At 67.3% G+C, this 114,072-nt stretch carries 97 protein-coding genes, 3 tRNA genes and 2 pseudogenes (2 of these 102 cut by a window edge); 55 read left to right on the top strand and 47 right to left on the bottom strand.

Annotation, left to right across the window (positions count from 1 at the left end; genetic code table 11):
* Positions 1-1,399, bottom strand: partial view of a PAS domain S-box protein gene (locus tag E5S69_RS11310; protein ID WP_171514737.1) — the 5' portion only. It extends 1,214 nt beyond the left edge of the window; the window shows 1,399 of its 2,613 coding nt (coding positions 1-1,399); the start codon lies at positions 1,397-1,399; the stop codon falls past the left edge of the window.
* 428 nt (positions 1,400-1,827) lie between these two features.
* Between E5S69_RS11310 and aceE the strand changes: the two genes are divergently transcribed.
* From aceE to lpdA, 4 genes are all read left to right on the top strand, one after another.
* On the top strand, positions 1,828-4,515 hold the full coding sequence (aceE, locus tag E5S69_RS11305) for a pyruvate dehydrogenase (acetyl-transferring), homodimeric type (RefSeq protein WP_171514736.1): 2,688 nt from the start codon (positions 1,828-1,830) through the stop codon (positions 4,513-4,515).
* Between the two features lie 166 nt (positions 4,516-4,681).
* Positions 4,682-6,355, top strand: coding sequence for a dihydrolipoyllysine-residue acetyltransferase (aceF, locus tag E5S69_RS11300; RefSeq protein ID WP_171514735.1), 1,674 nt, complete (start codon positions 4,682-4,684; stop codon positions 6,353-6,355).
* 72 nt (positions 6,356-6,427) lie between these two features.
* The gene (locus E5S69_RS11295) at positions 6,428-7,078 is read left to right on the top strand and encodes an MFS transporter (RefSeq protein ID WP_171514734.1); all 651 of its coding nucleotides are present in this window, start codon (positions 6,428-6,430) and stop codon (positions 7,076-7,078) included.
* Between the two features lie 32 nt (positions 7,079-7,110).
* Positions 7,111-8,904, top strand: a complete 1,794-nt coding sequence (gene lpdA, locus E5S69_RS11290; RefSeq protein WP_171514733.1) for a dihydrolipoyl dehydrogenase — start codon at positions 7,111-7,113, stop codon at positions 8,902-8,904.
* 349 nt (positions 8,905-9,253) lie between these two features.
* Here the strand turns inward: lpdA and phaP1 are convergent, their stop codons facing one another.
* Positions 9,254-9,832: a TIGR01841 family phasin PhaP1 gene (gene phaP1 / locus E5S69_RS11285; protein ID WP_171514732.1), complete on the bottom strand. Its 579-nt coding sequence runs from the start codon at positions 9,830-9,832 to the stop codon at positions 9,254-9,256.
* 360 nt (positions 9,833-10,192) lie between these two features.
* On the opposite strand from phaP1, the gene E5S69_RS11280 reads away from it, so the two are divergent.
* The 5 genes from E5S69_RS11280 (at position 10,193) to pbpG (ending at position 14,808) form a co-directional block, all read left to right on the top strand.
* Positions 10,193-11,125: a histone deacetylase family protein gene (locus E5S69_RS11280; protein WP_171514731.1), complete on the top strand. Its 933-nt coding sequence runs from the start codon at positions 10,193-10,195 to the stop codon at positions 11,123-11,125.
* Positions 11,122-12,048 (top strand): DMT family transporter, encoded by a 927-nt coding sequence (locus tag E5S69_RS11275; RefSeq protein ID WP_171514730.1) that lies wholly within the window; start codon positions 11,122-11,124, stop codon positions 12,046-12,048. The genes E5S69_RS11280 and E5S69_RS11275 overlap by 4 nt, the downstream gene beginning before the upstream one ends.
* A gap of 84 nt (positions 12,049-12,132) precedes the next feature.
* Entirely contained in the window at positions 12,133-12,585 is a 453-nt protein-coding gene (locus tag E5S69_RS11270; protein ID WP_171514729.1) for an acyl-CoA thioesterase, read from the top strand.
* Positions 12,586-12,596: 11 nt separating this feature from the next.
* Positions 12,597-13,319 carry a nitroreductase gene (locus E5S69_RS11265; RefSeq protein ID WP_171514728.1) on the top strand — a complete coding sequence of 241 codons (723 nt, stop codon included), beginning with the start codon at positions 12,597-12,599 and terminating at the stop codon, positions 13,317-13,319.
* 274 nt (positions 13,320-13,593) lie between these two features.
* A complete protein-coding gene (pbpG, locus tag E5S69_RS11260) occupies positions 13,594-14,808 on the top strand; it encodes a D-alanyl-D-alanine endopeptidase (RefSeq protein ID WP_171514727.1) in 1,215 nt (404 codons plus the stop codon).
* A gap of 66 nt (positions 14,809-14,874) precedes the next feature.
* Here pbpG and E5S69_RS11255 read toward each other — a convergent pair whose 3' ends face one another.
* The 3 genes from E5S69_RS11255 to E5S69_RS11245 all read right to left on the bottom strand — a co-directional run bounded on the left by E5S69_RS11255 (position 14,875) and on the right by E5S69_RS11245 (position 17,977).
* Positions 14,875-16,287 carry an FAD-binding oxidoreductase gene (locus E5S69_RS11255; protein WP_171514726.1) on the bottom strand — a complete coding sequence of 471 codons (1,413 nt, stop codon included), beginning with the start codon at positions 16,285-16,287 and terminating at the stop codon, positions 14,875-14,877.
* A 15-nt stretch (positions 16,288-16,302) separates the two neighbouring features.
* Positions 16,303-17,052 carry a FadR/GntR family transcriptional regulator gene (locus E5S69_RS11250; protein WP_171514725.1) on the bottom strand — a complete coding sequence of 250 codons (750 nt, stop codon included), beginning with the start codon at positions 17,050-17,052 and terminating at the stop codon, positions 16,303-16,305.
* Between the two features lie 139 nt (positions 17,053-17,191).
* Complete coding sequence (locus tag E5S69_RS11245) at positions 17,192-17,977, bottom strand: IclR family transcriptional regulator (RefSeq protein WP_171514724.1); 786 nt, start codon at positions 17,975-17,977, stop codon at positions 17,192-17,194.
* Between the two features lie 238 nt (positions 17,978-18,215).
* On the opposite strand from E5S69_RS11245, the gene E5S69_RS11240 reads away from it, so the two are divergent.
* From E5S69_RS11240 to E5S69_RS11230, 3 genes are read left to right on the top strand one after another with little or no spacing between them, the layout of a single operon-like run.
* Positions 18,216-18,941, top strand: a complete 726-nt coding sequence (locus E5S69_RS11240) for a (Fe-S)-binding protein (RefSeq protein ID WP_171514723.1) — start codon at positions 18,216-18,218, stop codon at positions 18,939-18,941.
* Between the two features lie 28 nt (positions 18,942-18,969).
* The gene (locus E5S69_RS11235) at positions 18,970-20,382 is read left to right on the top strand and encodes a LutB/LldF family L-lactate oxidation iron-sulfur protein (protein ID WP_171514722.1); all 1,413 of its coding nucleotides are present in this window, start codon (positions 18,970-18,972) and stop codon (positions 20,380-20,382) included.
* Positions 20,379-20,648 carry a hypothetical protein gene (locus tag E5S69_RS11230; RefSeq protein ID WP_171514721.1) on the top strand — a complete coding sequence of 90 codons (270 nt, stop codon included), beginning with the start codon at positions 20,379-20,381 and terminating at the stop codon, positions 20,646-20,648. The genes E5S69_RS11235 and E5S69_RS11230 overlap by 4 nt, the downstream gene beginning before the upstream one ends.
* Positions 20,649-20,672: 24 nt before the next feature.
* Here E5S69_RS11230 and E5S69_RS11225 read toward each other — a convergent pair whose 3' ends face one another.
* Complete coding sequence (locus E5S69_RS11225) at positions 20,673-21,560, bottom strand: LysR substrate-binding domain-containing protein (RefSeq protein WP_171514720.1); 888 nt, start codon at positions 21,558-21,560, stop codon at positions 20,673-20,675.
* Positions 21,561-21,672: 112 nt separating this feature from the next.
* On the opposite strand from E5S69_RS11225, the gene E5S69_RS11220 reads away from it, so the two are divergent.
* The 3 genes from E5S69_RS11220 to E5S69_RS11210 all read left to right on the top strand — a co-directional run bounded on the left by E5S69_RS11220 (position 21,673) and on the right by E5S69_RS11210 (position 24,635).
* Complete coding sequence (locus E5S69_RS11220; RefSeq protein WP_171514719.1) at positions 21,673-22,674, top strand: ornithine cyclodeaminase family protein; 1,002 nt, start codon at positions 21,673-21,675, stop codon at positions 22,672-22,674.
* Positions 22,671-23,504: a phosphate/phosphite/phosphonate ABC transporter substrate-binding protein gene (locus E5S69_RS11215; protein ID WP_171514718.1), complete on the top strand. Its 834-nt coding sequence runs from the start codon at positions 22,671-22,673 to the stop codon at positions 23,502-23,504. Before E5S69_RS11220 ends, E5S69_RS11215 begins: the two co-directional genes overlap by 4 nt.
* Before the next feature lie 96 nt (positions 23,505-23,600).
* Positions 23,601-24,635 (top strand): tripartite tricarboxylate transporter substrate binding protein, encoded by a 1,035-nt coding sequence (locus E5S69_RS11210; RefSeq protein WP_171514717.1) that lies wholly within the window; start codon positions 23,601-23,603, stop codon positions 24,633-24,635.
* Between the two features lie 83 nt (positions 24,636-24,718).
* Here the strand turns inward: E5S69_RS11210 and E5S69_RS11205 are convergent, their stop codons facing one another.
* From E5S69_RS11205 to E5S69_RS11140, 14 genes are all read right to left on the bottom strand, one after another.
* Positions 24,719-25,513 (bottom strand): ABC transporter ATP-binding protein, encoded by a 795-nt coding sequence (locus tag E5S69_RS11205; protein ID WP_171514716.1) that lies wholly within the window; start codon positions 25,511-25,513, stop codon positions 24,719-24,721.
* A 1-nt stretch (position 25,514) separates the two neighbouring features.
* A complete protein-coding gene (locus tag E5S69_RS11200; RefSeq protein ID WP_171514715.1) occupies positions 25,515-26,411 on the bottom strand; it encodes an ABC transporter permease in 897 nt (298 codons plus the stop codon).
* A 175-nt stretch (positions 26,412-26,586) separates the two neighbouring features.
* Complete coding sequence (locus E5S69_RS11195; protein ID WP_171514714.1) at positions 26,587-27,564, bottom strand: ABC transporter substrate-binding protein; 978 nt, start codon at positions 27,562-27,564, stop codon at positions 26,587-26,589.
* A gap of 439 nt (positions 27,565-28,003) precedes the next feature.
* Positions 28,004-29,038, bottom strand: coding sequence for a quinone-dependent dihydroorotate dehydrogenase (locus E5S69_RS11190; protein ID WP_171514713.1), 1,035 nt, complete (start codon positions 29,036-29,038; stop codon positions 28,004-28,006).
* 105 nt (positions 29,039-29,143) lie between these two features.
* Positions 29,144-29,932 (bottom strand): arginyltransferase, encoded by a 789-nt coding sequence (locus tag E5S69_RS11185; RefSeq protein WP_171514712.1) that lies wholly within the window; start codon positions 29,930-29,932, stop codon positions 29,144-29,146.
* Positions 29,933-30,015: 83 nt separating this feature from the next.
* A complete protein-coding gene (gene aat, locus E5S69_RS11180; protein ID WP_171514711.1) occupies positions 30,016-30,768 on the bottom strand; it encodes a leucyl/phenylalanyl-tRNA--protein transferase in 753 nt (250 codons plus the stop codon).
* Between the two features lie 40 nt (positions 30,769-30,808).
* Positions 30,809-31,393: an NUDIX hydrolase gene (locus E5S69_RS11175; RefSeq protein WP_171514710.1), complete on the bottom strand. Its 585-nt coding sequence runs from the start codon at positions 31,391-31,393 to the stop codon at positions 30,809-30,811.
* Positions 31,394-31,601: 208 nt separating this feature from the next.
* A tRNA-Met gene (locus E5S69_RS11170) sits at positions 31,602-31,677 on the bottom strand.
* A 123-nt stretch (positions 31,678-31,800) separates the two neighbouring features.
* On the bottom strand, positions 31,801-32,553 hold the full coding sequence (locus tag E5S69_RS11165; RefSeq protein WP_171514709.1) for an RES domain-containing protein: 753 nt from the start codon (positions 32,551-32,553) through the stop codon (positions 31,801-31,803).
* Entirely contained in the window at positions 32,513-32,902 is a 390-nt protein-coding gene (locus tag E5S69_RS11160) for an MbcA/ParS/Xre antitoxin family protein (protein ID WP_018004354.1), read from the bottom strand. The genes E5S69_RS11165 and E5S69_RS11160 overlap by 41 nt, the downstream gene beginning before the upstream one ends.
* A gap of 112 nt (positions 32,903-33,014) precedes the next feature.
* Positions 33,015-34,259, bottom strand: a complete 1,245-nt coding sequence (boxA, locus tag E5S69_RS11155; RefSeq protein ID WP_171514708.1) for a benzoyl-CoA 2,3-epoxidase subunit BoxA — start codon at positions 34,257-34,259, stop codon at positions 33,015-33,017.
* 22 nt (positions 34,260-34,281) lie between these two features.
* Positions 34,282-35,706 carry a benzoyl-CoA 2,3-epoxidase subunit BoxB gene (gene boxB / locus E5S69_RS11150; protein ID WP_171514707.1) on the bottom strand — a complete coding sequence of 475 codons (1,425 nt, stop codon included), beginning with the start codon at positions 35,704-35,706 and terminating at the stop codon, positions 34,282-34,284.
* A 31-nt stretch (positions 35,707-35,737) separates the two neighbouring features.
* Positions 35,738-37,435 carry a 2,3-epoxybenzoyl-CoA dihydrolase gene (gene boxC / locus E5S69_RS11145; RefSeq protein ID WP_171514706.1) on the bottom strand — a complete coding sequence of 566 codons (1,698 nt, stop codon included), beginning with the start codon at positions 37,433-37,435 and terminating at the stop codon, positions 35,738-35,740.
* 119 nt (positions 37,436-37,554) lie between these two features.
* Positions 37,555-38,502, bottom strand: coding sequence for a helix-turn-helix transcriptional regulator (locus E5S69_RS11140; RefSeq protein WP_171514705.1), 948 nt, complete (start codon positions 38,500-38,502; stop codon positions 37,555-37,557).
* Positions 38,503-38,771: 269 nt separating this feature from the next.
* Here E5S69_RS11140 and E5S69_RS11135 point away from each other — a divergent pair, with 269 nt between their 5' ends.
* From E5S69_RS11135 to E5S69_RS11080, 12 genes are all read left to right on the top strand, one after another.
* The gene (locus tag E5S69_RS11135; RefSeq protein WP_171514704.1) at positions 38,772-40,376 is read left to right on the top strand and encodes a benzoate-CoA ligase family protein; all 1,605 of its coding nucleotides are present in this window, start codon (positions 38,772-38,774) and stop codon (positions 40,374-40,376) included.
* Positions 40,377-40,417: 41 nt separating this feature from the next.
* Positions 40,418-41,233: an alpha/beta fold hydrolase gene (locus E5S69_RS11130; RefSeq protein ID WP_236901279.1), complete on the top strand. Its 816-nt coding sequence runs from the start codon at positions 40,418-40,420 to the stop codon at positions 41,231-41,233.
* 121 nt (positions 41,234-41,354) lie between these two features.
* On the top strand, positions 41,355-42,560 hold the full coding sequence (locus tag E5S69_RS11125; protein ID WP_171514702.1) for an ABC transporter substrate-binding protein: 1,206 nt from the start codon (positions 41,355-41,357) through the stop codon (positions 42,558-42,560).
* A gap of 200 nt (positions 42,561-42,760) precedes the next feature.
* Complete coding sequence (locus E5S69_RS11120) at positions 42,761-43,627, top strand: branched-chain amino acid ABC transporter permease (RefSeq protein WP_171514701.1); 867 nt, start codon at positions 42,761-42,763, stop codon at positions 43,625-43,627.
* A gap of 1 nt (position 43,628) precedes the next feature.
* On the top strand, positions 43,629-44,711 hold the full coding sequence (locus E5S69_RS11115) for a branched-chain amino acid ABC transporter permease (protein WP_171514700.1): 1,083 nt from the start codon (positions 43,629-43,631) through the stop codon (positions 44,709-44,711).
* Positions 44,708-45,478 carry an ABC transporter ATP-binding protein gene (locus E5S69_RS11110; RefSeq protein ID WP_171514699.1) on the top strand — a complete coding sequence of 257 codons (771 nt, stop codon included), beginning with the start codon at positions 44,708-44,710 and terminating at the stop codon, positions 45,476-45,478. The genes E5S69_RS11115 and E5S69_RS11110 overlap by 4 nt, the downstream gene beginning before the upstream one ends.
* The gene (locus tag E5S69_RS11105) at positions 45,475-46,215 is read left to right on the top strand and encodes an ABC transporter ATP-binding protein (RefSeq protein WP_171514698.1); all 741 of its coding nucleotides are present in this window, start codon (positions 45,475-45,477) and stop codon (positions 46,213-46,215) included. Before E5S69_RS11110 ends, E5S69_RS11105 begins: the two co-directional genes overlap by 4 nt.
* A gap of 322 nt (positions 46,216-46,537) precedes the next feature.
* Positions 46,538-48,436, top strand: coding sequence for a potassium transporter Kup (locus tag E5S69_RS11100; RefSeq protein WP_171514697.1), 1,899 nt, complete (start codon positions 46,538-46,540; stop codon positions 48,434-48,436).
* 445 nt (positions 48,437-48,881) lie between these two features.
* Complete coding sequence (locus tag E5S69_RS11095; protein WP_171514696.1) at positions 48,882-49,271, top strand: hypothetical protein; 390 nt, start codon at positions 48,882-48,884, stop codon at positions 49,269-49,271.
* A gap of 123 nt (positions 49,272-49,394) precedes the next feature.
* Positions 49,395-50,474 carry an alpha/beta fold hydrolase gene (locus E5S69_RS11090; protein WP_171514695.1) on the top strand — a complete coding sequence of 360 codons (1,080 nt, stop codon included), beginning with the start codon at positions 49,395-49,397 and terminating at the stop codon, positions 50,472-50,474.
* 218 nt (positions 50,475-50,692) lie between these two features.
* A complete protein-coding gene (locus tag E5S69_RS11085) occupies positions 50,693-51,133 on the top strand; it encodes an Hsp20/alpha crystallin family protein (RefSeq protein WP_171514694.1) in 441 nt (146 codons plus the stop codon).
* A 15-nt stretch (positions 51,134-51,148) separates the two neighbouring features.
* Entirely contained in the window at positions 51,149-51,571 is a 423-nt protein-coding gene (locus E5S69_RS11080; protein ID WP_171514693.1) for an Hsp20/alpha crystallin family protein, read from the top strand.
* Positions 51,572-51,637: 66 nt separating this feature from the next.
* On the opposite strand, the gene E5S69_RS11075 is transcribed toward E5S69_RS11080, so the two are convergent.
* The gene (locus E5S69_RS11075; RefSeq protein ID WP_171514692.1) at positions 51,638-52,693 is read right to left on the bottom strand and encodes a bifunctional UDP-4-keto-pentose/UDP-xylose synthase; all 1,056 of its coding nucleotides are present in this window, start codon (positions 52,691-52,693) and stop codon (positions 51,638-51,640) included.
* A 3-nt stretch (positions 52,694-52,696) separates the two neighbouring features.
* Entirely contained in the window at positions 52,697-54,505 is a 1,809-nt protein-coding gene (locus E5S69_RS11070; protein WP_171514691.1) for a glycosyltransferase family 39 protein, read from the bottom strand.
* 210 nt (positions 54,506-54,715) lie between these two features.
* Here E5S69_RS11070 and E5S69_RS11065 point away from each other — a divergent pair, with 210 nt between their 5' ends.
* Positions 54,716-55,387, top strand: a complete 672-nt coding sequence (locus E5S69_RS11065; RefSeq protein ID WP_171514690.1) for a response regulator — start codon at positions 54,716-54,718, stop codon at positions 55,385-55,387.
* Positions 55,384-56,739 (top strand): ATP-binding protein, encoded by a 1,356-nt coding sequence (locus tag E5S69_RS11060; protein ID WP_171514689.1) that lies wholly within the window; start codon positions 55,384-55,386, stop codon positions 56,737-56,739. The genes E5S69_RS11065 and E5S69_RS11060 overlap by 4 nt, the downstream gene beginning before the upstream one ends.
* Positions 56,740-56,795: 56 nt before the next feature.
* Here E5S69_RS11060 and E5S69_RS11055 read toward each other — a convergent pair whose 3' ends face one another.
* Complete coding sequence (locus tag E5S69_RS11055; RefSeq protein WP_171514688.1) at positions 56,796-59,141, bottom strand: Tex family protein; 2,346 nt, start codon at positions 59,139-59,141, stop codon at positions 56,796-56,798.
* A 166-nt stretch (positions 59,142-59,307) separates the two neighbouring features.
* Here E5S69_RS11055 and E5S69_RS11050 point away from each other — a divergent pair, with 166 nt between their 5' ends.
* From E5S69_RS11050 to E5S69_RS11040, 3 genes are all read left to right on the top strand, one after another.
* Entirely contained in the window at positions 59,308-60,096 is a 789-nt protein-coding gene (locus tag E5S69_RS11050) for a hypothetical protein (protein WP_171514687.1), read from the top strand.
* 32 nt (positions 60,097-60,128) lie between these two features.
* Complete coding sequence (locus E5S69_RS11045; protein WP_114135277.1) at positions 60,129-60,332, top strand: DUF465 domain-containing protein; 204 nt, start codon at positions 60,129-60,131, stop codon at positions 60,330-60,332.
* 70 nt (positions 60,333-60,402) lie between these two features.
* The gene (locus E5S69_RS11040; protein ID WP_236901278.1) at positions 60,403-62,574 is read left to right on the top strand and encodes an ATP-dependent DNA helicase; all 2,172 of its coding nucleotides are present in this window, start codon (positions 60,403-60,405) and stop codon (positions 62,572-62,574) included.
* A gap of 80 nt (positions 62,575-62,654) precedes the next feature.
* Here the strand turns inward: E5S69_RS11040 and E5S69_RS11035 are convergent, their stop codons facing one another.
* Complete coding sequence (locus tag E5S69_RS11035; RefSeq protein ID WP_171514686.1) at positions 62,655-63,485, bottom strand: outer membrane protein assembly factor BamD; 831 nt, start codon at positions 63,483-63,485, stop codon at positions 62,655-62,657.
* 17 nt (positions 63,486-63,502) lie between these two features.
* Here E5S69_RS11035 and E5S69_RS11030 point away from each other — a divergent pair, with 17 nt between their 5' ends.
* Together E5S69_RS11030 and pgeF are read left to right on the top strand one after the other, a co-directional pair.
* Complete coding sequence (locus E5S69_RS11030) at positions 63,503-64,759, top strand: RluA family pseudouridine synthase (RefSeq protein ID WP_171514685.1); 1,257 nt, start codon at positions 63,503-63,505, stop codon at positions 64,757-64,759.
* Complete coding sequence (pgeF, locus tag E5S69_RS11025) at positions 64,743-65,546, top strand: peptidoglycan editing factor PgeF (protein WP_171514684.1); 804 nt, start codon at positions 64,743-64,745, stop codon at positions 65,544-65,546. The genes E5S69_RS11030 and pgeF overlap by 17 nt, the downstream gene beginning before the upstream one ends.
* Before the next feature lie 11 nt (positions 65,547-65,557).
* Here pgeF and E5S69_RS11020 read toward each other — a convergent pair whose 3' ends face one another.
* A complete protein-coding gene (locus tag E5S69_RS11020) occupies positions 65,558-65,785 on the bottom strand; it encodes a hypothetical protein (protein ID WP_171514683.1) in 228 nt (75 codons plus the stop codon).
* A 441-nt stretch (positions 65,786-66,226) separates the two neighbouring features.
* Here E5S69_RS11020 and phaC point away from each other — a divergent pair, with 441 nt between their 5' ends.
* From phaC to phaR, 4 genes are all read left to right on the top strand, one after another.
* A complete protein-coding gene (gene phaC / locus E5S69_RS11015) occupies positions 66,227-68,008 on the top strand; it encodes a class I poly(R)-hydroxyalkanoic acid synthase (RefSeq protein WP_171514682.1) in 1,782 nt (593 codons plus the stop codon).
* Positions 68,009-68,092: 84 nt separating this feature from the next.
* Positions 68,093-69,274 (top strand): acetyl-CoA C-acetyltransferase, encoded by a 1,182-nt coding sequence (locus E5S69_RS11010; RefSeq protein WP_171514681.1) that lies wholly within the window; start codon positions 68,093-68,095, stop codon positions 69,272-69,274.
* A 69-nt stretch (positions 69,275-69,343) separates the two neighbouring features.
* Complete coding sequence (locus E5S69_RS11005; RefSeq protein WP_171514680.1) at positions 69,344-70,084, top strand: 3-ketoacyl-ACP reductase; 741 nt, start codon at positions 69,344-69,346, stop codon at positions 70,082-70,084.
* Positions 70,085-70,506: 422 nt separating this feature from the next.
* A complete protein-coding gene (gene phaR, locus E5S69_RS11000; protein WP_171514679.1) occupies positions 70,507-71,058 on the top strand; it encodes a polyhydroxyalkanoate synthesis repressor PhaR in 552 nt (183 codons plus the stop codon).
* 51 nt (positions 71,059-71,109) lie between these two features.
* On the opposite strand, the pseudogene E5S69_RS32375 reads toward phaR, so the two are convergent.
* A pseudogene (locus tag E5S69_RS32375) lies at positions 71,110-71,238 on the bottom strand (addiction module antidote protein); the annotation flags it as partial.
* A gap of 176 nt (positions 71,239-71,414) precedes the next feature.
* Between E5S69_RS32375 and E5S69_RS10995 the strand changes: the two are divergent.
* From E5S69_RS10995 to E5S69_RS10975, 5 genes are all read left to right on the top strand, one after another.
* On the top strand, positions 71,415-72,383 hold the full coding sequence (locus tag E5S69_RS10995; RefSeq protein ID WP_171514678.1) for a tRNA dihydrouridine synthase: 969 nt from the start codon (positions 71,415-71,417) through the stop codon (positions 72,381-72,383).
* A 158-nt stretch (positions 72,384-72,541) separates the two neighbouring features.
* Complete coding sequence (gene rimO / locus E5S69_RS10990) at positions 72,542-73,921, top strand: 30S ribosomal protein S12 methylthiotransferase RimO (RefSeq protein WP_171514677.1); 1,380 nt, start codon at positions 72,542-72,544, stop codon at positions 73,919-73,921.
* 115 nt (positions 73,922-74,036) lie between these two features.
* A complete protein-coding gene (gene bktB / locus E5S69_RS10985; RefSeq protein ID WP_171514676.1) occupies positions 74,037-75,221 on the top strand; it encodes a beta-ketothiolase BktB in 1,185 nt (394 codons plus the stop codon).
* Positions 75,222-75,229: 8 nt separating this feature from the next.
* Complete coding sequence (locus E5S69_RS10980) at positions 75,230-75,847, top strand: hypothetical protein (RefSeq protein ID WP_171514675.1); 618 nt, start codon at positions 75,230-75,232, stop codon at positions 75,845-75,847.
* A 154-nt stretch (positions 75,848-76,001) separates the two neighbouring features.
* On the top strand, positions 76,002-77,225 hold the full coding sequence (locus tag E5S69_RS10975; RefSeq protein ID WP_171514674.1) for a cystathionine beta-lyase: 1,224 nt from the start codon (positions 76,002-76,004) through the stop codon (positions 77,223-77,225).
* A gap of 13 nt (positions 77,226-77,238) precedes the next feature.
* Here the strand turns inward: E5S69_RS10975 and E5S69_RS10970 are convergent, their stop codons facing one another.
* From E5S69_RS10970 to mfd, 8 genes are all read right to left on the bottom strand, one after another.
* Positions 77,239-77,478 (bottom strand): DUF2789 domain-containing protein, encoded by a 240-nt coding sequence (locus tag E5S69_RS10970; RefSeq protein ID WP_171514673.1) that lies wholly within the window; start codon positions 77,476-77,478, stop codon positions 77,239-77,241.
* 119 nt (positions 77,479-77,597) lie between these two features.
* Positions 77,598-79,244 (bottom strand): PepSY-associated TM helix domain-containing protein, encoded by a 1,647-nt coding sequence (locus E5S69_RS10965; RefSeq protein ID WP_171514672.1) that lies wholly within the window; start codon positions 79,242-79,244, stop codon positions 77,598-77,600.
* A gap of 7 nt (positions 79,245-79,251) precedes the next feature.
* Positions 79,252-79,563: a hypothetical protein gene (locus E5S69_RS10960; RefSeq protein WP_171514671.1), complete on the bottom strand. Its 312-nt coding sequence runs from the start codon at positions 79,561-79,563 to the stop codon at positions 79,252-79,254.
* Positions 79,560-79,847, bottom strand: a complete 288-nt coding sequence (locus E5S69_RS10955; RefSeq protein WP_171514670.1) for a hypothetical protein — start codon at positions 79,845-79,847, stop codon at positions 79,560-79,562. The genes E5S69_RS10960 and E5S69_RS10955 overlap by 4 nt, the downstream gene beginning before the upstream one ends.
* Before the next feature lie 195 nt (positions 79,848-80,042).
* Positions 80,043-80,897 (bottom strand): phosphoserine phosphatase SerB, encoded by an 855-nt coding sequence (gene serB / locus E5S69_RS10950; RefSeq protein WP_171514669.1) that lies wholly within the window; start codon positions 80,895-80,897, stop codon positions 80,043-80,045.
* A gap of 117 nt (positions 80,898-81,014) precedes the next feature.
* Positions 81,015-82,394 (bottom strand): amidohydrolase, encoded by a 1,380-nt coding sequence (locus E5S69_RS10945; protein ID WP_171514668.1) that lies wholly within the window; start codon positions 82,392-82,394, stop codon positions 81,015-81,017.
* Between the two features lie 137 nt (positions 82,395-82,531).
* The gene (gene argE, locus E5S69_RS10940; protein ID WP_171514667.1) at positions 82,532-83,755 is read right to left on the bottom strand and encodes an acetylornithine deacetylase; all 1,224 of its coding nucleotides are present in this window, start codon (positions 83,753-83,755) and stop codon (positions 82,532-82,534) included.
* Between the two features lie 80 nt (positions 83,756-83,835).
* Positions 83,836-87,285 (bottom strand): transcription-repair coupling factor, encoded by a 3,450-nt coding sequence (mfd, locus tag E5S69_RS10935; RefSeq protein ID WP_171514666.1) that lies wholly within the window; start codon positions 87,283-87,285, stop codon positions 83,836-83,838.
* A 208-nt stretch (positions 87,286-87,493) separates the two neighbouring features.
* On the opposite strand from mfd, the gene ispD reads away from it, so the two are divergent.
* Both ispD and ispF read left to right on the top strand, forming a co-directional pair.
* Entirely contained in the window at positions 87,494-88,234 is a 741-nt protein-coding gene (gene ispD / locus E5S69_RS10930) for a 2-C-methyl-D-erythritol 4-phosphate cytidylyltransferase (RefSeq protein ID WP_115706714.1), read from the top strand.
* A 4-nt stretch (positions 88,235-88,238) separates the two neighbouring features.
* Positions 88,239-88,748: a 2-C-methyl-D-erythritol 2,4-cyclodiphosphate synthase gene (gene ispF / locus E5S69_RS10925; protein WP_171514665.1), complete on the top strand. Its 510-nt coding sequence runs from the start codon at positions 88,239-88,241 to the stop codon at positions 88,746-88,748.
* Positions 88,749-88,750: 2 nt separating this feature from the next.
* Here the strand turns inward: ispF and E5S69_RS10920 are convergent, their stop codons facing one another.
* From E5S69_RS10920 to ompR, 5 genes are all read right to left on the bottom strand, one after another.
* Positions 88,751-89,326 (bottom strand): GNAT family N-acetyltransferase, encoded by a 576-nt coding sequence (locus tag E5S69_RS10920; protein WP_171514664.1) that lies wholly within the window; start codon positions 89,324-89,326, stop codon positions 88,751-88,753.
* Positions 89,327-89,504: 178 nt separating this feature from the next.
* A complete protein-coding gene (locus tag E5S69_RS10915) occupies positions 89,505-90,026 on the bottom strand; it encodes a carboxymuconolactone decarboxylase family protein (RefSeq protein WP_171514663.1) in 522 nt (173 codons plus the stop codon).
* 106 nt (positions 90,027-90,132) lie between these two features.
* Positions 90,133-90,681, bottom strand: coding sequence for a peroxiredoxin (locus E5S69_RS10910; protein WP_092317241.1), 549 nt, complete (start codon positions 90,679-90,681; stop codon positions 90,133-90,135).
* 348 nt (positions 90,682-91,029) lie between these two features.
* Entirely contained in the window at positions 91,030-92,379 is a 1,350-nt protein-coding gene (locus E5S69_RS10905; protein ID WP_116356344.1) for an ATP-binding protein, read from the bottom strand.
* 24 nt (positions 92,380-92,403) lie between these two features.
* Positions 92,404-93,126 (bottom strand): two-component system response regulator OmpR, encoded by a 723-nt coding sequence (ompR, locus tag E5S69_RS10900; RefSeq protein WP_010810107.1) that lies wholly within the window; start codon positions 93,124-93,126, stop codon positions 92,404-92,406.
* A 300-nt stretch (positions 93,127-93,426) separates the two neighbouring features.
* Here ompR and E5S69_RS10895 point away from each other — a divergent pair, with 300 nt between their 5' ends.
* Complete coding sequence (locus tag E5S69_RS10895; protein WP_171514662.1) at positions 93,427-93,774, top strand: hypothetical protein; 348 nt, start codon at positions 93,427-93,429, stop codon at positions 93,772-93,774.
* A gap of 27 nt (positions 93,775-93,801) precedes the next feature.
* On the opposite strand, the gene E5S69_RS10890 is transcribed toward E5S69_RS10895, so the two are convergent.
* Positions 93,802-95,064, bottom strand: coding sequence for a Zn-dependent hydrolase (locus E5S69_RS10890; RefSeq protein WP_171514661.1), 1,263 nt, complete (start codon positions 95,062-95,064; stop codon positions 93,802-93,804).
* A 52-nt stretch (positions 95,065-95,116) separates the two neighbouring features.
* Entirely contained in the window at positions 95,117-95,953 is an 837-nt protein-coding gene (gene hpnD, locus E5S69_RS10885; RefSeq protein WP_171514660.1) for a presqualene diphosphate synthase HpnD, read from the bottom strand.
* A gap of 360 nt (positions 95,954-96,313) precedes the next feature.
* Between hpnD and E5S69_RS10880 the strand changes: the two genes are divergently transcribed.
* Together E5S69_RS10880 and E5S69_RS10875 are read left to right on the top strand one after the other, a co-directional pair.
* Positions 96,314-97,513 carry an efflux RND transporter periplasmic adaptor subunit gene (locus tag E5S69_RS10880; RefSeq protein ID WP_171514659.1) on the top strand — a complete coding sequence of 400 codons (1,200 nt, stop codon included), beginning with the start codon at positions 96,314-96,316 and terminating at the stop codon, positions 97,511-97,513.
* A 4-nt stretch (positions 97,514-97,517) separates the two neighbouring features.
* Positions 97,518-100,631, top strand: a complete 3,114-nt coding sequence (locus tag E5S69_RS10875) for an efflux RND transporter permease subunit (RefSeq protein ID WP_171514658.1) — start codon at positions 97,518-97,520, stop codon at positions 100,629-100,631.
* Positions 100,632-100,673: 42 nt separating this feature from the next.
* On the opposite strand, the gene E5S69_RS10870 is transcribed toward E5S69_RS10875, so the two are convergent.
* Both E5S69_RS10870 and E5S69_RS10865 read right to left on the bottom strand, forming a co-directional pair.
* Positions 100,674-101,114, bottom strand: coding sequence for a hypothetical protein (locus tag E5S69_RS10870; RefSeq protein ID WP_171514657.1), 441 nt, complete (start codon positions 101,112-101,114; stop codon positions 100,674-100,676).
* A gap of 244 nt (positions 101,115-101,358) precedes the next feature.
* Positions 101,359-101,445: transfer RNA gene (locus E5S69_RS10865), tRNA-Leu, on the bottom strand.
* Between the two features lie 271 nt (positions 101,446-101,716).
* Between E5S69_RS10865 and E5S69_RS10860 the strand changes: the two genes are divergently transcribed.
* Complete coding sequence (locus tag E5S69_RS10860) at positions 101,717-102,085, top strand: VanZ family protein (protein WP_171514656.1); 369 nt, start codon at positions 101,717-101,719, stop codon at positions 102,083-102,085.
* Here E5S69_RS10860 and E5S69_RS10855 read toward each other — a convergent pair.
* Positions 102,060-102,917, bottom strand: a complete 858-nt coding sequence (locus E5S69_RS10855; protein WP_171514655.1) for a 23S rRNA (adenine(2030)-N(6))-methyltransferase RlmJ — start codon at positions 102,915-102,917, stop codon at positions 102,060-102,062. The genes E5S69_RS10860 and E5S69_RS10855 overlap by 26 nt on opposite strands.
* Positions 102,918-103,071: 154 nt before the next feature.
* On the opposite strand from E5S69_RS10855, the gene mnmC reads away from it, so the two are divergent.
* The 6 genes from mnmC (at position 103,072) to E5S69_RS10825 (ending at position 111,839) form a co-directional block, all read left to right on the top strand.
* Positions 103,072-105,045 carry a bifunctional tRNA (5-methylaminomethyl-2-thiouridine)(34)-methyltransferase MnmD/FAD-dependent 5-carboxymethylaminomethyl-2-thiouridine(34) oxidoreductase MnmC gene (gene mnmC / locus E5S69_RS10850; RefSeq protein ID WP_171514654.1) on the top strand — a complete coding sequence of 658 codons (1,974 nt, stop codon included), beginning with the start codon at positions 103,072-103,074 and terminating at the stop codon, positions 105,043-105,045.
* 228 nt (positions 105,046-105,273) lie between these two features.
* A complete protein-coding gene (tig, locus tag E5S69_RS10845) occupies positions 105,274-106,629 on the top strand; it encodes a trigger factor (RefSeq protein WP_171514653.1) in 1,356 nt (451 codons plus the stop codon).
* Positions 106,630-106,728: 99 nt separating this feature from the next.
* Positions 106,729-107,379, top strand: coding sequence for an ATP-dependent Clp endopeptidase proteolytic subunit ClpP (clpP, locus tag E5S69_RS10840; protein WP_116356354.1), 651 nt, complete (start codon positions 106,729-106,731; stop codon positions 107,377-107,379).
* Positions 107,380-107,630: 251 nt separating this feature from the next.
* Positions 107,631-108,908, top strand: a complete 1,278-nt coding sequence (clpX, locus tag E5S69_RS10835) for an ATP-dependent Clp protease ATP-binding subunit ClpX (protein ID WP_012352668.1) — start codon at positions 107,631-107,633, stop codon at positions 108,906-108,908.
* A gap of 254 nt (positions 108,909-109,162) precedes the next feature.
* Positions 109,163-111,574 (top strand): endopeptidase La, encoded by a 2,412-nt coding sequence (gene lon / locus E5S69_RS10830; protein ID WP_171514652.1) that lies wholly within the window; start codon positions 109,163-109,165, stop codon positions 111,572-111,574.
* Positions 111,575-111,763: 189 nt separating this feature from the next.
* Positions 111,764-111,839 (top strand) — tRNA-Val (locus E5S69_RS10825).
* Between the two features lie 376 nt (positions 111,840-112,215).
* On the opposite strand, the pseudogene E5S69_RS10820 reads toward E5S69_RS10825, so the two are convergent.
* From E5S69_RS10820 to E5S69_RS10810, 3 genes and pseudogenes are all read right to left on the bottom strand, one after another.
* Positions 112,216-112,545, bottom strand: a pseudogene (locus E5S69_RS10820) (zinc-binding dehydrogenase); the annotation flags it as partial.
* 208 nt (positions 112,546-112,753) lie between these two features.
* A complete protein-coding gene (locus tag E5S69_RS10815) occupies positions 112,754-113,509 on the bottom strand; it encodes a c-type cytochrome (protein ID WP_336510574.1) in 756 nt (251 codons plus the stop codon).
* 74 nt (positions 113,510-113,583) lie between these two features.
* Positions 113,584-114,072 carry the end of a cbb3-type cytochrome c oxidase subunit I gene (locus E5S69_RS10810; protein ID WP_171514650.1) on the bottom strand. It continues 1,134 nt past the right edge of the window, so only the last 489 of its 1,623 coding nucleotides appear in the window; the start codon falls outside the window, past its right edge — the gene reads right to left on this strand; it ends in the stop codon at positions 113,584-113,586.

Below are 114,072 nucleotides of genomic sequence, written 5' to 3'. Positions count from 1 at the left end.
GGCCGCGGCTGTCCACCAGCGGCGACACGTACATGCGCGCATAGAAGCTGCTGCCGTCGCGGCGCATCACGCGCATCTCGTAGCCGCCGGCGGGGGACTTGCCCTGCAGGGTCAGGTCGATCTGCTTCTGCATCTCCTGCTGGTCATTGGGCGGCCAGTAGGGGAAGGGCGGCAGGCGCCCGACCAGGTCGTTCTCTTGCCAGCCGGTCATGCGGCAGAACGCCGGGTTGACGTAGGTGATGCGGCCGTTCAGGTCGAGCGCGCGCAAGCCGATCAGCATCGAGTTTTCCATCGCGCGCCGGAACGAGGTCTCGGCCAGCAGCGCGCGCTGCGCCTCGGAGCGGCGGCTGGTGTGCCGCCACATGCTCCACAGGCTCCACAGCAGGAAGCACGACAGCCCCACCACCAGCCACAGCAGCATGTTGTTGGGCAAGTTGGAGGCTGGCGGGTAGGCATCGGCGCGCAGCGACAGCGAGTGGCCGGGCGGATCCAGCAGCACCTCGTACGACAGCGCATTGCCCGGCACCGGTCGCAGCGACGTACTGGCGCGGGTCTGGTTGTTCTTGTCGATCAGCGAGAAGCGGTAGCGCTCGGTCAGCTCGGGCGGCAGCAGGTGGGTCAGGATGCCGTTGATCGAATAGAGCGCGCCCAGCGTGCCGAGGAACTCGTTGTCGCGCACGATCGGCACTTCCATCAGCATGAAGCTGTCGCCGCGTTCATTGACCAGCGGGCGCGAGTAGACCACGCGCTGGGTCTCGCGCGCGGCGTCGAAGGTGTCGAGCACCTCGGGTTCGAGCGGCTGGTCCTGGTTTTCGCGCAGGCGGCTGGCGAATTCAGAGGTCGACGGCAGCGACCAGCGCCCCCGCTTGGTGGCGTCGAGCCAGTTGATGAAGACTACCTCGGGGTTCTCGCGCAGGATTTCCTGCGCCGCGGTGCGGTACGCGCCTTGCTCCAGCTGCGCGGCGGCAATGTCGCGCGCGAGCGAGGCTAGCTGGTCCTGGTTGCTCAGCAGCGACAGGCGCACGCGCTGCTGCGCCCAGGCCGCATCGCGGTACAGGGCGTCGCGCTGCTGCTGGCGTTCGGTCTCGTGCAGCGACCACAGGATTACGCCCATCGCCACGGTGAAGAGCACAATGGCAACCAGCGGGATGAACATGAACCAGCTGGTGGCGACCAGGTTGCGCCAGCGCAGCCACCAGAGGCCGCGCGGCGGCGCCACCGGTGCGCCATCGTCGGGTCCCAGCGCTTCGATCGGCCCCAGCCCGGCCGCCGGGGAAGGCGCATGCGGGACGGGCGCGGACTCGCCGCCCGCGGCCTTGGCTGTACCCGACGCATCGGAGGGAAGCATGGCGGCACGCAGGCTGCGGAAAAGAAGATCGAGGCGGTTAAAAAACGGCATGGGAGGGATTGACGGCTGACCGACCAGTGTACCGAGATTATTGCGGTGCGTCGCTTGGGGAAAGCGCCAATGAAATTCAGGCGGCGCAGGCCAGCGTGGGCACGATTGCAGCGCAACGCGCGCTGGTCTGGCTGTGATTCTTTGTGCGCTGCGACATAATTCCACATTATAAAAAACGATATCGCAATTTGAAAATTTCGCTTGTGCTCGACTTTCGGCTTCCATAGAATCGGTCCGACCCAAGAATGCGGGCGGTAGCCATGCGCCTGCCGCGCGGAGAAACCGGAACAGGTTTCCCGGCGGCGGCCCCGATGCAAGGCGGCAATGGCGCCGATCCTCCGCAAATCGGTGCGAGTCATACGTAAGAGAGTCGTGTGCGCGCGCTCCAGCGCGGACGCGGAAGCGAAGAATTCACCCAGGAGACAGTCATGTCCGCCGTACCAGAGCAGATCCTCGGCGCCTCGAGCGCCAACGACGCCGATCCCCAGGAAACCCATGAATGGCTTGACGCCCTGCAGGGCGTGCTGGCCGCCGAAGGCCCGGCGCGCGCCGCCTTCCTGATCGACAAGCAGATCGAATACGCCCGCGTGAACGGCGTGACCCAGCCGTTCCACGCCGAGACGCAGTACATCAACACCATCCCCGTCGAGCAGCAGGCGCGCATCCCCGGCGACCAGGACATCGAGCACCGGATCCGCTCGTACACCCGCTGGAACGCCATGGCGATGGTGCTGCGCGCCAACAAGCACACCAACGTCGGCGGCCATATCTCGTCGTTTGCCTCGGCGGCCACGCTGTACGATGTCGGCTACAACCATTTCTGGCGCGCCCCCTCGGAACAGAGCGGCGGCGACCTGGTCTTCGTGCAGGGCCACTCGGCTCCGGGCGTGTATTCGCGCGCCTTCCTGCTGGGCCGCCTGACCCCCGAGCAGCTCGACAACTTCCGCCAGGAAGTCGACGGCAAGGGCATCTCGTCGTACCCGCACCCGTGGCTGATGCCGGACTTCTGGCAGTTCCCGACGGTGTCGATGGGCCTGGGCCCGATCATGGCCATCTACCAGGCCCGCTTCATGAAGTACCTGGACAGCCGCGGCCTGGCCAAGGCCGGCGACCGCAAGGTCTGGGCCTTTCTGGGCGATGGCGAGACCGACGAGCCGGAATCGCTGGGCGCGATCGGCATGGCCGGCCGCGAGAAGCTCGACAACCTGGTCTTCGTCATCAACTGCAACCTGCAGCGCCTGGACGGCCCGGTGCGCGGCAATGGCAAGATCATCCAGGAGCTGGAGTCCGAGTTCCGCGGCGCGGGCTGGAACGTGATCAAGGTGGTGTGGGGCAGCAAGTGGGATTCGCTGCTGGCACGCGACACCAAGGGCCTGCTGATGAAGCGCATGATGGACTGCGTGGACGGCGAGTACCAGACCATGAAGGCCAAGGACGGCGCCTACGTCCGCGAGCATTTCTTCAACACGCCTGAACTGAAGGCGATGGTCGCCGACTGGTCCGACGAGGATATCTGGCGCCTGAACCGCGGCGGCCACGATCCGCACAAGATCTACGCCGCCTACAAGGCCGCCAGCGAACACAAGGGCCAGCCCACGCTGATCCTGGCCAAGACCATCAAGGGCTATGGCATGGGCGACGCCGGCCAGGCCATGAACGTCGCGCACCAGCAGAAGAAAATGCCGGTGGACGCGATCCGCAAGTTCCGTGACCAGTTCAACCTGCCGGTCGCCGACGACAAGCTGGAAGAAGTGCCGTACATCACCTTCGAGGAAGGCTCGAAGGAACTGGAATACATGCGCCAGGCGCGCATGAACCTGGGCGGCTACCTGCCGGCCCGGCGCCAGAAGGCCGAAGCCCTGGCGGTGCCCGAGCTGAAGGCGTTCGAGGCGCTGCTCAAGGCCACCGGCGAAGGCCGCGAAGTGTCCACCACCATGGCCTTCGTGCGGATCCTGAACACGCTGCTCAAGGACAAGCAGATCGGCAAGCACGTGGTGCCCATCGTCCCGGACGAGTCGCGCACCTTCGGCATGGAAGGCCTGTTCCGCCAGGTCGGCATCTGGAACCAGGAAGGCCAGAAGTACGTGCCGGAAGACCACGACCAGCTGATGTTCTACAAGGAATCGCAGACTGGCCAGGTGCTGCAGGAAGGCATCAACGAAGCCGGCGCCATGTGCGACTGGATCGCCGCCGCCACGTCGTACTCGACGCACGGCGTGCAGATGATCCCGTTCTACATCTACTACTCGATGTTCGGCATCCAGCGGATCGGCGACCTGTGCTGGGCCGCCGCCGACATGCGCTCGCGCGGCTTCCTGCTGGGCGGCACCGCCGGCCGCACCACGCTGAACGGCGAAGGCCTGCAGCATGAAGACGGCCATTCGCACGTGTTCCACGCGGTGATCCCCAACTGCATCTCGTACGACCCGACCTTCCAGTACGAACTGGCGGTGATCATGCAGGACGGCCTGCGCCGCATGTACGCCGAGCAGGAAGACGTCTACTACTACCTGACGGTGATGAACGAGAACTACGAGCATCCGGAAATGCCGGCTGGCGTAGAGCAGGACATCGTCAAGGGCATGTACCAGTTCCGCAAGGGCGTCGAGAACAGCAACGCGCCGCGCGTGCAGCTGCTGGGCTCCGGCACGATCTTCCGCGAGGTGATCGCCGCCGCCGACCTGCTGAAGAAGGACTGGGGCGTCGAGTCTGACCTGTGGGGCTGCCCGAGCTTCACCGAGCTGGCTCGTGACGGCCAGGCCGCCGAGCGCTTCAACCTGCTGCATCCGGCCGAGACCCAGCGCGAAGCGTTTGTCACGCAGAAGCTGAAGTCGGCCCGCGGCCCGGTGATTGCCTCGACCGACTACGTGCGCACCTTTGCCGAGCAGATCCGCCCCTACGTGCCGCGCCGCTACGTGGTGCTGGGCACCGACGGCTTCGGCCGCTCGGATACGCGCGAGAAGCTGCGCCACTTCTTTGAAGTGGACCGCTACTGGGTCACGCTGGCCGCGCTCAAGGCGCTGGCCGACGAGGGTGCGATTGGCCGCGACAAGGTCGCCGAGGCCATCAAGAAGTACAACCTCGACCCGAACAAGCCCAACCCGATGTCGGTCTGATCCGGCAGCCTGCACCCACCCCCGCAGTACGGCAGCGCCGTGCCGCGGGCGCCCCGGCATAGCCCGGATGGCGCCTTGCGGCATGGCGGCGTGACAGAAGCGGGCGGCGAAGGTAATCTCGCCGCTTGCGGACGTCGCGCGTGCCGGCCTGCCCAGGAGACACTGAATGAGTCAAGCGATTGAAATCAAGGTGCCGGACATCGGCGACTATGACGCCGTTCCCGTCATTGAAGTGCATGTGAAACCCGGCGACAGCATCAACGCGGAAGACGCGCTGGTGACGCTGGAGTCCGACAAGGCCACCATGGACGTGCCCTCGCCGCAGGCCGGCGTGGTCAAGGACGTCAAGATCAAGGTGGGCGACAACGTGGCCGAAGGCTCGGTGCTGGTGATGCTGGAACCGGCCGGGCAGGCCGCGGTAGCGCCGGCTCCTGCTCCGGCGCCGGCAGCTGCGCCCGCCCCCGCACCGGCTCCCGCACCCGCAGCGGCCCCCGCGCCGGCTCCCGCGCCGGCTCCCGCCGCGGCGCCGGCTGGCGGTGGCGCTGCCATCGAAGTCAAGGTGCCCGATATCGGCGACTACGACGCCGTGCCCGTCATCGAAGTCCACGTCAAGCCCGGCGACACCATCAACGCCGAAGACGCGGTGGTGACGCTGGAATCGGACAAGGCCACCATGGACGTGCCCTCGCCGCAGGGCGGCGTGGTCAAGGAAGTCAAGGTCAAGGTCGGCGATAACGTCTCCGAAGGCACGCTGCTGCTGATCCTGGAAGGCGGCGCCGCTGCCGCCGCCCCGGCCGCCGCCGCTGCGGCACCGGCTGCCAGCGCGCCTGCCCCGGCGCCGGCGCCTGCAGCCGCGCCGGCCCCCGCCCCGGCGCCCGCCGCTGCCGCGCCGGCTGCTGCCGGCGCAACCGGCAAGGCCGCCCACGCCAGCCCGTCGGTGCGCAAGTTCGCGCGCGAACTGGGCGTTGATGTCGCGCGCGTGCCGGGCACCGGCCCCAAGGGCCGCATCACCCAGGAAGACGTGCAGAACTACGTCAAGGGCGTGATGACCGGCCAGGCCGCCGCGCCGGCACAGGCTGGCGCCGCTGCTGGCGCCGGTGGTGGCGAGCTGGGCCTGCTGCCGTGGCCGAAGGTCGATTTCACCCGCTTCGGCGAGATCGAAAGCAAGGCCCTGTCGCGCATCAAGAAGATCTCGGGCGCGAACCTGCACCGCAACTGGGTCATGATCCCGCACGTCACCAACCATGACGAGGCGGATATCACCGAACTCGAGGCCTTCCGCGTCCAGTTGAACAAGGAAAACGAGAAGGCTGGCATCAAGGTGACCATGCTGGCGTTCATGATCAAGGCCACGGTCGCGGCGCTGAAGAAGTTCCCGAACTTCAATGCGTCGCTCGACGGTGACAACCTGGTGCTGAAGAAGTACTTCAACATCGGCTTCGCCGCCGACACCCCGAACGGCCTGGTCGTGCCGGTGATCAAGGACGCCGACAGGAAGGGCGTGCTCGAGATCAGCCAGGAAATGGGCGAGCTGGCCAAGCTCGCGCGCGACGGCAAGCTCAAGCCCGACCAGATGCAGGGCGGCTGCTTCTCGATCTCGTCGCTGGGCGGCATCGGCGGCACGTATTTCACGCCGATCATCAATGCGCCGGAAGTGGCCATCATGGGCGTGTGCAAGTCCTACATGAAGCCGGTGTGGGACGGCAAGCAGTTCGCGCCGCGCCTGACGCTGCCGCTGTCGCTGTCGTGGGACCACCGCGTCATCGACGGGGCCGAGGCCGCGCGTTTCAACACGTACTTTGGGCAACTGCTGGCGGACTTCCGCCGCATCCTGCTCTAAAGCCGCCGCAACGCACACTGGCTATGCCGGTGTGCGAAAGGCCAGCGCCTGAGTGAACCGGAGGAGCGAGCCATGACTACCTGTGTTGTCGTCAGGAAGGGCGCCGAGGTGGCGATCGCGGCGGACGCGCTCGTGACCTTCGGCGATACGCGCCTGTCGCGCGCGTACGAGCGCAACCAGAAGGTGTTTCCGGTGGGCGACGGCTTTATCGCGCTGGCCGGGACCACGGCGCACTTTCCGGTCATGCGCACGCTGCTGGCAGGGCTGGGCGACGAGTGCCGGCTGGGCTCGCGCGACGACGTGTTCCGCACCTTCCTGAAGGTGCACGAGAAGCTGAAGTCGGACTACTTCGTCAATACCAAGGAAGACGATGACGATCCCTACGAGTCGTCGCAGATCGTATGCCTGATCGCCAATCCGGCGGGCATCTTCGGCGTCTATTCGTATCGCGAGGTGTTTTCGTTCGACCGCTTCTGGGGCATCGGCTCGGGCCGCAACTACGCACTGGGTGCAATGCATGCGGTCTATGACCGGCCGGACCTGGGTGCAGGCGAGATCGCGCGCATCGGTGTCGATGCCGGGGTTGAGTTCGACAAGAGTTCGGCAGGTCCGATCGAGGTGCACACCGTGCGGCTGCACGGGGGCGACGCCGCGGCGGACGATGCCACGGACGGCAATCCCGCGACCGGCGACGCAGCAACCAACAACGACGGCGCGCCCTGAGCCGAGAGGCGGGCGCGCATAGAGGAGCAAATATGAGTGTGATCGAAGTCAAGGTGCCGGATATCGGCGATTTCGACGCGGTGGAAGTGATCGAGGTGCTGGTCAAGGCCGGCGACACGGTCGAGGTGGAGCAGTCCCTGATCGTGCTGGAATCCGACAAGGCCAGCATGGACGTGCCGTCGTCGGCCGCCGGCAAGGTAGTCGATGTCAAGGTCAAGGTTGGCGACAAAGTGGGCCAGGGCGCAGTGATCTGCACCATCGAGGCCCAGGCCGCCGCTGCCGCGGCGCCTGCGCAAGCACCGGCTCCGGCCGCGGCGCAGGCTCCCGCAGCCGCTCCGGCGCCCGCCGCGGCCGCCCCGGCGCCCGCTGCTGCCAGCCATGCCGGCGGCGCCGATATCCAGTGCGAAATGCTGGTGCTGGGCGCCGGTCCCGGCGGCTACTCGGCCGCGTTCCGCGCCGCCGACCTGGGCATGAATACCGTGCTGGTGGAGCGCTACGGCACGCTCGGCGGGGTCTGCCTGAACGTGGGCTGCATCCCGTCCAAGGCGTTGCTGCACAACGCCGCGGTGATCGACGAAGCCAAGGCGCTGGCTGCCCACGGCATCTTGTTCGGCGAAGCCAAGATCGACCTGGACGGCCTGCGCCACTACAAGAACCAGGTGGTGGGCAAGCTGACCGGCGGCCTGGCCGGCATGGCCAAGGCGCGCAAGGTGCAGGTAGTGCGCGGCGTGGGCAATTTCCTCGACCCGCATCACCTGGAAGTGGAACTGACCGAAGGGGAAGGCAAGCAGACCACCGGCAAGAAGACGGTGATCCGCTTCGAGAAGGCGATCATCGCCGCCGGCAGCCAGGCGGTGAAGCTGCCCTTTATCCCGGAAGACCCGCGCATCGTCGACTCGACCGGCGCGCTGGAGCTGCCCGAGGTCCCCAACAAGATGCTGGTCATCGGCGGCGGCATCATCGGGCTGGAAATGGCCACGGTGTACAGCACGCTGGGGGCCGACATCGATGTCGTCGAAATGCTGCCGGGCCTGATGAATGGCGCCGACCGCGACCTGGTCAAGGTCTGGGAAAAGAAGAACAAGGACCGCTTCGGCAAGGTCATGCTGAACACCAGGACGGTCGCGGTGGAAGCCAAGCCTGACGGCATCTACGTCAAGTTCGAAGGCGAAGCCGCGCCGGCCGAGCCGCTGCGCTATGACCTGGTGCTGGTGTCGGTGGGCCGCTCGCCCAACGGCAAGCGCATCAGCGCCGAGAAGGCCGGCGTTGCCGTGACCGAGCGCGGCTTTATCGACGTCGACAAGCAGATGCGCACCAACGTGCCGCATATCTTTGCGATCGGCGATATCGTCGGCCAGCCGATGCTGGCGCACAAGGCCGTGCACGAAGCGCACGTGGCCGCCGAGGCCGCGCATGGCGAGAAGGCTTACTTCGATGCCAAGCAGATTCCTTCAGTGGCCTTCACCGATCCGGAAGTGGCCTGGGCCGGCGTGACCGAAGACGAATGCAAGGAGAAGGGGATCAAGTACAGCAAGGGCGTGTTCCCCTGGGCGGCTTCGGGCCGCGCCATCGCCAACGGCCGTGACGAGGGCTTCACCAAGCTGATCTTCGACGAGGAAACGCATCGCGTGATCGGCGGCGGCATCGTCGGCACGCATGCCGGCGACCTGATCAGCGAAGTGTGCCTGGCGATCGAGATGGGCGCCGACGCGGTGGATATCGGCAAGACCATCCATCCGCACCCGACGCTCGGAGAGTCGATCGGCATGGCGGCGGAGATCTATGAAGGGACCTGCACGGACGTGCCGCCTCCGCGCAAGCGTTAAGGCGCTGTCCGCTGACTTGGCAAAAGCCCGCCTGGATGGCGGGTTTTGTTTTGGTGGTTACGCAATTAACCGCCACGAATCCTCAGCATCAATGCGTGGGCGCCTGCAGCGTGAAGCGGACAGTCAGGATCGAGAGAACCAAAAAAAACCCGACCTGTAGAGGTCGGGTTTAACGATACCTTTGGACAAGGAGACCGCGGTACCGAGGAGACATCGGCAGAGCAGGCAGCGCCGGCGCTCGGTCAGGGCACTACCTTCATCGTTGGCAAAGCTCACCGCATGCGCAGGGCGCCGATGGGCTTTGCCAACGGACCGGCCGGAGCCGGTCCATCTTCAACGCAGACCGCTATCAGGCAGCAGCAGCCTTCTTCACCGTGGCCGTGCGAGCCGTGGCGCTGGCTTGCTGGGCAGCCTTGGTGGCGGCCGAGGCCGCAGCCTGGAAGTTGGTTTCAGCCATTTCGACAGCTTGCTTGGTCGCCTTCTGCACCGACTCGTAGGCGTTGTTGGCAGCGGAAATTGCCGAGTTCACGATGGCCACGGTCGATTCCGAACCGGCCGGGGCGTTCTTTGCGAAGTTTTCGACCAGGGCCTGGACGTTCTTCGAGCCTTCGGCCAGCTGGGCCTCGGCCACCTTGGCGAATTCGCTCTGGGTTTCCGAAGCGATCTCGTACAGGTGACGGGTGTAGGCCAGGGTCTTTTCGGCGACCGGCTGCACGGCTGCGGCCTGGAGGGCCAGCAGTTCTTGCGCGTCCTTGGCCGACAGCGCCTTCTTGGCGTTTTCCACGTTTTCGGCAAACGTGGTCTTGACGACCTGCAGGTTCAGTTCGACGAGCTTTTCGACGCCTTCAAACGCCTTGGTGGTCAGGCCGAACAGCGTTTCGAGGTTAGCCTTTTGTGCTGCTGCGACTTGTTCCGGGGTCAGGATCATTGCTGGTCTCCAGTGGTGAACTTCAAGGTCAAGCAAATTAAGCCGCCTAGATGTCAGGGCCGTGACGGTGTTGTGCCCGTTTCGGCCAGCCCAGGCGTGTGGGTGGGTCAGGGCGCCCAGTTAAGGTTTGTGCGCCGCAACAATTGGTATTTTAGAGATGGCCAATCCAATGTCAAGAAGATTTTGTGCATCGCACAAAAAGCCGGATGGAATGACGCCTCAAGGTGGCGCCGACGCCATTCGCGGCCTCCCCGGCGATACGGCGGCAGGGGTGCTACCATGCCAGGCTGCCCGCGCCAGGGCGGCCGGCCAAGGCCGGCGTCCCTCCAACAAGACGTGAAAAGAATCGACCACGCATCCATGCTCGCTTTCTACGCCGACCACTTCGTGCTGCCGCTGCCGCCCGGACATCGTTTTCCCATGCGCAAGTACAGCATGCTGCGCGATGCGGTGTCGGCACAGGTGCCGGGGCTGCGCCTGGCCGAGGCGCCGCGCGCTGGAGACGATGCACTGCTGCTGGCACACACGCAGGAATACGTGCGAGCGGCCTCGGCCGGAACGCTCGATTCGGCGCGCCAGCGCGAGATTGGCTTTCCGTGGTCCGAAGCGATGGTGGAGCGTTCGCGGCGCTCGGCGGGCGCCACCATCGAGGCGTGTCGCGGCGCGCTGCGCGAAGGCGTCGCCGTGAACCTGGCGGGCGGTACGCACCATGCGTACGCCGACAAGGGCGGTGGCTTCTGTGTCTTCAACGATGCCGCGATTGCGGCGCGCGTGCTGCAGCGCGACGGCGCAGTGCGCCGTGTGGCCGTGATCGACCTGGACGTGCATCAGGGCAACGGCACCGCATCGATCCTGCACGGTGATCCATCGGTATTCACGCTGTCGCTGCATGGCGAAAAAAATTACCCGTTCCGCAAGGAAGCGAGCGACCTCGACGTCGGCCTGCCGGATGGCTGTGACGACGAGGCCTACGCGCAGGCGCTGCAAGCGGCGCTGGACACGCTGTTCAGCCGCTTCGAACCCGACCTGCTGATTTACCTGGCTGGCGCCGATCCGCACGAGGGCGACCGGCTCGGGCGGCTCAAGCTGACGATGGCGGGGCTGGCACGGCGCGACCGGCTCGTGTTCGATGCCGCGCAAGCACGCCGGTTGCCGGTGGCGGTGACAATGGCCGGTGGTTACGGCAACCAGATCGAAGACACCGTTGCCGTCCATGCGCAGACGGTTCGCCTTGCCGCGCAATATCACGGCCGCTATGCGCAACTGGCCGCGCAGCTTGCGGTGGCGTCATGAGCGATGTGCTCGAGTCAGGCCGTCCTGGCGCGGCCAGCGCCAGGGCGGCCCTGTGGGTCGCATCGATGCCGTGGCTGTTCGTGCTGATCTGGAGCACGGGCTTTATCGTCGCCAAATACGGCATGCCGTATGCAGAGCCGATGACCTTCCTGTTCCTGCGCTTTGCCGGCGTGCTGGTATTGATGGTGCCGTTCGTGCTGCTGGCGCGCGTGCCGCTGCCGCGCCTGGCGGGCTCGACCGCGACCGACTGGCGCGCGGTCGGCCATATCGCCGTGGCCGGCCTGCTGCTGCAGGCGGGTTATCTCGGCGGCGTATGGGCGGCGATCAAGCTCGGCATGCCGGCAGGCGTATCGGCGCTGATCGTCGGCATGCAGCCGATCCTGACCGCGCTGATCGCCACCCGCATGGGCGAGCGCATCGGCGCACGCCAGTGGCTGGGCCTGCTGCTGGGCATCGCCGGCGTGGCGCTGGTGGTGGCGAACAAGCTGGGCGCAAGCGGCTTGACTCCCGCAAGCCTCGCGCTGGCCGGCGGCGCGTTGTTCAGCATCACCGTGGGCACGGTCTACCAGCGGCATTTCTGCCCTGTGTTCGACCTGCGCATGGGCTCGGTGATCCAGTTCGCAGCCGCGGCGCTTGCGTGCGTGCCGTTCATGTTCCTGTTCGAAACGCGGGTGGTGCAGTGGACCCCCGCCATGCTGGCCGCACTGGCGTGGTCGGTGGTGGCGCTGTCGATCGGCGCGATCTCGCTACTGTTCCTGCTGATCCGGCAAGGTGCGGCCACCAGGGTGTCGAGCCTGATGTATTTGACCCCGCCCACCACCGCGGTGATGGCCTGGCTGCTGTTCGGCGAGCGCTTCCCGCCGCTGGCGGCCGGGGGCATGGTACTGGCCGCGCTGGGGGTTGCCCTTGTCATCCGCCGCTAGCCGCCGCGCGTTCGTATCGCGTGGGCCGCTGATTCAGAATATTCCTATTTCGTACTGTCTCGCGTCCTGTCTCCTTCTCGCCCCATGAAACCGCAAGCCGAGCCGCGCAGTGCCTATCCATACTTCCAGCCGATCACTACGCGTTGGATGGATAACGATGTCTATGGCCACGTTAACAACGTTGTCTACTACAGTTATTTTGACACCGTGGTGAATACCTATCTGATCCGGCAGGGCGTGCTCGATGTCACGTCGGGCGACACCATCGGGCTGGTGATCGAGACGCAGTGCAACTACTTCTCGTCGCTCAGTTTTCCCGAGACCGTGATAGCGGGTTTACGCGTGGCCAGGCTGGGCACGTCCAGCGTGCGCTATGAGGTGGGCCTGTTCAGCGGCGATGACGAGGTCGCGGCCGCGCAAGGGCATTTCATCCACGTCTATGTCGATCGCGTCACGCGCCGGCCGGTACCTTTGCCGGGCGCGCTGCGCGAGGCACTGCTGCCATTGGCGACGGGTGCGATGACGGGGCAGGAATAGGGGCGACAGGAATGAACAACATGTCCCACGAGAAGCAATTCGGTTCGCAGGATGCCGTGGACTGCGTGGATCGCGCGATCCTGACGCGGCGTTCGGTGCGGGCCTTTCTCGATACGCCCGTGCCGCGCAGCACCGTGGAAGACATCCTGGCCGTTGCCAGCCGCGCGCCGTCCGGCACCAATACGCAGCCGTGGCAGGTCTATGTGCTGTCCGGCGAAGCCAAGGCGAAGCTGTGTGCCGACGTGCTTGCCGCCTACGAAGATCCCGAGCGCGACAGCAAGTACAGGGAGGAGTACCCGTACTATCCGCGCGAATGGGCCGACCCCTATCTGTCGCGGCGGCGCAAGGTGGGCTGGGACCTGTACGGCCTGCTGGAAATCAGCCGCGAGGACAAGGCGCGCATGCATGAGCAGCACGCTCGCAACTTCCGCTTCTTCGATGCGCCGGTGGGCCTCATCTTTACCATCGACCGCATCATGGAGCAGGGCAGCTGGCTGGACTACGGCATGTTCCTGCAGAGCATCATGGTCGCCGCCAGGGCACGCGGGCTGGATACCTGTCCGCAGGCGGCCTTCACGCAGTTCCACAAGATCATCGCCAGCCACTTGCGGCTGCCACCGGAAGAAATGGTGGTGTGCGGCATGTCGCTGGGTTTTGCCGATCCGGAGGCCATCGCGAACCGCCTCACCACGGAACGGGAGCCGGTTAGCAGGTTTGCGCGTTTTCTCTCATAGTGAAATTTGTTTCAACATGTAACGATGGACGCCGATATAAACAGACGCCTGTGCGTATTGGCTTTGTCGCTACCAAGGGGTAGCAAGGGTGAGCCGGACGGCGCTTGGGTCAAGCGCACGGAAGTTCGAGGTCGCACAGTGACGCATCGCGTACTTTTTTCGCATTGCGGAAACATATGTGAATCGAACTTTAAGGAGCGTCTGTAAGTCTTTAATCTTGCTAACAATTTCTTTATTTCCTACACTAGCGCCATTCCTATGCGCTGAACGAATCATGTTCCGGTCTGATTCCAATTTCTCCAGATTCTTCGGCTCCACACCCTTGTCCGCCGTCGCCGCCGCGGTGCTGGTGTCGGTGTCGATGGTCGCGGTGCCCGTGGCCGAAGCGGCCACCAAAGCCGCCTCCACACAAAAAACAACCAAGAAGCCGGCCAAAGCCGAGAAAAAGAGCGCTGCCAAGCCGGTTGCCAAAAGCGCGCGCAACGCCAAGGTCGCCGACAGCGACGAGCGATCCGCGCGCAAGGTGGTGGTGTTGAGGAAGGGCAAGCGCCACGTCGTGGTGGCGCAACGCGCGGCACCGGTGCGGGCGGCGTTTACGCCGTCGAAGCCTTCGCTGGGCGAAGCCATGGGCCTGCGCGACACCGACGACGCGCTGGCTTTGCGTTCCAGCGTGGCCCTGGTGATGGACCAGAACTCCAACGAGGTGCTGTTCCAGAAGAATGCCAGCGCCGTGCTGCCGATTGCATCGATCACCAAGCTGATGACCGCGCTGGTGGTGATGGACTCGCGCCTGCCGATGGATGAGGTGCTGACCATTTCCGAGGAAGACCGCGATACCGAAAAGCACAGCAGCTCGCGCCTGCGCTTCGGCACGCAGCTGACGCGCCAGGAACTGCTGCTGCTGGCGCTGATGTCGTCCGAGAACCGCGCGGCGTCGGCGCTGGGCCGCAACTACCCGGGCGGCCTGCCTGCCTTTGTCCAGGCCATGAATCGCAAGGCGCGCGAGCTCGGCATGAACGACAGCCATTTCGTCGATTCCAGCGGCCTGTCGAGCAGCAATGTGTCGAGCGCGACCGACCTGGTGCGCATGGTCAACGCCGCGTACCGCAACCCGACCATCCGCGAGTACTCGACCCAGACCGAGCATGAAGTCAATGTGCTGGGCCGCACCCAGCACTACGTCAGCACCAACCGCCTGGTGCGCGGCGGCAACTGGGAAATCGGCCTGCAGAAGACCGGCTTTATCTCCGAGGCTGGCCAGTGCCTGGTGATGCAGGCCCGCGTGCAAGGACGCAACGTGGTGATGGTGTTCCTGGATTCGGCCGGCAAGCTGTCGCGCTTTGCCGATGCCAACCGGGTCAAGGAATGGCTCGAGCATTCGCCCTCGCCAGCGGCGCCGCAGCGCGGCTTCCCGTCCTCGCCGAACCTGACGCAGGGGCCGGGCAGTGCCCACGCGGTACTGGCCTCGCAGCAATCGCGCGGCATCTGACGGACAACACCTGACCGGAAAAAACGCGCCGTCCTGCGGCGCGTTTTGCTTTGGTGGCCGCCGCCGTCAGAGCAGCTTGCCGGGATTCATGATCCCGGCGGGATCGAACACCGCCTTGATCTCGTGCATCAGCCGCAGTTCCAGCGGGTCTTTCACCGCCAGGAATGCATGGCGCTTGAGCTGGCCGATGCCGTGCTCGGCGCTGATGCTGCCGCCGTAGCGCATCACCTCGTCCAGCACCGCATCGGTCACGGCATCGCCCTGCGTGGCGGCCCAGTCCTTGGGCGCGCCAGCCGGACGCGACAGGTTGTAGTGCAGGTTGCCGTCGCCAAAGTGACCGAACACAAAGGGGCGGATCGCGGCATCGAGCGCACGCAGCCGTGCCGCCATTGAATCCATGAAGGCCGGGATCTGTTCGATCGGCAGCGACACGTCGTGCTTGAGGTGCGGCCCATCCGCACGCTGCGCCTCCGAGATTTCCTCACGCAGCTTCCACAGCGCCTGCAGTTGCGCCAGCGAGGCCGATACGGCCGCATCGAGGCATAGTTCGCGCTCCAGCGCCGCGCCAATGACGCGTTCGAGCAGCGCGTTCAGGGCCGCTTCGTCGGTGGTGTCGGCCAGTTCCACCAGCACGTAGGCGGGGTAGCGTTGCGCGAACGGTTCCTGCACGCCCTCCGCATGCGTGAGCACCAGGTCCAGGCAATCGCCGGTAAAGAATTCGAAGGCCTGCAGGCGTGCGCCGCATTGCTCGAACAACAGTTCATAGAGCGCCAGCGACTGCGCGGGCGAGGCCACTGCCGCCAGCACCACGCTGCGTGTATCGGTGCGCGGGAACAGCCGCAGCGCCGCCGCGGTGATCACGCCAAGTGTGCCTTCCGAGCCGATCAGCAGCTGCTTCAGGTCATAGCCGGTATTGTCCTTGCGCAGCGTGCGCAGCCCGTGGAAGACCTCGCCGTTGGGCAGCACGGCCTCGACCCCCAGCACCAGTTCGCGCGTCATGCCGTAGCGCACGACGTTGACGCCGCCGGCATTGGTGGCCAGGTTGCCGCCGATCTGGCACGAATCCTCGGCGGCCAGCGACAGCGGCAGCAGGCGGTTGGCGTCCTGCGCGGCGCGGCGCAGGTTGCCCAGGATGCAGCCCGCCTCGGCCACCATGGTATTGGCGATGGTGTCGAGCGAGCGCACCGCGTTCATGCGGTCCAGGCTCAGCACCACGTTTTGCGCGCGCGCGTCGGGCGTGGCGCCACCGCACAGCCCGGTATTGCCGCCGCGCGGCACCACCGGCACCGCGGCCTGCTGGCACAGCGCGAGCGCGCGCGCCACCTCGTCGACGGTACGGGGCCGCAGTACCGCCTGGGCCTGGCCGCGGTAGATGCCGCGCCAGTCGGACAGCCATGGCGCGATGTCGTCGGGGTGGGTCAGCGCGGTGTCGGGGCCGAGGGCTTCGGTGAGCCGCTGGGCAAAGGATCCGTTGGGCATGATGGTGGTGTCGTCTCAGGAAAGGGAGGCCGGGCTGGCAGTGCTCGCCGCCGTTGCTGCGTCGGCGCGCGCGCGTAGCGAAAGCCCGAGGCGGCGCGCGGCGTTTTGCAGGTGCGCCACCGCCGCCGCACGCGCCGCGCCGGCATCGCCGCGGCGAATGGCGGCGACGATCGCCTCGTGCTCCGCATGCACCGTCTCGGCCAGCCCGGGCTGGCGCAGCGTATTGGCACGCGCGGTCGCCACGGCCTGGTGCAGCTGCAGGTTCAGGTATTGCAGCAGCTGGCGGTAATACGGATTGTGCGTGGCGGCGGCGATGCCGATATGGAAGGCCGCGTCGAGATCGGCGGCTGGCTGCGGGTCGTAGAGACGCGTCTGCAGGCGCTGCAGCAGAGCCGTCAGCGCGGCCAGGTCGTCATCGGTGCGGCGTACCGCGGCCAGCGCCGCGGCAGCGCCTTCCAGGTCGATGCGCAGGTCGTACAGGTCGGCCAGTCCGTCGGCGCCGAGCTCGGGCTCGCGCGGCAACTGGAAGCCGGATGCGCCGGTGCGCGAGCGCACTGTGCAGCCCACCCCCTGGCGCGATTCGACAAAGCCCTGCGAACGCAGGTGCTCGGTAACTTCGCGGATCACCGCGGCACTCACGCCGTATTGCTCGGCCAATTGCCGGCCGGTCGGCAGGCGGCTGCCTACGGGGTAGGCGCCGCCTTCAATATCGGCACGCAGCTGTCGCGTGACCTGCTCGGTAAGGGTGACGGTGCGGGTTCGCATGGGCACCGATTATAAGGTTTGCTGGTTATCTGAAAACAAGGGGTAAACCCTTGTTTTAGGAAACCGCAAGGCCCAAAGCAACAACGCGCGGGCTGCCGGCAAAGCAGTCCGCGCGTTGGCGGTAAAGCGCCCGGGGGCTTCAGGCCGCGGCTTCGGTCATGTAGCCCATGCCGCGCGAGATTTGCAGGGCCGTGTCCTTCAGGTTCTGCAGCCAGCTGTCCTGCAGTCGGTCTGCCGGCGCCGACAGCGACAAGCCCGCCACCAGCCGGCGCGAGTCATCATAGATACCGGCTGCGATGCAGCGCACGCCCAGTTCCAGTTCTTCGTTGTCGCGGGCATAGCCATTGGTGCGGACCCAGTTGAGTTCGCGTTCCAGCTTGGCCAGGTCGGTGATCGAGGTGCGGGTGTGGCCGGCCAGGCCGGTGCGGGTGGCGTAGTTGCGCACGCGCGCCGACTCGTCGGCCGCCAGGAACAGCTTGCCCACCGAGGTCAGGTGCAGCGGGGCGCGGCCGCCGATGGCGCGCACCACCTGCATGCCCGAGCGCTCGCTGTATGCCCGCTCGATATAGACGATCTCGTCGCCCTGGCGTACCGACAGGTTGACGGTCTGGCCGGTGACGCGGTGCAGCGCGCGCATCGGCGCCAGGGCCGCGTCGCGCACCGACAGGCGCGCCTTGACCAGGTTGCCCAGCTCCAGCAGCCGCATGCCGAGCCGGTAGCTGCCGGGGTCGGAGCGGTCGACAAAGCGGCAGGCGACCATGTCGTTGAGGATGCGGTGCGCGGTGGAAGGATGCAGGCCGGTGGCCAGGGACAGCTCTTTCAGGCTGACCGGGTCGGCATGCTGCGCAAGGGCGTCCAGCAGGGTCATCATGCGCTCGATGACCTGGATGGACGTCTTGCCGGGTGACTTGTCTGCGTCGGACATGGTTGAGAAAAGTAGAAATGTTGCCTTGCGGCATTTTTAAGCGTCTGCCTGATTCTATCTCGCATCGTGAAAATTTCAATAGGTGAAATGACATTACGGTAAGAAACCGACGGTGATGTCATTGCCCCGAGTGCCGTGCATGGCACCCCAATAACCGCGCCGACGAACGCTTTGTGCGCCACCCGCGGCGCCAAGCGCGCATAATTGCGGGGTTTTCAGGGTCTGGGAGAAGTCAACAATGCGAGTCGGTCTGTTCCACACTTGCCTGGTGGACCTGATGCGTCCGGAGATCGGTTTTTCGGTGCTCAAGCTGCTCGAAGCCGCGGGCTACGAAGTCATGGTGCCCGAGGCGCAGACCTGCTGCGGCCAGCCCGCCTACAACTCGGGCGAACGCGCGGTGTCGCGCGACCTGGCGGAAAAATTCCTGCGCGAGTTCGAGATGTTCGACTACATCGTGGTGCCGTCGGGCAGTTGCGGCGGCATGATCCGGCACCACTACGCCGACCTGCTGCGCGACGATCCGGAACTGAACGGCCGCTACGAACGCCTGCGCGAACGGGTGTTCGAACTGACGGACTTCCTGGCCAACGTGGCCCGGATCGAGACGCTCCCGTCGACGTTCTCGGGCCATGTCACCTACCACGATTCCTGTTCCGGCCTGCGCGAGCTCGGTGTCAAGCAGCAGCCGCGCGCGCTGCTGTCGCGACTGCCCGGCGTGCAGCTGACAGAGATGAAGGATTGCGAGGCGTGCTGCGGTTTCGGCGGCACCTTCTCGGTCAAGTACGGCGATATCTCCACGGCCATCGTCGATGAGAAATGCGCCAACATCCACGCCAGCGGCGCCGATGCCGTGGTGCTCGGCGACCTGGGCTGCATGCTCAATATCGAAGGCCGCCTGCGCCGCACCGGCGACAGCCGCACGCGCGTGCTGCATATCGCGCAGGTTCTTGCAGGCGACGCCTGAACTCGAAGACACCCAGGAAATCGCCACGATGCAAGTTCACAGCATGGAATTCAAGGCGCGCGCCGGGCAGAAGCTGGCCGACCAGCGCCTGCAGCAGAACCTGAAAAAGCTCTCGACCAAGTTCGTCACGGCGCGCGCCGACGCGATCCGCGATATCGATTTCGACGCCACGCGCGAGGCCCTGAAAGAGCGCCGCAACCGTGCGCTGGAAAACCTCGACGTCTGGCTTGCCACGTTTGAAGAGAACGCGACCCGGCGCGGCGCCACCGTGCTGTTTGCCGAGACCACCGCCGACGCCGCGCGGCTGGTCGCCGAGATCGCGCAGAAGCACGACGTCAAGAAGGTCATCAAGAGCAAGTCGATGGTGACCGAGGAAATGCGCCTGAACCAGGTGCTGGGCGAGATGGGCGTGCAGAGCATCGAGACCGACCTGGGCGAGTACATCCTGCAGATCAACGACTCGGAGCCGCCGTCGCACATCATTGCGCCGGTGGTGCACAAGGACAAGGACGAGATCGCCGACCTGTTCGCCAGGGTCCACCACAAGCCGCGGCTGACCGAGATCCCCGAGATGACGCGCGAGGCGCGCGAAGTGCTGCGCCCCGAATTCCTCAGCGCCGACATGGGCGTCACCGGCGGCAACTTCATCATTGCCGAGACCGGTTCGGTGGCGGTGGTGACCAACGAGGGCAATGAAGGCATGTGCACGGTGATGCCGCGCGTGCACGTGGCCGTGACCGGCATCGAGAAGGTGCTGCCGACGCTGGAAGACCTGGCCACGGTGATGCGCCTGCTGCCGCGCTCGGCCACCGGCCAGGCGATCTCGAACTACTTTTCGCTGCTGACTGGGCCGCGTGCCGAAGGCGAGCGCGACGGCCCCGAACACATGTACTTCGTGCTGGTCGACGGCGGGCGCACCGGGCTGATCGGCGGCGACTTCCAGGAGATGCTGCGCTGCATCCGCTGCGGCGCCTGCATGAACCACTGCCCGGTCTACCAGAAGATCGGCGGCCATGCGTACGGCTGGGTCTATCCGGGCCCGATGGGCAGCGTGCTGACGCCCAGCTACGTCGGCCTGGCCAATGCGGTGGACTTGCCGCAGGCAGCGACCATGTGCGGCGAGTGCAATCGCGTGTGCCCGGCATCGATCCCGTTGTCGGACCTGCTGCGCAAGCTGCGCGAGAAGCAGATGGAGCGCGGGCTGCGGCCGTGGCAGGAGCGCTTTGCGCTGCAGGCGTGGGGCTACGTCGCCAAACGCCCGGAACTGTATGCCTTTGCCACGCGCATCGGCGCCTGGCTGCTCGGGCGCATGGGCGGCAGCAACAAGCTGATTGCCAGCCTGCCGATGGCGGGCAAGGGCTGGACCGAAACGCGCGACATGCCGGCGCCGTCGGGCCGGACCTTCCGCGAACTCTACAAGGAAAGGAGGGCGCGTTCATGAGCGCAGCCAATACCCAAGCGCTGGCACGGATGCGCGCGGCGCTGGACCAGCACCTTGCCGGCGCAAAGCCCGTGCAGGACCTCGTGCGCGAATGGCGCGATGCCGGCCGCGCGCTGACGTTGCCGCCGGTCTATGGCCAGGCGATGGAAGAACTGCTGCGCCGGCTCGAGATGTCGGCGGTGTTCGCGCAGGACAGCTGCTCGTTCTCGAGTACCGCGGTGACCGATCAGCTGGGCCGCTGGCTCGACAAGGCCGCCACCGCCTGACAGTGCGGCGCGGCCCGCGCGCCGCTACCGCCTCATCATCGCCGTCAGGGTATCGGCGAACTCGAGCGACAGCCGCGACAGCGGCTCGGTCTGCACATGGAAGATCTGCACCGAGGCATTGACCTTGGTGCGTATCGGCACGGCCACGATATTGGGCCAGTTCGCGCCGAATACCGTCATCGCATCGACCAGCGCGATCCCGGCGCCGGCCTGCGCCAGCGCGCGCGCCACATGGGCCTGCTCGACCTGCACCCGCATATCGGGCTGGTCGCCATCGTTGCCGAACATCTCGTGCACCAGCAGCGCGAATGGCACGTCGGGCCCATAGCCGATCAAATCCTCGCCGATCAGATCGGCGGGGCGCACCCACTTGCGCGCGGCGAGCCGATGCTCCACCGGCACCAGCGCGACGATCTCGTTTTTTACCAGCAACCGTGCCTCCAGGTTCGGGTGCGTCAGCGGCATGTTCGACACCGCCAGGTCGACCTGGCCCGACAGCAGCGCTCGCAACATGTTGCCGGGGATCTGCGTGCGCACCACCACGCGCACCGCGGGATGGGCCGCGCGAAAACTGGCAATTGCGCGCGGCAGCACGGTCTGCCCCAGGTTGGGACTGCAAGTGATGCGCAGGCTGCCGGTACGGTTGGCCGCCAGGTCTTCCGCGATCTCGTTGACGCGCTCGATGCCCTCGTACACCACATTCACTTCCGCCAGCAGGCGCCGTGCTTCGGGCGTGGGGTAAAGCCTTCCCTTGGTGCGCCGGAACAGCTCGAGGCCAAGGCGTTGCTCGGTGTGCGACATCAGCCGGCTGATTGCCGGCTGCGACACATAGAGCAGCTTTGACGCACCGCTGATCGAGCCGGTCAGCATCACCGCGCGGAACACTTCGATCTGGCGCAGGTTCAGTTTCATGGCATTAACCTGATGTTAAGGCTGGCGGACATATAAGCATATGACAGTCAATGATGCCAAACCTACACTGGTCTCCATCGGCACACAACGACCTGGAAAAAAGGAGACCTCCATGAGCGATATCCACCTCACCTACCTCAACGGCAAGGACATTGCGCGGCTCGAAATGACCGACGCCGAAATTCTCGACGCGGTGGAGCAGGCGCTGGTCGCGCAGGGCAACGGCCAGACCGTGATCGAACCGCGCGTGCACCTGATGCCCGATCCCGCCTTCAACGGCCACTTCAACGTGCTGCGCGGCTACGTCGCGCCGCTGGGACTGGCGGGCGTGAAGATCGTGGGGGACTTCGTCGACAACTACAAGCTCGGCCTGCCGTCGGAAATGGCGATGCTGAACCTGTTCGATCCACGCACCGGCGTGCCGGTGGCGGTGATCGACGCCACCTTTATCACCGATGCGCGCACCGGTGCCCTGACCGCGCTCGGGGCCAAGCACCTGGCGCGCCGCAACAGCAAGGTGCTCGGCCATATCGGCGCGCGCGGCACTTCATACTGGAACGTGCGGCTGCTGGACAGCCTCTATGACTTCGACGAGATCCGCGTGCATTCGCGGCGCCCGGAAAGCCGCAATGCGTTCGCGGTGCGGCTCGAGCGCGACCTGGGCAAGAGGATCGTCGTTACCGAAGACTGGGAATCGTGCGTGCGCGGCGCCGACATCGTGGTCGAGGCTTCGCGCCTGGAGCGCCCGACGCCTATGCTGAAGACCGAATGGATCAAGCCGGGTGCCTTTGTCGTGCCGTACGGCACCATGAGCGCGGTCGAGCTGTCGCTGACCGACATCATGACGCGGATGGTGGTGGATGACTGGGGGCAGTGCAAGGGCGGCGTGTTCGGTTCGCTGCGCGCGCACGTGGAAGCGGGCAAGCTGTCGGAACGGACGCTGTACGGCGAGCTGGGCGAGATTGTCGCGGGACGCAAGCCGGGCCGCCAGCGCGACGACGAAACCAACCTCTTCTGGCATCGCGGCCTGTCCCTTAGCGATATCGCGCTGGGGCATGCCATCCTGAAGAAGGCCGAAGCGCGCGGGCTGGGCCAAAGGCTGGTGTACGCATGATTGCCAATGCCCGCATGTACGCGGTGACCGCGCCAGCCGAGCAGGCATGGCGGGCATTGCTGGCGCACGTGTCGGGGCGTGCGGGCGTGGCGCTGCCGTACGTCGAGCATGCGGCCCCGGCGCCGGTGCGTGAATTATGGGAGCGGCCCGATCTTGGCTGCGTGTTCATGTGCGGCTACCCGTACGCCAGCGCCACCGTGACGCCGCAGTTGCTGGCCGCACCGGTGCCGGCGCTGCCGCGCTACGGCGGGCGGCCGGTCTACTTTTCCGAGTTCATCGTGCGCGCCGATGCCTCCGTGCAGACCCTGGAGCAGACCTTCGGCAAGCGGCTGGCATGCATGCTGCCGGAGTCCAACTCCGGCTACAACGCGCCGCGCCACTACCTGATGCGGCTTGCGCCGGCCGGTACGCCAGCGCTGTACCGGCCCGCCGCTGCGCCCACGCCGACGCCGCGCGCGGTGATTGGCGCCGTGCTGGCAGGCGACGCGGATGTCGGTGTGGTCGACAGCTATGTGATGGACCTGCTGCGCCGCTATGACCCGGTGCTGGTCGCGCAACTGAAGATGCTGGCGCTGACACCGCCCGCACCGATTCCGGTGCTGGTCGCATCGGCGGGTGCCGATCGGCAGCAGTGCATGCGCGTGCGTGCGGCATTGCTGGGTATGCATCAGGATGCGGCAGGCACCGCGCTGCTGGCCGCGTTGGAGCTGGCGCGCTTCGTCGCGGCGCAGCCGGCCGACTATGCCTGCCTGCCGGCGATGGCGCATGCAGCGGATCGCGCAAGCTTTGCGCTGACCGGTCCCGCCACCGCTGAGCGGGGCACGGGATAGGCAACGCGTCTGACCGCACACGGCCATCGACGCTCACAAGACTGCCGGCGCGGTGGAGGAGCCATAGCCTGACAACTGCCAATTGGGGAAACCGTCATGAAATCCGCTGCAACTGCCGCTGTAAAGCCTGTCGTGAATCCTGATATCCGGCGCCTTGCCGTGCATTGCCTGTTCGCCTGCGCGGCAGCTTGCGCGACATGGCTCGATGCGGCCTCGGCACATGCCCAGCCGCCAGCCTATCCGGCCAAGCCGGTGCACCTGATCGTGCCGTTTGCCGCCGGCGGTCCGGCCGACGTGCTGGCGCGTGCGGTCGGGGAGGGCATCGCCAGGGCCACCGGCCAGAGCGTGCTGGTCGAGAACAAGGCCGGCGCCGCCGGCACCATCGGTGTCGACATGGTGGCCAAGGCAGCGCCGGACGGCTACACCATTGCGCTGGTGCCGGTCGGCAATATCGCGGTAAATCCGACGCTGATGCCGAACCTGCCCTACAAGCAGTCCGACCTGGCGCCGGTGGCGATGCTTGCCACCGCTGAAAACGTGCTGGTGGTCAATGCGGCCACGCCGGCGCGTTCGCTGGCGGAACTGCTCAAGCTGGCCGCGCAGAAGCCCGGCGAGCTGAGCTTCGCCTCACCCGGCGCCGGCAGCCAGGCGCACCTGGCCGGCGAACTGCTGCAGCTCGATGCCAATGTCAGGCTGAACCACGTGCCGTACAAGGGCGTGAGCCCGGCCATGACCGATGTGGTCGGCGGGCAAGTGACGATGATGTTCGCGCAGCTGTCGGCGGCGCTGCCCTATATCCGGGCAGGCAAGCTGCGTGCCCTCGGCGTGGCCAGCGCCAAACGCTCGACGGTGCTGCCCGAGGTGCCGACGATCGCCGAGCAGGGCTTCCCGAAGTTCGAGGCGGTGTCGTGGTATGCGTTGATGGCGCCGGCAGGGACGCCGCCCGAGATCGTGCGCAAGCTCAGCCAGCATGCCGCCGCGGTGCTGGCCGATGCCGCGCTGAAGGAGAAGCTGGCGACACTGGGGATGGATGCGGCGGGTGGCTCGCCGCAGCAGCTGGCTGCGGCCATCCAGAAGGAGAGCGTGCGGTGGGCGGGAGTGATCAAGCAGCGGCGAATCACGATCGACTAGTCGTTTGCAAACACAGGGGCGCTCAAGCGCTAATGAGCAAAAAAATGGGGAGCCGAAGCTCCCCATTTTTTACGCGAGGGATCTTAGCCCAGCAACAGCGCATCATCATCCAGCTGCTCATGCCGCGTCTGCTCGAACATCTTGAGCAGGTCCGGCACGTCCAGGCCCTTGCGCTGGTCGCCCGAGACATCCAGCACCACCTGCCCCTGGTGCAGCATCACCGTGCGCTGGCCGTAGTCGAGCGCCTGACGCATGCTGTGCGTCACCATCATCGTGGTCAGCTTGCTTTCCTCGACGATGCGCGCAGTCAGTTCCAGCACGAACGCGGCGGTCTTCGGATCCAGCGCGGCGGTGTGCTCGTCCAGCAGCAGGATGCGCGACGGCTGCAGCGAGGCCATCAGCAGGCTCACGGCCTGGCGCTGCCCGCCTGAGAGCAGGCCGATGCGGTCGGTCAGGCGGTTTTCCAGGCCCAGGTTGAGCAGGCGCAGCTTTTCGCGGAACAGCTCGCGCGAGGCGCGGTTCAGCGCCGGGCGGAAGCCGCGGCGGCTGCCGCGGGCCATCGCCAGCGCCATGTTTTCCTCGATCGTCAGCGCTTCGCAGGTGCCGGCCATCGGGTCCTGGAATACGCGTGCCACCAGGTGGGCGCGGTCCCAGGCGGGCTGGCGCGTGACCTCGGTGTCATCGATGGTGATGCGTCCCGCGTCGACCATCTGGTCGCCGCTGATCGCATTCAGGAAGGTCGACTTGCCGGCGCCGTTGGAGCCGATCACGGCGACGAACTGGCCGCTCGGGATGTCCAGGCTGAGGCCGCGCAGCGCGCGGGTCTCGATCGGGGTGCCCGGGTTGAAGGTGAGCTTCAGGTCTTGTGCGCGCAGCATCTCAGGCACCTCCGTTCTTGCGGGCGAACAGCTTCTTGCGCGTCGCCGGCAGCACCAGCGCGATCGTCACCAGTGCGGCGGTGACCAGGTTCAGGTCCTGCGCCTTCAGGCCGATAAAGTCGCTGTTCAGCGCCAGCGCGATAAAGAAGCGGTACAGGATGGCGCCCAGCACCACGGCCAGCGTGGTCCAGATCAGCCGGCGTGCCGGCAGGATGGTCTCGCCGATGATCACCGCCGCCAGCCCGATCACGATGGTGCCGATGCCCATGGAAATATCGGAGCCGCCCTGGGTCTGCGCGAACAGCGCGCCGGCCAGCGCCACCAGTGCATTGGACAGCGCCATGCCGGCCAGCGTGGCGCGGCCGGTGGGGATGCCTTGCGAGCGGGCCATGCGCGGGTTGGCGCCGGTGGCGCGCATCGCCAGGCCCAGCTGCGAGCTGAAGAACCAGTCCAGTCCCACCTTGGCGACCACCACCACCACGAACAGCACCAGCGGGCGCAGCACGTAGTCGGGCAGCCATTCCGGCTGCAGCACGGTGAACAGCGTGGGCTCGGTGATCAGCGGCACGTTGGGCCGGCCCATGATGCGCAGGTTGATCGAGTACAGCGCGATCATCATCAGGATACTGGCGAGCAGATCCATGATCTTCAGGCGCACATTGAGCCAGCCGGTGATGAAGCCTGCCAGCGCGCCGGCCGCGATCGCCACGGCAGTGGCCACGAACGGGTCCTGGCCGGCGGCGATCAGCGTCGCGGCGACGGCGCCGCCCAGCGGAAAGCTGCCATCAACGGTCAGGTCGGGGAAGTTGAGGATGCGGAAGGAGATCAGCACCCCGAGCGCCACCAGGCTGAAGATCAGGCCGATCTCCAGGGCGCCCAGAAGGGAAAAGAGGGACATGGGGGAATCCTGTTGCAGGGGCTGGCAGCTGCCTTGGCGCCGCCTTCGGGGCGGGTGGGCCGGCACGCCCGTGTGGGGCTGCCGGCCGCCTCGCCCTGTTCTGTCCCGTCGGGCCGGATAGGTCCGACGGAGCACCCGCCGTCTCGCGACGGCAGCGGGCAGTGCTGGTCTGGGCTTACTTGATGACCGTCTTGGCTTCCTTGACCAGCTCCGGCGAGAGCGTGACGCCTTGCTTGGCAGCAGCGCCCGTGTTGACGAAGAGCTCCAGGTTGTCGCTGGTCTGCGAGGCGATCGCGCCCGGCTTCTCGCCCTTCAGGATGCGCACCACGACCTTGCCGGTCTGGTGGCCCAGGTCGCCGTAGTTGATGCCCAGCGCGGCCACGGCGCCACGCTTGACGCTGTCGGTATCGGCGGCCACCAGCGGGATCTTCGATTCGTTGGCGACCTTGACCAGGGACTCATACGCCGACACCACGTTGTTGTCGGTGTTGGTGTAGATCACGTCGACCTTGCCGATCAGGCTCTTGGCGGCCGGGCCGATGTCCACGGTGCGCGGCGCGGCGGCTTCCTTGAGCGTCAGGCCTTCCTTGGCCAGCAGCGCGGTCAGTTCCTTGACCACCACCACCGAGTTGGCTTCACCCGGGTTGTAGACCATGCCCACGGTCTTGGCCTTGGGCACCACGCGCTTGATCAGGGCGACCTGCTTGTCCAGCGGCAGCTTGTCCGACACGCCGGTCACGTTGGTGCCCGACGCCGACCAACTCTTGACCAGCTGCGCGGCAACCGGATCGGTCACGCCCGAGTACACCACCGGCACGGTCTTGGTGGCGGCGACCACGGCCTGCGCCGACGGCGTGGCGATGGCGACGATGGCGTTGGGGTTGTCGCCGACGAACTTGCGGGCGATTTGCGCCGCGGTGCCGGTGTTGCCCTGCGCGCTCTGGTATTCCCACTTCAGGCTCTTGTCCGCGTCAAAGCCGGCCGCCTTCAGTTCTGCGCGCACGCCGTCGCGGATGGCGTCCAGCGCGGGATGGTCGACGATCGACAGCACCTTGACGGTCTGGGCCTGCACGGCGCCGCCGTACAGCAATGCCAGCGCCACGGCGCCGCCCAGGATGGACTTGGTTGCTACGAGACCCTTGATGGACTTCATTATGTGTGCTCCCCCGAAACTCGGTTCTGGATTGGATACGGCCGCGGATGGTTCGGTCCGCCGTCCTGGCCCGCGCGCCGGCTGGCGCACAGTGCCGGTCCGCGCGGGCGCGGCGGCTTCCTGCGGCGGGAGGGAGCGGGCGCGGACGCGTCGGATGCGACAGCGATAAGCCTGCGAGGATACCACTTCCCGCGCACGAAATGGACAGTCATCATGCGGAAGTGGGGCATCTGATGCTGTCAGACGGCCGCTATCCGCCATCGGGGCGCATTTTATTGCGCGGGATGCGGGATTTGCTTGTGGATTACCCCGATTGCGGTGGCCGCATCTTCATGCAATTGCGCGCCCCGGGGCGTCGAGGTTTTCCTCCACCGGCCAGTGCCAGGCACGCGTGCGGGCCAGCTGTGCGCAGTGGCGCAAGCTACTGGCGGCCGACGGCTCAGCCGCGCAGCGCAGCGGCGCACTCGCGCACCAGCGCCGGGCCGCGATAGATCAGGCCACTGTAGACCTGCACCAGCTTGGCCCCGGCGTCGGTCTTGGCACGCGCGTCGGCACCGCCGAAGATGCCGCCCACGCCGATGATCGGCACGGCGTCGCCGACTACGCCATGCAGCGCGCGCACCACGCGGGTCGAGGCTTCAAACACCGGGCGCCCCGACAGGCCGCCGGCTTCGTCGGCATGCGGCAGGCCCTTGACCGCCTCGCGCGAGATGGTGGTGTTGGTGGCGATCACGCCGTCGATCTTGTGGCGCACCAGCGCGTCGCCGATATTGCCGATCTGGTCGGGGTCGAGGTCCGGCGCGATCTTCAGTGCCAGCGGCACATAGCGCTTGTGCTGGTCGGCCAGGCGCTGCTGCGCGTCCTTCAGCGACGACAGCAGGCTGTCGAGCTCGCTCGCCCCTTGCAGCTGGCGCAGGTTCTTGGTGTTGGGCGACGAGATGTTCACCGTCACGTAGCTGGCGTGCGGATAGACCCGCTCCAGGCAGTACAGGTAGTCATCGTTGGCGCGCTCGATCGGGGTATCGGCGTTCTTGCCGATGTTCAGCCCCAGCACGCCGCCCTCGGCCTTCCAGCGCGAGGCCTGCACATTGGCGACAAAGGCATCGACGCCGCCGTTGTTGAAGCCCATGCGGTTGATCAGCGCATCCGCCTGCGGCAGCCGGAACATGCGCGGGCGCGGGTTGCCGGGCTGCGCGCGCGGCGTGACCGTGCCCACCTCGATAAAGCCGAAGCCGAGCGCGGCCAGGCCGTCGATATAGGCGCCGTCCTTGTCCAGCCCGGCGGCCAGGCCGACCGGGTTGGGAAAGCGCACGTCCATGACCGTGCGCGGATCGTCGGCGATGCGGTTGCCGATGCAGCCGCCCAGTCCCATGCGGTGAGCGCGCAGCAGGTTGTTCAGCGTGAAATGGTGGGCGTCCTCGGCATCCATCGAGAACAGGGCGGGGCGGAACAGGGGGTAGAGCGCGTTGAGCACGTGGGCAGGCGGCCGGCGGGGCGGCGCGGAAGTCGGGACCAGGGCGGCATTGTAGCGGCTGGCCCGCTTGCCAGGGCAGCCGCGCCCGTGCGTGCCCGGGCCCGGCTACGCTTGCGTGGACGGCGGCGCCGGCGTGGCGGCATCGCTGTCCATGTCCTCGAACGCATGCCATTGGTTGCCGGTCAGCACCTGCAGCGGCCGAAAGCGCGCCTTGTACGCCATCTTGCGGCTGTCGGCGATCCAGTAGCCCAGGTAGAGGTGCGGCAGGCCCAGCGCATGGGTCTGGCGGATCTGCCACAGGATGTTGTAGGTGCCGTAGCTGGCGTTGTGCTCGAGCGGGTCGTAGAAGGTGTAGACCGACGACAGCCCGTCGTCGAGCACGTCGATCATGCTGACCATGCGCAGGCGCCCGGCCTCGGCCGAGCCCGGCGGATCGCGGAATTCCACCAGGCGCGAGTTGACGCGGCTCTGCAGCAGGAACTGCTCATACTGGTCGCGGCTGTCCTGGTCCATGCCGCCGCCGGCGTGGCGCATCGACTGGTACAGCAGGTACAGGGAATAGTGCTCTTCGACATAGGTCAGCGGCGCCACCAGCGCCTGCAGGTGCTGGTGGCGGTTCCACGCGCGGCGCTGCGAACGGTCCGGCGCGAACTGGTCGACCAGCACGCGGCACGGCGTGCAGGCGTGGCAATCGTCGCAATAGGGCCGGTAGGTGAAGATGCCGCTGCGGCGAAAGCCCGCGCGCACCAGCCGCGAATAGACGTCGGCGTTGATCAGGTGCGCCGGCGTGGCCACCTGGGAGCGCGCCATGCGGCCGTCGAGATAGCTGCAAGCGTAGGGCGCCGTGGCATAGAACTGCAGCGCGGACAGCGGTAGTTCCTTCAGCTTGCTCATGACTCAGGGGGCTCCGGCGGGACGGCGCGGTGGCACGGGAGGGGGCTTTGCAAAGCGTCAGCGTTGGCACCCCGTGCCGGGATTCAGCCTGCCGGCGCGGCTGGGGTCCCGGCCCAGCGCTCCAGCACCGATTTGTCGAACCGCCACGGACTGATCGCCGGCTGTGCCGTTGCCGCGCGCACATGGGCCACGAATTCGGCGCGGGGGATGGGGCGCGCACCCAGCGAGGCCAGGTGGTCGGTTTCCTGCTGGCAGTCTATCATCGCCACGCCGTGGTTGCCGAGGAACGCGCACAGCGCCGCCAGCGCGATCTTGGACGCGTCGGTGCGGTGCGCAAACATCGATTCGCCAAAGAACATCCGGCCCAGCGCCACGCCGTACAGGCCGCCGACGCGCTCGCCGCGGTACCAGCTTTCGACCGAGTGGGCCAGGCCGTTGCGGTGCAGCGTGCCGTAGGCGGCAATGATGGCATCGGTGATCCAGGTGCCGTCCTGGCCCTCGCGCGGCGTGGTTGCGCAGGCGCGCATCACGGCCCGGAAATCGTAGTCGACGCGGATTTCCCAGTCGGCATCGCGCAGCACGCGCCGCAGGGTCTTGCGCAGGTTGGCCGAGACGCGCAGCGCCGGCGGCGGCAGCACCATGCGCGGATCGGTACTCCACCACAGCACCGGCTGGCCGCTCGAGTACCACGGGAAGATGCCCTGGCGATACGCCAGCAGCAGCCGCTGCGGCGACAGTTCGCGGCTGGCGGCAAGCAGCCCCGGGGCCTCGGAGTCAGGCCCGAGCGCGTGCTCAACCGGGGGAAACGGATCTTGCGGGTCCAGCCAGGCAATCATGCGGGCTGCGCCGGAGGGCGGTGCGCGGCAGGCCCGCCGCTCAGGGGGTGACCGTGGCCCGGCTGGTCAGCGGGCGCATGGGCTTGTCGATGTCCAGGCTGTGCAGCCGGAAGCTGCCATCCTGCAGCCGGCCGGCGGCGCGGTCGGCAAAGAAGCAGCGCAGGGTATGGATCACGGTGGGGAAGGCCAGTTCATCCCAGGGCACATCGGCTTCTTCCACCAGCTTGACTTCCAGGCTTTCCTCGCCGGGTGCAATGTCGAGGTCGTCCAGCGTGGCGAGGTAGAACAAGTGCACCTGGTGCACATGCGGCACGTTCAGGATCGAGAACAGTTCGCCGACCTGCACGCGCGCGCCGGCTTCTTCCAGCGTTTCGCGCGAAGCCGCCTGGGCGGTGGTCTCGCCGATCTCCATGAAGCCTGCGGGCAGGGTCCAGAAGCCGTAGCGGGGCTCGATCGCGCGCTTGCACAGCAGGATCTTGTCTTCCCAGACCGGGATCGTGCCGACAACGTTGCGGGGATTGACGTAGTGGATAGTGCCGCAGTTGTCGCAAATACTGCGCGGGCGGTTGTCGCCGTCAGGCACGCGCAACACGACCGCATGACCACAGTTCGAGCAGAATTTCATGAGGGGCGTCCGGGAGAATGGCGAAAGTGTATCACCCTCGCGCAGCGCACCGGCCGGCCGTTGGAGTGGTGGTGCACCATGGGCTGATTGCCGCAGCGGGCGGTACCGCGACGCAGGGGCGGCACAAAGCAAGGCGGCATAAAACAAAAAACCCGCCGATGGCGGGTTTGTCTGCTTTGACGGCGTCACACAAAGTCATCTGTGCGGTTGGTTGCGGGGGCAGGACTTGAACCTGCGACCTTCGGGTTATGAGCCCGACGAGCTGCCAACTGCTCCACCCCGCGTCCGTCGGAGAAAAGATTATATGGCACCCGCTTGCGCAATGCAACACCTGTTTAACAAATACCTGGCAGCAATGCGTATTGCCGCGTGCCATAACGATTAGATCGTCGCGGTGCGGTGGAGGTTCAGCTGGTTTCGGGGGTATCGCTTGTGCGCTGCCACAGCGCCGCCTCGAATTCAAAGCTGTCGCGCTGCTGCAGGTCGTCGCGTTGCCAGATGACGCGGTCGCGACGCACGGTCAGCATCCAGGTGGTGGTGGCAAGCGGGGTCGGGTGCGAAAACGCGCGCGGCGTCAGCACCGCCCCGCAGGGCCCGTGCTCCGGATCGCGCACCGAGAGGTAGCGGATCATGCCAAGGCCAGCTTCGCGCGCGATGCGGCCGAAGGCCTGGCAGGGCTCGTGGTGATCGGGGTCGGTCCAGGCGGCGCGGTCCCGGTCGAACGGCGGCTGGTCCAGCGCCACGCCAGAGGTCTCGACACGCACTTCGAACAGCGTCTGGGCGCGTGCGTCGATGCGGGGCAGCGCCGGGCTGTCGTTAAGGAAGCGCCAGCGCCAGAAGCCGAGCTCGGCACAGGCGGTGCGGATCTCGTTGGCGCCATAGAACACGCCTGGGTCCTGGCTGGCGCGGAAGCGCGAGCCCCAGGGCGAGGGCGGGTAGCGGAACGGGGTGAACAGCAGGTAGTGCAGATGGCGTGCCTCGACGGGCACGGCGGGCTTGCCCGCGTCCAGCACGGCTTCCAGTACCGCCTGCTCCTCTAGGCTGTCGACCAGCGGCATGGTCGAAACCACATGCTGGGCTTCCACCGCCCGCCACAGCGTGAGCGCGAACTGCCGGCGCTCAGATGCGACCGCGGGTGGCGTCCAGATAGTGAACGACACGGACCAGGCCTTCGGTTGTGCGGATCAGTTCAAGCGGCTTGCCGCCGAGCGCGAGGTTGTCGTGGGTCAGCCATAGCCTGGCCTGGTCGCCGTGGCCCAGGATGGCGTCGAGCGAGCGGAACAGGCGCACGAACAAGACGCCGAACTCCCACTCCTTGCGATGTGCGTCGAGCACATAACCGCCTGACGCCATGCGCGAGACCGAGGCCGTGCTGATGCCCAGCACGCTTGCCACCATGGCCTGGCTGATGCCCAGGAAGCCGGCGGCGCGCATGACCGCCTTGGTCAGCGTGGTGCCGGGGTCGGGGCCGCCGGCGGGATCGGTTTCCGGAATCCGCCTCGATTGCATCGCCTATGCTCCTGTTTCTTCAGAAAGATTATAGGCGATGAATTTCAGAAGGGAAGGAACTGCCCAAAGATTTAGCCTATGACGCGGCATGCGCCAGTGTCGCGGGACGCGGCTAATAGGTTTCGATATGCAGCCGTCCTTCGGCCTTCATGGTGGTTTCCAGCGCCTTCCAGTTAAGACCGGCGCTGGCGCAGACCGTTTCAAATGCGGCCAGCACGCCTTCCTCCATCCCTTTTAGTCCGCAGATATAGACATGACCGTTGGCGTCGCCCAGCAGCGCGGCGACGCTGCCAGCGGCTGCGCGGATCGCGTCCTGGACATAGCGGCGCGGCGTGCCCGGATCCCGCGAGAAGGCAAAGTGGATATCCAGGAAATCCCGCGGCAGCTTCAGCAGCGGACCGAAGTAGGGCAGCTCAGCCGCATTGCGCGCGCCAAAGAACAGCAGCCGGCGCCCGCTGAAGTGCGCCAGGTTGCGGCGCATGCGTTCGGTCATGGCGCGCATCGGCGCCGAACCCGTGCCGGTGCAGATCATCATCACGCTGGCCTCGGCGTGGTTCGGCATCAGGAAGGTGGACCCGAACGGGCCGACCACCTGCACCGTGTCGCCCTTGGCCAGGTTGCACAGGTAGTTCGAAGCCACGCCCCGCACCGGCTTGCCGTCGTGGTCCTGTTCCACCCGCTTGACCGTCAGCGCGAGGTTGTTATAGCCCGGGCGCTCGCCGTCGCGCGGGCTGGCCACCGAATACATGCGGATGTAGTGCGGCTTGCCCGCGGCATCCGTGCCGGGTGGCAGGATGCCGATCGACTGGCCTTCCAGGATCGGGAAGAAATGGGTGCCGAGGTCCAGCACGATATGGTGGATATCGCTGGAGGCGTCCGCGGCGGTGAGCCGGTAGTTTCCCGCCACGGTGGCCGTCACGGGCGCGCGCACGCCATGCAGGTTCACATAGGGATGGGCGGCCGACCACGGCGCGCGCGGCGACGTATGGCGGCTGGTTTCCACGGCCTGGATCGCGGCGTCGTTGTCCGCAGCGGCGGCGCCGCCGGCGGAGGCTGGCGCGGATGCATCCGGGGCGTCAAGGTCCGGCAACGGTACCTCGGCCGGCAGCTCGTCCCATAGCAGCTGCGCCTCGATGGGGTAGGCCTGGCCACGCAGCATCGTGCGCCAGTTGTCGATGGCGCCGGTGGGGCACGGCGACAGGCAGGCATTGCAGCCGTTGCACACGTCGGCGCGGACCACGTAGTTGCGGTCGTCATGGGTGATGGCGTCGATCGGGCAGGTGTCTTCGCAGGTGTTGCAGCGAATGCAGATTTCCGGATCGATCAGGTGCTGCTTGATGATGTCGGGGGCGCCCATGGCAATCTGGTTTGGTTCTGGTTCAGTTGAAGCGCACGTACTCGAAATCCATCGGCTGGCGGTTGATGCCCACCGCCGGCGGGGCAATCCAGTTGGCGTACTTGCCTGGTTCAGTGACGCGACCCATCAGCGAGGCGACGAAGGCGCGGTCTTCGTCGGTCGCCAGCCAGTCGCGTTGGTTGGCCTGCCATTCGGCTTCCGATATCAGCTGGCCTGCGGGCGAGACATGGACATTGGCCAGCGTGCCGATCTTGCGGTTGAAGGCCTTGTGCGGCACGGTCAGCCGGAACGCGATGCCGGCCTTTTCGATAACCTTGTTCCAGCGCGCGACGCCGCCCATGCTGTCCTTGATATAGTCGTCGCGCAGCACTTCATTGAGCGCGTTGAGCATGGGCACCTCGCGCTCCCCTAGGTGGCCGTCGCGCACGTCCAGCACGCGGTAGACCTCGCCCTTGAGCACGTGGTCGTCGGCGCGCTTGCCTTCCTCGAAGCGGCCCTTCAGGCCCGCGCTGTAGAAGGTGGCCGCGTTCGAAGACTGGTCGGCGCCGAACAGGTCGATGGTGACGCTGTAGTGGAAGTTCAGGTAGCGCTGGATGGTGGGCAGGTCGATCACGCCCGCGGCGCGCACCTCGGCAGGGTCTTCGATGCCGCGCTCGCGCATCACCTCGCAAGTGCGCTGGATCACGCGCGATACGCCCGACTCGCCGACGAACATGTGGTGCGCTTCCTCGGTCAGCATGAAGCGCGTGGTGCGTGCCAGCGGATCGAAGCCGGACTCGGCCAGCGCGCATAGCTGGAACTTGCCGTCGCGGTCGGTGAAGTAGGTGAACATGAAGAACGACAGCCAGTCGGGCGTGCGCTCGTTGAAGGCGCCGAGGATGCGCGGGTTGTCCTGGTCGCCCGAGCGGCGCTCCAGCAGCGCCTCGGCTTCCTCGCGGCCATCGCGGCCGAAATAGCGGTGCAGCAGGTACACCATGGCCCACAGGTGGCGGCCTTCTTCCACGTTGACCTGGAACAGGTTGCGCAGGTCGTACAGGCTGGGGGCGGTCAGCCCGAGGTGGCGCTGCTGCTCGACCGAGGCCGGCTCGGTATCGCCCTGCGTCACGATGATGCGGCGCAGGTTGGCGCGGTGCTCGCCCGGCACGTCCTGCCAGGCCGCTTCGCCCTTGTGCTCGCCGAAGTGGATGCGGCGCTCGGGATCGGCCGGCTGCAGGAAGATGCCCCAGCGGTAGTCTGGCATTTTGACGTGGTCGAAATGCGCCCAGCCCGATGTATCCACCGACACCGCGGTGCGCAGGTACACATCGAAGTCATGCGAGCCATCGGGCCCCATGTCGCGCCACCAGTCGAGGAATGCGGGCTGCCAGTGTTCCAGCGCGCGCTGCAGCGCGCGGTCGTCGGACAGGTTGACGTTGTTCGGGATCTTCTGGCTGTAGTCGATGCTCACGGGCTGTCTCCTGTGTGGTCTGGTCGGGCGTCTAGACGCGGTCCCAGTCGAAGCGGGCCTTGTTGCCGCTGCCGAAGACCTTCAGCGCGCCGTGCTCGCCGACGGCGTTGGGGCGCTGGAAGATCCAGTTCTGCCACGCGGTCAGGCGGCCGAAGATGCGCGTTTCCATGGTCTCGGCGCCGCCGAAGCGCAAGTTGGCTTCCATCCCGGTCAGCGCATCCGGCGACAGGCTGGCGCGTTCCTCCAGGGCGATGCGGATCTCGTCTTCCCAGTCGATATCGTCGGGGGCCGCGGTGATCAGGCCGAGCGAGTCGGCGCTGAGCGCGTCCAGCGGTGCGCCGATGTGGTCGCGCACCGCGCCCAGCGCGGCTTCGTCGCCGTAGAAGCGTGCGCTCAGCCGGGTTTGCCCATTGGGCATCGGGTAGTGGCCGAAGTTGAGCGCCGAAACGAACACGCGCGGCGCGTCGTCGGGCGCGTCGGGCAGGTGCAGCATATAGCTGCGGTCGGCGCCCAGCGCCAGTTCCAGCAGCGTGCCGGCAAAGCAGGAATCGGGCTCGATCAGTGCGATCAGGCTGCGCGAGGAGACGTCCAGCCGCGCCAGCGTGCGGCGCAGCATGCCCACGGTCTCGCGCACGAACCAGTGGCCGGCGTGTGCGTCCAGCACGGCATCGGCCGCCAGCACCGCGGCCGGGTCGCCATCGGTCTTCAGCACCCAGATGCCGATGTCGAGATGGTTGGTGCGCAGCGTCAGGATGGCGTCGTCGAGCTCGCGCGCCATCTTCAGCGGCCACCATTGCGCGCCCGCCGCGACCACGCCGGCAAGATCGGCGGGCTGGTGCTTGTCCGGCCCGAACACGGTCAGCGTGGCCTTGCGCGCGGCGGCATCGATATGCACGCGCACGGTCTCGTAGCGATAGCCGTCTGGCTCCACCGCGCGCGACAGCGGCGTCAGCGTGATGCCGTGGTGACCCTGGGGGCGGTCGCTGCCTGCCGCCAGCGCCGCGGCGCGCTCGGCGATGTACTCGGCGAAGCGCGCCGGCTTGACTACCTCGTCGACCAGCTTCCAGTCTTTGGCGCGCTGGCCGCGCACGCCTTCGGTGGTGGTGCAGAAGATATCGGCGTGGTCGCGGCGCACATGGCGCTTGTCGGTCACGCGCGTGAGGCCGCCGGTGCCCGGCAGCACACCCAGCAGCGGCACCTCGGGCAGGCTCACTGCGGAGGAGCGGTCGTCGACCAGCACGATCTCGTCGCACGCCAGTGCCAGCTCATAGCCGCCGCCGGCGGTGGTGCCGTTGCAGGCTGCGATGAACTTCAGCCCCGAGTGCCGGCTGGCGTCCTCGATGGCATTGCGGGTCTCGTTGGTGAACTTGCAGAAATTGACCTTCCATGCGTGCGACGACTGCCCCAGCATGAAGATATTGGCGCCCGAGCAGAAGATGCGCTCGCGCGCGCTGGTCAGCACCACGGTGCGGACCTCGGGGTGCTCGAAGCGGATGCGCTGCAGCGCGTCGTGCAGTTCGATGTCGACGCCGAGGTCGTAGGAATTGAGCTTGAGCGCATAGCCCGGACGCAGGCCGCCTTCTTCATCGACATCCATCGCCAGCGTGGCGACGGGGCCGTTGAAACTCAGCTTCCAGTGGCGGTACTGGTCCGGATGGCGCTCGAACGTGACAGGCGCGGGGGCGTCTGCCTGGCCGGGGCGTTGCGGGGCGATTGCCGGCGTGGACATGGCTGTCTCCTGAGTGCACTATAGTGCCTTGCGGCTTTTGATGAAATATAGTGCATGGAGACGGCGGGTGCAACGTCTTTGTCAGCGCGGCGGCAGGCGGGTCGCCAGCGCGGGCGGCATCAGGCGCCGGCGGCCTGCAGCTGGGCGCGCAGTTGCTGCAGCGAGGTGGCGGCGTCCTGGCCGCTGGTGTCGATCGACAGGTCGGCCCGGTCATACAGCGGGGCGCGTGCCTGCAGGATGCGGCGCAGGTCGGCCATGGCCTCGCGGTTGCCTTCCATCGGCCGCATGTCGCCCTGCGCCACCACGCGCGCCATGTGCTCTTCCGGCGAGGTGCGCACCCAGATGGTGTAGCACTGGGCCAGCAGCAGGTTGAAGGTAGCTGGTTCCGAGACCAGGCTGCCAGGGGTGGCCAGCACCACGCGGTCGTGTTCGCGCAGGGTCCGCTCCAGCGCGCGCATTTCATAGCGGCGATAGGCGGCCTGCCCGTACAGCGAGTGGATCTCGGACAGGCTGGCGCCCGCTTCCTGCTCGATCACGGCATTCAGTTCGACGAAGGGTACGTCGCGCACGGCCGCCAGCGCGCGTCCAAGCGTCGATTTGCCGGCGCCGCGCAGGCCGATCAGCGCGATGCGGCGGTGGCGCGCATCGCCGGATTCCGCCGGCGCCAGCGCATGGCGGCAGGCTTCGCGCACGCGCGCCATGTCCCCGGCCGGCAGCTGCGCCAGCCATTGCACCATCTGCGCGAACTCGGACGCCTGCTGGCCGTTGAGGCTGTCCACTTCGGCCAGCACCACCGGCAGCGGCACGTCCAGCGCGCGCGCCACCTGCCGCAGCAGCAGCACCGAGGCGTTGCCGGTGCCGGTTTCCAGGTTGGCAAGATAGCGTTCGGAGACTGCTGCGCCGCGCGCCAGGTCCTTGCGCGACATGCCGCGCGAGGCGCGCAGCGAACGGATGCGCTCGCCCAGCTGGGTCAGGTAGGGGTCGCGTTCAGCATTGGCAGCGGCTGCGGGAGGCATGTCGGCCTCGTCGGCGCTGGTGGCAGGCAGCGGGGCGGAATCGCGGCGCATGGTGTCGGTCGGTTGGTGCGGCCAAAAAACAAGGGCGAATTATACGGTCAGCGCGGTGGGCCAAGTGGTGCCGAAGGCGGCTGCCGCCGGCAACCCTGTCCTATAGTGCATTCCCTTGGTTGCATAATAGTTGATGTGAAATAAAATGCATCAACAAGCGGATCCCGGCTGCAACCCGGCCGGCACCGAAAACAGCGACTGGCCTGGCGCGCCGGCGCGTGCCCGCCGGCGAGCGGCGGCCGCGGCGCGCGACACCAAGGAGTGCAGACATGACGCCCCCGAATCCCGCCGCCGGCACCGCCAGTGCCATGGCGGCGCTGCCGTCACGCTATAACGCCGCCGACGACCTGTTGTCACGCAATCTCGCGGCCGGCCGTGGCGGCAAGACCGCTTATCTCGACGACACCGCTGCGCTGACCTACGCCGAGCTCGACGACCGTGCCCGCCGCTTTGCCGGCGCACTGCGTGCGGCAGGTTTTCGCCAGGAAGAGCGGGTGCTGGTGTGCGCGCTCGACACCATCGATTTTCCGGTCGTGTTCCTCGGCTGCCTGCTCGCGGGGGTGGTGCCGGTGGCGGTCAATACCCTGCTGACCGCTGAGGACTACGCCTACATGCTGGGCCACAGCGGCGCCCGCGCGGTGGTGGTCTCCGAGCCGCTGCTGCCGGTAATGAAGGCCGCGATCGACCAGAGCGGACTGTCCCCGACCGTGATCCAGGCGGCCCCGCACGCGGACGCCGCGCCGTCCTGCAGCGTCGGCGCGATGCTGGCGCGCACGCGCGCGCCGGCCCCCGCGGCAGGCACGGGACCCGACGACATGGCGTTCTGGCTGTACTCGTCCGGCTCCACCGGCCGGCCCAAGGGCACCGTGCATACCCATGCCAACCTGTTCCATACCGCCGACCTCTATGCGCGGCAAGTGCTGGGCATCCGCGAGGACGACGTGGTGTTCTCGGCCGCCAAGCTGTTCTTCGCCTATGGGCTGGGCAATGCGCTGACCTTCCCGCTGTCGGTCGGCGCCACCACCGTGCTGATGGCCGAACGGCCCACGCCCGCCGCCGTGTTCAGGCGCCTGCGCGAGCGCAAGCCGACGGTGTTCTGCGGCGTGCCGACGCTGTTCGCCGGCATGCTGGCCGCGCCCGACCTGCCGCCGCGCGCCGAGGTGGCGCTGCGCGTGTGCACCTCGGCCGGCGAGGCGCTGCCGCGCGATATCGGCGAGCGCTTCCGCGCGCATTTCGGCTGCGACATCCTCGACGGCATCGGCTCCACCGAGATGCTGCATATCTTCCTGTCGAACCGGCCCGGTGCGGTGCGCTACGGCACCACCGGCGTGCCGGTCCCCGGCTATGAACTCAAGCTGCTCGACGAGCAAGGCGAGCCGTGCGCGGAGGGCGAGATCGGGGACCTCTATATCAAGGGCCCCAGCGCCGCGCTGATGTACTGGTGCAACCGCGACAAGAGCCGCGAGACCTTTGTCGGCGCCTGGACGCGCAGCGGCGACAAGTACCTGCGCGATGCGGACGGGTACTACACCTACGCCGGCCGCAGCGATGACATGCTGAAGGTGGGTGGCATCTACGTCTCGCCGTTCGAGGTCGAGGCGGCGCTGGCACAGCACCCGGCCATACTTGAAGCCGCGGTGATCGGCGTGACCGATGCCGATGAGCTGGTCAAGCCCAAGGCGTTCGTGGTGCTGCGCCCCGGCCAGCAATGGCATGACGGCATGGCGGCGGAACTGCAGGCCTTTATCAAGTCGCGCCTGGCGCCGTACAAGTATCCGCGCCAGATCGAATGCGTGCCCGAGTTGCCCAAGACCGCCACCGGCAAGATCCAGCGCTTCCGGCTGCGCCAGCGCGAGCAGGCCGCGCGCGCCTGAAGCGCAATTCCCCTGAACCGATGCAACCAGACAAGTTATCCATGCCCAGCAGCCTGGTCGAGATCCCGTTCGACAACCGCCATATCCAGATCGAGTACCAGTGGCTGCGCGCTGAGCGCGCGCAGCGCCCGCTGGTGGTGTTTCTGCACGAGGGCCTGGGCTCGGTCAGCATGTGGCGGGACTTTCCGCAGGCCTTCTGCGAGGCCGGCGATTACCGCGGGCTGGTGTTTTCGCGCTACGGTTACGGGCGCTCCACGCCGCGGCCGCACGACGAGAAGTGGCGCCCCGATTTCATGCACCGGCAGGCGCGCGAGGCGCTGCCCGCGCTGTTCGATGCGCTCGAGATCGGACCCGGCCGCGCGCGCGGCACACCCTGGCTGCTCGGCCACAGCGATGGCGCTTCGATCGCGCTGATCCATGCCGCCAGCTTTCCACGCGCGGTGGCCGGCATCACCGTGCTGGCGCCGCATATCGTGGTCGAAGACCTGTCGGTGCGCAGCATCGCGGCGACGCGCCAGGCCTACCTGGAGACCGACCTGCGCGCGCGCCTGGCGCGCCATCATGCGGATGTCGATTCCGCCTTCTGGGGCTGGAACGATATCTGGCTCGATCCGGAGTTCCGCGGCTGGGACCTGCGGCCGCTGCTGTCCGGGCTGCAGTGCCCGGTGCTGGCGGTGCAGGGCGAGGACGACGAGTACGGCACCATGGCGCAGATCGAGGGTATCCATCGATATGCCCCCCAGACCACCTTGCTTAAACTCGCGCGATGCGGACATTCGCCCCATCGCGACCAAAAAGAGCCGTTGACGATGGCCGCGGTTCGGCATATAAACGCATATACTTCAAACCTAAAATAATTCGGCTTCCCGCCGCTTGCGCAGGGATTCCCGGTGCCGGATGCGCCGGCGGTCCGTGGCAAGGGCAGGGGTGACCGGCAACGGTCCAGCGAGCCAACCGGCTTGACCACCAGGAGACACCATGCGTCGCTTCCCCTCGCGCAGGCTTGCGCCTGCCTGCCTTGCCGTCGCCACCGTCTTTGCCATGGCCGGCGCTGCTGCGCAGCCCGCGGCGCCCGCGGCTGGCGCGCCCGCCGGCGGCAAGATCAAGGTCGGCTTCATGCTGCCGTACACCGGCACCTATGCCGCGCTGGGCAACGCCATCGAGAATGGCTTCCGCATGTACGTGCAGCAGCAGGGCGGCAAGTTGGGCGGCCGCGAGATCGAATACTTCAAGGTCGACGATGAGTCCGATCCGGCCAAGGCGCCGGAAAATGCCACCAAGCTGGTCAAGCGCGACCAGGTCGACGTGGTGGTGGGCACGGTGCATTCCGGCGTGCAGATGGGCATCGTCAAGGTAGCCAAGGAAAACAACACGCTGCTGATCATTCCCAATGCCGGCGTCGACGAGGCCACCGGGCCGCTGTGCGGGCCCAACATCTTCCGCACCTCGTTCTCGAACTGGCAGCCGGGCTATGCGATGGGGCAGGTGCTGGGCGAGCGCGGCCTGAAGAAGGTGGTGACGCTGACCTGGAAATACGCTGCCGGCGAGCAGTCGGTCAAGGGCTTCAAGGAAGCGTTCGAGGCCAAGGGCGGCAAAGTGGTGAAAGAGCTGAGCCTGCCGTTTCCCAACGTCGAGTTCCAGGCGCTGATCACCGAAGTGGCGTCGCTCAAGCCCGATGCCGTGTTCGTGTTCTTTGCCGGCGGCGGCGCGGTCAAGTTCGTCAAGGATTGGGCCGCGGCAGGGCTGAAGGACAAGATCCCGCTGTATGGATCCGGCTTCCTGACCGACGGCACGCTCGAGGCACAAGGCAACGCCGCGCAGGGGCTGGAAACCACGCTGCATTATGCCGACGGCCTGACCAACCCGCGCGACAAGAACTTCCGCCTGGACTACGCCAAGGCCTACAAGCTGCAGCCCGACGTGTACGCGGTGCAGGGCTACGATGCCGCCCAGCTGCTGGCGGCCGGCGCAGCCGCGGTCAAGGGCGACATGACGCGCAAGGCCGACCTCTACAAGGCCATGGGCGGCGCGCGGATCGACAGCCCGCGCGGGGCCTTCACGCTGTCCAAGGCGCATAACCCGGTGCAGGATTTCTACCTGCGCAAGGTCGACGGGCGCGAGAACAAGGTCAGCACGGTGGCGGTGAAGGCGCTGGCTGACCCGGCGCGGGGGTGCAGGTTGTAAGCATTTTCTTTCCAGCGTGTTTGCTCCCCTCTCCCGCCTGCGGGAGAGGGGCAGGGGGAGAGGGCGGGAGTCGCCACGGAGTGAGGGCCTTCGCTCCAAGCCAGCGCCGGCCCTCTCCTCCAACCCCTCTCCCGCGTGCGGGAGAGGGGAGCCCGCCACTAGCATGCGTGGCGCTCCCGGTTCCTTGAAGTATTGCCCGCATGGACATCGTCTCCTTCCTCATCCAGTGCCTGAACAGCGTCCAGTACGGCCTGCTGCTGTTCCTGGTGGCCAGCGGCCTGACGCTGATCTTCGGCATCATGGGCGTGATCAACCTGGCCCACGGCAGCTTCTACATGCTGGGCGCGTACCTGGCCTTCACCCTGGCCGGCCTGACCGGCAACCTGTTCATTGCCATTCCGCTGGGCATCGTGCTGGCGGTGGCATTCGGCTATGTGCTGGAGTGGGCGTTCTTCAGCTACCTGTATGAGCGCGATCACCTGCAGCAGGTGCTGATGACCTATGGCCTGATCCTGGTGTTCGAGGAACTGCGCAGCATCCTGGTCGGCGATGACGTGCACGGCGTGCAGGTGCCGGCGCTGCTCGACGGCGCGCTGCCGATCGGCAACGACATGACCTACCCGGTGTACCGCCTGTTTATCTCCGCCATCTGCCTGGCGGTGGCGGTGGCGATGTATTACGTGATCCGCCGCACGCGGCTGGGCATGATGATCCGCGCCGGCGCCACCAACCGCGAGATGGTGCAGTCGCTCGGCATCAATATCACGGTGCTGTACCGCTTTGTGTTTGCGCTCGGCGTGGCGCTGGCGGTGCTGGCCGGGATGATCGCCGCGCCGGTGTCGTCGGTCTATCCGGGCATGGGCGCGCAGGTGCTGATCGTCTGCTTCGTGGTGGTGGTGATCGGCGGCATCGGCTCGGTCAAGGGGGCGCTGGTGGCGTCGTTGTTGCTGGGTTTTGTCGATACCTTCGGCAAGGTGTTCTGGCAGGAGGCGGCCGGTGTGCTGATCTACCTGCTGATGGCGGTGATCCTGCTGTGGAAGCCGCAGGGGCTGTTCAAGGCGGGATGACATGAATCCGACGACAATGCCGGCACGCCGGCACGCTGCGCGCAACGCCACGCTCGCCACCGCGCTGGGCTGGGTGGTGGCTTTTGCGGTGCTGGCCGGGCTGCCGCTGCTGCTGACCGCGGACAGCCACAAGTTCTATATCGAGCTGCTCAGCAAGGTGATGATCATGGCGATCTTCGCGCTGTCACTGCAGCTGCTGATCGGCTACACCGGGCTGGTCAGCCTCGGCCATGCCGCGTACTTTGCCATGGCCGCATACGCCACCGCGATGCTGGCGCCGCAGAGCGGCCCCGGCAACGGCTGGGTCCTGCTGGCCGGCGCGCTGGCGGCATCGGCCGCGCTGGCGCTGGTGGTGGGGGCGCTGGTGCTGCGCACGCGCGGCGTGTATTTCATCATGGTGACGCTGGCGTTCGCGCAGATGGTGTATTTCGTGTTCCATGACACCAAGGTCGCCGGCGGCAGCGACGGCACCTATATCTACTTCCGCCCGGAATTTCCGGTGCCCGGCGAACACCTGCTGACGGTGAACGACCCCATGCACTTTTACTGGCTGGTGTGGCTGGGCCTGGTGGCGACCGTGGCGGTGCTGATGCTGGTGCTGCGCTCGCGCTTCGGCCACGCGCTGGTCGGCATCCGCCACAACGAGCAGCGCATGCGCGCGGCCGGCTATGCCACCTACCGCTACCAGCTGGGCGCCTTTGTCGCGGGCGGGCTGCTGGCGGGGCTGGCGGGGTTTCTCTATGCGATCCAGTTCGGCTTCGTCAATCCGGAGATCGCGTCGTGGCACCAGTCGGGCAACGCCATGCTGATGGTGATCCTGGGCGGCGTCGGCAGCCTCGCCGGCGCGGTGCTGGGCGCGTTTTCGTTCGTGCTGCTGGCCGAATGGTTCAGCACGTTGACCAAGCACTGGCAGCTGCTGCTGGGCGGCTTCATCATGGTCGCGGTGGCGCTGCTGCCGCGCGGGCTGGTCAGCCTGCCGTCGGTGCTGCGGCATGGGCGGCGCCGCCGCAATGGCGACGCCGGCCCGGGCACGGGCGAAGCGGCGGGCAACTCCGAACCGCGCAGCCATACGGAGGCCGCATGAACACGCCTGCCACCCCCATCATCGAGGCGCAGCACCTGACCCGGCGCTTCGGCGGGCTGACCGCCGTGGCGGGCGTCGACCTGACGCTGGCGCTGCATGAGATCCACGCCGTGATCGGCACCAACGGCGCGGGCAAGTCGACCCTGATCAATATGCTGTCCGGCGAATTGCCGCCATCCTCTGGCCGGCTGCGCCTGCAGGGCGAGGACGTGACCGGCTGGTCGCAGCCGCGGCTGGCGCGCCATGGGGTGGGGCGCAGCTACCAGCGCAACAACATTTTCCTGCCGCTGACGGTGCGCGAGAACTGCCGGCTGGCGGCGCAGTCGCGCGCGCAGCGCGCCTGGCGCCTGTGGGAAAGCGCCCAGGGCTGCCGCACCAGCGCAACACTGGCCGACGAGGCCATGGAACGGGCCGGACTGGAGCACCTGGCGGAGCGGCGCGCCAGCGAGCTTGCGCACGGGCAGAAGCGCCAGCTGGAGGTGGCGATGTGCCTCGCCACGCAGCCGGTCGCATTGCTGCTGGACGAGCCGCTGGCGGGCATGGGCGCGGAAGAATCGGCACGGATGCTGGCGCTGCTGCGCGGGCTGCGCGAAGGCCACGCGATCCTGCTGGTGGAGCATGACATGGACGCGGTGTTCTCGGTCGCCGACCGCATCACCGTGATGGTCAACGGCGCCGTGATCGCCACCGGCAGCCCGCAGGCGATCCGCACCAACCACGAAGTCCAGGTCGCCTACCTGGGCGAGGAAGAGAACGAGGCCGCATGAACCTGCCGAACCCCGCGGTGCCCCCTGCCACGCCGATGATCGAGGCTGTCGGCATCAACGCCTGGTATGGCTCGAGCCACGTGCTGCGCGACATCGACTTTACCGTCGGCGCGGGCGAGACGGTCGGGCTGCTGGGGCGCAATGGCATGGGCAAGAGCACGCTGTTGCGCACGCTGCTGGGCCACGTGCGCCAGCGCCAGGGCCGGATCCGCGTGGCCGGGCGCGACGTCTCGCGCGCGCAACCGTTCGAGGTGGCGCGGCTGGGCGTGGCCTACGTGCCCGAGGGCCGCGGCATCTTCCCCAGCCTGTCGGTGCGCGAAAACCTGCTGATGGCCGCACGCAAGGGCTGCAATGGCCGCAGCGACTGGGACGAGGCGCGCGTGCTCGACCTGTTCCCGCGCCTGAAGGAACGCTTGTCCCATGGCGGCCAGCAGTTGTCCGGCGGCGAGCAGCAGATGCTGTCGATCGGCCGCGCGCTGATGACCAATCCGGACTGCCTGGTGCTGGACGAGGCCACCGAAGGGCTGGCACCGCGCATCGTGCGCGAGATCTGGGCGGTGATTGCCACCGTGCGCGGGACCGGCATTGCCTCGGTGGTGGTCGACCGCAATTTCCGCTCGGTGCTGGCCCACGCCGACCGCGCGGTGGTGCTGGAGAAAGGGCGGGTGGTGCTGTCTGGCCCCGCCTCTGACCTGGCCGGCAAGCCGGAAGCCCTGGACCGCTACCTGGGCGTCTGAACCGTCTTTAAATGCCTTATAAGGCGCTAATGTCGCCCAGCCGCAACGGCACTTGCGGGCGCAAGGTGGCGGTGTTTTGCTCTGGCGGGGCTTGACCATCCGCCACTTCCCACCCATTCTTGCGAAGTCACGAAAGCGGCATCCCTTTTTGCCGCAGTGGTCGATAGTCGACAGTTCAACTAGAATTGCGCGCGTTTGTGCAATGCAATAAGAGCCGCAATCAGCACCGGCCCCGGGCGCAGCAACCTGTTGCGCTGAATCGGACCGGACCGCGGCAGAGCCAACCAAGCTGCCGGCGCTTCGGTCGTGCAGACCCAATTTCATGACTCAGTCCACAACCAGCCACTATTTTGTCGAGAGCCCCAGCACGCGCGCGCTGGTGCTCGGCGCGGTAGGCGTCGTCTTCGGCGACATCGGCACCAGCCCGCTCTACGCCCTCAAGGAATGCTTCAGCAAGGAGCACGGCATTGCTTTCAGCACCGACGCCGTGCTGGGCGTGATCTCCATGCTGTTCTGGGCCATGATCATCGTGGTCTCGATCAAGTACGTGGTGTTCGTGATGCGGGCCGACAACGACGGCGAAGGCGGGGTACTGGCGCTGATGGCGCTGGTGCTGCGCACCGTGGCACCACGCTCCGGCAAGGCCCGGGTGCTGATGATGCTGGGCATTTTCGGCGCCTGCATGTTCTACGGCGATGCGGTGATCACCCCGGCGATCTCGGTGCTGTCGGCGGTGGAGGGCCTGGAGATCGCCGCGCCGCAGCTGTCGCAATTCGTGATACCGATCACGCTGGTGATCCTGGCGGCGCTGTTTCTGATCCAGCGCCACGGCACCGCAGCGGTGGGCAAGCTGTTCGGGCCGGTCATGACGGCCTGGTTCGTAGCGCTGGGCGCACTGGGAATCTTCAACCTGGTGCAGGCGCCCGAGATCCTGAAGGCGGTGAACCCCTACTACGGCATCAGCTTCCTGTTGGAGCACGCGCTGCAGGCGTTCATCGTGCTCGGCTCGGTGTTCCTGGTCCTGACCGGCGCCGAGGCCCTGTACGTCGACATGGGCCACTTCGGCGCGCGCCCGATCCGTATCGGCTGGTTTTTACTGGTGATGCCGTGCCTGATGCTGAACTACTTCGGCCAGGGCGCGATGCTGCTGAACAATCCGGCCGGTGCCGAGAACCCGTTCTTCCTGATGGTGCCGGAGTTGCTGCAGATCCCGATGGTGCTGCTGGCCACCTGCGCCACCGTGATCGCCTCGCAGGCGGTCATCTCGGGCGCGTACTCGCTGACCAGCCAGGCCATCCAGCTGGGCTTCCTGCCGCGCATGCGGGTGCGCTATACCTCGGCGGCGGAGATCGGCCAGATCTACCTGCCGGTGGTCAACTGGTTGTTGCTGGTGCTGGTATTCGCCGTGGTGATCTCGTTCAAGAAATCCGAGAACCTGGCGGCGGCCTACGGCATCGCGGTCACCACCACCATGGTCATCACCACCATCCTCGCGACGGTGTGCATGCGCAATGTCTGGAAATGGAACCCCGCGCTGGTGGCCGTGCTGGGCGCGGCCTTTCTCGTGGTGGACCTGTCGTTCTTCGCGGCGAACCTGCTCAAGGTCGCCGAAGGCGGCTGGTTCCCGCTGCTGCTGGGCGCCACCGCATTCTTCCTGCTGATGACTTGGTACAGCGGCCGCAAGCTGCTGCGGGCGCGCAGCCTGGAAGACGGCATCCCGCTCGAGCCATTCATCGCCGGCCTGCTGGCGCACCCGCCGCACCGGGTCGAGGGTACCGCGGTGTTCCTGACCGGCAACACGGATTCAGTGCCGGTGTCCCTGCTGCATAACCTGAAGCACAACCGCGTGCTGCATGAGCGCGTGGTGTTCCTGAACTTCATCACGCGCGACGTCCCCTACGTGGACGACGACCAGCGCCTGAGCTGCAAGGACCTGGGCGGCGGCGTGTTTATCCTGAAGTCCGAGTACGGCTTCAAGGAAACGCCGGACGTGCAGAAGGTGCTGGACCTGGCCGATCGCAAGCTGGGCATGCATTTCGAGCTGATGGAGACCTCCTTCTTCATCGCCCGCGAATCGGTGATCCCGTCCAAGCTGCCGGGCATGCCGATGTGGCGCGAAAGCCTGTTCGCGTGGATGCACCAGAACGGCGCGAAGCCGTCGGACTTCTTCCAGATTCCGGCCAATCGGGTCGTCGAACTGGGCACCAAGGTCGAGATCTGAGCGCGCGCGGGCTACGCCCGCCGTCCGCCCCGCCAGCCCCCGGGCCTGCGCCGCCAGGCGCCCCGGGGGCTTTTCTTTGCGCCGTGATGCCGGCAGCGGGGCACAGGTCCCGGAAAGCGGCCCGCTGGCGGCCCTAGCCGGGACCGTGGCCTCATGCGGCCAGCCCGCCCGCATCCGACAATGCGTCCCTCAGCTTGTCTTCGCCCCGCGCCTTGCCGCAGTTCCCTCATCGGCGTGGCGGCATCCAGACTGCCCCAGCACACCCCCGGATCCCGGAGTCCGACGCCACGCTGCTGCCGTGATGGGAGGGCAGCCAGCCAGCGCCAGGCAATGGCTTGCACGGCACGGGCGATCCCGTGCAGCCGCAACGGTTCGGTCGTCGATCGCCTGAATCACGGTATTGCCAAGGCAGACCTGCCGTCGGCTACCGCAGTTGGAGAATGCAATGCATAGGAATCTTGCCCAGACCCTCGTTGCCGCTGCCGCACTCGTCGCCGGATTCAACCACGCGGCTCGCGCCGGGGCCTATGGCGAAGCCCTGGCCGCCGCCGTGCCGCACCACGCCGCCGAACGCGACGCCTTCACCGAGGGTGTGCGCAGCCCCGCTGCGCAGGGCGCGCTGCTGCCGGTGGTGGCGCGTGGCAACCTTTCCGTGTGCCGGGTCCGCGGTTTTGACGCGAGCCAGGACGGGATGCGCACGCCGGATCCCTATACGGACGGCGCGCGCATGGGCCGCTTCGATGTCTTCACCGAGGGCGCGCGCGCCGGCGCGCGCGATTCCTATGCCGACGGCGCGCGCAGCGATGCGCGCGGCGGCGGGGAATGCCTGTCCTGACCCCACGGCGGCGCTTTTGCGCCGCCCAACCTTTGCCTAAGCTAGGGAAGTCACGCGGCGCGTCCGCATGGCAGCCGCGGGCCGCGGCTGCCGGCCGGCAGCTCCAGCCCGCGCGGCCCCGACATGCCGATGTTCAAGCAGCAGATCCGCCTGTGCACCAGCCGCGATGGCGTGCGGCTGGCCTATGCCATCACCGGCAGCGGGGCGCCGCTGGTCAAGGCGGCCAACTGGATGAGCCATCTGGAGTTCGACGTCGGCAGCCCGGTGTGGAGCCACATGATCACGGCGCTGTCCGACACGCACACGCTGATCCGCTATGACGAGCGCGGCTGCGGGCTGTCCGACCGCGATATCGAGGAGCTGTCCTTCGATGCCTGGCTGCGCGATCTCGAAACCATCGTCGACGCCACCGGCGTGGACCATTTCCCGCTACTGGGTATCTCGCAGGGCGCATCGATCGCGGTGGCCTACGCGGTCGCGCATCCGCAGCGGGTCAGCCACCTGGTGCTGCACGGCGGCTACGCGCGCGGACGCCTGAAGCGCGACCACCTCAGCCAGCGACTGCTCGAGGAGGCCGAGCTGATGAACAAGCTGGCCGAGCTCGGCTGGGGCCAGGAGAATCCTGCCTTCCGCCAGTTTTTCACCACCCAGTTCATCCCCGGCGGCACGGCCGAGCAGCATGCCTGGTTCAATGAACTGGAGCGGGTGTCGACCTCGCCGCTGAATGCCGCGCGCTTCATGCGCGTCTTCAACGAGATCGATGTGGTGGCGCTGCTGCCGCGCGTAACGTGCCCGACGCTGGTGCTGCACGCGGTGCGCGATGCGCGTGTGCCGTTCGACGAAGGCCGCCTGATCGCCAGCGAGATTCCGGGCGCGCGCTTCGTGCCGCTGGAAAGCGGCAACCACCTGCTGCTGGAGACCGAGCCGGCGTGGCGCCGCTGGCTCGACGAAGTGCGCGCGTTCCTGCCGTCGCCACAGCCGGCGCGCTGCGCCGCATTCACCGCGCTGACGCGCCGCGAGCGCGATATCGTCGAGCTGATCGCGCAGGGGCGCGACAACGCGCAGATCGCTGCACACCTCGACCTGTGCGAGAAGACCGTGCGCAACCATATCACCAGCATCTTCGCCAAGCTGGAAGTGGAAAACCGCGGGCAGGCCATCGTGCTGGCGCGCAAGGCGGGCTTCGATCGCGCCGGCGCCTGACGCCGGCGCACTCGTGACGCAGGCAGCGCGTCGGCGCTTTCCGCGCACCGTCGTGGCACCGCCATCGCCCTCTTGAAATCCTCGCGCCGGGGCACTAATTAAGGATTGCCCAGCCGCTGCAGCAACGTGCTGTGGGCTTCGCGGCCAGCCGGCACCACCGCCGGCCGCGAACCAAGGCGTCCGTGCGCCTCCCCGCTGCACAGAAGGAGGATCCAACCATGAGTGACTTCATTTTCGGGACTGACCTGTTCAGTGAATTTGACCGGATGCAACGGCAGATGGCGAGCCTGTTCGGCGGCTTTCCGTCCAGCCTGCGCTCAGGGCGTTTCGGTGCGTTTCCGCCGCTCAATATCGGCACGACCGACGACTCCATCGAGATCGTGGTCTTTGCCCCGGGCCTGAAGGCGGAGCAGTTTGAGCTATCGGTCGACAAGGGCCTGCTGACCATCAGCGGCGAGCGCGCCGCGGTGCAGCCCGAGGGCGACGCCGAAGCGCGCCCCTATGCGCAGGAGCGCTTTGCGGGCAGCTTCCGCCGTGTGATCGAGTTGCCGCAAGCGGCCGATCCCGACAAGGTGCAGGCGCGCTACGCCAATGGGTGCCTGTCGATCAGCGTCGGCAAGCGCGAGGCGTCGCGCCCGCGTGCCATCGCCATCAGCTAATGTGAGGAGATTGCCATGACCGAATCGAATCAAGTGGTCCAGCGCGACCAGGACAATGCGGGCGGGCAGGGCAGCGCCGTGGCGCAGCGCCGCGAGGACGCGCCGGCCATGACGCTGATTCCCGCGGTGGACATCTTCGAGACCGCCGCCGGCGTCACGCTGTGGGCGGACCTGCCGGGGGTGCCACGCGAAAAGCTGGAGGTCAACGTCCACGACGGCAGCCTGCGCATCGAGGGCGAGGCGGTGCTGCCGATGCCGGCCGGCCTGCGCGTGCAGCATGCCGAGGTGCGGCAGCCGCGCTATGCGCGCACGTTTACGCTCAGCCCCGATCTGGACGCATCGGGGATCGAGGCCAACCTGCAGGATGGCGTGCTGAAACTGACCATCCCGCGCCGCGATGAGGCGCGGCCGCGCCGGATCGAGGTATCGGTGGGCTGACGCAGCGCTGGGCAAGGCGGCGGCGCTTGGCGTCGCCGTCTTGCTGTCTGCCGTCGCCGAGCGCGCTCAGGCCTGGGTGACCAGCACGCGGGCATCGCTGACATGGCTGCGGTACGCCTCGAAGATGCGCCGCAGCGCCGCTTCCATGCTGATCTCCGGGCGCCAGCCCAGTTCTTCGATGGTGTTGTCGATCTTCGGCACGCGGTGCTGCACGTCCTGGTAGCCCTTGCCGTAGAAGTCGCCCGACGAGGTCTCGACAATTTTCGTATGGCGCGCTTCCTGCGCGTATTCCGGATAGTCGGCGGCCATCTTCAGCATCATCTCGGCCAGCTCGCGCACGGAATGGATATTGCCCGGGTTGCCGATGTTGTAGATCTTGCCGCTGGCCACGCCGCCAGGGTTTTCGATGATGCGCATCAGCGCGCTGATGCCGTCGGCGATGTCGGCGAAGGCGCGCTGCTGCGCGCCGCCGTCGACCAGCTTGATCGGTTCGCCGCGCACGATATGGCCGAGGAACTGCGTCACCACGCGCGACGAGCCTTCCTTCGATTCGAAGATCGAGTCCAGCCCCGCGCCGATCCAGTTGAACGGACGGAACAGCGTGTAGTTCAGGCCCTGCTCCATGCCGTAGGCGTGGATCACGCGGTCCATCAGCTGCTTGGAGCAGGCGTAGATCCAGCGCGGCTTGTTGATCGGGCCGTAGACCAGCGGCGAGGCCTCGGGGTCGAATTCGTCGTCGCTGCACATGCCGTAGACCTCGGAGGTCGACGGGAACACCAGGTGCTTGCCGTACTTGACCGCGGCGCGCACGATCGGCAGGTTGGCCTCGAAGTCCAGCTCGAACACGCGCAGCGGCTGGCGCACGTAGGTGGCGGGGGTGGCGATGGCGACCAGCGGCAGCACCACGTCGCACTTGCGGATGTTGTACTCGATCCACTCCTTGTTGATGGTGATGTCACCTTCGAAGAAGTGCATGCGCGGGTGGTCGACCAGGTCGCCGAGGCGGTCCGATGCCATGTCCATGCCGTAGACCTCCCACGGCGTGGTTTCCAGGATGCGGCGCGTCAGGTGGTGGCCGATGAAGCCGTTGACGCCGAGGATTAGTACTTTCTTGACTTGCATGCGTTAAGGAATGGGAAGCGAATCGGAAGCGGGCAGGCGCGTCCGAAGTTCGCCGGCAAAGGAAAAATTGGCTACCGCGACGCGGCGCCAGTCACGTGCGATGACATGCATCGGCACGCGCGCGCTCAGCTCGGCAAACGCTTGCGGCGACAGCAGCGCGATCGCGCGCGGGCCATGCTCCCAGGCGTCGACGAAGGCATCGATGGTGGGCAGCCACTTGTGCGGCTCCTGCGCCGCGCCGAAGGCCAGTTCATCGGCCTGCGCCACCATGATGAGCGGATGGCGCAGGTAGAACGGCAGCGTATGGTCGAGCATGCCGACGCCGTACAGCGGCATGCCGGGACGCAGCACGCGCGCAATCGGCGCGACCAGGTCGATTCCGGAAGCCGAACGGCCAATGGCTTCATGACCGAGCAGCGCGACGGAAAAAGCCAGCAGCATGCCGAAGGCATAGCCCGTGACACTGGCCATGCGGCCGTGCCGCCGAAGCAGCCATAGCGCCGCGGCGGCACTTGCCATCACCAGCGCGCAAGCCAGCGCCGCCCAGATCGCATAGCTGCGGTACAGCGCATTGGGCGTGTTGTTGGCATCGAGGGTGGCTATCACCGGGCTTGCCAGCAGGCCGATGGCGCCAACCACCAGCATGGCGCGCAATTGCCGTGCCCAGGCACGCTCGGCGGTGTGTGCCAGGACTGCGCCGGCCAGGATGGCGAGGGCGGGGAACATGGGCACGATGTAGCCCGGCAGCTTTGAGCCCGACAGGCTGAAGAACACGAAGATCGTCGTTGCCCACAAGCCCGCCATCAGCGCCGGCTGGAAGGGCTGGAGGGGCGGGCTGGCGGTGCGGGCCGCGTGCGCCACACCGGCGCGCCGCGCGACCGCGCGCACCATGTCCGGCAGCAAGCCCAGCCATGGCAGGAAGCCCCCGGCCAGCAGCGGCACGAAGTACCACGGCGCGCCGCTGCGCGCGTGCACGGTCGAGGTATAGCGCTGCCAGTGCTCATGGATGAAGAAGAAGCGCAGGAATTCCGGGTTGCGCTGCGCCACCAACCAGTACCATGGCACCGCCACCAGCAGCATCAGCACGATCCCGGCCGCTGCATGCAGGCGCCGCCACAGGGCCAGGTCGCGCGTGACGCCGGTGTAGAGCACTAGCACCAGGCCGGGCAGCGCCACGCCGACCAGTCCCTTGGTCAGCACCGCCACGCCCATGGCCGCCCAGCACGCCAGCATCCAGCGGCGGCGCGCGGCCGGCGTCGCGGCCGGATGCTGCGCCAGTAGCAGGCTGGCCAGCACGCAGGCCATGGCGCCGGACAGGGTCATGTCGAGCGTGTTGAAATGCGCCGCAACATTCCACATCGGCGCGCCGGCCAGCACCAGCCCGGCCATCACCCCGGCGCGCGCGCCGAACCAGCGTGCCGCCGCCAGCATCGACATCCCCAAGCCTGCTGCGCCGGCCAGTGCCACGCACAGCCGCGCCTGCCAGTCGCCAATGCCGAACAGCGCGTACGACACCGCCGTCATCCACATGTGGAACGGCGGTTTCTCAAAGTACTTCAGGCCGTCGTAGCGGATCGTGACCCAGTCGCCGCTGGTCAGCATCTCGCGGGCGATCTCGGCATAGCGGCCTTCGTCGGGGCCCAGCAGGTGGCGCATGCCGAGCGTGCCGAACCACAGCAGCGCAAAGGCCATTACCACCAGCGCCAGCGTCAGCGCCGGAAAGCCGGCCACGCGCGCGGCATGCCAGGGCGCGGCGGCCCTGGTGGCGCGGAGCCCGGGCTCGGTGGCAAGGCGATCGTAACGGTGGGGCATGCGGGAACGGCTCGGCGTGGGCGGAATGATGTGGCACGGCAAGCGCCGACGGGCCGGCGCGGGCGGACCAGGCCATGTCCACGCCGGCGCGGCGCGCGGCGTTGTACGGGAGCGCGCCTGAAATGTGAGCGGAGCATAATGCGCGAACCTTAATGGCACATTAAGGCGGCGCGCGTAACCTGCCGTGATACCTGCAGTCCACTCCAGAGCATGAGACTCCTTATCGTTGAAGACGACCCGATGCTGGGCGACGGCCTGCGCCGCGGCCTGCAGCTGCTTGACTACGCGGTCGACTGGTTCCGCAACGGGGCGGATGCCGACCATGCGCTCGGCCTGGCCCACTACGATGCCGTGGTGCTGGACCTGGGCCTGCCGGGCGAGGACGGCATGACGCTGCTGGCGCGCTGGCGCGCGCGGGGCAGCCGCATCCCGGTGATCGTGCTGACCGCGCGCGACGCCATCGACAGCCGCATCGGCGGGCTCGATGCCGGTGCCGACGACTACCTGGTCAAGCCGGTCGCGCTCGATGAACTGGCCGCGCGGCTGCGCGCCGTCACGCGCCGCGCGGCGGGGATGTCTGCGCCGGTGTGGCAGCACGGCGCGCTGGCCTTCCATCCGGCCGCGCGCCAGGCGTACTGGCACGGCAAGCCGGTCGAGCTGACCAGCCGCGAAGCGATGCTGCTGGAACTGTTGCTGGCGCATCCCAACCGGCTGCTGACGCGCGAGATGCTGCGCGACAAGCTCTATGACTGGCAGGGCGGGATCGAGAGCAATGCGCTGGAAGTCCACATTCACCACTTGCGCCGCAAGATCCATCCGAAGATCGTGCGCACCTTCCGCGGCGCGGGCTACACGCTGGGCGCGGCCGAGGACTGCACATGACGCTGCAGCGCAGGCTGGTGCTGGCGGTGCTGGTCGCCGCGCCGGTGGTATGGCTGCTGACCCTCGGCATGACCTACGTGCGCGCCCGGCACGAGATCAATGAGCTCTACGACACCGACATGGTGCGCATGGCGCTGCAGATGCATTCGGTGGTGCCGTTGGTGGACGTGGCCGCGGCGCCGTCGCGCACCCGGTTGCCGGAGCTGGTCGAGGGCGACCAGGGCGATGCCGGGCTGGGCGACCTCGCCATCGCGGCGTGGCTGCCCGATGGCAAGCCGCTGCATATCGATCCCGAGGGCGACCTGCTGCCGCGCGCGCCCGGCGTCAAGGGGTTCACCGAGGTCACGATCAACCGGGAGCCGTGGCGCCTGTACTACCTCGACGATCCCGACACGGGGTGGCGCGTGTGCGTAGGCCAGCAGCTCGGCGAGCGCAATGAGCTGATCCTGTCCTACATTGCCGCGCAGGTGCTGCCGTGGACAGTGGGGCTGCCGCTGCTGATCGGGCTGCTGCTCTGGTTCATGCGGCGCGCGATGGCGCCGGTGCGGGCGCTGTCGGCGGACATCGAAGGCCGCAGCCCTGAAGACCGCCGCCCGCTCAGCCTGCAGGCCGTCCCCGGCGAGCTGGTGCCGCTGGTCCATGCGATGAACCAGTTGCTGGCGCGGGTCTCGGACTCGCTGGAGCATGAACGGCGCCTGACCGCCGATGCCGCGCATGAAATGCGCACGCCGCTGGCGGCGCTCAAGGCGCAATGGGAGATTGCGCAACGCTCCGCCGACGAAGCCGAGCGTGCGCTGGCGCGTGCCAACGTCGCTGCCGGCATCGATCGCATCAGCCGGCTGGTGTCGCAGCTGCTGACGCTGAGCCGGCTCGAGGATGCCGCCGGGTTGCCCTCGCGCCAGCCGGTCAACTGGGAGCCGGTGGCGCAGCAGGCGCTGTCCGACTGCCTCGCGCTGGCGCAGCAGAAGCAGGTCGACGTGGAGCTGGAATGGCCGCCGCCTGGCCAGGCGCCACTGCCGGTGGCCGGCGACCCCGGGCTGCTGTCGCTGCTGTTGCGCAACCTGCTCGATAACGCGATCCGCTACAGCCCGCCGGGCGCGCTGGTGCGGGTCGATTTCCAGCCCGACAGCATCACCGTGCGCGACCAGGGCCCCGGCGTTGCGCCGGAGTTGCTGGCGCGCCTGGGCGACCGCTTTTTCCGCGGCGGCCCGGGGCAGCGCGAGCAGGGCCACGGCCTGGGCATTTCCATCGCGCAACGCGTGGCGCGGCTGCACGGGCTGGAGATGGCGTTTGCCAACCGCACCGATGGCGCCGGCACGGGGCTGGCGGTGCGGCTGGCCCACGGCGGCTGAAAAGAAAACGCCCCGCACGGTTTCCCGTGCGGGGCGCGATGCCATGGACTGGCCGCTCAGCGCTTGAGCTTGGCGAACGCCGCCGCCATGGCGCCCGCAGGCTCGGCCTCGCGCCGGCCGCCGCTGAAGCCCTTGCTGTTGCCAGGGCGCTGGCCGCCACGGTCGCCGCCGGCGCGCGCCGCGGCCTGGCCGGGCTCGTCGTCCAGCCGCATCGACAGGCCGACGCGGTTGCGCTTGACGTCGACCTCCATCACCTTGACCTTGACGATCTGGCCGGCCTTGACCACTTCATGCGCGTCCTTGACGAACTTGTTCGACAGCGCCGAGATATGGACCAGGCCATCCTGGTGCACGCCGATATCGACAAACGCGCCGAAGGCCGCCACGTTGGTGACCACGCCTTCCAGCACCATGCCGGGCTGCAGGTCCTTCACGTCCTCCACGCCGTCCTGGAAGGTCGCGGTCTTGAACTCGGGGCGCGGGTCGCGGCCGGGCTTTTCCAGTTCGGAGAGGATGTCGCGCACGGTGGGCAGGCCGAACGAGTCGTCGGTGAACTTTTCCGGCGACAGGCCGCGCAGCGCCTCGCGGTTGCCCATTACATCGCGCAGGCCCTTCTTCACGTGGTCCAGGATGCGCTGCACCACCGGATACGCTTCCGGGTGCACCGACGAGCGGTCCAGCGGATTGTCGCCGTCGTTGATGCGCAGGAAACCCGCGGCCTGCTCGAAGGTCTTGTCGCCCAGGCGCGGCACCTGCTTGAGCGCAGCGCGGTTGGGGAAGGCGCCATTGGCATCGCGGAATTCAACGATATTGCGCGCCAGCACTGAGTTCAGCCCCGACACGCGCGCCAGCAGCGGCGCCGACGCGGTGTTGACGTCGACGCCCACGGCGTTGACGCAGTCCTCGACCACCGCGTCGAGCGCACGCGCCAGTTCGCGCTGGTTGACGTCATGCTGGTACTGGCCCACGCCGATCGACTTGGGATCAATCTTGACCAGCTCCGCCAGCGGGTCCTGCAGCCGGCGCGCAATCGACACCGCGCCGCGCAGCGACACATCGAGGTCCGGGAATTCCTTGGCCGCCAGTTCCGACGCCGAGTAGACCGAGGCGCCGGCCTCGCTGACCACGATCTTGGTCAGTTTCAGCTCGGGCATCTGCTTCATCAGGTCCTGCACCAGCTTGTCGGTCTCGCGGCTGGCGGTGCCGTTGCCGATCGATACCAGCGCCACGTTGTGCTGCCTGGCCAGGCGCGCCAGCGTGGTCAGCGAGCCGTTCCAGTCGCGGCGCGGCTCGTGCGGATAGATGGTGGCGGTTTCCAGCAGCTTGCCGGTGTTGTCCACCACCGCGATCTTGCAGCCGGTGCGGATGCCCGGGTCGACGCCCATTACCGATTTGGGACCGGCCGGCGCCGCCAGCAGCAGCTCATGCAGGTTGCGGCCGAACACCTTGATGGCCTCGCTCTCGGCGGTTTCGCGCAGCTGCGTCAGCAGTTCGGTCTCCAGGTGGGGCTGCACCTTGACGCGCCAGCACCAGCGGCACACGTCGCCCAGCCACTTGTCGGCAGGGCGACCCAGTTGCTGGATGCCGACATGGCGCGCGATCATGCCTTCGCACGGGTGCGGCACCATGGCGTCCTGCTCTTCGCCGAGGCCCAGCTTGACCATCAGCACGCCGGCATTGCGGCCGCGGAACAGCGCCAGCGCCCGGTGCGACGGCACCGTGCGCAGGGTTTCGCTGTAGTTGTAGTAGTCGCGGAACTTTTCTTCTTCCGCGCCTTCCTTGCCTTCCATCACCGTGGAGGCCACCACGCCGTGGTTCCACAGGTGCTCGCGCAGCTTGCCCAGCAGTTCGGCGGTTTCGCCGAACTGTTCCGACAGGATGTCGCGCGCGCCGTCCAGGGCGGCCTTGACGTCGGGCACGCCGCCGTCGGCGGTGGGGTTGCCGTTGACGTACTTCGCCGCCTCGGCCTGCGGGTCGAGCGTGGGATCGGCCAGCAGGGCCAGCGCCAGCGGTTCCAGCCCGCATTCGCGCGCGATCTGGGCGCGGGTGCGGCGCTTGGGCTTGTAGGGCAGGTAGAGGTCTTCCAGCGCCTGCTTGGTTTGCGCGCCCTCGATGGCGGCCTGCAGCTCGGGCGTGAGCTTGCCTTGTTCCTCGATCGACGCCAGGATCGCGGCGCGGCGGTCTTCCATGTCGCGCAGGTACAGCAGGCGCTCTTCCAGGTTGCGCAGCTGCGTATCGTCGAGGTTGCCGGTCACTTCCTTGCGGTAGCGGGCGATGAAGGGGACGGTGGCGCCTTCATCGAGCAGCGCCACGGCCGCGGCCACCTGGCGGGGCTGCACGGACAGTTCAGCCGCGATGAGCGCGACGATCTTTTGCGAGACGGATGCGGGCAGGTTGGACATCTTGGAACGCAGCGTGGGACGCAGTCAGTCGAAAGCGGGGCATTTTGCCACAAGCGCGCGAGCGCTCGGCGCGGGCGGCGGGCGCGCCCGCGACGGGCGGCGTTGCGCGCACCCGCGCAGGGCTGCCGGGCAGGCCGGGGGGCGGCCCGGATGCTAGAATCCGGGGATGATCGCCAAGTCCCGCCCGGCCGCCGCCAAGGCCCCCCTCCTGGCCATGCCAACCTTCGCCAACGTGCCCGCATCCTTCCTGATCCGCTACAGCGCTGTGGCCGCCGTGGCCGCCTGTGCCGTGCTGATGCCGCTGCATCCGGCGCAGGCCCAGGCCCCGGCGCCCGCCACCAGCGCCGCACCTGCCGCGGGGCGCGACTTTGCCGCCGAGCGCAAGGCCATCGGCGATTCGCGGGCGTGGACCAATTACCGCTTTGCTGCCGCCGAGCGCGAGTGCTACAGCAAGTTCTTCGTCACCCACTGCATCAACAACGCCAAGGAAATCCAGCGCGAAGAGCTGCAGGTGCTGCGCAAGCGCGAACTGGAAGTGGGCGAGGCCGAGCGCGCCCACCGCGCCGCCGAGCGCGACCGCGAACAGGCCTTGCGCCGCGCCGAGTTCGAGGCCAGCCAGCCGCAGCGCGCGGCCAGCGAGCAGTCCAGCCGCGAGGCGTTCGAGAAAAAGCAGCAGGAACAGCAGTTGCGCGATGCGCAACGCCAGGCCGAGGCGCCGCAGCGCGCCGCCAACGCCCAGGCCTATGAAAAAAAGCAGTCCGACTTCGATGCCCGCATGCAGGAGGCGCAGCAGAAGGGCGCGGAGCAGGCCCGCCAGCGCCAGGAGAACGTGAAGGCATACGACGCCAAGCAGCGCGACCTCGAACAGCGCCAGAAGGCGCTGGAAGAGCGGCGCGCCAAGGCCAGGGAGCAGCAACAGGGCCCGGCGTCGGCGCCGCGTCCGTTCGGCTTCTGAGCCCCGGCACGGTGATGGCAGCGGAGGCATAGATGGACAGCAACCTGAATACCCTGGAACGCCGCATCATGGAGTTGCAGATCGAGCACCGCGATCTCGACTTCCTGATTGACCGGCTCGCCGGCGATGCGGTCCATGACGAATTGCAGCTGCGTCGGCTGAAAAAGCGCCGGCTCAAGCTGAAGGACGCCATCACGCTGCTGCAGCTGCAGCTCGAACCCGACGTGCCAGCCTGAGCGCCAGCGCGCCCGGGCCCGCCGATCGCCGCCGGCAGCGCCCGGCGGCCCATACAACTTTCCTGCAGCCTTGTCCGATCTGATCGATTCCAACGACTTGCGCGATGACAGCGGCGCGGACGCCGCCGCGGCGCCCACGCATGCCGCGCCGGCCGACGCCGGCGCCAGCCGCGGCGCTGAGCTCGCCACCATCTTTGCCGATACCGGCACGCTGGCCCAGGCCATTCCCGGCTACCGGCCGCGCGCGTCGCAGCACAAGATGGCCGAGGCCGTCGCCGACGCGATCGCGCAGAACGATTCCGTCATCGTCGAGGCCGGCACTGGCACCGGCAAGACCTACGCCTACCTGGTGCCCGCCATGCTGTGGGGCGGCAAGGTGATCCTGTCCACCGGCACCAAGAACCTGCAGGACCAGTTGTTCCTGCGCGATATCCCGACCGTGCGCCACGCGCTCAACGTGCCGGTCTCGGTGGCGCTGCTCAAGGGCCGCGCCAACTATGTCTGCCACTACCACCTGGAACGCGCGCAGGCCGGCGGCCGGCTGGCCTCGCGCCAGGACGCGGCGTGGCTGCGCGAGATCGGGCGCTTCATCAAGGAAACTGCGACCGGCGACAAGGCCGAGCTGGCGTCGGTGCCCGAGAATGCGCCAGTGTGGCAGATGGTGACCTCGACGCGCGACAACTGCCTCGGCTCGGAATGCCCGTATTACAAGGACTGTTTCGTGATGCGCGCGCGCAAGGAAGCGCAGCAAGCCGACGTGGTGGTGGTCAACCACCACCTGTTCTTTGCCGACGTGGTGCTGCGCGACACCGGCATGGCTGAACTGCTGCCCACGGCCAACACCGTGATCTTCGACGAAGCGCACCAGTTGCCCGAGACCGCCACGCTGTTCTTCGGCGAGACGCTGTCGACCAGCCAGTTGCTGGAGATCGCGCGCGATACCGTGGCCGAAGGCCTGTCGCATGCGCGTGACGCGGTGGACTGGGTGGCGCTGGCGGCGCCGCTGGAGCGTGCCACGCGCGACCTGCGCCTGGCCTTCAGCAAGGACAACGCGCGCCTGGCGCTGGGCCAGATCGAAGCCGATCGCCGCATCGCCGAACCGTTCAAGGAGACCCTCGATGCGCTGGACACAGCGCTGTCAGACTTCGTCGAGATGCTCGAAAGCCAGGCCGAGCGTGCCGAATCGCTGCAGCAATGCCATCGCCGCGCGCTCGAGCTGGCCAACAAGCTGGCGGCATGGCGTGCCGATGCCGCGCCGGCGCCGCAGCCGCAAGGCGAGGGCGAGGGCGAGGACAGGGCCGCGCCGGCCGTGGCCGCCGGCCCCGAAACCGTGCGCTGGGTCGAGGTGTTCTCGCACACGGTGCAGTTGCACCGCACACCGTTGTCGATCGCGCCGATCTTCACACGCCAGCGCGATGGCCAGCCGCGCGCATGGGTCTTCACCTCGGCGACGCTGTCGGTGAAGGGCAATTTCACCCACTACGCCGCGCAGCTGGGGCTGGACAAGGACCGCTCGCTGACGCTGCCCAGCCCGTTCGACTACGCCAACCAGGGCCTGCTGTACGTGCCGCGCGACATGCCGGCGCCGCAGTCGCCGCAGTTCACCGATGCCGTGGTGCAGGCGGCGCTGCCGCTGATCGAGGCGGCCGGCGGGCGCACCTTCCTGCTGTGCACCACGCTGCGCGCGGTGCAGCGTGCCTCGGACTTGCTCTACGACGCCTTTGCCGAGCGCGGCCTGGACTTGCCGCTGCTGGTCCAGGGCCAGGCCAGTCGCACTGAACTGCTGGACCGCTTCCGCGAACTGGGCAATGCGGTGCTGGTCGGCAGCCAGAGCTTCTGGGAAGGCGTGGACGTGCGCGGCGAGGCGCTGTCGCTGGTGATCATCGACAAGCTGCCGTTCGCGCCACCCGACGACCCGGTGCTGGCCGCGCGCATGGAAGTGCTGCAGAAGAAGGGCCTGAGCCCGTTTGCGGTCCACCAACTGCCGCATGCGGTGATCACGCTCAAGCAGGGCGCGGGGCGGCTGATCCGCTCGGAATCGGACCGCGGCGTGCTGGCGATCTTCGATATGCGCCTGGTCGAGAAGCCTTACGGGCGCCAGATCTGGCAGAGCCTGCCGCCGTTCACGCGCACGCGCGAGGCGGCTACGGTGGTGCGCTTCCTCGAGTCACTGCGTGGACCGGCCAAGGCTTCCGTTGAGGCGCCGGCCGAAACCGGTGCCGAGGATCCGGGCGCCGACTGATCACGACCCACCGCGGCCATAAAAAAACGGGACGGTCATCCGACACGTCCCGTTTTTTTATGGCCGCTGGCGTTGCGGCGTCAGAACACTTCCCACCAGGACTTGTCCTTGCGGCGTGCCCCGTACTTGATGAAGTCGCTTTCGGGGAAATTCTTCTCCATCACGCGGGCGGTGTCGTCGCGCAGGTCCTTCATGCCCATCGCGTCATAGGAGCGGATCATGATGTACAGCGCCTCTTCGTTGGCCGGTGCCCCGTCGTAGTCCTTCAGCGACTGCTGGGCACGGTTGACGGCCGCCAGGTAGGCGCCGCGCCGGAAGTAATAGCGCGCGGCATGCACTTCATGCTGGGCCAGCGAGTTGACGATGTACTGCATGCGCAGCGTGGCGTCCGGCGTGTACTTGCTGTCCGGGTAGCGCGTGATCAGCGTATGGAAGGCATCGTAGGCGGCGCGCGCGGCCTTGGGGTCGCGCTCGCTCAGGTCCTGCCCCGAGAAGCGGCCCAGCCAGCCGAGGTTGTCGTTGAAGTTGATCAGCCCCTTCAGGTAGTAGGCGTAATCGATGTTGGGATGGTTCGGGTGCAGCTGGATGAAGCGGTCCACCGCCGCCAGTGCCGCCGCGGTCTCGCCGTCCTTGTAGTTGGCGTAGGCGGTGTCGATCTGCGCCTGCTGCGCGTAGCGGCCGAACGGATAGCGGCCTTCGAGCTTTTCATACAGCTTGACGGCGCGGGTGTAGTCGCCGCCATCGAGGGCATCCTTGGCTTCCGAATATAATTTGTTGGCCGACCAGCCAGCGGTCTCGTCGGGCTGGTCCGCGAGCAGGCCGCATGCAGACAGCATGACGCAGCCGCCTGCGAGCAGAACCGCTCCTATTGTCGTGCGCCAGCGCGCGCGTTTCATGCTCTGCAATTGCATGGGCAATCGTATCCCGGATGAAGAAAAATAGCGTCAAGCATTATAGCCCAAGCCCCCAGACCAACCCGGAAGCCGGAGAAGGCGTGGGAGGACTGCCACCCGAACGGGTGCGCGCCGCCGCGGCGGTGGCCGATTTCGAGGCTAGCCCAGAGGAATTCGACGACGCCGGCGCGACGCTGTCCGCCAGTGCCGAGCCGGCTGTGACCCTGTCGCTGGAGGTCGACAGCGCCTCGCACGGCGAACGTCTCGATAAATTGCTGGCGCGTCACTTCAGCGAGTTTTCGCGCAGCCGCCTGCAGCAGTGGATCGAAAGCGGCGCGGTGCGCGTCGACGGTCAGGTGCGCCGTCCGCGCGACGCCGTGCAGATGGGCAACCGGATCGAGATCCAGCCGCAGGCCGCGCCGGAATCGTCGGCGTTCGCGCCCGAGGACGTGCCGCTCGACGTGGTCTATGAAGACGACACGCTGCTGGTGATCGACAAGCCCGCCGGGCTGGTGGTTCACCCCGCGGCCGGCAACTGGAGCGGCACCGTGCTGAACGGCCTGCTGCACCGCTACCCCGGTGCCGTGTCGCTGCCGCGCGCGGGCATCGTGCACCGGCTCGACAAGGAAACCTCGGGGCTGATGGTGGTGGCGCGCACGCTGACCGCGCAGACCGACCTGGTGCGGCAGCTGCAGGCGCGCACGGTCAAGCGCACCTATATCGCGCTGGTGTGGGGCCGCACCTATGACGAAGGCACCATCGATGCGCCCATCGGCCGCGACCCGCGCGAGCGCACGCGCATGGCGATCGTGCATACCGCCAGCGGCAAGCCGTCGCGCACGCATTTCCGCACGCTGGCCACGGTGCCGCTCGGGCGTGGCTTCGTGTCGATGGTGATGTGCAAGCTCGAGACCGGCCGCACCCACCAGATCCGCGTGCATTTCGAATCCATCGGCCATCCGCTGGTGGGCGACCCGGTCTATTTCCGCGCCACCCAGCGCGGCCAGCGTCCCGCGATCCGCGTGCCGCTGCCGGTGCCCTATGCGCGCCAGGCGCTGCATGCCTACCAGCTCGGCCTGGTGCATCCCGCCACCGGCAAGCACATGTCATGGACCGCGCAGCCGCCCGCAGACCTGCAGGCGCTGATCGATGCGCTGGACTTTGACAGTGCGCAGGCCGATGACGAGGACGAGGCCTGGGACGAAGTGTGGGAAGGCGGCGAAGCGCACTGGGAATACGCTGGCGATGGCGACGATGACGACGACGGTGATGCCGATGAGCGCGACGCCTGATCCTGCCTGGCTGGTCCCCGATTGGCCGGCCCCGGCGCGCGTGCGCGCGCTGTCGACCACGCGCCAGGGCGGTGTCAGCCGGGGACCGTACGGGCTTGCCGGCGGCATGCCGGGCGGCCTGAACCTCGGCACCCACGTTGGCGACGATCCGGCCGATGTGGCGCGCAACCGCGCGCGGCTGGCCGCGTGCCTTCCGTCGATGCCGCAATGGCTGGAACAAGTGCATGGCTGCGCCGTCGCCACGGTCGACCATGTGGCGGCAGCGACCGACGCCGTGCCGCAGGCCGATGCGAGCCTGGCGCTGGCGCCGGGCCGCGTCTGCGCCGTGATGACGGCCGATTGCCTGCCGGTGCTGCTGTGCGATGCGCAGGGCACGGTCGTGGGCGCCGCGCATGCCGGCTGGCGCGGCCTCTGCAACGGCGTGATCGAGGCCACGCTGGCGCGCATGCAGGCAGCCGCCGGCGGCGCTGCCATGCACTGGCTGGCGTGGCTCGGACCGGCGATCGGCCCCGAGGTTTTCGAGGTGGGCGCCGAAGTGCGCGAGGCCTTTCTCGCGCAGGCACGACCGGACGAACAGGCCGCAGTTGCCGCAGCGTTCCGCGGCGGGGCGCAAGGCAAGTACCTTGCCGACCTTTATGCGTTGGCGCGCACGCGGCTGGCCCGCGCGGGCTGTGTCGACGTTCACGGCGGCGATGCCTGCACTGTTGCCGATGCCGACCGCTTCTACTCCTATCGACGCGACGGTGTGACCGGGCGCATGGCCAGCCTGGTCTGGCTGGCCGACTGAGCGCGGCTGCCTTATTCGTCCGCGCCCTTCGCCGCCTCGCGGGCCGTGGCACCCGTCGCCTGCGCCCGTTCGGCTTCGGCCTTGCGCCGGCGCCGGCCCGGCGTGCCCATGATGTAGAGCACCAGCGCGACCGGCGCGACCCCATACATCAAGAAGGTGGCGACGCCCGCCACCACGTTGTGCTCGGTGATCGCCATCATCAGCGCCACGTAGAGCCAGCCAATGGCCACGATGTACATCAGAATTTCATCCTTCTCGCCTATGCTCGATCGCCTCGGCAGGTGCGTGCGCTGCATACCGTCCGGTAGGTCGGGCGGCGCGCGACGCCGGGGCGGATATCCGCATTGACAGCGTGCGCGTTGCAAGGCAACAATGGCCTCGAATGTCTCGGAATCGCTGACGATTCCCAGGTTTTTCCGGCAAGCATAACGCATGGCGCTGCCAGTCGAGGCCCGCGCCCGCCGGATAAAAGGGAGCCGCTATCGGAATGGATGCCAGCCCGGCCGCACGTTGAGCGGCCAGGTTCCAGGCCAGTTCCAGGGCAGATGTGCCGGCTCGCCCTCCCGCTGCGGAGAGGGCGCAAGCCGGGTCCATTCGGATAGCATCTCCCCATGCAAAGTGCCGGCCAGGGCAATGCCCGAAGCCGGTTCGAATAGTGACGGCAGAGAGACAAACTGATCATGGCGACCGGCAAAGGTGCGGCAGCTTCCACGCAGGAAGGCAAGTCCCAACCACCCAAGTTCACGCCGGGGCCATTCGATCCAGCCACATGGCTGGAATGGTCCCGCCAGTGGCAGGGCACTGAAGGCAACGGCCATGCGGCCGCATCGGGCATGATGTCCGGCATCCCCGGACTCGATTCGCTGGCAGGCGTCAAGATCGCGCCGACGCAGCTGGCCGACATCCAGCAACGCTACATGAAGGACTTCGCGGCGCTGTGGCAAGCGCTGGCCGCGGGCAGCCCCGACGGCACCGGGCCGCTGCACGACCGGCGCTTCGCCGGCGACGCGTGGCGCAACAACGTGCCGTACCGTTACGCCGCCGCCTTCTACCTGCTCAACGCGCGTGCGCTGACCGAGCTCGCCGACGCGGTCGAGGCCGATGCCAAGACGCGCCAGCGCATCCGCTTTGCGATCTCGCAGTGGGTCGATGCGATGTCGCCCGCCAACTTCCTCGCCACCAATCCGGAAGCGCAGCGCCTGCTGATCGAATCGGGCGGTGAATCGCTGCGCGCCGGCGTGCGCAACATGATGGAAGACCTGACGCGCGGCAAGATCTCGCAGACCGACGAGACCGCCTTTGAAGTGGGCCGCAATGTCGCGGTGACCGAAGGCGCGGTGGTCTACGAGAACGAATACTTCCAGCTGCTGCAGTACAAGCCGCTCACCGCCAAGGTCCACGCGCGGCCGCTGCTGATGGTGCCGCCTTGCATCAACAAGTACTACATCCTTGACCTGCAGCCGGAAAGCTCGCTGGTGCGGCATACGGTGGAGCAGGGCCATACGGTGTTTCTGGTGTCGTGGCGCAATCCCGATGCCAGCATGGCGTCGCGCACCTGGGACGACTACATCGAGCATGCGGCGATCCGCGCCATCGAGGTCGCGCGCGACATCAGCGGCCAGGACCAGATCAACGTGCTGGGCTTCTGCGTCGGCGGCACCATCATTTCCACGGCGCTGGCGGTGCTGGCTGCGCGTGGCGAGCATCCGGCGGCCAGCCTGACGCTGCTGACCACGCTGCTGGACTTTGCCGACACCGGCATCCTCGATGTCTTCGTCGACGAGGGCCACGTGCAGCTGCGCGAGGCCACCCTCGGCGGCGCCGCCGGCGCGCCGTGCGCGCTGCTGCGCGGGCTAGAGCTGGCCAACACCTTCTCGTTCCTGCGTCCGAACGACCTGGTGTGGAACTACGTGGTCGACAACTACCTGAAGGGCAACACCCCGGTGCCGTTCGACCTGCTGTTCTGGAATGGCGACGCGACCAACCTGCCGGGGCCATGGTACTGCTGGTACCTGCGCCACACCTACCTGCAGAACGAGCTGAAGGTGCCCGGCAAGCTGACCGTATGCAATGCGCCGGTGGACCTGGGCAGCATCGACGTGCCGACCTATCTCTATGGTTCGCGCGAAGACCATATCGTGCCGTGGACCGCGGCCTATGCCTCGACCGCGCTGCTGAAGAACAAGCTGCGCTTCGTGCTGGGCGCGTCCGGCCATATTGCCGGCGTGATCAATCCGCCGGCGAAGAAAAAGCGCAGCCACTGGACTAACGACGCGTTGCCGGCGTCGCCGCAGCAATGGCTGGCCGGCGCCACCGAGCACCACGGCAGCTGGTGGCCGGACTGGTCGGCATGGCTGGCCGGCCATGCCGGCGCCAAGCGCGCGGCGCCTGCGGAGTACGGCAACGCGCGCTATCCTGCGATCGAACCCGCGCCTGGGCGATACGTCAAAGCCAAGGCCTGATCCCCGCACGCTCCGCCGGCGAAGCGCACTGCGCGAGGCGCCGACGGGCTTGCGGGTCCCTGTTTCCATTGAGAGGACTACACCATGACTGACGTTGTCATCGTATCCGCGGCCCGTACCGCGGTTGGCAAATTTGGCGGCTCGCTGGCGAAGATCCCGGCGCCGGAACTGGGTGCCTTGGTCATCAAGGCTGCGCTGGAACGTGCCGGCATCCAGCCGGACCAGGTCAGCGAAGTGATCATGGGCCAGGTGCTGACCGCTGGCTCGGGCCAGAACCCGGCGCGCCAGGCCGCGATCAAGGCCGGCCTGCCGGCCATGGTGCCGGCCATGACCATCAACAAGGTATGCGGCTCCGGCCTGAAGGCGGTGATGCTGGCGGCCAATGCCATCATGGCCGGCGACGCCGAGATCGTGGTGGCGGGCGGCCAGGAGAACATGAGCGCCGCGCCGCACGTGCTGCCAGGCTCGCGCGACGGCTTCCGCATGGGCGATGCCAAATTGGTCGACACCATGATCGTCGACGGCCTGTGGGACGTGTACAACCAGTACCACATGGGCATCACCGCCGAGAACGTGGCCAAGGAATACGGCATCACGCGCGAGGCGCAGGATGAATTCGCGGTGGGCTCGCAGAACAAGGCCGAAGCCGCGCAGAAGGCCGGCAAGTTCGATGAAGAGATCGTGCCGGTGCTGATCCCGCAGCGCAAGGGCGACCCCGTGGCGTTCAAGACCGACGAGTTCGTGCGGCACGGCGCCACGCTCGACAGCATGGCCGGTCTCAAGCCGGCCTTCGACAAGGCTGGCTCGGTGACCGCGGCCAACGCTTCGGGCCTGAACGACGGCGCCGCCGCGGTGGTGGTGATGTCGGCCGCCAAGGCCAAGGAGCTGGGCCTGACCCCGCTGGCCACCATCAAGAGCTACGCCAACGCCGGCGTGGACCCGAAGGTGATGGGCATGGGCCCGGTGCCGGCGTCCAAGCGCGCCCTGTCGCGCGCGGGCTGGACCCCGCAGGACCTGGACCTGATGGAAATCAACGAAGCCTTCGCCGCGCAGGCACTGGCCGTGCACCAGCAGATGGGCTGGGATACTGCCAAGGTCAACGTCAACGGCGGCGCCATCGCCATCGGCCACCCGATCGGCGCGTCGGGCTGCCGTATCCTGGTGACGCTGCTGCACGAAATGAAGCGCCGCGACGCCAGGAAGGGCCTGGCTTCGCTGTGCATCGGCGGCGGCATGGGGGTGGCGCTGGCGGTCGAGCGCAATTAAGGGGTGTGCCGGGCGTGCGCATCGCGCGCGCCCGGCATCAAATAACGAAAAGCCAATCAAGGAGTGGACATGACTCAGCGCATTGCGTATGTGACCGGCGGCATGGGTGGTATCGGGACCGCCATCTGCCAGCGGCTGGCCAAGGATGGCTTTCGCGTGGTGGCCGGCTGCGGCCCCAATTCGCCGCGCCGTGAAAAGTGGCTGGAGCAGCAGAAGGCCCTGGGCTTTGATTTCGTGGCGTCGGAAGGCAACGTGGCTGACTGGGACTCGACCAAGGCGGCATTCGACAAGGTCAAGGCCGAGGTCGGCGAAGTCGATGTGCTGATCAACAACGCCGGCATCACCCGCGACGTGGTGTTCCGCAAGATGACCCGCGCCGACTGGGACGCGGTGATCGACACCAACCTGACCTCGCTGTTCAATGTCACCAAGCAGGTGATCGACGGCATGGCCGACCGCGGCTGGGGCCGGATCGTCAATATCTCGTCGGTGAACGGGCAGAAGGGCCAGTTCGGCCAGACCAACTACTCCACCGCCAAGGCCGGCCTGCACGGCTTTACCATGGCGCTGGCGCAGGAGGTGGCGACCAAGGGGGTGACGGTGAACACCGTTTCGCCCGGCTATATCGCCACGGACATGGTCAAGGCCATCCGCCAGGATGTGCTCGACAAGATCGTCGGGACGATCCCGGTGAAGCGCCTCGGCGAGCCGGAAGAGATCGCCTCGATCTGCGCCTGGCTGTCGTCGGACGAGTCCGGCTTCTCGACCGGCGCCGACTTCTCGCTCAACGGCGGCCTGCACATGGGCTGACCTGGCACTCGGCCAGCCGCGCCGGCAGCCGCGTTTTGCGGTGCAGCCAGCGCGGCGCACAAAGCGGCGCGCCCCCGGGTTTCGCCGCCGGTTGCGCGGGCCATTATGGCCCGCGAATCATTTCCAGGCGTACGGCATCCAGCGGGCAGCGCCCCGGTTCACCGGGTTTTCCTTAAGTCCAGTCGCTTTTCTTAGTGCTTTGTTGGGCATAGAATCAGGGCAGCGGCGCAGCCAGCACCATAGTCGTGCAGCATGGCCCTCGCGGGGGCGAGACGGCAGGCCGCGGCGCGCAGCACATGCGCGAACAGCTGCAAGATGGCCGGCACGAGCACGGCAGATGGCGCGGGCGGTACCGATTTGCGCACTGCACCCCATGCGGTGCAGCAGCGCGCAATCAGCGACGACACAAGGACAGAGCACCGATGGCCACGACCAAAAAAGGCGCAGAGCGACTGATCAAAAAGTATCCCAATCGCAGGCTCTACGATACCCAGACCAGCACCTACATCACCCTGGCCGACGTCAAGCAGCTGGTGATGGATACCGAGGACTTCAAGGTCGTCGATGCCAAATCCGGTGACGAACTGACGCGCAGCATCCTGCTGCAGATCATCCTGGAGGAAGAGACCGGCGGCGTGCCGATGTTCTCCAGCGCCATGCTGTCGCAGATCATCCGCTTCTACGGCCATGCCATGCAGGGCATGATGGGCACCTACCTGGAAAAGAACATCCAGGCCTTCATCGATATCCAGAACAAGCTGGCCGAGAACTCCAAGGGCCTGTATTCCGGCGAAGCGTTCAGCCCGGACATGTGGTCGCAGTTCATGAACATGCAGGGCCCCATGATGCAGGGCATGATGAGCAACTACATCGAGCAGAGCAAGAACCTGTTCGTGCAGATGCAGGAACAGATGCAGAGCCAGGCCAAGAACATGTTTGGCACGTTCCCGTTCAACCAGCCCGAGAAGAAGTAACAGACCCCCGGCGGCGGGCACGGCGCCCGCCATGCTGCTCCGCCATGGCTGGCCCGCGCTCGCATGCAGCCGTATGCCCAGCGCTCGCATCACCTTCCAGAGCGTCCCGAATTCCGGATTGCCCTCGCCAGACAGCGAACGGTAAAGGCTTTCGCGCGACAGGCCGGTTTCCCACGCCAGAACAGCCCGATACCAAAGCAGGTAGAATGCGCGCTTCCCCTTCCGGGGTCTGTTAATACGCGATTCACTCGGCGGCGGCTCAGTTTGGGACTCGCCTTATCTGCGCGACGTCCCATGCCCTACGTTCTCCCATCTTCCTGTCCGGCGCGACTGCCTGCGTCGGCGCCTTCCTTGTCATGAGCCGGCTGTTCCTGGCCCCGATGGAGGGGCTTGCCGACTATGTCTTGCGCGACGTCCTGACCGATACCGGCGGCTACGATGGTTGTGTGTCGGAGTTCGTGCGGGTGACGGGCTCGCTGCTTCCGGCGCGGGTCTATGAGCGCGATACCCCCGAGATCCTGTCCGGCGGCTATACCCGCAGCGGCACGCCGATGGTGATCCAGCTGCTGGGCAGCGACCCCGAGTGGCTCGCGCGCAATGCCACCTATGCCGCCTCCTTGTCGCCGCATGGCATCGACCTGAACTTCGGCTGTCCCGCCAAGGTGGTCAACCGGCATGGCGGGGGGGCAATGCTGCTGACCAATCCTGCGCTGCTGAACCGGATCGTCGCCGCCGTGCGCGCCGCGGTGCCGGCCGAGATTCCCGTGACGGCGAAGATGCGGCTGGGCGTCTCGGACACCGCGCTGGCCATCGACTGTGCCACCGCGCTGGCCGAAGGCGGCGCGGCCTCGCTGGTGGTGCATGCCCGCACGCGCGACCATGGCTACCGCCCGCCGGCCCACTGGGACTGGATCGCGCGCATTGCCGCGGCGGTGGATATCCCCGTGATTGCCAATGGCGAGGTCTGGACGGTCGCCGACTGGGCGCGTTGCCGCGAGGTCAGCGGTTGTGCCGATGTCATGATCGGGCGCGGTGCCGTGTCCGACCCGTTTCTGGCGTTGCGCATCCGCGGCCTGATGGACAGCACGCCGTCCGGCGGAGAATGGTTGCTGGTATTGCGCCAGATCGCGACGTACCTGAAGAAGCTGCATGCCCGCATCGCGTCCTGCCATGAGCACGGCCGCGTGAAGCTCTGGCTCAGCTACCTCAAGCGCACCTGGCCGCAGGCGGGCGAACTGCATGCGGCGATCCGGCGCATGCAGGACTCGCTGGAGATCGAGCAGGTGCTGCGCAGTCAACCTGGTGCGGCGGCGCTGGCGGAGTGACGTAGGCGTTACCGCGCGGTCTTGCCGGATGTCGTGCGTCAGGCGCCGGCAAACGCCCGCAACCGGGTAAAATGCGCGATTCGCTTTTCGCCTGGCGCCATCATTTCCCTAAAGGAATGGACTGGCCGTCGCGGCTTGCCCCACATTCGGATTCCATTGTGAAAAACCCCTCAGAAGCAACGAACCAGAAAGATCAAAGTCCGCGTGTGGGCTTCGTTTCCCTTGGCTGTCCGAAAGCGCTGGTCGACTCCGAGCAGATCATCACGCAGCTGCGCGCCGAGGGCTACGCCATCAGCGGCACCTATGACGGCGCCGACCTGGTGGTGGTCAATACCTGCGGCTTTATCGACGAAGCCGTGCAGGAAAGCCTGGATGCGATCGGCGAAGCGCTCACCGAGAACGGCAAGGTCATCGTCACCGGCTGCCTTGGCGCGAAGAAGGATGCGGCAGGCCACGACATCGTGTCGTCGGTGCATCCCAAGGTGCTGGCCGTGACCGGTCCGCACGCGCTGGGCGAGGTCATGCAGGCGGTGCACACGCACCTGCCCAAGCCGCATGACCCGTTTACCGACCTGGTGCCGGCCGCGGGCATCAAGCTCACGCCCAAGCACTACGCCTACCTGAAGATTTCCGAGGGCTGCAATCACCGCTGCTCGTTCTGCATCATCCCGTCGATGCGCGGCGACCTGGTCTCGCGCCCGGTGGCCGAAGTCATGCTCGAAGCCGAGAACCTGTTCAAGGCCGGCGTCAAGGAACTGCTGGTGATCTCGCAGGACACCAGCGCCTATGGCGTCGACGTCAAGTACCGCACCGGCTTCTGGAACGGCCGCCCGCTCAAGACCCGCATGACCGAACTGGTAGCGGCGCTGGGCGAGCTGGCCGCGCAGTACGGTGCCTGGGTGCGCCTGCACTATGTCTACCCGTACCCGCACGTCGACGAGATCATCCCGCTGATGAACAACGGCCATGTGCTGCCGTACCTGGACGTGCCGTTGCAGCACGCCCACCCGGACGTGCTCAAGCGCATGAAGCGCCCGGCCAACGCCGAGAAGACCATGGACCGCATCCGCGCCTGGCGTGAGATCTGTCCGGAACTGACTATCCGCAGCACCTTTATTGCCGGCTTCCCGGGCGAGACCGAGGCCGAGTTCCAGACGCTGCTGGACTTTATCGCCGAGGCCGAACTGGACCGCGTCGGTTGCTTCGCCTACTCGCCGGTGGAAGGCGCCACGGCCAACGACCTGCCGGGCGCGCTGCCCGATGCGGTGCGCGAGGAGCGCCGCGCCCGCTTCATGGAAGTGGCCGAGGCCGTGTCCGCGCGCCGCCTGCAGCGCAAGGTCGGCCAGACCCTGCGCGTACTGATCGACGAAGTCAACCAGGACGGCGGCATCGGCCGCTCGTCGGCGGATGCGCCGGAAATCGACGGGCTGGTCTATATTGCGCCGCCGCAGCGCACCTCGCAACGCTACCGCGCCGGCGAGTTCGTCGACGTGCGCATCACCGGCGCCGACGGCCACGATCTGTGGGGCGAGGTCTGAGCTAGTCCCGCCGGACGATGCCGGAAACGGCGTCATTAGGTAAAAGTACGATCGTTCGCCTCGGCCGCGGCACCGCTATACTGTGCGGTGCAACATAACCCACATGGAGACAGTCATGACACGTGAAGTCGTAGTGGTAAGCGGTGTTCGCACCGCCATCGGAACCTTTGGCGGGAGCCTGAAGGACGTGGCGCCGGCCGAACTGGGCGCGCTGGTCGTGCGCGAGGCGCTGGCCCGTGCGCAGGTGTCGGGCGACGATGTCGGCCATGTGGTGTTCGGCAACGTGATCCAGACCGAGCCGCGGGACATGTACCTGGGCCGCGTCGCGGCGGTCAACGGCGGGGTCTCGGTCAACGCGCCGGCGCTGACTGTCAACCGCCTGTGCGGCTCGGGCCTGCAGGCCATCGTCAGTGCCGCGCAGACCATCCTGCTGGGCGATGCCGACGTCGCCATCGGCGGCGGTGCCGAAAGCATGAGCCGGGCCCCGTACCTGGCACCTGCCGCCCGCTGGGGCGCCCGCATGGGCGATGCCGGCCTGGTCGACATGATGCTCGGCGCGCTGCACGACCCGTTCCACCGTATCCACATGGGCGTTACGGCCGAGAACGTGGCCAAGGAATACGACATCTCGCGCACGCAACAGGACGAGGCCGCGCTGGAATCGCACCGTCGCGCCTCGGCCGCAATCAAGGCCGGCTACTTCAAGGACCAGATCGTTCCGGTGGTGAGCAAGGGCCGCAAGGGCGAAGTCACCTTCGACACCGACGAGCATGTGCGCCATGACGCCACCATCGACGACATGACCAAGCTCAAGCCGGTCTTCGTCAAGGAAAACGGCACGGTCACGGCCGGCAATGCCTCGGGCCTGAACGATGCCGCCGCCGCGGTGGTGATGATGGAGCGTGCCGAGGCCGAGCGTCGCGGCCTGAAGCCGCTGGCGCGCCTGGTGTCGTACGGCCATGCCGGCGTCGATCCCAAGACCATGGGCATCGGCCCGGTGCCGGCGACGAAGATCGCGCTCGAGCGTGCCGGGCTGCAGGTGTCGGACCTGGACGTGATCGAAGCCAACGAGGCCTTTGCCGCGCAGGCCTGCGCCGTGACCAAGGCCCTGGGCCTGGACCCGGCCAAGGTCAACCCGAACGGCTCGGGCATTTCGCTGGGCCACCCGATCGGCGCCACCGGCGCGCTGATCACGGTGAAGGCGCTGCACGAGCTGAACCGCGTGCAAGGCCGCTACGCGCTGGTGACCATGTGCATCGGCGGCGGGCAGGGCATCGCCGCCATCTTCGAACGGATCTGAGCATTGCCTTGCGCGTGGCCTTGACGGACCTCTGCACGACGCTTGGCGCCGCCGCCGTGCTCGCCCTGGCGGGCGCGGCGCAGGCGGCGCCGGCCACCGAGCTGTCGACCGGCCCGGTGAATGCCGCCGCTGGTGCTGAAGCGCTGGGCCTGAACCAGGCTATCCGCGACGGCGAGGCCCGCCGCGGCGCGACGCTGTCGACCGGCGCCGCCAGGGCGCTGGCACCGCGGCCCGAGTACGCGTCGCTGCCGGTCTATGTCGGCAAGGTCGGCGACCAGCCGGTGCGCCTGCGCCTGGGCCCCAAGCCCGACGAGCGCGACAGCGTGCGCGGCGAGTACAGCGGCCGTGGCGCCGGGGTGCGCCTGCTGGCGGGCGAGTGGGAGGACGGCGCCTTCCTGATGGAAGAGTCCGACGACGGCACCCGGGTATCGGGCAACTGGGAAGGCACCATCGATGCCAGCGGCGCCGTGCGCGGCACCTGGACCGATGCGTTCAATCCCGCCATCGTGTTGCCGTTCTTCATCCGCCCGCTGGGCATGCTGGTGATTCCTCCGTTCGACATGACGCCCAACAGCGGCGTCACCTACGCGCCGCCGCCGCCGAAGTCGTCGATTTCCGGCTGGTAAGCCCTTTCGTGGTGCAGCCCGGTGGCGCGGGCGGCATTTGCTGGTAAGCTCGAACGCTCATCGCGTCTCATGCCTGACTGTGCCGCGCGTTTGCCGGGCCGATACCGCCCGTGCAGCGCGCCGCGGCCGGCCAGCAGCCAGCAAGGAAACCGCCGTGTCCGATTCGCCATCCGACAAGCCCGCAGCCCCCGCCCATTACCTGCAGACCGTTGCAGTCCAGCCCGAGCTGGACATCGCCCCCGGCTTTGCGTCGTTCTCCCCGGCCACGCACCGCGGCTCGACCGTGGTGTTCCGCAACCTCGCCGAGCTGCGCGCGCATGGCGACGGGGCCACCACCTACTGGCGCTACGGCCTGCATGCGACCCCGACCAGCGAGGCGCTGTGCCAGCACCTGGCATTGATCGAGGGCGCGCGCCATACGTTGCTGCAGCCCTCGGGCCTGGCGGCGATCTCGCTGGTGTACTTCGCGCTGCTGAAGAGCGGCGACGACGTGCTGGTGCCGCATAACGTCTACGGCCCCAACCGCGACCACGGCGAGTGGCTGGCGCGAGACTTCGGCGTTACCGTGCGCTACTACGACCCGATGGACGCCGCGGCGGTGCCCGCGCTGATCCAGCCCAACACGCGCCTGACCTGGATGGAGTCGCCCGGCTCGGTGACAATGGAAGTGCCCGACTGCGGCGCCATCGTTGCCGCGGCGCGCGCGCGCGGCGTGCTGACTGCAATCGACAATACCTGGTCGGCCGGCATCTATTTCCGCCCGTTCGAACAAGGCATCGACATCTCGGTGCAGGCGCTGACCAAGTACCAGTCCGGCGGCAGCGACGTGCTGATGGGCGCGGTGCTGACCTGCGACGACGGCCTGCACGGACGCCTCAAGCGCGCCCGCATGCTGATGGGCTGGGGCGTGTCCGCCGACGACTGCCACCTGGTGCTGCGCGCGCTGCCGAGCCTGCCGGTGCGCCTGGCGGCCCACGACCGCGCCGCGCGCGAGGTGGCCGAATGGCTGCGCCAGCGGCCGGAGGTTGCGCGCGTGCTGCATCCCGCGCTGCCGGACTGCCCGGGGCATGCCAACTGGCGGCGCGAATTCACCGGCGCCAGCGGGCTGTTTGCCATCATCCTGCGCGAGCGCCATACCCGCCAGCAGGTGGATGCCTTCGTCGAGGCGTTGCGGCTGTTCGCCATCGGCTGGTCGTGGGGCGGCGCGCACAGCCTGGCGGTGCCGTATCACGTCCAGGGCATGCGTCCGGCGGGCACCTGGCCACCGGCCGGCTGGCACGATACCGGCGAGCTGGTGCGGCTTTATATCGGCCTGGAAGACACGCGCGACCTGATCGCCGACCTGCGCCAGGCGATGGACGCCACGCTGGCCGCGTAGCCGGCCCGCGGCGCTAGGCTGGCTGTCTCAGGGCCAGGTTGAGCTGGTCGACGACTTCGGCCCAGTCGGCATCGTCGAGCAGCTCATCGCGCAGCAGGGCGGCCTGGGCTGGCGTCCAGAAGTCGGCCTCGGCCAGTTCGATGGTTTCGGGCAGTGGCGCGTGCCTGCCGATGAAGTCGCGGATGCTGGCTTCGTCCGACGGTAGGCCCAGCTGGTCGAACAGTTCTGAAAACTGGTGGAAGGTCGGTTCCATGATGGTCGGGGCTCGCTGTGGTTGGCCTCAGGTAGTGTAGGGCAGCCGCCGGACCGGTGCGGTCCCGCGAATCAAAACGGACGCCGCGGCGTCCGTTTTGATTATGCCGGCGCGGTGCTTCAGGGCGTGTCGGTGCCGGACATCGCCTTGGCCCCCGTGGGCCGGGCTCGCTGTACCGCCCGCGCTGTCTGCGGCATGGCCCAGACCGACTCCGCCGGCCCGCTGCGGGCGCGCCGCGCGGTCGCGCGGGCCAGGGCGACAAAGCCCGCCGCCAGCGCGAGCGCGCCGAGGTCGAAACCGGCGATGATCCAATGCCCGCTGGGGATGCTGTGCAGCAGGTGGTCGCCGGTCAGGACTGCATTCGACAGTGGCACTGTCAGCGCTGCCAGCGCGGCGGCGTAGAGCAGCTCCACCGCCGCGCGCACCGGCGCGCGCAGCAGCGCCCAGGCGCAGGCCAGGCCGAACGCGGTGAAATAGGTCTGGCTGACCGCCTGCTCGGGCCACAGCAGCGCCGCCGGGAAACACAGCGCCACGCCGATGCAGCAGCCGATGCACACGCCCACGGTAGCCTGCGCCAGCAAGCGGTGCACCCGCGGCTGCCCGGCCTGGCGCAGCTTGCGCCGCGACTCGATCCACAGCAGGTTGCCCGAATAGAACAGGAAGGCGCCGGCCAGCCCGGCAAGCAGGTAGACCAGCCGCACCGGCAGCTCGCCGAAGGTGCCGAAATGCAGCGCGTACAGCGCGCTGTAGAGACCGTGGTTGCTGTCGCGCGCGCCGGCGGTCTGGTTGGCCGTCAGCTGGCCGGCATTGGGTTCGCCGCTGGCGGCATGGATGCCGACCGAACCGAGGTTGCCGAGCGCGCGCGTGCTGGTGCCGCGCACTTCGACCACGGCGTTGGCGTCGCCGTAGCGCTGGAAGCGGAACGATTCCGGCGTGAAGCGCTCGCCGCCGTGTTCGCGCGCGATCCGCAGCAGCGTGGCGGTCGGCAGGGTCGGCACCGCGCGGCCCGCGGCGGCCACTTCAGGCACCGCGGTGGTGGCACGCGGCACCGCCTCGAACAGGCGTCCGTCGAAGGTCAGCGTGTTGAATACCATCATCAGCACCAGCGACAGGCAGAACAGCGCGCCGGTGATGGCAAAGACCAGGTGGAAGGGCAGGCTGAACAGGCCCAGCACATTGTGGGTGTCCATCCAGAAGCGCTTCAGATTGCGCCCGGGGCGCACCGCGAACAGGTCTTTCTTCAGTCGCGGCAGGTGCAGCAGCACACCGGATACCAGCGCCAGCCCGTACAGCACCGAGATCGCGCCCATGAAATAAATGCCGCCGACCGGGATGCCGAGCGAGTAGTGCAGGCTGTTCAGGAAGGCCGACAGTTCCCCCATGACGTGGTCGCGCGAGGTGTCGCGCTGCATCGCGGCATTGCCGGCCAGGCGCGCATCGGTGGTCATCTGCCACTCGCCGGCCTTGTCCTGCCAGTAGGCGGAGAGATTCGGCTCGCCCTCCGACGGCATGATCACGTAGGCACTGGCCGCGGCCTCGGGGTGGATCGCGACCAGCTTCTGCATGAAGCGGTCGACCGCGGCCGGATCGGCGCTGGCCTCGACCGGCGCGCTGCCCTTGAGCCGCGACGGCGACTGCCAGACGTGCAGCTCGTGGTGGAACACGGTGACCGCCCCGGCAAAGAAGGCGATAAACAGGGCCCAGCCGGCCATCAGGCCGACCCAGGTATGCAGCGTCTGGTACAGGCGCAGGGTTGCGGTTTTCATGATGGTCTCAGGAGGCGGGCACGGCGGCCAGTGCGGCCGGCGCCAGGCCAGCCAGGCGCAGCAGCCATAGCGCGCCGAAGCCCAGCAGGTTGGCGCCGCCCAGCCACAGCCACGCGCTGCGGCTGGAACGGAACAGCAGGCTGGCGCTGAGGATGGCGACCCACAGCGGCAGGCACGCGGTCACGGCGGCGACGATGCCGGTCTCCCAGCCGCCGGGCAGGCCCAGGATCGACAGCGTGCACAGGACCACAGCCAGCGGCAGCCCGAGCAGCGCGCCGGCCAGCCATTTGGTGCCCATGCCGGATGTGTCCGCGCTCATGCCCGCTGCTCCCGCGCGCCGCGGCGACGGCGCGCCGCATAGGTGCCGATGAACGGCCACACCGACAGCGCGCACGGCACCGTGACCAGGCTGGCGGCGAGCGCCACCGGCCAGCCGTCGGTCATGGTCCACAGCCATGTGCTGACGCAGGTAAGGGCCAGCCCCAGCCAGCCCGCCAGCCGCGGCCGGGTCAGGGTGCCGGGCGGCAGCAACACCTGGTTGGGCGCGGCCAGGTACAGGCACGCTGCCGCAGCCAGGCCGAGAAGGACGGCCAGTACTTGCATGGGGCAATGTCAGTTCAACGAAACATTAATAATAATGATTCGCATTTGACTATGCAAGCGCCACGCGGGGCGACGCCCCGGTTTCACATCAGTTTGGAGAGTCGGGCTTACGCCGGCGAGGGTTGCAAGCGATCGGGTGCCGCCCGGGCGGGCGGATTCAGCCGGCCAGTGATGGGTGCCGGCCGCGGCGGCGAATCAGTGCGGGAACAGCGCCAGCAGGCCGTCCAGCCCGACGTGGTTGAACGCGACGCTGGCCTGCGCGCGCACCACCGGCTTGGCGCGGAACGCCACCGACAGGCCGGCCACGGCCATCATCTTCAGGTCGTTCGAGCCATCGCCCATGACGATGGCCTGGTCCGGCGTGGCGCCGATCTGCGCGCAGACTTCCTGCACGGTGCGGGCCTTGACGTCAGCGTTGACGATCTCGCCGACCACGTTGCCGGTCAGCTTGCCGTCGACGATCTCGAGCGTGTTGGCGCGGGTGAAATCAAGCTTCAGGCGCGGCTTGAGCTGGTCGGTGAAGTGCACGAAGCCGCCGGATACCAGCAGCGTCTTCAGGCCCAGCGCCTGCACCGCCTGCAGCATGCGCTCGGCGCCCGGCGACAGCCGCAGGCGTTCGGCGTAGACGCGGTCCAGCACGGCGGCGTCGAGCCCCTTCAGCAGCGCCACGCGGCGACGCAGGCTTTCGTTGAAATCGGTGATCTCGCCGCGCATGGCGGCTTCGGTGATGGCGGAAACCTCGGCCTTGAGGCCGCAGAAGTCGGCGATCTCGTCGATGCACTCGATCGTGATCAGGGTCGAGTCCATGTCCATCGCCACCAGGCGGAAGTCGGACAATTTGCGCCCGGCCGGCACCACCGCCCAGTCGATCGCGCGCGGGCCGCAGAAATCGTCGAGCGCGTCGCGCAGCGCCGGCGTCAGCGGCGCGCAGTCTTCGGCCACGGCCACGGTGTCGCTGCGCGGCACCAGTGCGCTGGCGCGGGCCAGGGTGCGGGCGGTGTCGAGGTCGGCGGGGGAAAGCGGGGCGAGGCTCTGCAGGATCAGGGGCATGACGAACGGGAATCGGGCGAGGCCGGGGGCGTGTGCCGGCGTGGCCGGCAAGGCGGGGCGCTGCAACGCGGCAAAAGCACTATTGTAGCCCCCCGTGGCGCCCCCGGGCGAACCCGGTCAGCGCTGCGCCATCACCATGTAGTCCACAGTCAGGCTGGACAACGCGCGCACGCCGTTGATCAGCGCCGGCTCATCCACATAGAACTCCGGCGAGTGATTCGACGGCGCCGTGGTCACGTCCTGCCCCTTGGGCGTCACGCCGAGATTGAAGAACAAGCCGGGCACCTTCTCCTGGTAAAACGAAAAGTCCTCGGATGCGGTGGCCTTGGGGGTGATCATCCAGTTGCCCTCGCCGGCCACGCGCCGCAGCGTCGGCGCCATCTGCTCGGTCAGGGCCGGCTGGTTGACGGTGGCGTTGTACAGCTCGACCACGCGGAAGCTGGCTTCGGCCCCGGCGCTGGAGGCAATGGCCTCGGTGGTGCGCTTCATGCGGGCATGGATATCCTTCTTCATGCCTTCGTCATAGGTGCGGATGGTGCCCATCATCTCTACCTTCTCCGGCACGATGTTCATGCGGTTGCCGCCGTGGAAGGTGCCCACGGTGATCACCGACGGCTCCAGCATGGCATTGACCTGCCGGCTCTGGATGGTCTGCAGGCCCAGCACGATCTGCGATGCCACCACGATCGGGTCGATCCCGCCCCACGGCCGCGCGCCGTGCGTCTGGCGGCCCTTGACGTCGATCCAGAACTGGTCGGCCGCCGCCATCGAGGCGCCGCTGCGCCAGCCCAGCTTGCCCGATTCGATGCCGCTGCTGACGTGCAGGCCGAAGATGGCATCGACCTTGGGATTGTCCAGCACGCCCTCCGATACCATTTGCTTGGCGCCCCACATGTTCGAGCCGTTGGGCTCGAAATCGGCCGGGCTTTCCTCGGCCGGCTGGAAGATGAACTTGACGGTGCCGGGCAACTGGTCCTTCATGCCGGCCAGCACTTCGGCCGTGGCCAAGAGAATCGCCACATGCGTGTCATGGCCGCAGGCGTGCATCACATCCACTTCCTTGCCCAGGTACTGGCCCTTGGCCTTGGAGGCAAACGGCACGTCGACGCGCTCCTTCACCGGCAGCGCGTCCATATCGGCGCGCAGCGCCACCACCGGGCCGGGCTTGCCACCCTTGAGCAGGCCCACCACGCCGGTCTTGGCCACGCCGGTCTTGACCTCCATGCCCAGCTTGCGCAGGTGGTCCGCCACCAGCTTGGCCGTCCGGGTCTCGTAGTTGCCCAGTTCCGGATGCTGGTGGATATCGCGGCGCCAGGCGATCAGCTGCTTTTCCACCGCCTTGGCGCGGGTTTCGATCTGGGCATGCAGCGCATCGGCGCCGGGGGGTGCCGCCGGGGCCTGCGCCAGAGCGGTGTGGCAGAGCAGGCCGGCGGCCAGGGCCAGGCCGGCGAGGGCGAAGCGGGAGGTGGAACGCGATGCGGTGCGACGTGCAGCCATGCAGGATCTCCTTCGTTGTTGTTGGTTTAATGCTGGCGGTGTAGTGGCGCGCTGCAGAATGCATGCGGCCGAGGAAAGCTCAGTGGTTTCTCCCCTCTCCCGCAAGCGGGAGAGGGGAGCGAGCCAACTGGTGAAGGTCAGGCCGCTACCCGCAGGCTGTCCACCACCTTGTGCAGGAACGCCTCGCACGCAGCCAGCTGCTCCAGCGCCACGAACTCGTCCGGCTTGTGCGCCTGCTGGATATCGCCGGGCCCGCACACCACCGCCGGAATGCCCGCGCGCTGGAACAGCCCGGCCTCGGTGCCATAGGCAACCTTGTTGGTGTCGCGGTCGGCGGTCAGCGCGCGCACCAGCTGCGTAATGGCTTCCTGCTCGGCGACGTCGAGCGATGGCGCGGCGGCGATCTTGCTCAGCGTCAGGTCGGCATCGGCATGCTCAGCGCGCATCTTCGGCAGCAGCACGTCGTTGGCATAGCGCTGGATGCGCGCGTAGATCGCTTCCGGATCGACGCCGGGCAGGTTGCGGAACTCGAACACGAACTCGCACAGCGCCGGGATCGTGTTCAGCGCAATGCCGCCCTGGATAGTGCCGGTCTGCGCGGTGGTGTAGGGCACGTCGAAGGCCTGGTCGTAGGGGCCGTTGGCCTTGAACTCGTCGGCGATGTCGCGGATGAAGCAGATCAGGCGCGCGGCGTATTCGATCGCATTGACGCCGCGCGGCGTCAGCGACGAATGCGCCGCCTGGCCTTTCACGCAGCAGCGGTAGGCGTTGATGCCCTTGTGCGCGACGATCACGCGCATGCTGGTCGGTTCGCCGACGATGCAGCCGCCCGGGGTCACGCCGCGCTCGCGCAGTTCAGCCAGCAGGTAAGGGGCGCCCATGCAGCCGATCTCTTCGTCGAACGACAGCGCGTAGTGCACCGGCTCGCGCAGCCTGGCATCGAGGATGGCCGGCAGCAGCGACAGGCTGGTGCCGATAAAGCCTTTCATGTCGCAGGTGCCGCGGCCGTACAGCTTGCCGTCGCGCACCACCGGCTTGAACGGGTCGGTGGTCCAGGCCTGTCCGTCCACCGGCACCACGTCGGTATGGCCCGACAGCACGATGCCGCCATTGGTTGCGCCATTGGCCGCCGGCACGGTGACGAACAGGTTGGCCTTGTCCTGCTGCGGGTTGTAGCTCAGATGCGGCTTCAGCCCCTTGGCCAGGAAATGGTCGCGCACCGACTCGATCAGGCCCAGGTTGGAATGGCGGCTGGTGGTGTCGTACGCGACCAGCCGCTGGGTCCATTCCAGCGCGCTGCCGCGCGCGGCGGTTTCGGTGACGGACTGGCGGGAGTCGGCTCGGGCGGCTGGGGCTGGCATGGGGGCGGTATCACTAACTTGTTAAGGAATTGATGCTACACCCGGCCGCGCGCCGCGTCCATGCAGGATCGGCATGGACGCTACGCCAGTTGCCGCAGCGTATGCTTGATGGTCTGCGCCCGTACTGCCACGTCTGGCATCTTGGCCTCGATGCGCAGCTTGTCCTGGCCGGCCAGCTTGATATGGCGATTCTTCTGCACCAGGTCGATGATGCGCATCGCGTCGATCGGCGGATTGGGCACGAACTGCACGCTGATGGTGGCTTCGCCGGCGTCGATCTTGCGCACCCCTAGCGGCGCCGCGGCGATGCGCAGCCGGTGGGTCTCGACCAGCGCCTGCGCTTGCGCCGGCAGCCGGCCGAAGCGGTCGACCAGCTCTTCCTGGATATCGTCGACGCGTTCCGCGGTCTCGCAGTTGGCCAGCCGCTTGTACAGCGACAGGCGCTCGTGCACGTCGGCGCAGTAATCGTTCGGCAGCAGCGCCGGCGTGCCCAGGTTGATCTCGGTGGTGGCGGCCAGCGGCGCCATCAGGTCGGGCTCCTTGCCGGCCTTGAGTGCCTTGACCGCGGCGTTGAGCATGTCGGTGTACAGCTGGAAGCCGATCTCGTGGATCTCGCCGGATTGCTTGTCGCCCAGCACCTCGCCGGCGCCGCGGATTTCCAGGTCGTGCATGGCCAGGTAGAAGCCCGAGCCCAGTTCCTCCATCTGCTGGATGGCCTCGAGCCGGCGCTGCGCCTGCTTGGTCAGGCCGTCGACGTCATGCACCAGCAGGTAGGCATAGGCCTGGTGGTGCGAGCGCCCGACCCGGCCGCGCAACTGGTGCAGCTGTGCCAGCCCGAACTTGTCGGCGCGGTGGATCAGGATGGTGTTGGCGGTCGGCACGTCGATGCCGGTCTCGATGATGGTGGTGCACAGCAGGATATTGTCGCGGCGCGAAACGAAGTCGCGCATCACGCGTTCGAGCTCACGCTCATGCATCTGGCCGTGGGCGACCGCGATACGTGCTTCCGGCACCAGCTCGGCCAGCCGCGCGCGCTTGTTCTCGATGGTCTCGACCTCGTTGTGCAGGAAATAGACCTGCCCGCCGCGCTTGAGCTCGCGCAGGATGGCTTCCCGGATTACGCCGTCTTCCTCGCGCCGCACGAAAGTCTTGATCGCCAGCCGCTTCTGCGGCGCGGTGGCGATCACCGAGAAATCGCGCAGGCCTTCCAGCGCCATGCCCAGCGTGCGCGGGATCGGCGTCGCTGTCAGGGTCAGGATGTCGACCTCGGCGCGCAGCGTCTTCAGCGCTTCCTTCTGCCGCACGCCGAAGCGGTGTTCCTCGTCGATGATGACCAGCCCCAGGCGCTGGAACCTGACCTGTTCGGACAGGATCTTGTGCGTGCCGATGACGATGTCGACGGTGCCTTCGTTGATCTGCTTGATGGCCGCGTCGATTTCCTTCTTGGTCTTGAAGCGCGACAGCTCGACGATGCGCACCGGCCATTCGGCAAAGCGGTCAGACAGCGTCTGGAAATGCTGTTCGGCCAGCAGCGTGGTCGGCGCCAGCATCGCCACCTGCTTGCCGCCCAGCACCGCGACAAAGGCCGCGCGCAGCGCCACCTCGGTCTTGCCGAAGCCGACGTCGCCGCACACCAGCCGGTCCATCGGCTTGCCCGAGGTCATGTCGGCGATCACCGCTGCAATGGCGGCGGCCTGGTCCGGGGTTTCCTCGAAGCCGAAGCTTTCGGCGAAGGTCTCGTAGTCCTTTGGCGACAGCGGGAAGGCGAAGCCCTCGCGCGCGGCGCGGCGCGCATACAGGTTGAGCAGTTCGGCGGCGGTGTCGCGGATCTGCTGGGCCGCCTTGCGCTTGGCCTTGTCCCACTGGCCCGAGCCCAGGTGGTGCAGCGGCGCGGTATCCGGGTCGGCGCCGGAGTAGCGCGAGATCACGTGCAACTGGTGCACCGGCACGTAGAGCTTGCTGCCCTTGTCGTAGTCCAGGTGCAGGAATTCTTCGTCACCCTGGCCCATGTCGAGCGTCACCAGGCCCTGGTAGCGGCCGATGCCGTGCTCGCTGTGCACCACCGGGTCGCCGATCTTCAGCTCGGCCAGGTCGCGCACCATCGAATCGACGGCGGAAGCCTGCTCCTGCTTGCGGCGGCCGGTGCGGCGCGCGGTGCCGGCGTACAGCTCTGCTTCGGTGACAAAGGCCAGTTGCGCCTGCGGCAGCGCGAAGCCGCTCTGCAGCGGCGCCACCGCGATCGAGAAATGCGCGTCGCCGGCGAGGAACGCGGCAAAGTCATCGACCGTCTGCGGGCGCAGGCCGCTTTCCGCAAAGAGCTGAAGCAGCGTCTCGCGCCGGCCGGCGGAGTCGGCGCACATCAGCACGCGGGTTTGCTTGTCCAGCAGCAGGGCCTCCAGGTTGACCAGCGGGTCTTCGGCGCGGCGATTGACCGCGACGTCGGGCAGGATCGCCGAAAACGCCGGCTGCTCGGCGTTGGCCTCAGCCTGCAGCACCAGCCGCGCCATCGGCTTGGCCGCGACGAAGAACTGCTCCTCGGACAGGAACAGGTCCGCGGGCGGCAGCAACGGCCGCTCGCGGTCATGGCGCATGAAGTTGTAGCGCTGCGTGGTGTCGGCCCAGAAGCGGCGGATGGCCTCGTCGACATTGCCGGCGAACGCCAGTTGCGTGTCGGCGGGCAGGTAGTCGAACACGGTGGCGCTGTGCTCGAAGAACAGCGGCAGGTAGTACTCGATGCCCGCCGACGGCACGCCGTTGCCGATGTCCTTGTAGATCGGCGACTTGGTCGGGTCGCCTTCGAACAGCTCGCGCCAGCGGCCGCGGAAGGCGGTGCGCGCGGGCTCGTCGAGCGGGAACTCGCGCCCGGGCAGCAGCCGCACTTCCTTCACCGGGTACAGGCTGCGCTGGGTATCCGGGTCGAAGGCGCGGATGGTCTCGATCTCGTCGCCGAACAGGTCGATGCGGTACGGCAGCGCCGAGCCCATCGGGTACAGGTCGATCAGGCCGCCGCGCACGCTGTATTCGCCGGGGCGCATCACCGCGCTGACGTGCTCGTAGCCGGCCAGCGTGAACTGCGCCTTGAGCGCGGCTTCGTCGAGCCGCTCGCCCTGCTTGAAGAAGAAGGTGTAGGCGGCCAGGAAGGCCGGCGGCGCCAGCCGGTACAGCGCGGTGGTGGCGGGCACCAGCATCACGTCGCACTGGCCGGTCTGGATGTCGTGCAGCGTCGCCAGGCGCTCGGACACCAGGTCCTGGTGCGGCGAAAAGCTGTCGTAGGGCAGGGTTTCCCAGTCGGGCAGCAGGCGCACGCGCAGCTCCGGCGCGAACCACGGGATTTCCTCGGCCAGGCGCTGCGCGTCGACGGCGTGCGAACACACCACCGCCAGCATCGGTGCGCGTTGGCGGTGCTGGCGCGCGTAGGCGGCCAGCGCCAGCGCATCGGCCGAACCGCGCAGGCCGGCCACGCTGTGGCGCAGCCCCGGCTTGACCAGCGGCAGGTTGACAAAGGGAAAGGCGGGCGTGGCGTCAGGCATGTCGGCAGAGGGGCGTTCAAAACGACGACGCCCCGCCGGCATTGCGGGCGGGGGTCGGAACAGGGGACTTCAGCTGCCGGTGGCGCCAGCCAGATACGTGGATACGGCATGGCGACGGGCAAGGGCCGTATTATAGAATGCGCACCGGTTGTCCCGCTGGCCAGGCTGGCCAGCGGCGGCCGCGCTTCTTACACTCCACGCCGATCCTGTGTCCGCTCGCCGCTTTGCCCTGATTCCCTGTGCCGGTACCGGCAGCCGCGCCGGCGGTGCCGTGCCCAAGCAATACCAGACCGTGGCCGGCCGGCCGATGATCTGGTACGCGCTGGCGGCATTCTCGGCGTGCGACGCCATCAATGCCACCGCGCTGGTGCTGGCGCCCGACGACATGCCGCTGGAATCGCGCTTCGGCGCCGCGGCATTTGCCGGGCTGCGCTTCGACACCGCCTTTGTCGGCGGCGACAGCCGCCATGCCTCGGTGCTGGCGGGCCTGCACCACCTGGCGCAGCTGGGCGCTACCGATGCCGACTGGGTGTTGGTGCACGATGCCGCGCGCCCGGGGCTGACCCCGGCAATGGTCCACGCGCTGGTGCGCGCGGTGGAAAGCGACGGCGACGACGATCCCGATGCCGCCATCGGCGGCATCCTGGCGGTGCCGGTGCCCGATACGCTCAAGCGTGCGCAGGACGACGCCCGCATCGGCGCCACGGTGCCGCGCGAAGGCTTGTGGCAAGCGCAGACGCCGCAGATGTTCCGCCTGGGCGTGCTGCGCCAGGCGCTGCAGGATGCCATGGCGGCCGGCGCGGTGGTGACCGACGAAGCCAGCGCGATCGAGCGCCTGGGCCTGCATCCGCGGCTGGTCAACGGCTCGCTGCGCAATTTCAAGGTGACCTACCCGGAGGACTTCGCGCTGGCCGAAGTGCTGCTGGGCAACCACGCCAAAGGAGCATGACCGCATGATGCCTTTCGATATCCGGGTGGGGCAGGGCTATGACGTCCACGCGCTGGTGCCCGGCCGCAAGCTGATCCTGGGCGGGGTCGAGATCCCGCATGACCGCGGCCTGCTCGGCCATTCCGACGCGGATGCGCTGCTGCACGCGGTCACCGACGCGCTGTTCGGTGCCGCGGCGCTGGGCGATATCGGACGCCATTTCCCCGACACCGACGCGCAATTCGCCGGCGCCGACAGCCGCGCGCTGCTGCGCGAGGCGGCGCGCCGCGTGCGCGAGGCGGGCTATGAAATCGGCAATGTCGACGCCACGGTGATTGCGCAGGCGCCGAAGCTGGCGCCGCATATCGGCGCCATGGTGGCCAACCTGGCCGAAGACCTTGGGATTGCGCGCGGACGTTGCAACGTCAAGGCCAAGACCAACGAGAAGCTGGGCTTCGAAGGGCGCCAGGAAGGGATCGTGGCGCAGGCTGCGGTGCTGCTGTGGCGCGCCTCGGTAGCGGACGCGCAGGACTGAAATCAGCCGCGCGCGGCGTCGGGCGCCGCGGTGTCTTCGGGCGGGATGGCGTAGGCATAGTCGATCAGCCGCGCCATCGCGCCGCTGCGCGCGCCGGCCTCGGTGCGCTTGGTGAACCCCATCTGCTGGCACAACCGGTTGGCCGACGCCATTTCCGGCATGGTGCGCACCACCAGCGTCGACGCGCCGATATCGCGCGCGCGCTGGATGCAGATCTGCATCAGCGTGCGGCCCAGCCCCAGGCCGCGCGCCTGCGGGCTGACCGACAGCAGCCGTGCCTCGGGCTGGGTCAGGGTAATGGTGCTGCCGTCCAGCGCTGGCAGCGTCGCGCCCGGGTGGCAGAACAGCACGGCGCCCATGATGCCGTGATCGGTCTCCGCCACCCACCATTCCATATCCGGGTGACTGGTCGCCAGCACGGCCTGCATGCCGCGCTGGAACGAGGCGCGGCAATCTTCCATGATGGCCAGTTCATATTGCCCGTAGGCCTGTTGCGTGACGGCGGCGATGTCGCCCCAGTCATGCACCGCCGCCAGGCGGTAATGGAAGCGGGGGGAGTTCGGCGAAGGCAGGGTCATGGCGGGCTGAAAGTGCGTATCCTGCCTGGATTGTAGGCGGATCGCCGGGCCCGCGCAGGTTCGGGCCATGCCGGTTGCAGGATGGGAACAGCCGGCAATCCCGGATGGGAAGCTGCCGGCTGCTGTGCTACGGCGCCCCTTTCCGGGCGCCGGGCGGGCGCGGGGGCGCGCTGATGCCTTACTGCGCCGCGATCACGTTGGCGGCGGCCACGATCACGGCGGCAATGCGGCCGACATCGCGCAGTTGCTGCGCCGTCATGCCTTGTTCGTTCTTCAGCAACTGGTAGTGCGACTTCACGCAGAAATGGCACTTGCCCACGATCGAGGCGGCCAGCGCGTACATCTCGAAGCGGCGCTTGTCCACGCCACCATGGTTGGCGTAGGCGTTCATGCGCAGCCCGGCCGGCTGGCTGGCCAGGTCCGGATCGTCGGCCATCTCGATATACGGATACCAGGTGTTGTTCATCCCCATCAGCGCGGCCGCGGTGAGCGCGCCGTTGGTTTCTTCGGGCGACAGCACCTCGGCGTTGCGGATGGCATCCACCAGCACCTTGCTCTGCGCCGCGAACGCCGCCGCCAGCGCCACACCCACCGCATCGTTGCCTTCCAGCGACGAGCGCGCGATGGTGCCATCCACGTTCAGGCGGATGTCCTTGGCGTAATCGGGGATGAGATTCTTAATCGTGCTGAGGAATTCCATTTATTTCTCCTATCAAGCGGGGCTCAAAAAACCCGCGCAAGCGGGTTTTGCTGCGGAGGGCAGGGCCCTCCGCGGATCGCCACGGCGCGTGGCGACGGGCAGGAAATTACAGCGTGGCGCCACCAACGGCACGGTTGCACGGGCACAGCTCGTCCGTCTGCAGGCCGTCCAGGATACGCAGGACTTCGTCCGGGTTGCGGCCGACGTTCAGGTTGTTCACCGAAACGTGCTGGATGGTGTTTTCCGGGTCGACGATGAAGGTTGCGCGCAGGGCAACGCCGGCAGCGTGGTCACGCACGCCCAGCTGGTCGATCAGCGAACCGGTCACGTCGGCGAATTGCCACTGGTTCAGCTTGTTCAGGTCCTTGTGCTCACGGCGCCATGCCAGCTTGACGAACTCGTTGTCGGTCGAGCCACCCAGCACGATCGCGTCGCGATCGGCGAAGTCACCGTTCAGCTTGGCGAAGGCCACGATTTCGGTCGGGCACACGAAGGTGAAATCCTTCGGGTAGAAGTAGATGATCTTCCACTTGCCTTCGAACGACTTCTCAGTGATGTCTTCGAAAGCCGACTGGCCGTTCTCTTCGTGATTGTTGAAACCCGGCTTGACACCAACGACGTGGAAGGCTTCGAGCTTGTCACCAACGGTCTTCATAGACTTCTCCTGATACGGTTGCAATGAGAGCGGTGCCGCTGCCGCGCGCCCGGCATAGGGCCGGTGATACGGCTGCGTACCGCGACAAAACGTGATTATGCGTCATCATCCGGGCACGGGCTAATTGATATTCTCAAACAGCCCGATAGGCAAAGCGTGTGGCGCATCCTCGTGCGGTCTGTGGTGCCATCGGCATCGGCGCGGCAGCGCCGTCGATGCGGTGGGCCAGTATGCCATGCGTGGCGGGACCGCAGATGGCAAAGTGGTGACGTTCGCGGGGAAATCAAGCGGCCTGGATTGCCACCTCGCTGCAGCGCGCATCGCAAACCGGTTAAGGCTCGGCGCCGCTCAGGCGCGCCGGAAGCACGCGCTGACCACCAGCCCCGTGGCCGGCGCGGCGCGGTTGGCCAGCAGCAGCCGGCCGCCATTGCGCTGCATGATGCGGTTGACGATCGACATGCCCAGCCCGGCGCCCTTGGCTTCGCTGCGCGCGGCGTCGAGCCGGTAGAAGGGCCGCGTCAGCAGCGACAGCTGGCCGTCAGGCACGCCGTTGCCGTGGTCGGCCACGGTCAGCACGGCTTCCTTGTCGTCGACGCGCGTGGAAATCTCCACCACCGCCATGCCGGTCTGCTCGTCCTTGGCGTAGCGGCGCGCGTTCTCGACCAGGTTGTCGAGGATGCGCTGCACTTCCATGCGGTTGGCGACCGCCATCACCGGCTCGTTGGCGCGCACATGCACGCGCACATCGTCGTGCGCGGCATAGACCCCGACCGCATCGTGCACCAGCGCCGACAGGTCCACCGGCTCGACCGTATCGAGCGGCGGTCGCGCGTAATTGAGGAACTGGCCGATGATGGCGTCCATCTGCTCGATGTCGGCGATCATGGCGTCGCGCGTGGTGCCGTCCATCGGCGACATCTCGGTTTCCAGTCGCAGTCGCGTCAATGGCGTGCGCAGGTCATGCGAGATGCCGGCCAGCATCACCACGCGGTCGTCGTCAAGCTGGCGCAGGTCGCGCACCATCTGGTTGAAGCTGTGGTTGGCCAGCGCCACTTCGCTGGCACCGTGCTCGGGCAGCGGCGGCGGATCGCCGCCCGCACCGATGGCGCGCGCGGCGTTGGCCAGCCGCTTGAGCGGGTAGTTGACGCGCGCAGTGATAAATGCCGCGCCGATAATCGACAGCAGCAGCGCGGCAATGCTCCACCACAGCCACTGGATGCCGGGCACGCGCTCGAAGCGCTCCGGGCTGATCGCGACCCAGTAGTCGTCGCCCTCGATCTCGAAGCTGACCCACACGCCGGGGATGTCGTTGACGGTGGTGGCCAGCACGGTGTCCTCGCCCAGGCGGCTGCGGATCTCCTGCTGCACCAGCGAGGTCAGGAACGGATTAGCGGTGGGCGCGGCGAAGTCGTCGTCCTTCTCGCGCGGATAGACCTTGATGCCTTCGTTCTGCACCAGGTCCAGCAGCAGGAAGCGGCGCCGCGCGGGGTCGGAATACAGCAGCGCGGCGCGCGTGAGCTTGACCACGCTGACCACCTGCATCGCGATCTGCTGCGCGCGCGGGGCGCGTTCGAACAGCCGGTAGCTCTGGAACCAGATGCCCAGCGAGATGGCCAGCAACAGCGCGATCAGCATGAAGGTCCGCCAGAACAGCGAACCAAAGAACCGCGTTGCGGTACGGCCGATTACGGTCGCCACGATGGGAACAGCGGCCGCACTCGGTTATTTCACGCCATCGGGAATGAAGACATAGCCCAGGCCCCACACCGTCTGGATAAAACGGGGGTTGCTGGGGTCCGGCTCGATCAGCTTGCGCAGGCGCGAGATCTGAACGTCCAGGCTGCGATCGAACACTTCATATTCGCGGCCGCGCGCCATTTCCATCAGCTTTTCGCGCGACAGCGGCTGGCGCGGATGGCGGGCGAACACCTTCAGCACCGAGAACTCGCCGGTAGTCAGCGTGATTTCCTCGTCGTTCTTGGTCAGCGTGCGCGTGGCCAGGTTCAGCACGAAGTCGCCGAAGGCGAAGGTCTCGGGGGTTTCCGACGGGGCCCCGGGCACTTCGGCCGGGCCCTTGCGACGCAGCACCGCGTGGATGCGCGCAATCAGTTCGCGCGGATTGAACGGCTTGGGCAGGTAATCGTCGGCGCCCATCTCCAGGCCGACGATGCGGTCCACGTCCTCGCCCTTGGCGGTGAGCATGATGATCGGGGTCTGGTCGTTGGCACCGCGCAGCCGGCGGCAGATCGACAGGCCGTCTTCGCCCGGCATCATCAGGTCCAGCACCAGCAGGTCGAAACGCTCGCGCAGCCAGAGCTTGTTCATCGCGGTGGCGTTTTCCGCCACCAGCACGGTGAAACCCTGTTCGCCCAGATAGCGGCGCAGCAAATCGCGCAGACGCGGGTCATCGTCGACGACAAGAATCTTGTGGCTGGTATTTTCCATGGCGGTATCTTAGCGACTATCGCTTTCGCTCAAAATGGCTTAACAAAACGTTACATACTTTACCCCGTGGTATGGCAGTGTGCACCAATCGTGCGATTACACTGCGCAATCCGTCCTTTTCGGCGCCGTGCGCGGCAGTTTTCCGCGCATTTTCGCCGGACGATCCACGGCTTCCGCCAGCCCGTCCAGCCCTGCTGGCGCAATGCTTGCAGAGGATGCGGCGCCGGGCGGGTATCGGAATCCCGGGCTTCAGGGCGGTCCGATCACTGCCCGATCGCGAAGCCAAGACCGCCATTATCAATGAAAGTGAACCGAACCCGGCACGGGGATCCGCAGCATGGTATCGCCGGCGCATGCCTTGCGCTGGCGCTGGCCGTGCTGGCGCTGTGCATGCCGGCCGGGACGGCGCGCGCGCAATCGGCGGGAATGGCCCACTTGCTCAAGCGCTACTCGTCGGCACAGGCGAGCGATCCGGGCAACAGCCAGCGCGAGGCCCGCGCCCGTGCCGAGCGCCACCGCGCCGAGCAGCGCGAGGCGGAGCGCCGGCGCGGCGAGGAGCGTGGTGGCTCGCGCCTGTCGCCGGACGAGCGCCGCCGCCTGCGCAAGAACCTCTACGACTTCGGCCGCGACATCTACCAGGGCGGCTGACCCGTCGCCGCCGGGCCTTGCGCGTGTCTAGCCGCGCGGCTGGAAGTGGCGCAGGAAATCCACAAAAACCTCAGCGGCCAGCTGCGCATCGTCGGCCGTGATGGTCTCAAGCGGGTTGTGGCTGATGCCGCCATTGCCGCACCGCACGAACAGCATCGCCACGTCGGTGATCCGCTGCATCATCATGGCGTCATGGCCGGCCCCCGACGGCAGCTCAAACGCCTGCAGGCCGCGCTTTTTCAGCACTGCCCCGAACTGATCCATCAGCCAGCGCGCGCACGGCGCATTGTTGACCGGCGGCACGCGCTCCACCTGCGCGGTCAGCCCGCGGCGCTCGGCAATCTGCGCGATGCCGGCCACGATGTCGGCGATGGCGTCTTCGCGGATGCCGTCCTCGCCGGCGCGAATGTCCATTGAAAAGGTGCAGGCCGCCGGGATGACATTGCTTGACCCGTCCGGCACCTGCAGCTGGCCCACCGTGCCGACCAGCGTCGGCGCCGCAGCGCAGCGCTGCTCCACCAGCAGGATCATCTCGGCCGCGCCTGCCGCGGCGTCGCGGCGCATGCCCATCGGCGTGGTGCCGGCGTGGCTGGCGAGGCCTTCGACGCGCACCAGGAAACGGCTGCTGCCGGCAATCTGCGTGACCACGCCCAGCGGCAGGCCATGGTGCAGCAGCACCGGGCCCTGTTCGATATGCACTTCGACAAAGCCCAGCAGCGACGCGGGGTCGAGCGCCGCCGCGCGCAGCGCTTGCAGGTCGCCGGCGCCGGGCAGGCCGGATGCGGCCAGCGCTTCGCGCAACGTGACGCCGTCCGCATCCTGGCGATCGAGCAGGGCGGCGTCGAAGCGCCCGGCCAGCACGCTGCTGGCCAGGAAGCTGGTCTTGAAGCGCAACCCTTCCTCTTCGGCGAACCCCACCACTTCGAGGTGATAGGGCAGGCGGATGCCGGCCTGGTTGAGCGCACCGACCACGGCGATCGGCAGCAGGATGCCCAGCCGGCCGTCATAGCGCCCGCCATTGCGCACCGTGTCGAAGTGCGAGCCGGTCATCAGCACGCGGGCATCGCGCACGGCCGCATCGGCGGCGTAGCGGCCGATGACATTGCCGATGGCATCGATGCGCACCTGCATGCCGGCGGCTTCCATCCACTGCGCCAGCAGGGCTTGCGCGGCGCGGTGCGCCGGGGTCAGGTAGGCGCAGGTCAGGCCGCCCTCCATGTCGGAGAAACGGGCGAGTGCGTCGGCATGGGCGAGGATGGTGTCGCCGAGGGCGGCGGAGGTCTGCGTCATGGCGGTACGGCTGGAGACAAGTGGATCGGGGACGGCAGGCGTGGTCTGCGCGCTAGCTGTTGCGCACCCAGGTCTTCCAGGCGATCCACAGCTTGCGCAGCGGCGTCAGCGCGATGCGCTGGTTCAGCACCTGGAACTGGCTGGCTTCCAGTTCATCGAGCAGCGCATGATAGATCGCGCCCATCAGCAGGCCGGCGCGCTGGGCGCGGCGGTCCTGCCGGGGCAGCAGCGCCAGCGCCTCATGGTACAGCGCGCGCGCCCGGCCGGCGTGGTATTGCATCAGGGCGACAAAGCGCTCCGAATGCTCGCCCTTGAGGATCTCGGATGCCGGGACCTGGAATTGCTGCAGCGTATTGACCGGCAGGTAGATGCGCCCGCGCCGTGCGTCCTCGCCGACATCGCGCAGGATATTGACCAGCTGCAGCGACTGGCCCAGCTTTTCGGCAAAGACCAGCGTCTGCGGATCGGTGTAGCCGAACAGGCGCGCACTGAGCGTGCCGACCACCCCGGCGACGCAGTGGCAGTAGCGCGCCAGGCCGGCCTCGTCCAGGTAGCGGGTCTGGGTCAGGTCCATCTCCATGCCTTCCAGCACCTCGGCCATTTCGGCCTGGCTCAGGCCGGCGCTGGCGACGTGCGGCTGCAAGGCCTGGGTGGTGGGATGGGTGGGCGCGCCGTCGAACAGGCGGCGCAGCTCGGCGCGCCACCAGTCGAGCTGCTGGTGCGCCAGGGCGGCGTCATGGGTGTCGTCGACCACGTCGTCGACTTCGCGGCACCAGGCGTACAGCGCGGTGATGGCGCGGCGGCGCTCGGCCGGCAGGAACAGGAAGCTGTAGTAGAAGCTCGAGCCGCTCTGGGCGACTTTCTCTTGGCAATACTGATCGGGCGTCACGCCGGTCTCTGGTCGAAGATTGGAGGATGCGGGGCGGGGCGGGCCGATGCGCAAAAACCGCGACGCAGCCGCAGCGGCGCGCCGGATTGTAGCATCGGCAGGCGGGCTGCCCTGGTGCGTGCTGGCGCAGTTCGCCGCTCAAGATGGCAACTGAGGCTTCCTTCCAGCCGTTTCGTCGCCTGCCGTTTGACGCACCCCGAGGCGGTCGTTATATTACTGACCGGCAAGTTATTTATTGCTCGTCGCCGGCTTCCGGCGCGTCCGTGCAGCCCACCGACAGCCCGCCCACGTGGCGCGGCGCGAACGGCCGCTGCGACCGGCCAGCTTTCCAGTTGTGCCCATCCGACTCGTTGCCTACCGATGCCAGTGCTTTGCCAAGTGCCGGAAGTTGCGGCTGCAGATACCCCCGTCCTCATGACGCCGCACCGGCTGGCCAGGCGCGCCGCGCGTGGCATGGCCGCGGCGGCGCTGTCGCTGGCCGGTGCGCTGGTCCTGGGCGGCTGCGGCAAGCGGCCCGAGCCCGCGCCGGAGATCCGCCCGGTGCGCATGATGCAGCTCAGCCAGCACAGCGGCAAGACCGCCTTCGAGTTTTCCGGCGATGTGCGTCCGCGCGTGGAGTCACGGCTGGGGTTCCGCGTCGGCGGCAAGATCGCCGCGCGGCTGGTGGATGTCGGCGCCGTGGTCAGCAAGGGCCAGCCGCTGGCGCGGCTGGATCCGACCGACCTGTCGCTGGCTGAAGCCGGTTCGCGCGCCCAGTTCGAAGCCGCCCGGACCGACCGCGACCTCGCCGCGGCCGACCTGAAGCGCTACAACGACCTGTTCGCCAAGGGCTTTATCAGCGCTGCCGAGCGGCACCGCCGACAAGCCACTTTCGATGCCGCCGAAGCGCGGCTGCGCCAGGCGCAGGCCGGGCTGCGCAGCCAGTCCAACCAGACCGCCTATGCCGTGCTCCATGCCGACGCCGACGGCGTGGTCACCGCCATCGACGCCGAGGTGGGGCAGGTGGTCACGCCGGGCCAGCCGGTGGTGCGGGTGGCGCAGACCGCCGAGAAGGAAGTGGCCATCGGCCTGCCCGAGGACCAGGTCGGCCTCCTGCGCGGACTGACCGACGTGACCGTCCATACCTGGGCCGAGCCGCAGCGCGCGCTGCCCGGCCGCGTGCGCGAGATCGCCGCCGCGGCCGATCCGGTCACGCGCACCTATGCCACCCGCGTGAGCGTGCCCAACCCGCCCCCCGATCTGAAGCTGGGCATGACCGCGGTGGTGACCTTCGTGCGCACCGGTGCCGCCACGGCGATCCGGGTACCGCTGACAGCGTTGCTGCAGGAGCAGGGGCGCGACCAGGTCTGGGTCTACGACAACGCGTCCGGCACGGTGAAGCCGGTGGCGGTGACACTGGGGGATGCCATCGGCAACGAGATCGAGGTGCGGCAGGGCCTGGCGCCGGGCCAGACCATCGTCACCGCGGGCGTGCACCTGCTGCGCCCCGGGCAGAAGGTGCGCCCGCTGCAGACGGTTACGCCGGCCTCGACAGCGGCCGCCACCCCGAAGCAGGGTTGAGCGGATGGACCATTCCCGCTTCAACCTGTCGCGCTGGGCGCTCGAACACCAGCCGCTGACCCGCTACCTGCTGGTGGTGCTGCTGCTCGGCGGCCTGCTGGCGTTCTTCCAGCTGGGCCAGGACGAGGATCCGCCGTTCACCTTCCGCGTGATGGTGGTGCAGGCCTTCTGGCCGGGCGCCACCGCCGAGCAGATCGCGGTCCAGGTTACCGACAAGATCGAGCGCCAGCTGCAGGAAGTGCCCTATGCGGACAAGATCCGCAGTTTCTCCAAGCCGGGCGAGACCACGGTGATCTTCCAGCTCAAGGACACCTCACCCGCCAGGGAAACCGCGCAGGTCTGGTACACCGTGCGCAAGAAGATCGGTGACATCCAGCAGACCTTGCCGGCCGGCGTGCGCGGGCCGTTCTTCAACGACGAGTTCGGCGACGTCTACGGCACCATCTACGCGCTCTCGGCCGACGGCTTCAACTACAAGGAACTGCGCGAGTACGCTGACCTGGTGCGCCAGGAACTGCTGCGCGTGCCGTCGGTGGCCAAGGTGTCGCTGATCGGCCTGCAGGACGAGAAGGTCTACATCGAGTTCAACCAAGCGCGCTTTGCGCAGCTGGGGCTGGACCTCAACGCCATCGCCGACCAGATCTCGCAGCAAAACAACCTGAGCGGCAGCGGCGTGCTGGTGACCCCCACCGACAACCTGCAGGTGCGCCTGTCGGGCCAGTTCGCCAGCGTCGAAGACCTGGAGAACCTGGTGCTGCGCGGGCCCAACGGCATCGCCAATATCCGCCTGGGCGACATCGCCCACGTCTACCGCGGCTATGTCGACCCGACCCAGGCGCGCATGCGCTTCAACGGCAAGGACGTGATCGGGCTGGGCATTTCGATGCAGAAGGGCGGCGACATCATCGAGCTGGGCAAGAACCTGCGCGCCGTCTTCGGGCGGCTGCGCGGCCAGCTGCCGGTGGGCATCGAGATGGCCCAGGTGCAGGACCAGCCCGAGGCGGTGCAGCGCTCGGTCGGCGAGTTCGTGCGGGTGCTGATCGAGGCGGTGGTGATCGTGCTGGCGGTGAGCTTTGTCTCGCTCGGCCTGCATACGCGGCCGTTGCGGCTCGATGTGCGGCCGGGCCTGGTGGTGGCGCTGACGATTCCGCTGGTGCTGGCGGTGACGTTCCTGTTCATGAACATCTTCGGCATCGGCCTGCACAAGATCTCGCTGGGTGCGCTGATCGTGGCGCTGGGGCTGCTGGTCGATGACGCCATCATCGCGGTCGAGATGATGGTGCGCAAGCTGGAAGAGGGCTTCTCCAAGATGGAGGCCGCCACCTTTGCCTATACCTCGACGGCGATGCCGATGCTGACCGGCACGCTGATCACCGCCGCCGGTTTCCTGCCGGTGGGACTGGCGCGCTCGACGGTGGGCGAGTACACCTTCGCCATCTTTGCGGTGACGGCGCTGGCGCTGGTGCTGTCATGGCTGGCCGCGGTCTATTTCACGCCCTACCTGGGCTACCTTCTGCTCAAGACCCGCGGCGCGGACGCGGGCGAGGCCCACGAGGTCTTCGACACGCCGTTCTATGCGCGCTTCCGCCGGCTGGTGGACTGGTGCGTGACCTGGCGCAAGCTGGTGATCGTGATCACGCTGGTGGCGTTCGGGCTGGGCCTCTACGCCTTCAAGTTCGTCGAAAAGCAGTTCTTCCCGGATTCGAGCCGCCCGGAGCTGATGGTTGAGCTGTGGATGCCCGAGGGCACCAGCTTTGCGCAGATGGAAACCGAAGCGAAGCGCTTCGAGCAACGGATCGGCAAGGACCAGCAGGTCGCCAGCCTGACCACCTTCGTCGGCACCGGCGCGCCGCGCTTCTACCTGCCGCTGGACCAGATTTTCCCGCAGAGCAACGTGGCGCAGGTGATCGTGATGCCGGCCAGCACCGAAGTGCGCGACGCGCTGCGGCGCCGCATCATCCAGCTGCTCGATGCCGAGTTCCCCTACCTGCGCGGACGCGTCAAGCTGCTGCCCAACGGGCCGCCGGTGGCCTATCCGGTGCAGTTCCGCGTGATCGGGCCGGACGCCGCCGGCGTGCGCCGGCTGGCCGACCAGGTCAAGGCCGAGATGCGCGCCAATCCCAACACCGTCGGCGTCAACGATAACTGGAACGAGAACGTCAAGATGCTGCGCCTGGAAATCGACCAGGACAAGGCGCGCGCGTTGGGCGTGACCACCCAGGCCATCGCTCGGGTCACGCAGACCGTGCTGAGCGGCGTGCCGGTGGGGCAGTACCGTGACGGCGACAAGCTGATCGACATCCTGATGCGCACCCCGCGCAACGAGCGCGACGCGATCTCGGACCTGAACAACCTGCTGGTGCCGACCAACACCGGACGCGTGGTGCCGCTGACGCAGGTGGCGCGCGTGGCGCTGCGCTCCGAGCCCGGCGTGGTCTGGCGCGAGAACCGCGACTTCGGCGTGACCGTGCAGGCCGACGTAGTCGACGGCATCCAGGGTCCGACCGTCACCGCACAGATCAATCCGAAGCTGGACACGCTGCGCGCGCAGTTGCCGCCGGGCTACCGCATCACCGTGGCGGGCGCGGAAGAAGAAAGCGGCAAGGCCGGGGCTTCCATCGCGGCGCAGCTGCCGCTGTGCATTTTCATCATCTTCACGCTGCTGATGTTGCAGCTGCACAGCTTCTCGCGCGCGGCCATGGTGTTCTTGACCGGCCCGCTCGGGCTGATCGGCGCCGCGGCCACGCTGTTGCTGCTGCGCGCGCCGATGGGGTTCGTGGCGCAGCTGGGCATCACCGCGCTGCTGGGCATGATCATCCGCAACTCGGTGATCCTGGTCGACCAGATCGAGCAAGACGTCCGCGCTGGCGTGCCGCCATGGACTGCCATCGTCGAAGCCGCGGTGCGCCGCTTCCGCCCGATCATCCTGACCGCCGCCGCGGCCGTGCTGGCGATGATCCCGCTGTCGCGCTCGATGTTCTGGGGGCCGATGGCAGTGGCAATCATGGGCGGGCTGATCATCGCCACCGTGCTGACGCTGCTGTTCCTGCCAGCGCTGTACGCGGCGTGGTTCCGCGTCAGGCGGCCGGAAGAGGGACCGGGCGCCGTGGCCGTATAACGACCGGCGCCATGGTCCTGCGCCACGGCAACAGGCCTGCGCCTAGTTGCAGATCGTGCCGGGAACAGGTTTGCCGGAGGCCGTCAGCCCCTGGCAGGCATCGCCGCTGGCCAGGCTGGTGTCCGAAGCCGAGGCCGGCGACAGCCGCAGCTTGCCGGCCACGGTGCAGCATCCGCGCGGCGGTGGCGGGGCGGGGCTGCGCTTGACGGTGGTGCCGGTCAGGGTAGCAGGCGCGCTCGGAACTACCGAGGTATGCGGGACTGGCGTGACTTCTGCCGCGGAGGCGGTCGCGGCAGCGGCGGCGCCGGCCTTCGGCGGCCCGCCGGCCTCGGCCGACTCTTCCACTTCGGGATAGACGCATTGCCCCTGGTGGCAGATCCGCTCACCTTTGCACTGCATGTCGTACTGGCATCCGGCGGCCTGTGCGAGCGATGTCCAGCCAGCGGCCATCGACGCTGCCAACAGCAAGGCAGGGAATTTCATATGCCCTCCGATCAGGGCTGAGGTGATGACGCTGGAAGCCACGCGCGCCGCGCGCAGCGCAACTCCAACATCTTCAGCATAGATCGCCGCAAGGGTCCGCGAAAGGCGGCTTCGATCAGGTGTTCTACCACCTGCTGCAAGCGCCGCGAACGCGCGCGTCATCGCTGCGACACGCAGCCGAATGCCGCATGGCCGATCGAACTCAGAAGGGGGAAGGTTGTCAGCCCGCCACTTGACAGGCGGGTGGTGCGAGGGAGGGGACTCGAACCCCTACACCATTGCTGGCGTCAGGACCTAAACCTGGTGCGTCTACCAATTTCGCCACCCTCGCGGTCCTTGCGGCGCTGCCCGGACGGGCGGCCGCGATGCTCGTTGCAGGACATGAAAGCAAAAAGGCGGCTGGAATTGCCCGCCTTTGCCCGCTTTGTTGCGGGCGACACCGGCTGCCCGGACGTGGTGTCGGCACGGCTTGCGCCCGCAGTGCAACGAGGCTGCGGATTGTAGCGCAAGGCGCGGGGGGAATCCAGCCCCGGGGTGCCGGGCCGCGCGCGGCTGGCCCGTGCGGCTATATTGTCGGCTTTGCAGACGTTCGTCACCCGCCCATGATTGCCGTTCCGATCCTTACCCCGCTGCGCTGTCGCCTGCTGTTCTGGGCTTGCGCCGCGACCGTGCTGGTGTTTTCACTGATGCCGCCGACGCAGCCGCTGCCCACCACCGGCTGGGACAAGGCCAACCATATGCTGGGTTTTGCGGTGCTGGGCGTGCTGGGCGGGCGTGCCTACGCCCGGCGCGGCTGGCCGCTGTGGCTGGGGCTGATCGCGTATGGCGGCCTGATCGAACTGCTGCAAGGGCAGACCGGCTACCGCGAGGCCGACTGGTTCGACCTGCTTGCCGACAGCTTCGGCGTGGCCGCGGCCATGGCGCTGGACTGGCTGGTGCGCCGGCTCAGTGCTCCTCGGCTTCGAGCGTGAACCCGGCGCCATCGTCCTGGCCGAGCAGGTCGGCCAGCACGGGCATGGCCTGCTGCAGCGATTCCTGCAGCCGCCACGGCGGGTTGACGATGAACATGCCGCTGCCGTGCAGGCCCAGCCCGCCCTCGACCGGGCGCTTGACCGTCAGGGTCACGTGCAGCCAGCTCTTGAGCGGCAGGCCCTTCAATTGCTCCGGCAGCTGCACCGCTTCACGCCGCTGCACCTGCGGGTACCAGACCGCGTAGACGCCGGTGGCGAAACGCTCGAGGCCGTCGCGCACGGTCTGCACGGTGCGTGCGTAGTCCTGCTTGTCTTCGTAGGAGGGATCGACCAGCACCAGCGCGCGCCGCGGCGGCGGGGGTAGGATGGCCTTGATGCCACCGAAGCCGTCTCCGTCGTACAGCATGACGCGCCGCCCGGCGCCGCGGAAGTTGTCGCGCAACACCTGGATCTCGGTGCTGTGCAACTCGAACAGCCGCAAGCGGTCGTGCTCGCGCAGCATCTGCCAGGCCAGCCAGGGCGAGCCGGGGTAGTGGCGCAGGCTGCCGTCCGGGTTGAGCGCGCGCACCTGGTCCAGGTATTCGTCCAGCATCGCCGGCAGCGCGGTGCCGCTGGCGGCGGCGCGCCACAGCGGCGCGATGCCGGTCTCGAACTCTGCCTTCTTCTGCGCGTAGGCGTGGTCCAGCGCATAGAGGCCGGCGCCCGCATGGGTGTCGATATACCAGAACGCCTTGTCCTTCTGCGTCAGGTGCTCGAGCAGTTGCACCACGACGGCGTGCTTGAGGACGTCGGCGTGATTGCCGGCATGGAAGGCGTGACGATAGCTGAGCATGTGGAGCGGGGCGCCCTGGCGGCGCAAGATCGGGGGCAGACGGTTGCCGTCCGGCGGTCTGCGGGAAGGTCGCTATGCTACCATCCGCCGCGAGTCGCCCCTCCCACGCCCCGGCGCTCCGTCCGGGGCATTCAGCTTCCAGGTTTCCTGTCCCATGCCGCGCGCACTCGAGCCCGCCGAGCCCATCCTGTCTGCCCAGGGCACGCCGTATTCGCCCCGCTACGAAGATGTCTACCACAGCACCGAAGGCGGCCTGGCGCAGGCCGCCCATGTCTTCCTCGGCGGCAATGGCTTGCCGGGCGCGTGGGCCGGGCAGCGGCAGTTCGTCATTGTCGAAACCGGCTTTGGCCAGGGGCTGAATTTCCTGGCGACCTGGCAGGCGTGGCGCGACGATCCGCAGCGCTGCGGCACGCTGCATTTCGTCTCGATCGAAAAGCATCCGTTTACGCGTGAAGGTCTGGCGCAACTGCATGGCGGCCTGGATGCGCTACAGCCGCTGGCGCAGGCGCTGCAGGCGCAATGGCCGTTGGCGCTGCCGGGTTTGCACCGACTGGCGTTCGACCAGGGGCGCGTGGTGCTGACGCTGGCGTTGGGCGATGCCGAAGCCATGCTGCCGCGGCTGGCCGCCGGTGCCGATGCCTTCTACCTGGACGGCTTCTCCCCGGCGCGCAATGCCGAAATGTGGTCGGCGCCGGTGTTGCGCGGCCTGGCGCGGCTGGCGCGCCCGGGTGCCACGCTGGCGACGTATACCGCCGCGGGCTTCGTGCGGCGCGGGCTGAAGGAAGTCGGCTTCGAAGTCAGCAAAGTGCCCGGCTTTGGCGGCAAGCGCGACATGACGGTCGCGCGCTTTCGCCCGCAATGGAAATTGCGTCGCCATGCGCCGCCGCTGCCGGCGCAATGGCCCGAGCGCCATGCCATTGTGGTTGGCGCCGGCCTGGCAGGCTGCGCCATGACCGAGCGGCTGGCCGCGCGCGGCTGGCGCGTAACCCTGTTCGACGGCCACGAGGGACCGGCGCGGCAGACTTCGGCGCATCGCGCCGCGGCCATGCATGCGCACGTGTCGGCCGACGACAGCCTGCTGTCGCGGCTGTCGCGCGCCGGCAACCAGTACGCGCTGCGCGCCTGGGCGGCGCTGGCCGAGGCCGGCCATCCGGTTGGCTGGCACGGCTGCGGCGTGCTGCAGCTCGGCGAGGACGAGGCCGACGGCGAGGCCCAGCGCGCGGCGCTGGCGGAAATGGGCTTGCCGCAAGATTTCGTGCGCTGGATGAGCGCGGCGGAGGCGGCCGCGACGCACCACGCCGGCGTGCCGCGCGGCGGCCTGTGGTTTCCGCAAGGGGGGTGGGTGGCGCCGCCGGACATCTGCGCGGCGCAGCTGGCGCGCGCCGGCGCTGCGGTCACGGCGCGCTTCGGCTGCCGGGTTGGCGCGATCGCGCGTGTCGACGGGCAATGGCAGGCGCTCGGGCAGGACGGCGCCGTGCTGGCGTCGGCGCCGGTGCTGGTGCTGGCCAATGCACACGAGGCCCAGCAACTGCTGCCACAGCGGCACTGGATCCTGCGGCGCGTGCGCGGGCAGCTGACCACGCTGGCGCCGGCGCAGCTCGATGCCCTGGGTGGCTGGCCCGATTGCGTGGTGACCGGCGCCGGCTACCTGCTGCCGCGCGCCGACGACGGCAGCGGCCGCGTCGGGTCCAGCTATGACGACGACACCGGCCCGCTGGTCGAACAGCCTGCGGTGCACGCCGCCAACCTGGCACGGCTGGCCGGACTGCTGCCGGACCAGGCCGACGCGGTGGCTGCCATCGATCCGGCGGCCGTGTCGGGCTATGTCGGCGTGCGCACCGTGACGCACAACCGGCTGCCGCTGATCGGGCCGGTGCCCGACGAGGCCGCCGCCGCGGCGCAGGCGGCGTCGCTGCGCGGCGCCCACCTCCGCGACTTGCCGCGCCTGCCAGGGCTCTACGCGGCCCTTGCCTATGCCTCGCGCGGTCTCACCTGGGCAGCGCTGGGCGCGGAACTGCTGGCCAGCCAGATCGAAGGCGAGCCACTGCCGCTGGAGTCGGACCTGGTCGATGCGGTGGATCCGGCACGCCTGCTGCTGCGCGCGCTGCGCCATGGGCAGGCAGCGTAGCGCGGCGCACCAGGCTGCAGGGTTGCGGCGCGTTCCGGGCAAAATCTGCCGGAAGCGAATCAAAACCGTGCGATAATCCTCGTTTTCCGTTTGCGCGGAGCTTTCCGTTCGCCGGTGCGCTGCCCGGCCGTCCTGTGGTGACGGCGACGTGGCAGTAAAGCGGACGGTACGCGTACAAGACGGCAGCACCTACGAACACAACTACATTTCTGGATTGGATCTACGACCATGTCGAACGTGATTGAGAACCTCGGCAAGCTGGACCGCAAGGTGACCCTGGCCATCCCCAAGGCCGAAGTGGAAAAGGAAAAGCAGGAGCGCCTGGTTCGCCTGTCGAAGACCGTGAAGATGTCGGGCTTCCGTCCGGGCAAGGTGCCGATGAAGATGGTCGAGAAGCAGTACGGCCAGCAGGTCGAGTTCGAGGTCCGCTTCGACAAGGCCGCGCGCAAGTTCTTCGACCTCACCAAGGAACAGGACGTCAAGGTTGCCGGCCAGCCCAAGTTCGAGATCAAGAACGAAGGCGTGGGCGAGGATGAAGTGGCGTTCGACGCCACCTTCGAGGTGTACCCGGAAGTGACCATTGGCGACCTGTCGGCTGCCGAAGTCACCCGCACCAGCACCGAGATCACCGACGCCGAAGTCGACAAGACCATCGACATCCTGCGCAAGCAGCGCGTGCACTACCACGCCCGCGGCGAAGCCGGCGAGCATGGCGACGGCGGTGCCGACGTCACCGCTCAGAACGGCGACCGCGTCACGCTGGACTTCGTCGGCAAGATCGACGGTGAAGAGTTCCCCGGCGGCAAGGCCGAGGACTTCCCGTTCGTGCTGGGCGAAGGCCGCATGCTGCCCGAGTTCGAGCAGGCCGCGCTGGGCCTGAAGGTCGGCGAAAGCAAGACCTTCCCGCTGGCTTTCCCGGCCGATTACCACGGCAAGGAAGTGGCCGGCAAGACCGCCGAGTTCACCGTGACCCTGAAGAAGATCGAGTGGGCCCACCTGCCGGAAGTCAATGAAGCCTTCGCCAAGTCGCTGGGTATCGCCGACGGCAGCGTCGACAAGATGCGCGCCGACATCCGCGAGAACCTGGAGCGTGAAGTCAAGCGCCGCACGCATTCGATGCTGAAGGACCAGGTCATGGAAGCGCTGCTGAAGGCGAGCGAGCTGGACGTGCCCAAGGCCCTGATCGAACAGGACCAGGAGCGCCTGGTGGAAATGGCCCGCCGCGACCTGGAGCAGCGTGGCATGCCCAATGCCAAGGACATGCCGATCCCGGCCGAGATGTTCGCGCAGCAGGCCGAGCGCCGCGTCAAGCTGGGCCTGATCCTGGCCGAGATCGTCAAGGCTAACGGCCTGGAAGCCAAGGCCGACCAGATCAAGGCCGAGATCGAGGACTTCGCCAAGAGCTACGAGGACCCGAAGGAAGTCATGCGCTGGTACTACGGCGACCAGCAGCGCCTGGCCGAAATGGAAGCCTACGTGCTCGAAAACAACGTGGTAAATTTCGTGTGCGACAAGGCCAAGGTCACCGACAAGAAGGTGTCCTTCGAGGAACTCACCGCCGAAGGCAACCCGCAGCAAGCCTGAGGCCGGAAGTGACCGGCAGCCCCGCGCCACGGTGCGGGGCCCGGACTTCCCGAGTTACCCGGATTGCCTTGCGATCCGACGAATCCATGGAGAACATGCATGACCCGCAATGATTTGCTTGACCGTCTCGCCACCACGCAGGCTTCGGCACTGGACACCCAGGGCCTGGGGCTGGTGCCGATGGTCGTCGAGCAGTCCGGCCGGGGCGAGCGCGCCTATGACATCTACTCGCGCCTGCTGAAGGAGCGCGTGGTGTTCATGGTGGGCGAGGTCAACGACCAGACCGCCAACCTGGTGGTGGCACAGCTGCTGTTCCTGGAAAGCGAGAACCCCGACAAGGACGTGTCCCTGTACATCAACTCGCCGGGCGGTTCGGTGTCGGCGGGGCTGGCCATCTACGACACCATGCAGTTCATCAAGCCGGACGTGTCCACGCTGTGCATGGGCATGGCGGCCAGCATGGGCGCCTTCCTGCTGGCGGCCGGCGCCAAGGGCAAGCGTTCGGCGCTGCCCAACTCGCGCATCATGATCCACCAGCCGCTGGGCGGCGCGCGCGGCCAGGCCTCGGACATCGAGATCCAGGCGCGTGAGATCCTGTACCTGCGCGAGCGGCTCAACACCATCCTGTCGGAAGTGACGGGCCAGCCGGTCGAGAAGATTGCCCGCGACACCGATCGCGACAACTTCATGAGCGGCGACCAGGCGGTCGACTACGGCCTGATCGACAAGGTACTTGCCCGCCGCGGCTGATGCTGCGCGCCGCCGTGGCCTATCGTGCAACGGCGGCCGGCCATGCTGGCCGGGCTAAATGGCGAAGGCTACACCGGAACGAGGCCCCGTGCCTCGTTTTTTGCATCGGAACCTGTCCAACAGGTCCGTGGCCCCACAACCGGGGGGAAGCGCCGGTGATGCCAATTGTTTTGGCGTATGATGCGTTTGAAGCGTATCGCCGAGGAGCCTGTCGCCCCGCGGTGTGCGCCCTGCAAAAGTGACTGATTCCTATGGCGGACAAAAAAGGTTCATCCAGCGAAAAGCTTCTGTACTGCTCCTTCTGCGGCAAGAGCCAGCATGAGGTCAAGAAGCTGATTGCCGGCCCGTCGGTGTTCATTTGCGACGAATGCATCGACCTGTGCAACGAGATCATCCGCGATGAGGCCACGGCATCCGAGAAAGACGCCGCCGCGGCCGCGCGCTCGGATCTGCCCACGCCCCACGAGATCCGCGAAAGCCTGGACCAGTATGTGATTGGCCAGGAACAGGCCAAGAAGATCCTGGCCGTGGCGGTCTACAACCACTACAAGCGCCTCAAGCACCTCGGCAAGAAGGACGATGTCGAGCTCTCCAAGAGCAACATCCTGCTGATCGGGCCGACCGGCTCGGGCAAGACGCTGCTCGCGCAGACGCTGGCGCGCCTGCTCAACGTGCCGTTCGTGATCGCCGACGCGACCACGCTGACCGAAGCCGGCTACGTGGGCGAGGATGTCGAGAACATCATCCAGAAGCTGCTGCAGAACTGCAATTACGAAGTCGAGAAGGCGCAGCGCGGCATTGTCTACATCGACGAGATCGACAAGATCTCGCGCAAATCGGACAACCCGTCGATCACCCGCGACGTGTCCGGCGAAGGCGTGCAGCAGGCCCTGCTCAAGCTGATCGAAGGCACCATGGCATCGGTGCCGCCGCAAGGCGGGCGCAAGCACCCCAACCAGGACTTCCTGCAGGTGGACACGACCAATATCCTGTTCATCTGCGGCGGCGCCTTCGATGGCCTCGAGAAGGTCATCATGCAACGCTCGGACAAGACCGGCATCGGCTTTGCCGCGCAGGTCAAGAGCAAGGAAGAGCGCGACGTCAGCGAAGTACTGCCGCAGACCGAGCCGGAAGACCTGATCAAGTTCGGCCTGATCCCCGAACTGATCGGCCGCCTGCCGGTGGTGGCGACGCTGGCCAAGCTGGACGAGGCCGCGCTGATGCAGATCCTGGTAGAGCCCAAGAATGCGCTGGTCAAGCAATACCAGAAGCTGCTGGCGATGGAAGGCGTCGAGCTGGAAATCCGGCCCGGTGCGCTGAGCGCCATCGCGCGCAAGGCGATCCGCCGCAAGACCGGCGCGCGCGGGCTGCGTTCAATCCTGGAGCAATCGCTGATGGACGTCATGTACGACTTGCCCAATTACAAGGGCGTGCAGAAGGTGGTGATCGATGAAAACACGATCAACGGCGATGCACCCCCGCTGCTGATGTACGAGGAGCAGCAGCCCAAGGTGGCAGGGTCTAACTGACGCGACGGCTGCCAGCGTGGCAAGTGGTTGGCACCACACCGGCAGCAAGGCGGAAAGGCCGTTCGCGTAGAAGCGAGCGGCTTTTTTTGTTTATTTCTACCGACGAGAGGGAGGAAACGCGGGTATGCTGTTTCAGAGGGGCCACCAAGTGCAGGGAGCGGCATCTGCCTGCCTTGATGAATCGGTTGGCACGTATCTTGTAATCGATTCAGGCGGCCCAATTTACGCCTTAAATGACTGACTTGGGGAAAATGATGTCCGGAACACAACTCCTCCCGGCCGAGCCGATTCGCCTGCCACTGTTGCCGTTGCGCGACGTGGTGGTGTTTCCGCACATGGTGATCCCGCTGTTCGTGGGTCGCCCAAAGTCCATCAAGGCGCTTGAGACTGCGATGGAGGCGGGCAAGAGCATCATGCTCGTAGCCCAGAAGACGGCGGCCAAGGACGAGCCGACCGCCGACGACCTGTACGAGGTCGGCTGCATCGCCAATATCCTGCAAATGCTGAAGCTGCCCGACGGTACCGTGAAGGTGCTGGTCGAGGGCACCCAGCGCGCAAACATCCGCGAGGTCAGCGAAGACGATTCGCACTTCATGTGCGAAGCCGTGCCCGTGCCGCCCGCGCCTGGCGAAAGCGCCGAGACCGAGGCCCTGCGCCGCGCGATCGTGTCGCAGTTCGACCAGTACGTGAAGCTCAACAAGAAGATCCCGCCGGAGATCCTGACCTCGCTGTCGGGCATCGACGAGGCTGGGCGCCTGGCGGATACCATCGCCGCGCACCTGCCGATCAAGCTCGAGCAGAAGCAGAAGATCCTGGAGATGGTCAATGTGACCGAGCGCCTGGAAAGCCTGCTGTCGCAGCTCGAGGGCGAGATCGACATCCTGCAGGTCGAAAAGCGCATCCGTGGCCGCGTCAAGCGCCAGATGGAGAAGAGCCAGCGCGAGTACTACCTGAACGAGCAGGTCAAGGCCATCCAGAAGGAACTGGGCGAAGGCGAAGAAGGCGCCGACCTGGAAGAACTCGACAAGCGCATCAAGGCTGCGCGCATGCCGAAGGAAGCCAAGAAGAAGGCCGACGCCGAATTCAAGAAGCTCAAGCTGATGTCGCCGATGTCGGCCGAAGCCACCGTCGTGCGCAACTACATCGACACGCTGGTGAACCTGCCGTGGCGCAAGAAGAGCAAGGTCAACAATGACCTGGCCAACGCCGAGCGCGTGCTGGAAGAGGACCACTACGGTCTTGAGAAGGTCAAGGAACGTATCCTGGAATACCTCGCAGTGCAGCAGCGCGTGGACAAGCTGAAGGCGCCGATCCTGTGCCTGGTTGGCCCCCCTGGCGTGGGCAAGACCTCGCTCGGCCAGTCGGTGGCGCGCGCAACGAACCGCAAGTTCGTGCGCATGGCGCTGGGTGGCGTGCGCGACGAGGCCGAGATCCGCGGCCATCGCCGTACCTACATCGGCTCGATGCCGGGCAAGATCCTGCAGAGCCTGTCCAAGGTCGGCGTGCGCAATCCGCTCTTCCTGCTCGACGAGATCGACAAGATGGGCGCGGACTTCCGCGGTGATCCGTCGTCGGCGCTGCTCGAGGTGCTGGACCCGGAACAGAACCACACGTTCCAGGACCACTACATCGAAGTGGACTTCGACCTGTCCGACGTGATGTTCGTGGCGACGTCGAACTCGCTGAACATCCCGCCGCCGCTGCTCGACCGCATGGAAGTGATCCGCCTGTCGGGTTACACCGAGGACGAGAAGGTCAATATCGCCCAGCGCTACCTGCTGCCCAAGCAGATCAAGAACAATGGTCTGAAGGCTGGCGAGATCGAGGTGGCCGAAGGCGCGCTTCGCGACATCATCCGCTACTACACGCGTGAGGCGGGTGTGCGTTCGCTGGAACGCGAGGTGTCCAAGATCGCCCGCAAGGTGGTCAAGCTGCTGCTGCTGAAGAAGGAGTCGGGCACGATCAAGGTCGATTCCGAGAACCTGGACAAATTCCTCGGCGTGCGCAAGTACGACTTCGGCCTGGCCGGCAAGGAAAACCAGGTGGGCCAGGTGACCGGCCTGGCGTGGACCGAGGTGGGCGGCGACCTGCTGACCATCGAGGCCGCGATCATGCCGGGCAAGGGCAACATCACGCGCACCGGTTCGCTGGGCGATGTGATGAAGGAGTCGGTGGAAGCCGCGCGTTCGGTGGTGCGTTCGCGGGCACGCCGCCTGGGCATCACGGATGAGATGTTCGAGAAGCGCGACATCCACATCCACGTGCCTGAAGGCGCCACGCCCAAGGACGGCCCGTCAGCGGGCGGTGCGATGACCACCGCGCTGGTGTCGGTGCTGACCGGCATCCCGGTGCGCGCGGATGTCGCCATGACCGGCGAGATCACGCTGCGCGGCGAGGTGCTGCCCATCGGCGGCCTGAAGGAGAAGCTGCTGGCGGCTCACCGGGGCGGCATCAAGCTGGTGCTGATTCCCGAAGACAACGTCAAGGACCTGGCCGAGATCCCTGACAACGTCAAGAACGCCATCGAAATCGTGCCCGTGCGCTGGATCGACAAGGTGCTGGAACTGGCGCTCGAGCGCAAGCCCGAAGCGTTGCCGGAAGAAGACGCCAAGCCCGCGGAGGTGGCCGACAAGGCTACCGCCAAGGTTGAGCGCCTGCATCACTGACCTCGCTTCAGCCGCATGAAGGAAACGCCGCAGGGCAGCGATGCCCGGCGGCGTTTTTTTGTCTGCACGGCCTTGGCAAACCGAAATCACCTGTATTAAACTTGCGCCCTCGCAACGCAAACCACGGCATCTGCCGCGAGGTGCGGAGCGTTCAGCAAGTTGCAGGCAGACAGCCTGCGAGGGTCGAGCGGGTGCTTAGCTCAGTTGGTAGAGCGGCGCCCTTACAAGGCGTAGGTCGGGGGTTCGAACCCCTCAGCACCCACCAACGTTCGATCGATGAAATCAAGGGCTTAGAGCGATCTAGGTCCTTTTTTTATGATTGTTTCACCACCCCGTGTCGGAGCCCAAAAGAGCCTCTGGACGAACGAATCCTGGCGGTGATTGAGAGGGGCGTGCGTGGGCGCAAGCAGCGGCCTCTGACGCTGGAATTACCAGAAGCCGATCGGGTGCTGTTCGTTCTTGCGACATCTTCGAACAGGCGGATGTCCGGATCTGCAGTGCCACGACCTGCGGCACGAGGCGGTTAGCCGGCTCTTCGAGAAGACGACCTAGTCCAAAAGCCAGATCATGAAAATCAGTGGCCACAAGAGCCACCGAATGATGATGCGGTTAAGCGTCCACTGAGCCGCGCGGCCAATTTCCAGGATGATTTTCCCCACGCTCTGATTGGACTCCATCCGGCGATGCGCGTCGCCAGCCTTGGCGAGGGGGAAGATACTATCGACGACTGGCCGGATAGTGCCTTCTTCGAAGCGAACCAGCCAGCGATCGCTGAAGCGCTTAACCATTGCCCGCTTCTCGTCCGCAGTGCGCGACTTCATGACCGTGCCGATTACTTTCAGATGCCCATAGAGAATCCGCTCCAATGGCACTCTGGCATCGGCGCTTCCCCCGAACGTACCCACCTGTATCAGTCGCCCGCCATTGGCCAGCGCATGGATATTGCGCTCAAAGTACGGCGCGCCAACGAAAGCCCGTCAAACGGTTCGCGTTGGGCGTCCTGAATTAGGGCGTTGATGCGCTTGAGCGCTCGGAACCGAGTGAGGTCGAAATGGGCCGCGGCATACATGGCGTTGCATGCCCATACCCCTTTCCCGTGCTTAAAGAAAGTGGCCCACTTGCAGTCGCTGACGCAGTGGGCGCCAGGGTGCACTTCATCATGGCCGTTCGGACTATCGACTAATGCCCTTCGGCCGCTGCCTTTCGTGCGTAAAAACCCGCCACCTCTTCAATCTCCTTGTCCGTCATTGCCCTGGCCATGTTGCGCATCTGGCCTTCGGCGTCGTTGCGCCGCTGCCCGTTCCGAAAGGCGCGCAGTTCAGTGGTGAGGTAGTCATGCGGCATGCCTTCCAGCCAGGGTGCGCCGAACTTCTGGTCGACGCCGCCGTGGCATGAGATGCAGGGGGCGATGTTGCGCAGCGGGTCGCCCACGCGGACGAGTGGGGGCAGGGATTCGTCATAGGTGGTCGGTGCGGTACGGGCCTTGGGGAGCGAGGCGTAGTAGGCGGCGAGGTCGGTGATGTCGCGTTCGGACAGGTTGCGGGCCAGCGATTCCATGATCGCGCTGCCGCGCTTGCCGGACCTGTAATCCTGCAACTGCTTGATGACGACTTCCGGGTACTGGCCGGCAAGGTTTGGCGCATTGGATGCGCTCATGCCGCGCGCGCCGTGGCACATCGTGCAATTGTTCAGGGCCAGCGTGGCGCCGCGGCCGATGACGTCGGTGGGAGCGGCGTGGGCCATGCTCCGGTCAAGCACGACATTGGTGGCGATGTGGCCGTTGCGCGAGATGCCCTGGCTATTCCAGCTGGCAGGGGCGCCGGCGGCGCGGCAGATGGCGTCCCACACGCCGCGTGCGGAGAAATCGCTTTGCACGGAGGGCAGCCAGATGAAGCCGACCAGCGCCAGCACCACCGTCAGCACGATCAGCGCCAATACGCTCTTGCTGCCGATGGGGTTGGGATGCGCGGACATTGACCGGGTCTCCTGTTTGGCCTGTGGGCAGCGCGTCAGCGTCCACCAATCGGCACCACCGGCACCGACGCGTTGTCAAGCACTGCCAGCTGGACGATCGGATAACCGTAGTTGACCAGCGTGAGCGCGATCATCATCGCCACCCACAGCCCCAGGCTGTTGAGCGCCGCCGGAGGACGCGCCTCCGGGTGCAGCGTCTCGCTGAAGGTGTAGGGCGCGGGCGTGCCGGCCGGGCGGCGGTGGCCGGTGGCGAGGAGGATGACGAAGAGCAGCGCCGAGACCACCATCACCAGCCCGCCGAGCGTCGAGGCGATGACCGTCCATGCTTGCGGCTGCAGCGCGGGGTGGCTGTAGTCGTAGTACGCCATGCGGCGTGGCATGCCGAGCAGCCCCACCCAGTGCCACGGCAGCGACAGCACCAGCATGCCCAGGAACCATAGCCACAATTGCAGGCGCATCAGCCCCGCCGGCAGCGGTCCGCGGCCGGTCAGTTGCGGCCAGAGGTCGTAGGCCAGCGCCATGTA

Origin of the sequence: Cupriavidus necator (genome assembly GCF_013141915.1) — a bacterium.
In the GTDB taxonomy this organism is placed as follows: Bacteria; Pseudomonadota; Gammaproteobacteria; order Burkholderiales; family Burkholderiaceae; genus Cupriavidus; species Cupriavidus necator_B.
The sequence above is the reverse complement of the archived record's forward strand: the minus strand, read 5'-3'. Positions and strand labels throughout refer to the sequence as shown.

Excerpts from the sequence above, each read along its gene's own strand:
- E5S69_RS11090 (WP_171514695.1), top strand. The coding sequence starts at position 49,395 with ATGCCGATGTTCAAGCAGCAGATCCGCCTGTGCACCAGCCGCGATGGC.
- E5S69_RS10965 (WP_171514672.1), bottom strand. The coding sequence starts at position 79,244 with ATGAAAACCGCAACCCTGCGCCTGTACCAGACGCTGCATACCTGGGTC.
- E5S69_RS10895 (WP_171514662.1), top strand. The coding sequence starts at position 93,427 with ATGAAAGTGAACCGAACCCGGCACGGGGATCCGCAGCATGGTATCGCC.
- E5S69_RS10945 (WP_171514668.1), bottom strand. The coding sequence starts at position 82,394 with ATGGCTGCACGTCGCACCGCATCGCGTTCCACCTCCCGCTTCGCCCTC.
- E5S69_RS10920 (WP_171514664.1), bottom strand. The coding sequence starts at position 89,326 with ATGACCCTGCCTTCGCCGAACTCCCCCCGCTTCCATTACCGCCTGGCG.
- E5S69_RS11125 (WP_171514702.1), top strand. The coding sequence starts at position 41,355 with ATGCGTCGCTTCCCCTCGCGCAGGCTTGCGCCTGCCTGCCTTGCCGTC.
- E5S69_RS11280 (WP_171514731.1), top strand. The coding sequence starts at position 10,193 with ATGCTCGCTTTCTACGCCGACCACTTCGTGCTGCCGCTGCCGCCCGGA.
- E5S69_RS11240 (WP_171514723.1), top strand. The coding sequence starts at position 18,216 with ATGCGAGTCGGTCTGTTCCACACTTGCCTGGTGGACCTGATGCGTCCG.
- E5S69_RS11185 (WP_171514712.1), bottom strand. The coding sequence starts at position 29,932 with ATGAGCAAGCTGAAGGAACTACCGCTGTCCGCGCTGCAGTTCTATGCC.
- ispF (WP_171514665.1), top strand. The coding sequence starts at position 88,239 with ATGATGCCTTTCGATATCCGGGTGGGGCAGGGCTATGACGTCCACGCG.
- E5S69_RS11230 (WP_171514721.1), top strand. The coding sequence starts at position 20,379 with ATGAGCGCAGCCAATACCCAAGCGCTGGCACGGATGCGCGCGGCGCTG.
- E5S69_RS10910 (WP_092317241.1), bottom strand. The coding sequence starts at position 90,681 with ATGAAGACCGTTGGTGACAAGCTCGAAGCCTTCCACGTCGTTGGTGTC.
- E5S69_RS11140 (WP_171514705.1), bottom strand. The coding sequence starts at position 38,502 with ATGCGCCGCGATTCCGCCCCGCTGCCTGCCACCAGCGCCGACGAGGCC.
- E5S69_RS11115 (WP_171514700.1), top strand. The coding sequence starts at position 43,629 with ATGAATCCGACGACAATGCCGGCACGCCGGCACGCTGCGCGCAACGCC.
- E5S69_RS11130 (WP_236901279.1), top strand. The coding sequence starts at position 40,418 with ATGCCCAGCAGCCTGGTCGAGATCCCGTTCGACAACCGCCATATCCAG.
- phaP1 (WP_171514732.1), bottom strand. The coding sequence starts at position 9,832 with ATGATCCTGACCCCGGAACAAGTCGCAGCAGCACAAAAGGCTAACCTC.
- E5S69_RS11205 (WP_171514716.1), bottom strand. The coding sequence starts at position 25,513 with ATGCTGCGCGCACAAGACCTGAAGCTCACCTTCAACCCGGGCACCCCG.
- E5S69_RS10890 (WP_171514661.1), bottom strand. The coding sequence starts at position 95,064 with ATGACGCAGACCTCCGCCGCCCTCGGCGACACCATCCTCGCCCATGCC.
- E5S69_RS11050 (WP_171514687.1), top strand. The coding sequence starts at position 59,308 with ATGATCGCCAAGTCCCGCCCGGCCGCCGCCAAGGCCCCCCTCCTGGCC.
- E5S69_RS11175 (WP_171514710.1), bottom strand. The coding sequence starts at position 31,393 with ATGAAATTCTGCTCGAACTGTGGTCATGCGGTCGTGTTGCGCGTGCCT.
- aat (WP_171514711.1), bottom strand. The coding sequence starts at position 30,768 with ATGATTGCCTGGCTGGACCCGCAAGATCCGTTTCCCCCGGTTGAGCAC.
- E5S69_RS11100 (WP_171514697.1), top strand. The coding sequence starts at position 46,538 with ATGACTCAGTCCACAACCAGCCACTATTTTGTCGAGAGCCCCAGCACG.
- E5S69_RS11295 (WP_171514734.1), top strand. The coding sequence starts at position 6,428 with ATGACTACCTGTGTTGTCGTCAGGAAGGGCGCCGAGGTGGCGATCGCG.
- pbpG (WP_171514727.1), top strand. The coding sequence starts at position 13,594 with ATGTTCCGGTCTGATTCCAATTTCTCCAGATTCTTCGGCTCCACACCC.
- serB (WP_171514669.1), bottom strand. The coding sequence starts at position 80,897 with ATGCCCCTGATCCTGCAGAGCCTCGCCCCGCTTTCCCCCGCCGACCTC.
- lpdA (WP_171514733.1), top strand. The coding sequence starts at position 7,111 with ATGAGTGTGATCGAAGTCAAGGTGCCGGATATCGGCGATTTCGACGCG.
- E5S69_RS11245 (WP_171514724.1), bottom strand. The coding sequence starts at position 17,977 with ATGTCCGACGCAGACAAGTCACCCGGCAAGACGTCCATCCAGGTCATC.
- E5S69_RS11275 (WP_171514730.1), top strand. The coding sequence starts at position 11,122 with ATGAGCGATGTGCTCGAGTCAGGCCGTCCTGGCGCGGCCAGCGCCAGG.
- E5S69_RS11020 (WP_171514683.1), bottom strand. The coding sequence starts at position 65,785 with ATGTACATCGTGGCCATTGGCTGGCTCTACGTGGCGCTGATGATGGCG.
- E5S69_RS11075 (WP_171514692.1), bottom strand. The coding sequence starts at position 52,693 with ATGCAAGTCAAGAAAGTACTAATCCTCGGCGTCAACGGCTTCATCGGC.
- E5S69_RS10875 (WP_171514658.1), top strand. The coding sequence starts at position 97,518 with ATGGACCATTCCCGCTTCAACCTGTCGCGCTGGGCGCTCGAACACCAG.
- E5S69_RS11110 (WP_171514699.1), top strand. The coding sequence starts at position 44,708 with ATGAACACGCCTGCCACCCCCATCATCGAGGCGCAGCACCTGACCCGG.
- E5S69_RS11060 (WP_171514689.1), top strand. The coding sequence starts at position 55,384 with ATGACGCTGCAGCGCAGGCTGGTGCTGGCGGTGCTGGTCGCCGCGCCG.
- E5S69_RS11080 (WP_171514693.1), top strand. The coding sequence starts at position 51,149 with ATGACCGAATCGAATCAAGTGGTCCAGCGCGACCAGGACAATGCGGGC.
- E5S69_RS10855 (WP_171514655.1), bottom strand. The coding sequence starts at position 102,917 with ATGCTCAGCTATCGTCACGCCTTCCATGCCGGCAATCACGCCGACGTC.
- E5S69_RS11095 (WP_171514696.1), top strand. The coding sequence starts at position 48,882 with ATGCATAGGAATCTTGCCCAGACCCTCGTTGCCGCTGCCGCACTCGTC.
- mnmC (WP_171514654.1), top strand. The coding sequence starts at position 103,072 with ATGCCGCGCGCACTCGAGCCCGCCGAGCCCATCCTGTCTGCCCAGGGC.
- phaR (WP_171514679.1), top strand. The coding sequence starts at position 70,507 with ATGGCCACGACCAAAAAAGGCGCAGAGCGACTGATCAAAAAGTATCCC.
- E5S69_RS11195 (WP_171514714.1), bottom strand. The coding sequence starts at position 27,564 with ATGAAGTCCATCAAGGGTCTCGTAGCAACCAAGTCCATCCTGGGCGGC.
- phaC (WP_171514682.1), top strand. The coding sequence starts at position 66,227 with ATGGCGACCGGCAAAGGTGCGGCAGCTTCCACGCAGGAAGGCAAGTCC.
- E5S69_RS10960 (WP_171514671.1), bottom strand. The coding sequence starts at position 79,563 with ATGAGCGCGGACACATCCGGCATGGGCACCAAATGGCTGGCCGGCGCG.
- E5S69_RS11065 (WP_171514690.1), top strand. The coding sequence starts at position 54,716 with ATGAGACTCCTTATCGTTGAAGACGACCCGATGCTGGGCGACGGCCTG.
- E5S69_RS10860 (WP_171514656.1), top strand. The coding sequence starts at position 101,717 with ATGATTGCCGTTCCGATCCTTACCCCGCTGCGCTGTCGCCTGCTGTTC.
- argE (WP_171514667.1), bottom strand. The coding sequence starts at position 83,755 with ATGCCAGCCCCAGCCGCCCGAGCCGACTCCCGCCAGTCCGTCACCGAA.
- E5S69_RS11255 (WP_171514726.1), bottom strand. The coding sequence starts at position 16,287 with ATGCCCAACGGATCCTTTGCCCAGCGGCTCACCGAAGCCCTCGGCCCC.
- aceE (WP_171514736.1), top strand. The coding sequence starts at position 1,828 with ATGTCCGCCGTACCAGAGCAGATCCTCGGCGCCTCGAGCGCCAACGAC.
- E5S69_RS10995 (WP_171514678.1), top strand. The coding sequence starts at position 71,415 with ATGAGCCGGCTGTTCCTGGCCCCGATGGAGGGGCTTGCCGACTATGTC.
- E5S69_RS11235 (WP_171514722.1), top strand. The coding sequence starts at position 18,970 with ATGCAAGTTCACAGCATGGAATTCAAGGCGCGCGCCGGGCAGAAGCTG.
- boxC (WP_171514706.1), bottom strand. The coding sequence starts at position 37,435 with ATGTCCACGCCGGCAATCGCCCCGCAACGCCCCGGCCAGGCAGACGCC.
- E5S69_RS11225 (WP_171514720.1), bottom strand. The coding sequence starts at position 21,560 with ATGAAACTGAACCTGCGCCAGATCGAAGTGTTCCGCGCGGTGATGCTG.
- E5S69_RS11085 (WP_171514694.1), top strand. The coding sequence starts at position 50,693 with ATGAGTGACTTCATTTTCGGGACTGACCTGTTCAGTGAATTTGACCGG.
- bktB (WP_171514676.1), top strand. The coding sequence starts at position 74,037 with ATGACACGTGAAGTCGTAGTGGTAAGCGGTGTTCGCACCGCCATCGGA.
- E5S69_RS11270 (WP_171514729.1), top strand. The coding sequence starts at position 12,133 with ATGAAACCGCAAGCCGAGCCGCGCAGTGCCTATCCATACTTCCAGCCG.
- ompR (WP_010810107.1), bottom strand. The coding sequence starts at position 93,126 with ATGGAAAATACCAGCCACAAGATTCTTGTCGTCGACGATGACCCGCGT.
- E5S69_RS11070 (WP_171514691.1), bottom strand. The coding sequence starts at position 54,505 with ATGCCCCACCGTTACGATCGCCTTGCCACCGAGCCCGGGCTCCGCGCC.
- E5S69_RS10970 (WP_171514673.1), bottom strand. The coding sequence starts at position 77,478 with ATGGAACCGACCTTCCACCAGTTTTCAGAACTGTTCGACCAGCTGGGC.
- E5S69_RS11055 (WP_171514688.1), bottom strand. The coding sequence starts at position 59,141 with ATGTCCAACCTGCCCGCATCCGTCTCGCAAAAGATCGTCGCGCTCATC.
- E5S69_RS11030 (WP_171514685.1), top strand. The coding sequence starts at position 63,503 with ATGAAGAAAAATAGCGTCAAGCATTATAGCCCAAGCCCCCAGACCAAC.
- aceF (WP_171514735.1), top strand. The coding sequence starts at position 4,682 with ATGAGTCAAGCGATTGAAATCAAGGTGCCGGACATCGGCGACTATGAC.
- pgeF (WP_171514684.1), top strand. The coding sequence starts at position 64,743 with ATGAGCGCGACGCCTGATCCTGCCTGGCTGGTCCCCGATTGGCCGGCC.
- E5S69_RS11215 (WP_171514718.1), top strand. The coding sequence starts at position 22,671 with ATGATTGCCAATGCCCGCATGTACGCGGTGACCGCGCCAGCCGAGCAG.
- boxA (WP_171514708.1), bottom strand. The coding sequence starts at position 34,259 with ATGGGCGCCCCCGACATCATCAAGCAGCACCTGATCGATCCGGAAATC.
- E5S69_RS11220 (WP_171514719.1), top strand. The coding sequence starts at position 21,673 with ATGAGCGATATCCACCTCACCTACCTCAACGGCAAGGACATTGCGCGG.
- E5S69_RS11265 (WP_171514728.1), top strand. The coding sequence starts at position 12,597 with ATGAACAACATGTCCCACGAGAAGCAATTCGGTTCGCAGGATGCCGTG.
- mfd (WP_171514666.1), bottom strand. The coding sequence starts at position 87,285 with ATGCCTGACGCCACGCCCGCCTTTCCCTTTGTCAACCTGCCGCTGGTC.
- clpP (WP_116356354.1), top strand. The coding sequence starts at position 106,729 with ATGACCCGCAATGATTTGCTTGACCGTCTCGCCACCACGCAGGCTTCG.
- E5S69_RS10915 (WP_171514663.1), bottom strand. The coding sequence starts at position 90,026 with ATGGAATTCCTCAGCACGATTAAGAATCTCATCCCCGATTACGCCAAG.
- lon (WP_171514652.1), top strand. The coding sequence starts at position 109,163 with ATGTCCGGAACACAACTCCTCCCGGCCGAGCCGATTCGCCTGCCACTG.
- E5S69_RS11105 (WP_171514698.1), top strand. The coding sequence starts at position 45,475 with ATGAACCTGCCGAACCCCGCGGTGCCCCCTGCCACGCCGATGATCGAG.
- clpX (WP_012352668.1), top strand. The coding sequence starts at position 107,631 with ATGGCGGACAAAAAAGGTTCATCCAGCGAAAAGCTTCTGTACTGCTCC.
- E5S69_RS11035 (WP_171514686.1), bottom strand. The coding sequence starts at position 63,485 with ATGCAATTGCAGAGCATGAAACGCGCGCGCTGGCGCACGACAATAGGA.
- E5S69_RS11010 (WP_171514681.1), top strand. The coding sequence starts at position 68,093 with ATGACTGACGTTGTCATCGTATCCGCGGCCCGTACCGCGGTTGGCAAA.
- E5S69_RS11250 (WP_171514725.1), bottom strand. The coding sequence starts at position 17,052 with ATGCGAACCCGCACCGTCACCCTTACCGAGCAGGTCACGCGACAGCTG.
- E5S69_RS10880 (WP_171514659.1), top strand. The coding sequence starts at position 96,314 with ATGCCAGTGCTTTGCCAAGTGCCGGAAGTTGCGGCTGCAGATACCCCC.
- E5S69_RS11005 (WP_171514680.1), top strand. The coding sequence starts at position 69,344 with ATGACTCAGCGCATTGCGTATGTGACCGGCGGCATGGGTGGTATCGGG.
- E5S69_RS11120 (WP_171514701.1), top strand. The coding sequence starts at position 42,761 with ATGGACATCGTCTCCTTCCTCATCCAGTGCCTGAACAGCGTCCAGTAC.
- E5S69_RS11200 (WP_171514715.1), bottom strand. The coding sequence starts at position 26,411 with ATGTCCCTCTTTTCCCTTCTGGGCGCCCTGGAGATCGGCCTGATCTTC.
- E5S69_RS11160 (WP_018004354.1), bottom strand. The coding sequence starts at position 32,902 with ATGCAATCGAGGCGGATTCCGGAAACCGATCCCGCCGGCGGCCCCGAC.
- E5S69_RS10870 (WP_171514657.1), bottom strand. The coding sequence starts at position 101,114 with ATGAAATTCCCTGCCTTGCTGTTGGCAGCGTCGATGGCCGCTGGCTGG.
- E5S69_RS10955 (WP_171514670.1), bottom strand. The coding sequence starts at position 79,847 with ATGCAAGTACTGGCCGTCCTTCTCGGCCTGGCTGCGGCAGCGTGCCTG.
- E5S69_RS11045 (WP_114135277.1), top strand. The coding sequence starts at position 60,129 with ATGGACAGCAACCTGAATACCCTGGAACGCCGCATCATGGAGTTGCAG.
- E5S69_RS11210 (WP_171514717.1), top strand. The coding sequence starts at position 23,601 with ATGAAATCCGCTGCAACTGCCGCTGTAAAGCCTGTCGTGAATCCTGAT.
- E5S69_RS11135 (WP_171514704.1), top strand. The coding sequence starts at position 38,772 with ATGACGCCCCCGAATCCCGCCGCCGGCACCGCCAGTGCCATGGCGGCG.
- tig (WP_171514653.1), top strand. The coding sequence starts at position 105,274 with ATGTCGAACGTGATTGAGAACCTCGGCAAGCTGGACCGCAAGGTGACC.